Annotated in this window: 89 protein-coding genes and 1 pseudogene (2 of these 90 running past the window's edge); 33 read left to right on the forward strand and 57 right to left on the reverse strand. The window is 45.5% G+C overall.

Translation table 11 applies throughout. The features are described 5' to 3' along the window. A protein-coding gene (locus tag V6668_RS22010; RefSeq protein ID WP_338706685.1) for an AraC family transcriptional regulator crosses the window boundary here: on the forward strand, window positions 1-386 show its end. It extends 1,513 nt beyond the left edge of the window; the window shows 386 of its 1,899 coding nt (coding positions 1,514-1,899); its start codon lies off the left edge, out of view; it ends in the stop codon at window positions 384-386. Between the two features lie 180 nt (window positions 387-566). Here V6668_RS22010 and V6668_RS22015 read toward each other — a convergent pair whose 3' ends face one another. Then, window positions 567-2,252 (reverse strand): exosporium glycoprotein BclB-related protein, encoded by a 1,686-nt coding sequence (locus V6668_RS22015; protein WP_338706686.1) that lies wholly within the window; start codon window positions 2,250-2,252, stop codon window positions 567-569. Window positions 2,253-2,286: 34 nt separating this feature from the next. Continuing rightward, the gene (locus V6668_RS22020; RefSeq protein ID WP_338706688.1) at window positions 2,287-2,646 is read right to left on the reverse strand and encodes a hypothetical protein; all 360 of its coding nucleotides are present in this window, start codon (window positions 2,644-2,646) and stop codon (window positions 2,287-2,289) included. A gap of 905 nt (window positions 2,647-3,551) precedes the next feature. Here V6668_RS22020 and V6668_RS22025 point away from each other — a divergent pair. From V6668_RS22025 to V6668_RS22045, 5 genes are all read left to right on the forward strand, one after another. Then, window positions 3,552-5,492, forward strand: coding sequence for a carbohydrate-binding protein (locus V6668_RS22025; protein WP_338706690.1), 1,941 nt, complete (start codon window positions 3,552-3,554; stop codon window positions 5,490-5,492). Window positions 5,493-5,525: 33 nt separating this feature from the next. After that, window positions 5,526-7,589, forward strand: coding sequence for a family 43 glycosylhydrolase (locus V6668_RS22030; protein ID WP_338706692.1), 2,064 nt, complete (start codon window positions 5,526-5,528; stop codon window positions 7,587-7,589). A gap of 122 nt (window positions 7,590-7,711) precedes the next feature. Further along, the gene (locus tag V6668_RS22035) at window positions 7,712-7,945 is read left to right on the forward strand and encodes a helix-turn-helix domain-containing protein (RefSeq protein WP_338708986.1); all 234 of its coding nucleotides are present in this window, start codon (window positions 7,712-7,714) and stop codon (window positions 7,943-7,945) included. Between the two features lie 254 nt (window positions 7,946-8,199). Continuing rightward, complete coding sequence (locus V6668_RS22040; protein ID WP_338706693.1) at window positions 8,200-13,170, forward strand: discoidin domain-containing protein; 4,971 nt, start codon at window positions 8,200-8,202, stop codon at window positions 13,168-13,170. A 174-nt stretch (window positions 13,171-13,344) separates the two neighbouring features. Further along, window positions 13,345-14,064: an SDR family oxidoreductase gene (locus V6668_RS22045; protein WP_036617480.1), complete on the forward strand. Its 720-nt coding sequence runs from the start codon at window positions 13,345-13,347 to the stop codon at window positions 14,062-14,064. A 79-nt stretch (window positions 14,065-14,143) separates the two neighbouring features. On the opposite strand, the gene V6668_RS22050 is transcribed toward V6668_RS22045, so the two are convergent. Continuing rightward, window positions 14,144-15,172: a hypothetical protein gene (locus V6668_RS22050; RefSeq protein ID WP_338706695.1), complete on the reverse strand. Its 1,029-nt coding sequence runs from the start codon at window positions 15,170-15,172 to the stop codon at window positions 14,144-14,146. A 257-nt stretch (window positions 15,173-15,429) separates the two neighbouring features. Between V6668_RS22050 and V6668_RS22055 the strand changes: the two genes are divergently transcribed. Together V6668_RS22055 and V6668_RS22060 are read left to right on the forward strand one after the other, a co-directional pair. Next, window positions 15,430-17,505 (forward strand): methyl-accepting chemotaxis protein, encoded by a 2,076-nt coding sequence (locus V6668_RS22055; protein WP_338706697.1) that lies wholly within the window; start codon window positions 15,430-15,432, stop codon window positions 17,503-17,505. 94 nt (window positions 17,506-17,599) lie between these two features. Continuing rightward, entirely contained in the window at window positions 17,600-18,772 is a 1,173-nt protein-coding gene (locus V6668_RS22060; RefSeq protein ID WP_036617475.1) for an aminotransferase class I/II-fold pyridoxal phosphate-dependent enzyme, read from the forward strand. 181 nt (window positions 18,773-18,953) lie between these two features. Here the strand turns inward: V6668_RS22060 and V6668_RS22065 are convergent, their stop codons facing one another. From V6668_RS22065 to V6668_RS22075, 3 genes are all read right to left on the reverse strand, one after another. Next, window positions 18,954-21,002 carry an iron ABC transporter permease gene (locus V6668_RS22065; protein WP_036617472.1) on the reverse strand — a complete coding sequence of 683 codons (2,049 nt, stop codon included), beginning with the start codon at window positions 21,000-21,002 and terminating at the stop codon, window positions 18,954-18,956. Next, the gene (locus tag V6668_RS22070; RefSeq protein ID WP_338706699.1) at window positions 20,999-22,000 is read right to left on the reverse strand and encodes an ABC transporter substrate-binding protein; all 1,002 of its coding nucleotides are present in this window, start codon (window positions 21,998-22,000) and stop codon (window positions 20,999-21,001) included. Before V6668_RS22070 ends, V6668_RS22065 begins: the two co-directional genes overlap by 4 nt. Window positions 22,001-22,175: 175 nt before the next feature. Further along, window positions 22,176-22,718, reverse strand: coding sequence for a CueP family metal-binding protein (locus V6668_RS22075; RefSeq protein WP_338706701.1), 543 nt, complete (start codon window positions 22,716-22,718; stop codon window positions 22,176-22,178). Window positions 22,719-22,882: 164 nt separating this feature from the next. Between V6668_RS22075 and V6668_RS22080 the strand changes: the two genes are divergently transcribed. Next, window positions 22,883-23,515 (forward strand): TetR/AcrR family transcriptional regulator, encoded by a 633-nt coding sequence (locus V6668_RS22080; RefSeq protein WP_036668629.1) that lies wholly within the window; start codon window positions 22,883-22,885, stop codon window positions 23,513-23,515. Window positions 23,516-23,621: 106 nt separating this feature from the next. Here the strand turns inward: V6668_RS22080 and V6668_RS22085 are convergent, their stop codons facing one another. Then, window positions 23,622-24,392 (reverse strand): SDR family NAD(P)-dependent oxidoreductase, encoded by a 771-nt coding sequence (locus tag V6668_RS22085; RefSeq protein WP_036668630.1) that lies wholly within the window; start codon window positions 24,390-24,392, stop codon window positions 23,622-23,624. Between the two features lie 216 nt (window positions 24,393-24,608). After that, window positions 24,609-26,465, reverse strand: coding sequence for an AraC family transcriptional regulator (locus tag V6668_RS22090; RefSeq protein WP_156946081.1), 1,857 nt, complete (start codon window positions 26,463-26,465; stop codon window positions 24,609-24,611). A gap of 198 nt (window positions 26,466-26,663) precedes the next feature. Here V6668_RS22090 and V6668_RS22095 point away from each other — a divergent pair, with 198 nt between their 5' ends. Then, window positions 26,664-27,638, forward strand: coding sequence for an ABC transporter substrate-binding protein (locus V6668_RS22095; RefSeq protein WP_051449599.1), 975 nt, complete (start codon window positions 26,664-26,666; stop codon window positions 27,636-27,638). 537 nt (window positions 27,639-28,175) lie between these two features. Here V6668_RS22095 and V6668_RS22100 read toward each other — a convergent pair. The 5 genes from V6668_RS22100 to hcp all read right to left on the reverse strand — a co-directional run bounded on the left by V6668_RS22100 (window position 28,176) and on the right by hcp (window position 35,179). Next, window positions 28,176-29,207 (reverse strand): NAD(P)/FAD-dependent oxidoreductase, encoded by a 1,032-nt coding sequence (locus tag V6668_RS22100; RefSeq protein WP_338706704.1) that lies wholly within the window; start codon window positions 29,205-29,207, stop codon window positions 28,176-28,178. After that, a complete protein-coding gene (locus tag V6668_RS22105; protein WP_338706705.1) occupies window positions 29,208-30,224 on the reverse strand; it encodes an ABC transporter substrate-binding protein in 1,017 nt (338 codons plus the stop codon). It lies immediately after the preceding gene. 102 nt (window positions 30,225-30,326) lie between these two features. Then, entirely contained in the window at window positions 30,327-31,952 is a 1,626-nt protein-coding gene (locus tag V6668_RS22110; RefSeq protein ID WP_338706706.1) for a helix-turn-helix domain-containing protein, read from the reverse strand. 227 nt (window positions 31,953-32,179) lie between these two features. Then, the gene (locus tag V6668_RS22115; protein ID WP_338706707.1) at window positions 32,180-33,589 is read right to left on the reverse strand and encodes a PTS transporter subunit EIIC; all 1,410 of its coding nucleotides are present in this window, start codon (window positions 33,587-33,589) and stop codon (window positions 32,180-32,182) included. 297 nt (window positions 33,590-33,886) lie between these two features. Then, a complete protein-coding gene (hcp, locus tag V6668_RS22120; RefSeq protein WP_338706709.1) occupies window positions 33,887-35,179 on the reverse strand; it encodes a hydroxylamine reductase in 1,293 nt (430 codons plus the stop codon). A 308-nt stretch (window positions 35,180-35,487) separates the two neighbouring features. Here hcp and V6668_RS22125 point away from each other — a divergent pair, with 308 nt between their 5' ends. Further along, window positions 35,488-38,139 (forward strand): cation-translocating P-type ATPase, encoded by a 2,652-nt coding sequence (locus V6668_RS22125; RefSeq protein WP_076318795.1) that lies wholly within the window; start codon window positions 35,488-35,490, stop codon window positions 38,137-38,139. A gap of 127 nt (window positions 38,140-38,266) precedes the next feature. Here V6668_RS22125 and V6668_RS22130 read toward each other — a convergent pair whose 3' ends face one another. Together V6668_RS22130 and V6668_RS22135 are read right to left on the reverse strand one after the other, a co-directional pair. Further along, window positions 38,267-38,467 carry a hypothetical protein gene (locus V6668_RS22130; protein WP_076252773.1) on the reverse strand — a complete coding sequence of 67 codons (201 nt, stop codon included), beginning with the start codon at window positions 38,465-38,467 and terminating at the stop codon, window positions 38,267-38,269. Between the two features lie 76 nt (window positions 38,468-38,543). After that, complete coding sequence (locus V6668_RS22135) at window positions 38,544-38,927, reverse strand: VOC family protein (RefSeq protein WP_036617444.1); 384 nt, start codon at window positions 38,925-38,927, stop codon at window positions 38,544-38,546. A 284-nt stretch (window positions 38,928-39,211) separates the two neighbouring features. Between V6668_RS22135 and V6668_RS22140 the strand changes: the two genes are divergently transcribed. Beyond that, entirely contained in the window at window positions 39,212-40,552 is a 1,341-nt protein-coding gene (locus V6668_RS22140; protein WP_338706712.1) for an MFS transporter, read from the forward strand. 151 nt (window positions 40,553-40,703) lie between these two features. Here V6668_RS22140 and V6668_RS22145 read toward each other — a convergent pair whose 3' ends face one another. After that, the gene (locus V6668_RS22145; protein ID WP_338706714.1) at window positions 40,704-41,360 is read right to left on the reverse strand and encodes a DUF2625 family protein; all 657 of its coding nucleotides are present in this window, start codon (window positions 41,358-41,360) and stop codon (window positions 40,704-40,706) included. Between the two features lie 102 nt (window positions 41,361-41,462). Between V6668_RS22145 and V6668_RS22150 the strand changes: the two genes are divergently transcribed. Continuing rightward, window positions 41,463-42,950: a DUF5123 domain-containing protein gene (locus tag V6668_RS22150; protein WP_338706716.1), complete on the forward strand. Its 1,488-nt coding sequence runs from the start codon at window positions 41,463-41,465 to the stop codon at window positions 42,948-42,950. A 130-nt stretch (window positions 42,951-43,080) separates the two neighbouring features. Here V6668_RS22150 and V6668_RS22155 read toward each other — a convergent pair whose 3' ends face one another. After that, window positions 43,081-44,064 carry a sensor domain-containing diguanylate cyclase gene (locus V6668_RS22155; RefSeq protein ID WP_338706717.1) on the reverse strand — a complete coding sequence of 328 codons (984 nt, stop codon included), beginning with the start codon at window positions 44,062-44,064 and terminating at the stop codon, window positions 43,081-43,083. 25 nt (window positions 44,065-44,089) lie between these two features. Beyond that, the gene (locus V6668_RS22160) at window positions 44,090-44,896 is read right to left on the reverse strand and encodes an alpha/beta hydrolase (protein WP_338706719.1); all 807 of its coding nucleotides are present in this window, start codon (window positions 44,894-44,896) and stop codon (window positions 44,090-44,092) included. A 219-nt stretch (window positions 44,897-45,115) separates the two neighbouring features. On the opposite strand from V6668_RS22160, the gene V6668_RS22165 reads away from it, so the two are divergent. Together V6668_RS22165 and V6668_RS22170 are read left to right on the forward strand one after the other, a co-directional pair. Further along, entirely contained in the window at window positions 45,116-46,330 is a 1,215-nt protein-coding gene (locus V6668_RS22165; RefSeq protein WP_282320587.1) for an MFS transporter, read from the forward strand. Continuing rightward, the gene (locus V6668_RS22170; RefSeq protein ID WP_338706720.1) at window positions 46,323-46,886 is read left to right on the forward strand and encodes a TetR/AcrR family transcriptional regulator; all 564 of its coding nucleotides are present in this window, start codon (window positions 46,323-46,325) and stop codon (window positions 46,884-46,886) included. The genes V6668_RS22165 and V6668_RS22170 overlap by 8 nt, the downstream gene beginning before the upstream one ends. A gap of 85 nt (window positions 46,887-46,971) precedes the next feature. On the opposite strand, the gene V6668_RS22175 is transcribed toward V6668_RS22170, so the two are convergent. Continuing rightward, window positions 46,972-48,606, reverse strand: a complete 1,635-nt coding sequence (locus V6668_RS22175; protein ID WP_338706722.1) for a DUF1593 domain-containing protein — start codon at window positions 48,604-48,606, stop codon at window positions 46,972-46,974. A gap of 333 nt (window positions 48,607-48,939) precedes the next feature. On the opposite strand from V6668_RS22175, the gene V6668_RS22180 reads away from it, so the two are divergent. From V6668_RS22180 to V6668_RS22190, 3 genes are read left to right on the forward strand one after another with little or no spacing between them, the layout of a single operon-like run. Then, a complete protein-coding gene (locus V6668_RS22180) occupies window positions 48,940-49,584 on the forward strand; it encodes a hypothetical protein (RefSeq protein WP_338706724.1) in 645 nt (214 codons plus the stop codon). 34 nt (window positions 49,585-49,618) lie between these two features. Then, window positions 49,619-50,176: a DUF1697 domain-containing protein gene (locus V6668_RS22185; RefSeq protein WP_338706726.1), complete on the forward strand. Its 558-nt coding sequence runs from the start codon at window positions 49,619-49,621 to the stop codon at window positions 50,174-50,176. A gap of 53 nt (window positions 50,177-50,229) precedes the next feature. After that, entirely contained in the window at window positions 50,230-50,877 is a 648-nt protein-coding gene (locus V6668_RS22190; RefSeq protein ID WP_036617416.1) for an Imm50 family immunity protein, read from the forward strand. Between the two features lie 122 nt (window positions 50,878-50,999). Here V6668_RS22190 and V6668_RS22195 read toward each other — a convergent pair whose 3' ends face one another. From V6668_RS22195 to V6668_RS22205, 3 genes are all read right to left on the reverse strand, one after another. Continuing rightward, window positions 51,000-51,443 (reverse strand): Hsp20/alpha crystallin family protein, encoded by a 444-nt coding sequence (locus tag V6668_RS22195; RefSeq protein ID WP_036668649.1) that lies wholly within the window; start codon window positions 51,441-51,443, stop codon window positions 51,000-51,002. 191 nt (window positions 51,444-51,634) lie between these two features. Beyond that, window positions 51,635-52,837 (reverse strand): MFS transporter, encoded by a 1,203-nt coding sequence (locus V6668_RS22200; protein ID WP_338706728.1) that lies wholly within the window; start codon window positions 52,835-52,837, stop codon window positions 51,635-51,637. Between the two features lie 309 nt (window positions 52,838-53,146). Then, complete coding sequence (locus V6668_RS22205; protein WP_338706730.1) at window positions 53,147-54,106, reverse strand: AraC family transcriptional regulator; 960 nt, start codon at window positions 54,104-54,106, stop codon at window positions 53,147-53,149. A 321-nt stretch (window positions 54,107-54,427) separates the two neighbouring features. Between V6668_RS22205 and V6668_RS22210 the strand changes: the two genes are divergently transcribed. Further along, window positions 54,428-56,014, forward strand: coding sequence for a choice-of-anchor I domain-containing protein (locus V6668_RS22210; protein ID WP_338706731.1), 1,587 nt, complete (start codon window positions 54,428-54,430; stop codon window positions 56,012-56,014). Between the two features lie 135 nt (window positions 56,015-56,149). Here the strand turns inward: V6668_RS22210 and V6668_RS22215 are convergent, their stop codons facing one another. The 3 genes from V6668_RS22215 to V6668_RS22225 all read right to left on the reverse strand — a co-directional run bounded on the left by V6668_RS22215 (window position 56,150) and on the right by V6668_RS22225 (window position 61,392). Next, complete coding sequence (locus tag V6668_RS22215) at window positions 56,150-56,302, reverse strand: hypothetical protein (RefSeq protein ID WP_338706732.1); 153 nt, start codon at window positions 56,300-56,302, stop codon at window positions 56,150-56,152. A gap of 206 nt (window positions 56,303-56,508) precedes the next feature. Further along, window positions 56,509-58,752 carry a carboxylesterase/lipase family protein gene (locus V6668_RS22220; RefSeq protein WP_338706733.1) on the reverse strand — a complete coding sequence of 748 codons (2,244 nt, stop codon included), beginning with the start codon at window positions 58,750-58,752 and terminating at the stop codon, window positions 56,509-56,511. Window positions 58,753-59,478: 726 nt separating this feature from the next. Beyond that, entirely contained in the window at window positions 59,479-61,392 is a 1,914-nt protein-coding gene (locus V6668_RS22225; protein ID WP_338706734.1) for an AraC family transcriptional regulator, read from the reverse strand. A gap of 228 nt (window positions 61,393-61,620) precedes the next feature. Here V6668_RS22225 and V6668_RS22230 point away from each other — a divergent pair, with 228 nt between their 5' ends. Next, window positions 61,621-63,273: an alkaline phosphatase gene (locus tag V6668_RS22230; RefSeq protein WP_338706735.1), complete on the forward strand. Its 1,653-nt coding sequence runs from the start codon at window positions 61,621-61,623 to the stop codon at window positions 63,271-63,273. 184 nt (window positions 63,274-63,457) lie between these two features. Here V6668_RS22230 and V6668_RS22235 read toward each other — a convergent pair whose 3' ends face one another. The 5 genes from V6668_RS22235 to V6668_RS22255 form a co-directional block, all read right to left on the reverse strand. Then, on the reverse strand, window positions 63,458-65,617 hold the full coding sequence (locus tag V6668_RS22235; protein ID WP_338706737.1) for a Z1 domain-containing protein: 2,160 nt from the start codon (window positions 65,615-65,617) through the stop codon (window positions 63,458-63,460). An 82-nt stretch (window positions 65,618-65,699) separates the two neighbouring features. Further along, a complete protein-coding gene (locus tag V6668_RS22240; RefSeq protein ID WP_076328194.1) occupies window positions 65,700-68,450 on the reverse strand; it encodes a DEAD/DEAH box helicase in 2,751 nt (916 codons plus the stop codon). Between the two features lie 21 nt (window positions 68,451-68,471). Beyond that, the gene (locus tag V6668_RS22245; protein ID WP_076328195.1) at window positions 68,472-69,707 is read right to left on the reverse strand and encodes a hypothetical protein; all 1,236 of its coding nucleotides are present in this window, start codon (window positions 69,705-69,707) and stop codon (window positions 68,472-68,474) included. Further along, the gene (locus V6668_RS22250) at window positions 69,697-70,431 is read right to left on the reverse strand and encodes an OmpA/MotB family protein (protein WP_245838147.1); all 735 of its coding nucleotides are present in this window, start codon (window positions 70,429-70,431) and stop codon (window positions 69,697-69,699) included. The genes V6668_RS22245 and V6668_RS22250 overlap by 11 nt, the downstream gene beginning before the upstream one ends. A 14-nt stretch (window positions 70,432-70,445) precedes the next feature. After that, entirely contained in the window at window positions 70,446-72,317 is a 1,872-nt protein-coding gene (locus V6668_RS22255) for a hypothetical protein (RefSeq protein ID WP_076328196.1), read from the reverse strand. Between the two features lie 304 nt (window positions 72,318-72,621). On the opposite strand from V6668_RS22255, the gene V6668_RS22260 reads away from it, so the two are divergent. Continuing rightward, window positions 72,622-72,987 carry a VOC family protein gene (locus tag V6668_RS22260; protein WP_036617391.1) on the forward strand — a complete coding sequence of 122 codons (366 nt, stop codon included), beginning with the start codon at window positions 72,622-72,624 and terminating at the stop codon, window positions 72,985-72,987. A gap of 125 nt (window positions 72,988-73,112) precedes the next feature. Here the strand turns inward: V6668_RS22260 and V6668_RS22265 are convergent, their stop codons facing one another. From V6668_RS22265 to V6668_RS22280, 4 genes are all read right to left on the reverse strand, one after another. Continuing rightward, window positions 73,113-74,336 carry a GNAT family N-acetyltransferase gene (locus V6668_RS22265; protein WP_338706738.1) on the reverse strand — a complete coding sequence of 408 codons (1,224 nt, stop codon included), beginning with the start codon at window positions 74,334-74,336 and terminating at the stop codon, window positions 73,113-73,115. A 186-nt stretch (window positions 74,337-74,522) separates the two neighbouring features. Further along, window positions 74,523-76,001, reverse strand: coding sequence for a methyl-accepting chemotaxis protein (locus V6668_RS22270; RefSeq protein ID WP_036617389.1), 1,479 nt, complete (start codon window positions 75,999-76,001; stop codon window positions 74,523-74,525). A 301-nt stretch (window positions 76,002-76,302) separates the two neighbouring features. Beyond that, window positions 76,303-77,346: a pectate lyase family protein gene (locus tag V6668_RS22275; protein WP_036617386.1), complete on the reverse strand. Its 1,044-nt coding sequence runs from the start codon at window positions 77,344-77,346 to the stop codon at window positions 76,303-76,305. 290 nt (window positions 77,347-77,636) lie between these two features. After that, window positions 77,637-78,479 (reverse strand): AraC family transcriptional regulator, encoded by an 843-nt coding sequence (locus tag V6668_RS22280; RefSeq protein WP_036617384.1) that lies wholly within the window; start codon window positions 78,477-78,479, stop codon window positions 77,637-77,639. Window positions 78,480-78,593: 114 nt separating this feature from the next. Between V6668_RS22280 and V6668_RS22285 the strand changes: the two genes are divergently transcribed. After that, window positions 78,594-80,579 carry a beta-galactosidase gene (locus V6668_RS22285; protein ID WP_338706740.1) on the forward strand — a complete coding sequence of 662 codons (1,986 nt, stop codon included), beginning with the start codon at window positions 78,594-78,596 and terminating at the stop codon, window positions 80,577-80,579. 119 nt (window positions 80,580-80,698) lie between these two features. Here the strand turns inward: V6668_RS22285 and V6668_RS22290 are convergent, their stop codons facing one another. The 7 genes from V6668_RS22290 to V6668_RS22320 form a co-directional block, all read right to left on the reverse strand. Beyond that, window positions 80,699-81,838, reverse strand: a complete 1,140-nt coding sequence (locus V6668_RS22290) for a DUF4179 domain-containing protein (RefSeq protein ID WP_338706742.1) — start codon at window positions 81,836-81,838, stop codon at window positions 80,699-80,701. Next, on the reverse strand, window positions 81,828-82,376 hold the full coding sequence (locus tag V6668_RS22295) for a sigma-70 family RNA polymerase sigma factor (protein WP_338706743.1): 549 nt from the start codon (window positions 82,374-82,376) through the stop codon (window positions 81,828-81,830). Before V6668_RS22295 ends, V6668_RS22290 begins: the two co-directional genes overlap by 11 nt. Before the next feature lie 179 nt (window positions 82,377-82,555). Beyond that, window positions 82,556-82,957, reverse strand: coding sequence for a hypothetical protein (locus tag V6668_RS22300; RefSeq protein ID WP_047843898.1), 402 nt, complete (start codon window positions 82,955-82,957; stop codon window positions 82,556-82,558). Between the two features lie 36 nt (window positions 82,958-82,993). Next, complete coding sequence (locus tag V6668_RS22305; protein ID WP_338706745.1) at window positions 82,994-83,320, reverse strand: hypothetical protein; 327 nt, start codon at window positions 83,318-83,320, stop codon at window positions 82,994-82,996. A gap of 14 nt (window positions 83,321-83,334) precedes the next feature. Beyond that, window positions 83,335-83,985 carry an SMI1/KNR4 family protein gene (locus V6668_RS22310; RefSeq protein WP_338706747.1) on the reverse strand — a complete coding sequence of 217 codons (651 nt, stop codon included), beginning with the start codon at window positions 83,983-83,985 and terminating at the stop codon, window positions 83,335-83,337. A 25-nt stretch (window positions 83,986-84,010) separates the two neighbouring features. Next, window positions 84,011-84,691 carry a hypothetical protein gene (locus V6668_RS22315; RefSeq protein ID WP_338706748.1) on the reverse strand — a complete coding sequence of 227 codons (681 nt, stop codon included), beginning with the start codon at window positions 84,689-84,691 and terminating at the stop codon, window positions 84,011-84,013. A gap of 35 nt (window positions 84,692-84,726) precedes the next feature. Further along, window positions 84,727-85,194: a DUF6386 family protein gene (locus V6668_RS22320; protein WP_076328205.1), complete on the reverse strand. Its 468-nt coding sequence runs from the start codon at window positions 85,192-85,194 to the stop codon at window positions 84,727-84,729. 188 nt (window positions 85,195-85,382) lie between these two features. Between V6668_RS22320 and V6668_RS22325 the strand changes: the two genes are divergently transcribed. Continuing rightward, window positions 85,383-85,760 (forward strand): PilZ domain-containing protein, encoded by a 378-nt coding sequence (locus tag V6668_RS22325; protein WP_338706751.1) that lies wholly within the window; start codon window positions 85,383-85,385, stop codon window positions 85,758-85,760. Window positions 85,761-85,835: 75 nt separating this feature from the next. Here the strand turns inward: V6668_RS22325 and V6668_RS22330 are convergent, their stop codons facing one another. Further along, window positions 85,836-87,179: a uracil/xanthine transporter gene (locus V6668_RS22330; protein WP_338706753.1), complete on the reverse strand. Its 1,344-nt coding sequence runs from the start codon at window positions 87,177-87,179 to the stop codon at window positions 85,836-85,838. A 49-nt stretch (window positions 87,180-87,228) separates the two neighbouring features. Beyond that, window positions 87,229-87,816 carry an ankyrin repeat domain-containing protein gene (locus tag V6668_RS22335; protein ID WP_338706755.1) on the reverse strand — a complete coding sequence of 196 codons (588 nt, stop codon included), beginning with the start codon at window positions 87,814-87,816 and terminating at the stop codon, window positions 87,229-87,231. Between the two features lie 184 nt (window positions 87,817-88,000). Here V6668_RS22335 and V6668_RS22340 point away from each other — a divergent pair, with 184 nt between their 5' ends. Further along, window positions 88,001-88,903 (forward strand): LysR family transcriptional regulator, encoded by a 903-nt coding sequence (locus V6668_RS22340; RefSeq protein WP_076252800.1) that lies wholly within the window; start codon window positions 88,001-88,003, stop codon window positions 88,901-88,903. Between the two features lie 72 nt (window positions 88,904-88,975). Here V6668_RS22340 and V6668_RS22345 read toward each other — a convergent pair whose 3' ends face one another. The 6 genes from V6668_RS22345 to V6668_RS22370 all read right to left on the reverse strand — a co-directional run bounded on the left by V6668_RS22345 (window position 88,976) and on the right by V6668_RS22370 (window position 97,433). Continuing rightward, a complete protein-coding gene (locus V6668_RS22345) occupies window positions 88,976-90,886 on the reverse strand; it encodes a beta-glucoside-specific PTS transporter subunit IIABC (RefSeq protein WP_338706757.1) in 1,911 nt (636 codons plus the stop codon). A gap of 128 nt (window positions 90,887-91,014) precedes the next feature. Further along, a complete protein-coding gene (gene licT, locus V6668_RS22350) occupies window positions 91,015-91,866 on the reverse strand; it encodes a BglG family transcription antiterminator LicT (RefSeq protein WP_036617363.1) in 852 nt (283 codons plus the stop codon). A gap of 233 nt (window positions 91,867-92,099) precedes the next feature. Further along, window positions 92,100-93,524 carry a glycoside hydrolase family 1 protein gene (locus tag V6668_RS22355; protein ID WP_419889630.1) on the reverse strand — a complete coding sequence of 475 codons (1,425 nt, stop codon included), beginning with the start codon at window positions 93,522-93,524 and terminating at the stop codon, window positions 92,100-92,102. A gap of 48 nt (window positions 93,525-93,572) precedes the next feature. Next, window positions 93,573-95,255 carry an S-layer homology domain-containing protein gene (locus V6668_RS22360; protein ID WP_338706759.1) on the reverse strand — a complete coding sequence of 561 codons (1,683 nt, stop codon included), beginning with the start codon at window positions 95,253-95,255 and terminating at the stop codon, window positions 93,573-93,575. Window positions 95,256-95,390: 135 nt separating this feature from the next. Further along, window positions 95,391-96,848 (reverse strand): glycoside hydrolase family 1 protein, encoded by a 1,458-nt coding sequence (locus tag V6668_RS22365; RefSeq protein ID WP_036668687.1) that lies wholly within the window; start codon window positions 96,846-96,848, stop codon window positions 95,391-95,393. A 291-nt stretch (window positions 96,849-97,139) separates the two neighbouring features. After that, the gene (locus V6668_RS22370; protein ID WP_338706760.1) at window positions 97,140-97,433 is read right to left on the reverse strand and encodes an MbcA/ParS/Xre antitoxin family protein; all 294 of its coding nucleotides are present in this window, start codon (window positions 97,431-97,433) and stop codon (window positions 97,140-97,142) included. A gap of 147 nt (window positions 97,434-97,580) precedes the next feature. On the opposite strand from V6668_RS22370, the gene V6668_RS22375 reads away from it, so the two are divergent. From V6668_RS22375 to V6668_RS22385, 3 genes are all read left to right on the forward strand, one after another. Next, window positions 97,581-98,645, forward strand: coding sequence for a suppressor of fused domain protein (locus tag V6668_RS22375; RefSeq protein ID WP_338706762.1), 1,065 nt, complete (start codon window positions 97,581-97,583; stop codon window positions 98,643-98,645). 26 nt (window positions 98,646-98,671) lie between these two features. Continuing rightward, on the forward strand, window positions 98,672-99,433 hold the full coding sequence (locus V6668_RS22380; RefSeq protein WP_338706764.1) for a LuxR C-terminal-related transcriptional regulator: 762 nt from the start codon (window positions 98,672-98,674) through the stop codon (window positions 99,431-99,433). A gap of 114 nt (window positions 99,434-99,547) precedes the next feature. Further along, window positions 99,548-100,327 carry a hypothetical protein gene (locus V6668_RS22385; RefSeq protein WP_047843906.1) on the forward strand — a complete coding sequence of 260 codons (780 nt, stop codon included), beginning with the start codon at window positions 99,548-99,550 and terminating at the stop codon, window positions 100,325-100,327. Between the two features lie 114 nt (window positions 100,328-100,441). On the opposite strand, the gene V6668_RS22390 is transcribed toward V6668_RS22385, so the two are convergent. Then, complete coding sequence (locus V6668_RS22390; RefSeq protein ID WP_338706766.1) at window positions 100,442-102,193, reverse strand: ABC transporter ATP-binding protein; 1,752 nt, start codon at window positions 102,191-102,193, stop codon at window positions 100,442-100,444. A gap of 150 nt (window positions 102,194-102,343) precedes the next feature. Between V6668_RS22390 and V6668_RS22395 the strand changes: the two genes are divergently transcribed. The 3 genes from V6668_RS22395 to V6668_RS22405 all read left to right on the forward strand — a co-directional run bounded on the left by V6668_RS22395 (window position 102,344) and on the right by V6668_RS22405 (window position 107,230). Continuing rightward, window positions 102,344-103,786: an ABC transporter permease subunit gene (locus tag V6668_RS22395; protein WP_338706768.1), complete on the forward strand. Its 1,443-nt coding sequence runs from the start codon at window positions 102,344-102,346 to the stop codon at window positions 103,784-103,786. Window positions 103,787-103,822: 36 nt separating this feature from the next. Further along, window positions 103,823-105,334, forward strand: coding sequence for an ABC transporter permease (locus V6668_RS22400; protein ID WP_338706769.1), 1,512 nt, complete (start codon window positions 103,823-103,825; stop codon window positions 105,332-105,334). Window positions 105,335-105,409: 75 nt separating this feature from the next. Beyond that, window positions 105,410-107,230 carry an ABC transporter substrate-binding protein gene (locus V6668_RS22405; RefSeq protein WP_047843910.1) on the forward strand — a complete coding sequence of 607 codons (1,821 nt, stop codon included), beginning with the start codon at window positions 105,410-105,412 and terminating at the stop codon, window positions 107,228-107,230. Window positions 107,231-107,286: 56 nt separating this feature from the next. Here V6668_RS22405 and V6668_RS22410 read toward each other — a convergent pair whose 3' ends face one another. After that, window positions 107,287-107,931 carry a sugar O-acetyltransferase gene (locus tag V6668_RS22410; RefSeq protein ID WP_338706770.1) on the reverse strand — a complete coding sequence of 215 codons (645 nt, stop codon included), beginning with the start codon at window positions 107,929-107,931 and terminating at the stop codon, window positions 107,287-107,289. A gap of 58 nt (window positions 107,932-107,989) precedes the next feature. Beyond that, window positions 107,990-108,976 carry an ROK family protein gene (locus V6668_RS22415; RefSeq protein WP_338706771.1) on the reverse strand — a complete coding sequence of 329 codons (987 nt, stop codon included), beginning with the start codon at window positions 108,974-108,976 and terminating at the stop codon, window positions 107,990-107,992. 1,038 nt (window positions 108,977-110,014) lie between these two features. Between V6668_RS22415 and V6668_RS22420 the strand changes: the two genes are divergently transcribed. After that, the gene (locus V6668_RS22420; RefSeq protein WP_091034774.1) at window positions 110,015-110,215 is read left to right on the forward strand and encodes a hypothetical protein; all 201 of its coding nucleotides are present in this window, start codon (window positions 110,015-110,017) and stop codon (window positions 110,213-110,215) included. Between the two features lie 265 nt (window positions 110,216-110,480). Here the strand turns inward: V6668_RS22420 and V6668_RS22425 are convergent, their stop codons facing one another. The 3 genes and pseudogenes from V6668_RS22425 to V6668_RS22435 all read right to left on the reverse strand — a co-directional run bounded on the left by V6668_RS22425 (window position 110,481) and on the right by V6668_RS22435 (window position 112,202). Beyond that, window positions 110,481-110,939: a GNAT family N-acetyltransferase gene (locus V6668_RS22425; RefSeq protein ID WP_076252813.1), complete on the reverse strand. Its 459-nt coding sequence runs from the start codon at window positions 110,937-110,939 to the stop codon at window positions 110,481-110,483. A gap of 64 nt (window positions 110,940-111,003) precedes the next feature. Beyond that, window positions 111,004-111,218: pseudogene (locus tag V6668_RS22430) on the reverse strand (hypothetical protein). A 246-nt stretch (window positions 111,219-111,464) separates the two neighbouring features. After that, window positions 111,465-112,202, reverse strand: a complete 738-nt coding sequence (locus V6668_RS22435) for a cyclase family protein (protein ID WP_338706776.1) — start codon at window positions 112,200-112,202, stop codon at window positions 111,465-111,467. Between the two features lie 199 nt (window positions 112,203-112,401). Here V6668_RS22435 and V6668_RS22440 point away from each other — a divergent pair, with 199 nt between their 5' ends. After that, window positions 112,402-113,037: a type 1 glutamine amidotransferase family protein gene (locus tag V6668_RS22440; protein ID WP_338708988.1), complete on the forward strand. Its 636-nt coding sequence runs from the start codon at window positions 112,402-112,404 to the stop codon at window positions 113,035-113,037. Here the strand turns inward: V6668_RS22440 and V6668_RS22445 are convergent. Then, window positions 113,021-113,968 carry an NADP-dependent oxidoreductase gene (locus V6668_RS22445; protein ID WP_338706778.1) on the reverse strand — a complete coding sequence of 316 codons (948 nt, stop codon included), beginning with the start codon at window positions 113,966-113,968 and terminating at the stop codon, window positions 113,021-113,023. The genes V6668_RS22440 and V6668_RS22445 overlap by 17 nt on opposite strands. A 176-nt stretch (window positions 113,969-114,144) precedes the next feature. On the opposite strand from V6668_RS22445, the gene V6668_RS22450 reads away from it, so the two are divergent. Further along, window positions 114,145-115,023 carry a PhzF family phenazine biosynthesis protein gene (locus V6668_RS22450; RefSeq protein ID WP_338706780.1) on the forward strand — a complete coding sequence of 293 codons (879 nt, stop codon included), beginning with the start codon at window positions 114,145-114,147 and terminating at the stop codon, window positions 115,021-115,023. A gap of 69 nt (window positions 115,024-115,092) precedes the next feature. On the opposite strand, the gene V6668_RS22455 is transcribed toward V6668_RS22450, so the two are convergent. Beyond that, window positions 115,093-115,343, reverse strand: partial view of an alpha/beta hydrolase gene (locus V6668_RS22455; RefSeq protein ID WP_338706782.1) — the 3' end only. The gene runs 697 nt beyond the window's last position; the window shows 251 of its 948 coding nt (coding positions 698-948); its start codon lies beyond the right edge, outside the window; the stop codon is at window positions 115,093-115,095.

The raw sequence follows: 115,343 nt of genomic DNA on the forward strand, positions 1-115,343 counted from the left end.
GCACGGTTTCGATTTTTGATACGGGAAGTGCCAAAGAATTTTATGCCTACGGGAGCTTTGGTAGAGGTGGAGATATTATTTATGGAGAGTTTGGCCTGAAGGCACCGCCGATCATTCAGAAGGAAGCCATCGATAGCGGCAAAGGTTGGGCCAAGTTATCACTTGAATTGTTACCACAATATGCAGGAGATTATATCTTTGTAAGTGGATGGACAGGTGATGAGAGTGGAGATTCCGTTTTTGAAGGTCCTATCTGGGATAACCTCCCTGCTGTCCAGAATAATCACGTTTATCGCGAGGAAAGCCGTGGCTTCGTGTTTAGTGACCCAATTTCGTTGGAAGCCCAACTTAAATTTGTCATAGACAGCCTAACCAAAACAGAGTGAAATTGAGTAGGCCACGGTATGTACGAGGCGAGGAGCAATCCTCGTCTTTTTATGTTTTTGTATAGTCCTTATCTTTCATTTGAAGAGAGTTTGAAAACAAAAGCACACACATAAACAGGGACCTCTCACCATGTTGGCAAGAGTCCCTGTCTTTAAACTTGTTATATAGCCCATTTTCCGTTAAGTGATGGTAAGGCCCCCACTTGCATATCCGGCTACCGTTGTAGCCACATCAATTCCGGCTGTTACTGATGCTGAGAACACCATAAGCAGGCGGTCACCAGCAGATACCGGAATACTCAGTCCTGTAGTCACCCCGCTGGATATTGTACCCAGTGCCAAAATGCCGGTCAGTGGAGGAGCTAAAGTTACCAATGCACCCGGTACAGCTGTAAAGGAGTTATTAGGTGTAGTGGATCGGAATAATTGTGCAGTTAAGGTTACTGTAGATCCAACCAAACTAAGTCCGGCTGTTGTGCTGAAATAAGCGGCCAGTGAAGTAATCGTTCCTGCACGCGATGCTGAGAAAGCAAAGTTAAGCAATGTGCCTGCAGCGCCTGTGAGATCAATAATTCCTCCGTTAACACTTACTCCGGTAGAACTGTTGCCAAAACCAACTAAACTGGAAGTATTCAAAAGTCCACCCAAAACTGTAGTCAACACAACGGGAAGTCCTGATGCATAAGGAATAATTGTTCCAGAACCACTCGCACCCGTAGCCCCGGTTGTACCTGTTGCTCCGGTTACACCTGTTGTACCTGTTACACCCGTTGTACCTGCTGTGCCTGTTGCTCCCGTTACTCCCGTTGTACCTGCTACGCCTGTTGCTCCCGTTACTCCAGTTGTCCCCGCTGTGCCTGTTGCTCCCGTTACTCCCGTTGTACCTGCTGCGCCTGTCGCACCGGTTACACCCGTTGTACCTGCTGTGCCTGTTGCTCCGGTTACTCCCGTTGTACCTGGTGCGCCTGTTGCTCCTGTTGCTCCTGTTGCTCCTGTTGTACCTGCCGTGCCTGTCGCTCCTGTTACACCTGTTGTACCTGTTACACCCGTTGTACCTGCTGTGCCTGTTGCTCCCGTTACTCCGGTTGTACCTGCTGTGCCTGTCGCTCCCGTTACTCCGGTTGTACCTGCTGCGCCTGTCGCACCTGTTACACCCGTTGTACCTGGCGTGCCTGTCGCTCCGGTTACTCCGGTTGTACCTGCTGCGCCTGTCGCTCCGGTTACACCCGTTGTACCTGCTGTGCCTGTCGCTCCCGTTACTCCGGTTGTACCTGCTGCGCCTGTCGCTCCGGTTACACCCGTTGTACCTGCTGTGCCTGTCGCTCCGGTTACTCCGGTTGTACCTGATGCGCCTGTTGCACCTGTTACACCCGTTGTACCTGCTGTGCCTGTCGCTCCGGTTACTCCCGTTGTACCTGCTGTGCCTGTTGCTCCGGTTACTCCCGTTGTACCTGCTGTGCCTGTCGCCCCCGTAGCCCCGGTTGCACCTGTGACTCCCGTGATGCTTGGGGTTTCACCCAGCAATTCGGAAGAAACCAAACGATGGGCTGTTACCAAAGCGCCTGTGCTGCTCTTACCCCATACGGATACTTGCACAGGATCATTAACCGTCGCTGTCGTTGTAAAAGTAAACTCGAAGGCATCAAGATTCGCAAAATAGTTGTTGGTTACTACTTGATTGGGTGCGATGTCAAAAGACTCACTGACATACAGGACCCTCATTCCACCACTCATGTAATACCCTTGTATTTGTATGGTTGAGGTACTCACATCACTACGGTTATCAATTTTGACAGTAACTGTCTGAGTCGGTCTTACACCGCTAACAGCATTATTTTCTATTGGCCCTGTTGATAAAAAGCTCATCGCTACATCTCCTCTTTTAGGGATTTCTGATCTGCTAGATGTTATTAACTGTTTTTTCGTGCTCTACCACTCGGTGTGCATCAACCAATTGTCCAGAGGCTTGTTTGCCCCACACTGAAATCCCTACTTCCTCCACACCTTCCACGTCTGTTCCAAAAACAAACTCAAAAGCAGCTAAATCTGCAAAATAAGTTCTGGTCACTGCTTCATTAGGAGCAATACTGATTACTTCACTCACATACAGCGTTCTTGTTGTGCTTAGCACATACCCCTGAATGGATACTGTTACAGAATCCACCTCAGCCCGACTTACCAATCTAATCGTTACCTGTTGGGTCGGTCTAACCCCGGAAACCGGATTGTTTTCAATCGGCCCAGTTGACAAAATAGCCATTTTTCCCATCCCACCTTTATGAACCTCTGACTCTAGCAGTATTTGGCATAAGCTCACTCGATAGTAATATTCAAACACTCAATCAACGGTGTGGACAAAACACAGGGGGCACCCCACCATTATCACTTAACAACCTTCTACGCTCAGGGCTTTAGCTATACAAAAACTGGAATATGTACAACAAAGAGAAGAAATTATGCAATGTCAAAGTTGGTCAGCAAGTAAGAGTAGATTTTGTTATGTAACCAGGATCGATTCCCGAAAAAAACGAAATGACCGTCCCCCTGGGAGATTCCAGGGAAACGGTCACAGCTTAAGACGTCTTTTTCTCGTATCTAACTCATGGGGCGAGTAAAGCTATGCTTGAAAGTGTAGTTTTATAGAATACGAGATCGTATTTTACCATCAAGCCCAATGTTAAACACATAGAATAATAATGGTCTTCTTCATCCTCTACTAAAAAATAGAAAAAGATTGTATTATCTTAAAATTGTGATATGATATCGTCAAGTTAATAAACATTTAAAAGAAAATATGAAAAATAATTACATTTAAATGTGACCAAATCTCTTTCTTCGCCAAATTTCAGTGTTCTAACCTATTTTATTGAAAGCGATTACAAAAAGAAACCTGACAGATTATAGCTTTTCTAATCGCACCACAGATGCAGGCTTACTTCGGGTTATAGCCACTCCCCTTGCTGCCGTGACCACATACCCGGTGCACAGGTTGTCTGGCTTAAACCATATATGACAACATGAAGACTTATCCTAACAGCCAACCTAACCATTATTTCAAGAAGGGGGTGACATGAGGAAAATCTTTTCGTTTTTTCGGCATTTCATCATCTCAGCTATTCTGAATTTCAGCTCACCAACTAATCCAATCTCATGGAGGCGAAACGTATGATTCGTAAACCGCTAGTTTTGTTGTTGTCGTGTCTGCTAATCTTTGTCACCCTGCCCGTTGAATCGAGCCATGCAGCCAATGCAGCCGTTGCCAAACTTCCTGGAAACTCTAATCCCCTCATCGATCATAAACTGGGAGCCGATCCTTATGTGCTCGTCCATAACAATCGGGTCTATGTCTACATGACAGGTGATGCATATCTGTACAACAGTGACGGCTCTGTCCGAGAGAACCAGTATAGCACGATTGGGAAAATTAACGTCATTTCCTCAGCTGACATGGTGAACTGGACAGACCATGGTTCCATCCCGGTAGCGGGTGCGAATAATGCCAATAATGGACAAGGAATTGCCAAATGGGCTACTCAGTCCTGGGCTCCTGCCATGGCGAAGAAAACCATTGCTGGCAAAGAAAAGTTTTTCCTGTACTTTGCCAACTCGGGTGGAGGTATTGGCGTACTCACGGCTGATTCCCCCATTGGACCGTGGTCCGATCCAATTGGTCGTGCCCTCCTGACTCACGGTACACCGGGTATGTCCGGCGTAACCTGGCTCTTTGATCCGGCTGTACTTGTCGATGATGATGGCTCTGCTTACTTGTATGCTGGAGGCGGCATTCCGAACGATACCAACGCTGCTTCCATTGCCAATCCCAAAACAGCTCGGGTCATTCGTCTCGGTGCCGACATGACCAGTGTGGTGGGCAGTGCTGTGACTATTGATTCTCCTTATATGTTCGAAGATTCTGGCATCCACAAGTATAACGGCAAATATTATTACTCCTACTGCATCAACTTCGCGGGAACACACCCCACTGCATATCCAAAAGGTGAGATCGGATACATGGTCAGCGACAGCCCGATGGGGCCTTTCACGTATAAAGGACACTTTCTGAAAAATCCCGGCACGTTCTTCGGTGTAGGCGGCAATAACCACCATGCCGTGTTCCAATTCAACAACGAATGGTATGTGGCGTACCATGCGCAAACGGTAAGCAAGGCATTCCTCGGTGATGGTAAAGGGTACCGTTCCACACATATCAACAAACTGACACATAATGCGGATGGAACAATCCAGGAAGTTCAGGGGAATATGACAGGTGTACCTCAGACCACTAACCTCAACCCGTATGTCCGCGTGGAAGCCGAAACCATTGGCTGGCAAGCAGGAATTAACACTGAACCGAGTCAAGCGAGCGGTGGACCTGTAGCCAATCAGAATGTCACTAATATTCATAACGGGGATTGGATCGCGGTTGGCAATGTTGATTTTGGCTCAGCTGGAGCCTCCAAGTTCAAGGCCAATGTCGCTTCTACCGGAAATGGCAACATCGAGGTTCGAGTGGACAGTCCGACAGGCCCACTAGTTGGAACACTTAACGTAAGTTCAACTGGCGGTTCGCAAACTTGGCGCGAGATGGAGACCAATGTTACCAATGCTACAGGGGTACATCGTTTGTATCTGGTGTTTACAGGCTCGGGCAATGGAAATCTGTTCAAACTGGACTACTGGCAGTTCACATCCGGTTCGGGCGGCAACCCTAACCCAAACCCAAATCCTAATCCCAATCCAAACGTTACCCGTTACGAAGCCGAGAATATGACTCTTGGCGGCCAATACGCTGGCGTAATCAGTTCCCCTTTTAATGGAGTCGCTCTTTACGGGAACAATGATTATGCAGCATACAATCAATATTTTGCATTCCCAACCCATCAATTCTCTGTCCGCGGCGCTTCCAACAATAATAGTACAGCCCGTGTTGATCTGGTCATCGGGGGTGTAACCGCTGGTTCTTTCTACTTCACGGGAACGGAGCCGACCGTTCAAACCCTTACCGGCATCACTCACGCTACAGGCAATCAGGAAATCAAGCTGGTCGTAACAACGGATAATGGCACTTGGGATGCTTACATTGATTATCTGGAGTACTCGCTTTAATTCATAGGACATGATCAATTGGGAGGATAGAATATGTGGAAAAAAATCAGTGCTCTTCTACTCGCTCTTCCTTTGCTTATAACATCATTCCCTTTGACAAGTCCGGCAGCTTCGGCCGCAACGTTCAGCAATCCGGTTATTTACGCGGATGTTCCTGACAGTGACGTCATTCGGGTAGGCAATGCATTTTATATGACAAGCACAACGATGCATATGAATCCGGGAGTCCCGGTCATGAAGTCTTACGACCTGGTCAACTGGAGCATCGTAAACTATGTATACGATACGCTTGGAAACGGGGATATACAGAATCTGAACAATGGACAAAACGAGTATGGGCGTGGTTCCTGGGCGAGCAGCTTGCGGTACAACAACGGTATATATTATGTGGCCTTTGGCTCGCTTTCTACGGGCAAGACGTATATTTACCAAACCAGCAATATTGAAACAGGACCATGGACACCTTACACATTGAACAGTTATTACCATGACCCCTCCCTTTTGTTTGACGGGAATCGAACCTTTCTTGTTCATGGCAGTGATAACATCAGTATCGTTGAGCTGACACCTGATGCCAAAGCCGTTAAATCCGGCGGGCTCAATCAGGTCCTGATTCCAAACGCGAGCAGTGTAGCCGGCTCCAACATGATTGTAAAGGCAGAAGGAGCACACATTCAGAAGATCAATGGTATGTACTATGTATTCCTGATTGCCTGGCCTTCGGGTGATGGTCGCATTCAGCTTGCCTATCGTGCAAACACATTGACAGGTCCATACACAGGTAAAGTTGTACTCAGAGACTCGGGAATCGCCCAAGGAGGCATCGTGGATACCGCATCCGGCGCTTGGTACGGCTTGCTGTTTCGTGATAGCGGAGCCATTGGACGCATCCCCTATCTCGTTCCTGTGACGTGGTCTGATAACTGGCCTGTGTTTGGGGTGAACGGCAAGGTTCCCCTTAACATGAATATGCCCGTTGAAGGTCAGCCTGCTGCCAAAATCTACGGGTCCGATGAGTTCAACGCAACCACATCAGGCACACCCTCAGTAACGCAACTGTTAGTGAACGGCGGCTTTGAGGAAAGCAGCATTCAGCCGTGGACCAGCAACAATACGGCGAACATCACCGTAACAAATGCCGAAGCATTCAGCGGTACAAAAAGCCTGCTCGTCAGCGGCAGACAGCAGACAGCAGGCGGAGCCAAACAGATGGTTACAGGCAAGCTGGTACCTGGAAGAACATACTCTTTTTCGGCAAAGATCAAATACACTACTGGTCCTGCAACCAAAACGTTCAATCTTAGCATCCAGAACGGTGCAAGTTATACCGGAATTACCATTATGGGCAGTGCGACGTTAACTCGCGGACAGTGGGGTACCATTCAAGGTACGTATACCGTTCCGTCAAATGCAGACCTGTCCCAAAGCTTTATTTTTGTGGAAACACCGTATAACTCGAATCCGGACCCGACCAATGATTTGATGGCGTTTTATGTAGATGACGTCTCCCTGACGAGCAATTCATCTTCCGGTACATCCAGTCTCGGTACTTTCTGGCAGTGGAATCATAACCCTGATGCTGCCAACTGGTCCCTGCTCCAGCGGCCCGGTTTCATGCGGTTAACCGCAGGCAAAATCAGCAAAAACCTGTTAGAAGCCCGCAACACCCTGACACAACGAACCTTTGGTCCAAAAAGCACGGGGATGACCGCTTTGGATACAGCCGGCATGAAGGATGGTGATTATGCTGGACTCGCTGCTTTTCAGGCCAAATATGGTTTTGTCGGCGTAAAAATGACGGGCAGCACCAAATCCATCGTTATGGCTAATGCCAGCTCCGGCACCATGACTGAAGTAGCAACTGTGCCATTAAACCAGAACAGAATCTATCTACGCGTCATCTGTGATTTTACGAACCAAACCGACAAAGCCTACTTTGCTTATAGCCTGAATGGTAGCAACTGGACAACCATTGGCAATACACTTCAAATGTCTTACACCCTGCCACACTTTATGGGATACCGGTTTGCACTATTCAATTATGCAACGAAGTCTACCGGAGGATATGCAGATTTCGATTATTTCCGCGTAGAATAAATGTAGTTTTATTCGGTTATTAATTTTTCGTTTATTGATCAGGACCTGGACTTCACCATGTGTGGAGTCAGGTCCTTTTCAGTACATTTTTTATGAAGAGCTTCAGCTTTTAACTTTTAAAAATCCCGGAACAAGTGTTAATTCAACAATTACGCGAGCTGGAGCGGGACGGCCTTGTCACCAGACATGTCTACCAACAGATGCCTCCCAAAGTAGAATATGGACTTACAGAATATGGCGTTACCGCCAACACCATCGTGGATGTCATGTGTGCTTGGGGGAGGGACAATATTGCTCTCAGGCAACAACGGGGCGAAGATATCGTATTGTTGGAGAACAACGATTCCGAATCTTGATTTCACAGTTGCACATTCCCCATACATTATGTAGGACATATGTCTCTTTTTCCACGAAAACGATTAAAAAACCTTTATATTCCAGACAAAATGATCGATATACAAAATGGGGCACCTGAATATCCCGTGTTGAGCATTGGATTCACATCTCACAAAAGCAACACGGGAAACAAAATGATACATACGGTAGCGAGTAAGAGAAGAAGAGAAGCTCTGTCTGGTGAGATGGCAAGGGCTAACAAAGGAGTAGTCATATGAAGGTACGAACGAGTCAAAGAGGAAAAACACACAACATCTACATGAACTTGCTGTTATCTGTTCTGTTGTTGATTAGCAGCATCCCGCTGTGGCCGGTCTCAAAAGTGAACGCCGCAGATGAGGAACATCATCTGTTATCCCTGAACCGGCCTGTGTACAGTTCGTCATCTCTGGGCGGCAATACGGCAGATCTTGTGGTTGACGGCAACAAAAACAGCCGCTGGGAAAGCATATGGCAGCAAGATCCGCAGTGGATCTATGTTGACTTAGGCACGGTGGCCTCCATCTCGGGCATCTCCATCCAGTGGGAAAATGCGTATGCTTCCGCCTTTAATCTGGAAGTATCCAACGACGAGGTCAACTGGCAGTCTGTTTACTCGACAACGAAGGGGCAAGGCGGCCTGACAGAAATTGAGGTCACAGCGGAGGCACGATATGTGCGCTTGTTCAGTCATCAAAGAGCGCAGCCAGCCTATGGCGTCTCTGTATACGAATTCAATGTATATGGGACGGGCGGAGCAAATCCACCTCCCAAACCATTAGCAATGAACCTTGCACTAGGACAACCGGTTACAGCGTCTTCGGAAGAAATTGATGAGCCCAGCCGTTCAGCCGAGGATAAAGCCAAAATGGAAAAAGGGAATTACGAAGCACGGAATGTAACGGATGGCCGTCCGGATACACGCTGGTCTTCCATCTACAAGGATCAGGAATGGATTGTTGTAGACCTTGGACTAATCCGGGAGATCGGGAACGTATCCCTACAATGGGAAAACGCTTTTGGACGTGCATACGATATTCAAGTATCAAATGATGCAGACCAGTGGACTACATTATACCGGGAACTGCACAGCGACGGTGGACGGGATGAGATTCCGGTATACGCCGAAGCACGGTATGTGAAATTAGCCGGACTTGGCAGAGGAACAACCAACGGATACTCCCTGTACGCATTCGACGTCTACGAGTATATCGAAGGCGATGCCAAACCTGTGCATACAATTCCGAATATCCCTGAACCGTCCTCGGTAAAGGTGGGTTCCGGGAGTTACGCTGTAAATGACATCACCATGCTGCAGCCGAAAAACCCGAAAAATCGCACGGCTGACATCACAGCGCCCCTCCCTTCCAATGACTGGTGGCAGTCTATTCTTGTATCCGATCTGGGGGATGGCAACAGTTTGGTCACACTCCCGCTTAAAAGCAGATATACCAAACAAGGACTTCAACTTCTGAATCCCGGAGCTGGTTACGTTTCGGCTGATGGCGGTTCTATGGACGCTGACGGTGAACCGGATCTGATCATGAGCACCAGCAATATGAACCCGGCTGAGGTAAATACCAAGGTGACGGGATATGGGGATTATTCCGCAACGATCATCATGAGCGATGATGACACAGCCAAAATGAATACCACGTTTGTGAAAGGTTCCCCTTTCCTGTACAACACCTTCGATAACCCGGATACCATTATTGTTCGTTCTCCCAACATCACACGTCTCTTCGATGATCAGAACCGTGAAATTGTTCTGAATGATGGAGAATCGCTGACGGCCGATCATATCGGTGTTGAAGTAACCAATCAGGACAGAGCGCCCACGCCTCAGACCTTTACAAGAAACTACGGGATCTTTGCACCTGAAGGAACCGTATTTATGAAACTTGGCAATACGCTCAAAATCAAGCTGGGCCAGAGCGAAGACTATCTGTCACTCGCTACCCTGCCGTCCGCGGCAGAACTGTCTTATTATTACCGGCATGCCTACGCCTTTGTAACCGATACAACAGTGGACTACAATTATAATGAGAGCACTTCACTGGTAACGACTACCTTCAACTCGGTAACCCGGACGAAGCGGGCAGGCTTTTCATCCGAGACAGTGATGGCCTTGTTGCCGCACCAATGGAAACTAGCGACTACTCCGGTAACGGAGCTTGCTTACCCTTCCATTCGCGGCATGATGAAAGTAAGTGAAGGCAATACGTTTACGACACAGGATCGATTCTATGGCATTATTCCGCAATTTGTGGAGCCAGATGATCCAACCTACTCGCGTGCACAATTAATCAGCTATCTGGATCAGCTTGACGCGGATACGGCAGGCAATCTGATGAGCGAGGATCCTTACTGGCAAGGGAAAAAGCTTCATCCGCTTGCGCTGGGTGTGCTCATCAGCGACCAGATAGGAGATACGGTACGACGAGACAACTATCTGTCCCTGCTTCGAACCATTTTGACAGATTGGTATACCTATTCGCCGGACGAACCTTTGCACTCGTATTATTTTTATTATTCGGATGAATGGGGAACCATCTTCCCTTACGGTAGCGGATTCGGTGTTAATACCGGATTGACAGATCATCATTTCACCTACGGTTATTACGTTTTTGCATCGGCTGTACTGGCCACATATGACAAAACATTCTTGCAAGATTACGGCGACATGGTTGAGCTTCTGATTCGGGACTATGCCAATCCTTCACGGACAGATGATCAGTTTCCATGGCTTCGCAATTTTGATCCGTACGCTGGTCACTCCTGGGCAGGTGGTTACGCCGATAATCGCAGCGGGAATAACCAGGAGGCCGCAGGAGAAGCGCTCTTTAGTTGGGTCGGCCAATATATGTGGGGTGAGGTGACAGGCAACAAAGCCTATCGCGACACCGGGATCTGGGGCTTCATGACCGAAGAGAAAGCTGCCGAGCAATACTGGTTTAACTATGACGGGGATAACTGGCTGGAGGATTACCAACACGCTACGATAGGTCATGTGTACGGCAGCGCCTACCTGTATGGAACGTACTTCTCTAATGAGGCGGAGCATATTTACGGTATTCACTGGCTGCCGCCAGCGGAATGGATGACCTATTATGGACGTGATCCGCAGAATACTAAGGCTCTCTACAATGGTCTCATTAAGGACCTGGGTGGTCAGCAGGAGCGCACATGGCAGCATATTATCTGGCCATTCCAGTCCATTGGAGACCCGCAAGGTGCTCTAGCCAAATGGAATACGAGCGAGATGCAGCAAAATGAAGTCTTTAACGCGTACTGGTTCATGCACAGCATGGCTTCTACGGGAACACGCACGATGGATATATGGGCAGATGATCCGGCAGCAACCGTGTATGAAAAAGACGGCGTCTATACAGCGCAAATCTGGAATCCGTCCGACACTGTCAAAACAGTTCATTTCTACAATGCCCATGGCGCTTTGGGTTCGGCTACCGTGTATGCCAAAGCGCAAGTAAAGGTTAACCCGCTGGAACATTCCGTCGTTAAACAGCCGGATGCCTCTCAGGGTGTAGTCTATCTCGATCGGAGCCAATGGACCATTACGGCATCCTCCAGTTCGGAGCCGGTAGAGCGCATGGTGGACGGTGATCTGACTACACGCTGGTCATCCGGACAGATTCAGAAACCTGGCGATTGGTTGCATATCGATCTGGGTGGCGAACAGTTTATGGATACGGTATTCATGAACTCCGGCAACAACGGCGGTGATTATGCTCACGGGTACGAAATCTACGTATCCAAAGATAACGAGAACTGGAGCGAGCCTATTGCAGAGGGAGCAGGAACATCTCCAAGTCTGTCCGTTGATTTGGGCATGCAAACCGCCCGTTATGTCAAAATTGTATTGACTTCCTCTGCAGACAGCTGGTGGTCGATCTCTGAACTCAAGCTTGCCCGATTTGGCAAACTTGAAGCAACACCAGAGCTCCCACAGCCCGTACCGCCTCCAGATCGCTCTTCATGGATCGTAACCGCCTCCTCTACTCAAGGAGCAGATGTTACAGCCAATATGCTGGACGGAAGTTCAGATACACTATGGACAAACGGTAGGAAGCAAACCAAAGGACAATGGATTACCATTGACCTCGGCCAAAAGAGTTTTTTCGATGCCATAGAATTGGACCCGGGCCATGCGAAAGAAGACTATCCGAGACAGTATCGGATTTATGTCTCGGATGACGGTGAACACTGGGGCACATCCATTGCGGGCGGCGAAGGCACGCCTGGACGCATGTCCATCACCTTCCCTGAACAGCAGGCACGTTATGTGAAAATGGTACAGATCGGGGATTCCGATCAATGGTGGTCGATCTCCGAGTTGTTTGTTCATCATAATGGAACGGGCAAACAAAAGAGGCTGCTGCCAGATGGCTGGTCCGTGACAGCTTCCTCCGGAGACGATGCAGCGGCTATACTCGACGGCTCGGACCAAACACGCTGGACCTCCGGTCAGACTCAAACAGGCGGCGAATGGATTCAGCTTGATCTGGGAGCCTCGCAGCCAGTGAATCGGATTGTGCTGGACAGCGCGCACAGCCGGGAAGACTTTGCTCGCGGTTATGAAATATATACTTCTCTGGATGGAGAGCATTGGGGAAAAGCCTTGGCTTCGGGTGAAGGATCAGATGCGCTACTTTCTATCGCTTTTACACCGCATGAGGCACGTTATATTAAGGTCGTACAGACAGGTACCGATTCTCATTGGTGGTCCGTGGCTGAATTAGAGGTCTATACCGCTGATCAGACACCTTGGATATCCGGGGAACAGGATCATCTGCTACCTGTTGAACTGGATCGAACATCATGGACAGCGACTGCCTCCACCTCTGAAGATGTTGCGGCGATGCTCGACGACGATCTGAATTCACGCTGGACCTCTTCATCTGGTCAACATGGCAATCAATGGGTCCAGATTGATCTGGGAAGCAAGCAGAGCTTCAGCCGCTTGACAATGGACTCAGGCAGCAGCAGCAACGATTATGCTCGCAGCTTCCAGTTCTTCACTTCTGAGGATGGCGAACGTTGGGAAGGGGTTACGGAAGCACTGGGAACAGGACCTGTCATCTCACATACGTTCTCCAAACAAACGGCGCGATACATCAAAATTGCCTTGACCGCGGACACTCCCGAGTGGTGGTGGTCCATCGCCGAGTTAAAACTTTACCATTAATGTTATCATGATCTCTCCAACCATCTCTCTCCCGTCCTTGCGGGGCAGAGGTGGTTTTTCTTGATAAGGATGAAGCATACCTCATGTAAACTTCATGTTCCATATATCACCTTTATAGTAAGATATAGATTAATGTAAATATTATTAATTTCTAATCGATAAGGAGGGCTTTATTTGAAAAATATAATTGTCTTTGGTGCAAGCAAGGGATTGGGCGATGCATTTGTCAGAGGTGTGCCACAATCCGGTGATAAGGTCTGGGTGGTCTCCCGCAGCAAGCCGGAAAGTCTGTCCGTGGAGGATGGCGTCGAGCGAATATGGATTCAGGCTGATCTTTCCGAGCTTCAGGCCGCAGAGCAAGTTGCCAGCCAACTTCAAGGCGAGACGTTGGATGTGCTTATTTATAACGTGGGGATCTGGGAAAAGGAAGGATTTGAAGAGCACTACACGTTTGATAAGGATGAACCCGCAGATATCAGTCAGCTGATCCATGTGAATGTGACTTCTACAATTGTATGTATACAGGCTTTACTGCCTCAGCTCCGCCAGTCTGAAGCAGGCAAGATCATCCTGATTGGTTCAACAGCCGGTTTGAGCAATGCAGGCAGCAGCCAGGTTTCTTTTGTCGCCTCCAAATTTGCCATACGGGGTATTACGGAAGCTCTAAGAGAACATACGAGGAATGACCGCATCGCGGTGACATGCATCAACCCGGGAGAACTGGCGGCAGAAATTCCGTATGAAGACGGGATGGAACGTGCACTGGCCGAGTATGATGGGACCCGCATTCCCCTGCAGGATATGGTCTCCATCGTTCGATGTATCATCAGCTTGTCCAAAGCGGCCTGCGTAAAAGAGATCAACATGCCTGCATTAACGGATACGAACACCTAGATAGCAATGACATCTACACGCCTCGATCGGTCCGTTCACCGGAGTGCGCTCTGTATACACATGCTGGACAGAAGCCCGTTTACATTAATACATGCGATAAGTGCGCAATACCTATAGAATTCAGACGTTCATGCTCAGGGATATTTTCATATAACAAATGGGATTTTCCGGCCTTGTCCAGGTGATCACGCATAGCTGCAATTCGTCCTTTGTTAACATCAATAAAACGAAAATCGATTTGGCGCAAATGCTCCAGCCCGGTCAGTCCAGCAAACGAATCCGCCTTGAGCGCCGTATTAATCTCTTTCAGTTCAATAGACTCCAAAGCACGGGCTGTCCATAGATGTGTCGTATCCCGCAACGATTTCATATAGTCCAGTTCGAGCTGTCTGAGAGAGGTCATATGGGAAAAGTCGCATAACTGCTCCAGCTTGGGCAAGGACAGATGCAGATATTCCAGCCCGCGCATCTGTTCGAGTCCCTGAATACTCGTCAGTTTGCGAACAGAGCTGAGCTTCAACATCGAGATGGTCGACTGTGTCAATACATCCAGTCCGCCTTTTAACTCGCAGTGATCCAGGGACAGATACTGAAGCATAGGCAGTTCCGCTAACACATCAGCACTTTCGATCGTGCAGTTCAGAATGAGCGTATGTAGTTGGAGACATGCCGCAATGGAAGCAAATCCGTTGAATTTGCCACGCAGTTCAAGAAAGGTCAATCGTTTGTAGTGTTTAATAAAATCGAGCCCAGTCGCCTTTGCAGGTGAATTCAATCTTAAGAACTGCAGTTGCTCCATCGCACCCAGTATCGTCAAATCCTGAGCCTGCGAAAGATCAAGCTGCAAGGCAGACACATGTTTCAACTGTGCCAGTCGCCCCAAAAATCCGGATGAATATACCCCTTTAGGGTCCATATGTGATATGTGTAGAATCAGATCCGGCCGGGCAAAGAATACTTTGGCATCGAGCTCGGCAAGGTCCTCGTATGTATCCGCGTCAACGCGAAAATGAACCGTTGCTCTGCGACGCAACAGATGCACCGCCTGGTGCATCTTTTCGGCATTCCATGGAACCCCCTGTATTGAAGCTTGCCATAACTCACTCACAAATAATCCCCCTTTTCCACCCATAGTTCCAATTCATTCCATTATAAACAAGATCGCCTGGATGAACCACTACCGATCCCCGTTTTTCATTCCTTTCCTCTTTTTTCATCCCTCCCCTTTCACCCTGCTCATACTCATACCTTTCCTTTCCGTCGCTTTCAGGATTATTCGACAGAAATCTACATAAAACTATAGATTAAGCCGACATATAACTTAGGCGTTTTGAGCTTTTTATTAATCATCTGGGGAGATGGAATATGTCGAACATGTTGAACAAGTGGGGGAAAACGGGAGCACGGACATCTAGTATGGCAAATACGTTGTCCATTGTGCTGCTGATCATTATCGTAGTTGTCTTTGCCGTGCTGGGAACATTTATGTTTGCAAGCACACGAAACATTCTGGTGAAACAGCAGGAATCCATGCTCCAGACCAAGACACAAGCCATTGTTAGTGAATTTGATGCACTATTCAAGGAAAAGGGCGCACTGGTCAAGCAAATGTCCACCAACACATTATTTCAGCAATACATAGAAACAACAGCATCTGCTGCGGATGCGAAAAGTTCAACCTACGCTGCGGAAACACAGGCGACACTCGCCGCTATTGTTAAAGCAGAGCCTTCGTTTGCAGATGCCTGGGTCGCGGGTCTGGATGGAAAAGGCTTTTGGATTCAAAATGATGGTGTCGTATCTGCGCCGGACTTTGATATCCAATCACGTCCATACTACAAGCCGGTTACCGACGCAGACGGACTTTATTTCTCCGATCCGTACATTGATATTGCAGCAGGCGATGTACTCATGGGTATCTTCTATCCGATCAAAGACGAAAACAACAACACGATCGGCTTTGCCGCAGCGGATATTGCATTCAAGGATATCCCGGCGATTATGGAGAGTTATTCCCTTGGAAGCACAGGTTATTCTATGTTGCTATCCAAGAGCGGGGAAATTCTGTACCATCCGGATCAAGAGAAGGTATTGAAGGAGAACATCCTGAACAGTACGGGGGACATGGGAGACATCGGCAAGAAAATGCTTGCCGGTGAAAACGGCGTACAACTTATGAACGACAATGGGGAACGTCGATATATCGGCTACGCTACCAGCAAAGATACGGGATGGTCCGTTGGTCTGACCATATCCGAAGAAGAAGTTCTCGCGGAATTAAAAACATTCACGTGGATTACGCTTGGCGGTTTTGCTGCAGCCACCCTTCTGCTTGTGATTATCTGTTATATTACCCTTCGCCGTCTGTTACGCTCCATACCACAGCTGCTGGCCAAGATTAAACAGATTGAACAAGGTGACCTGACTGTCAAACTGGATATCAAATCTAATAATGAAATTGGACAGATCGCCACAGGTCTGAATTCCATGGTGCAGAAAATTCAGGGCATGCTGCAAATGGTCGGTAGCTCGGCGCAAATCCTGAACCAGTCGTCGAATGATCTGCAGGCCATCTCCTCACGAACGGCTGTGACCATGAATGACACATCAACAGCCATCAACGAGATTGCCAATGCAACGAATTATCAGTCCATCGAAACGGAAAATATCTTACGCAAAACAGGCTCATTATCCAGCCAAATTGATGAAATTGCTACCGATGCGCAGGCTATGGGAACGGTCGTGCAGACATCTGCTGATCAAAGCAGCCAAGGACTTGCGGTCGTGGAACAATTATCGAAATGGTCCGAGGAAAACCACCTGTCCACCCAAGCAATGTCCTCTATTATCCAGGAGATTGACCTGAGTCGGAATGAAATATCCAGTTTTGTGGATACAGTCAAACAGATTGCCTCTCAAACGAACCTGCTCGCCCTGAATGCCTCCATCGAGGCTGCACGTGCTGGCGAACATGGAAGAGGATTTGCCGTCGTTGCCGAAGAGGTCCGCAAACTTGCAGAACAGACGGCTCAGGCAACAGAGGAAATCAACAAAAAGGTGAATGTTATTGAAGAGAAAACAACCCTGTCTGTTGAACATACCATGCGCGGTATGAAGATTGCGGAGGAGAATGCCAAATCCGTAGAAGATACCAAACATGTTTTCTTCAGTATTAACAAAGACCTGAAAGATCTACAGCAACGTATGATGCAGATTACCACTAATACCGCCAATGTACACAAACACAAAGATGAGATATTCCAGGCACTGGAGATAATCTCCTCCACCACAGAGGAGAACTCGGCATCGACGGAAGAAGTAAGCGCCAGCACGCAGGATCAGCTGGATAGTATCGAACAGGTAGCGGATCTGTCGAAACAGTTGAACCAGCTATCTGGCAAACTGCAAGACGAACTAAGCCAGTTTAAAGTAAAGTCATGATCCGCAAGCTTTCCCCTGCTCTTCTCTTTTAGTCGCTGTCCATTTATTATTAATGAATATGCGTACGAAGAGGATTGGAGGCTGAATCATCATCATGAACTTTGCCAAACGAATGGATCATTTCAACGAAGGAATTTTCACCAGGTTGCTGGAGATCAAACGCCGCAGACTGGAGAACGGTCAGCCCGTTATTGATCTCAGTGTGGGTACGCCGAATATCCCACCTGCGCAGCATATTATAACTGCACTATGCGAGGCCGCTGCTGATCCGGCTAATTATATATATGCTGTGAATGATCAGAGTGAGTTGCTGCAAGCTACAAGCGATTGGTACAAGCAACGCTATCAGGTCGAGTTAGACCCGGCAACACAGATCTGTTCCTTGCTCGGTTCACAGGAAGGGCTGGCACATATATCCCTCTCCATTGTCGATGAAGGTGATCTGGTGTTAGTCCCTGACCCCTGCTATCCAGTCTTTGCGGATGGACCGTTACTGGCAGGTGCAGAACTGTATTATATGCCGCAAAAAGAAGAAAACGGGTATGTTATTCAGCTTCAGGATATTCCGGAAGATATCGCTCATCGAGCGAAATTCATGCTGGTCTCCTATCCTAACAATCCAACAACTGCGATGGCACCGGATCAGTTCTATCTTGACCTGATTGCCTTTGCCAAGAAGTATGATATTATCGTGCTTCACGATAATGCGTACAGCGAGCTCGTGTTTGACGGAAAGTCATGTGGAAGCTTCCTCGCATTCCCTGGCGCCATGGACGTCGGTGTGGAATTCAATTCCCTGTCAAAAACGTACGGACTGGCAGGAGCTCGAATCGGCTTCTGTGTGGGCAATGCAACCATGGTCTCCATGCTGAAAAAGCTGAAATCCAATATGGATTACGGGATGTTCCTACCGGTCCAAAAAGCCGCAATTGCCGCCATTACCGGTGATCAATCCGAGGTTGAACGGGTCAGAGCAATCTATGAACAGCGAAGAGACATCCTCTGTGATGGATTCAGCAATCTCGGTTGGCCCATCGCTAAACCTGAAGCAACGATGTTCGTCTGGAGCCGGATTCCGGCGCACTACGACAGCTCGGAGCAATTTGCCATGGATCTGGTTACACATGCAGGAGTCATCGCAACGCCAGGCAGTGCCTTTGGTCCTTCAGGCGAAGGTTACGTTCGCTTCGCCCTCGTTCAGGATAATGAAATATTGCAACAAGCGGTACAATCAGTTGATGACAGCGGGATTCTGAAATCCAGCTAACGGGAGCACAATTCGAATGTGCTCAAGCCAAAATCCCCTCAAGGTCCACAGGGAGTAAGAGTTTCACGTTTGATAACGTGGACTCTACTTCTTGTAGACGTGAGGGATTTTGTCATTTGGTGCGGGAGTGGACATGACAGCAAAAAGCCTGCTCGGGGAGCAGGCTTCAGGTTTGAACTTTTTACACAGACTTGCGCCAGTTGGAACGATACATCAGATACAGGAAGTACGGTGTTCCAATAATCGCAATGAGTATACCTGATGGAATCTCTGTCGGTGCCATGACGGTTCTGCCGATTGTATCGGCGAGCACCAGCATGACTGCACCCGCTAATGCGGATAGGAACATCGAACGTCTTAACTTATTCCCCGTCAGTAACCGAACCATATGTGGTGCAATCAGGCCGATAAAACCAACGGTTCCTACACAAGCAACCGCACCTGCTGCAAGTAATACACCCACTGTCATGGCCAGTAATCGTGTACGACGTACTCCTAGACCAAGCCCGGATGCACTGTTGTCGTCAAATACCAGCAGTTCGAATCTGCGTGCCAGCCACCAAGCCACCGGTACCAAAATAACTAAAAATAATCCGATAACCCTCACCTGTTCCCAGGTACGAGCATAGGTGCTTCCTGTCAGCCAGATATATCCGCTGCTACCGTATACCGCACCACGGACAATCAGAATCTGAATACCTGCTCCAGCAATGGCAGACATCGCGATCCCCAGCAACACAACCGCCGAAGGGTTCAGTCCTTTCTTCCAGGCGAGGGAGAACACCACCACTGCAGCAATGGCTGCACCGATGATTGCCGCAATTGGCAGCAAGTATATCGGAAGACCCGGCCATAAGATGATGACCATCATCGCTCCAAGCCCTGCACCTGAGGACACACCAACAATTGAAGCATCTGCCAGCGGGTTACGTACCGCCATCTGAATGAGCACACCACTGATTGCCAGTGCAGCTCCTGCACCTGCGGCAACAAGTGTACGCGGAATCCGGAGCTGAATCAGCGCGGAGAACAGTCCATCGGATTGGAACAGACTTGGTAACCAATCGGCCAGCGGAATTCGCATACCGCCAAACATCGTACTGAGCAAGATAAGCACCACCGTTATGACTGAGAATAATACAGCCATCGGGCCAAATGCAAAGCGACGCGCAGCTCCTCCTGTGCTCATTGAAGTAGACATGCCTGATCCGTTCGCAGCCTTCATGCGTGTAAGAACAAGCCAGATGAGCCACGGCGCACCAATGATCGCCATAACAGCACCCGTTGGCAGTTCCATGCTGGAGTTATGCACCATCTTGGCGAGGACATCTGCTCCAACCAGGAGCGCTGCGCCCCATATGAACACACCGGGTAAAAGTAATCGGTTAGAACGTACACCACTCAATCGAACCAGATGTGGTGCAACCAGTCCCACGAAGCCAATCGGCCCAATTACACTGACAATCACAGCGGCCAGCAATACAGCAAGAATTAACCCTACTGCACGAGCCAATGTAACCTTTTGTCCCAAGGAAGAAGCCGTTGATTCATCCAACTCCAGCATATCCCACTGTCTGGACAGGATTAACGCGAGAAGGGTAATACCAACCACCCAAGGCAAAGCATAAAACACACCACTCCAGTCATTCTGGACAAGTGTTCCGGAGCCCCAAAGGAACAACCCTTGTGTCTCCATGGAGAAAAAAATATGTAATGCACTTGTAAATGAACCAAGCACCATCGATACAATCATACCGGACAACGCAAGTCGAACCGGGCTTGATGTTCGTCCGCCGCCCATGAAATAAGCCGCAAATGCTGCCAGCAAACCACCTAGTGCTGCGAAAAGAAAAGGCGACTGACTTAATAGACCTGGAAAAGCGATAGCTCCCAGCACCACCACAAAGTACGCTCCTGCATTAATGCCCAGCGTATCTGAAGCAGCCAATGGATTACGAGTAATCGTTTGCAGCAAAGCGCCCGCAACAGCCAGTGCGCCACCCGCAAGGATACCAATCACTGTACGCGGCATGCGCAAGTCCCAGACCATATTGTGCTCTAATGAATCCTGTCTGCCTGTAAGAGCGTCCCAAACAACATGCAAAGGAATGGAAGCTTCTCCATAACACAGACTTACAAAAAAAAGCACGATGAGAGCGGTTAGACCGCCCCCATATATGCTAATTGTGCGCCAATTCATAGCTGGCTTAGATCCTTGAACCGAACTCATTTGGTAATCGCCTCGACTACCCCATCAACCAATACTTTGGAGGAGATCGGTCCACCAAATGTCCATGTTGTGCTATCGAGTTGATATGTGCGTTTTTCCTTCACAAAGTTCAGTCCGTTCCATACCGAGTTATCTTTCATAGCTGTGCCAAAGACGTCATCGTCTGGTTGTGTAATATAAATGAAGTTACTGTCCTTCACATCGGTTAAGGATTCAATGCCTACTGTAGAGAAGCCATAGTTTTCAACTTTGTCCGGCTGCCAGTCGTTAACCAGTCCGATTTTGTCCAAGGTACCAATCACAACCGAGTTATCGGTAAACATACGCAGGCTGACTGCATTTTGATATGTGAACGCTTGTGTCAGTGCAAAGTTGAAGTTTTCTTTCCCCGCAGCAGCCAGTTTTTCTTTGGCTTCTACATAGTGTTGATCGAGATCACTCAGAACTTGTTTTGCTTTGTCTTCTTTTCCCAGAGCCGTTGCAATGTTATTAAAGATCTCTGTCATCTTGTCATAATCATAGCCGTCACCATCATACGGATCATATTCAATCGTTGGTGCAATTGCATTCAGCTGATCGTAGACCGCCGTGTTATTATCTGCATTAGCAATGATGAGATCTGGCTTCAATGCAGCAATAGCTTCCAGATTGGGTTCACTGCGTGTTCCGATATCCGTTACACTGTCATCCAGTGCTGCTTCGGATGTTACCCACACTTTATAGTTAGCGTTATCTGCGTTACCTACTGGTTGAACACCCAGGGCAACGACATCTTCCGTATATGTCCATTCAAGCGTAACAACACGTTCTGCTGGCTTGTCCAACTTAAGCTCTCCACGTTTATGCTTCACGGTAACAGGACCTGCTGTCTCTTCAGCCGGAGCACTATCCGAGCCACTACCTTGACTTGTATCTGTTGTAGTCGTGCTTTTACCACAACCCGCCAAAACCAGCACAAAGGCCAGCATAATCAACAGTCCATTCAACCCTTTTTTCATATCTCTTTTCTCCCCTGTTAATATGTATTTATATGATAACAATTATCATTATCACTATTGGATTATGCCGTAGGAATGAATTTTTGTCAATGGAAAGTACCTTATTCCCATTCTTTTATCAAATAAAAAAGGAAAGAATAGCTCAAAAGCCATCCTTCCCTTCTATTGATTGCTGTTAACTCAACTGCATCGTAGTGATGCATGTATTATCATTTTCGTATGTAGACAATTGCGTTTCTGCAACCTTTCCATCTCCAACAATACGAATCAGATAGGTTCTGTCTCTAGGCACCCAAAAATCCATAAATCCGTTTGCACCAGACTTCATCACTGCATCTTTCATAAAAGTGTTGCCTTGAGAATCGTGAATGGTAACGCTAAATTCCTTATTGCTCATTTCCCCCTGACAACCGGTCAAGCTATGAATTGCACAGGGATGGGTCTGGTCCACATAGGGTGCAATGGAAAGGAAAAATTCATTTTCAGGCAAATCATATGTAATGGTTTTTTCATCTTGATCGGTGACGATTAACTGTTTGGCATTAATGGAGGCAGATTCCGGTGTCTCTTTTCCTGTGCTGATATCTTCCACCAATTTTCGGATGTTGGGCGCATTGGCTGTGCCCGCCTCATCCTTGCCCGTATTGTTTGCAAACAGATAGGTTCCGATTACAATCACAACTGCAACACTTGCAATGATCCACATTTGTTTCTTCATTTGGAGTCCATCTCCTCGTCCGTTTTGGTTTATTATAAGGGAGAACACAGTGATACGGACAGTTTACGACACCAAAGTAACCATATATTCACATTTTTGTATTGTAGCAAGAGTAATTTGCTGCCTGTGCACTGTATCATTGATAAGTAAGGGAGGTTGTGTATATGTTTAAGTCTCCATCTGTATCTGACACCGATCGAAGAGTACACAAATCCAAACTGGCTCTGAAAACAGCCCTTCTGGAATGGATGTCCCGTAAGCCCTTGGCCAGTATAACCATCACCGATATTGTCAAATCCGCCGATTTGAACCGCAGCACATTTTACAAGCATTATGTATACAAAGAAGACCTGTTTGATGAATTGTTAAATGACGTGATTGACGATCTAAAATTAGCCTATCGAGCACCCTATCAGCATTTCCGAGATTTCGATATTAAGGACCTTAACGCCTCAGCAATTCAAATTTTTGACCATGTGCTGGCTCATGCCTCCTTCTATACATTGCTGGTTAATTCTAACGTGCTACTGGATTTCAGGGATACACTCTATATAACACTTAAGAACTTGTATCTGGAGGATGTAACCGATCTGTCGCCTGATCCACGGTTGGATAAGGAACTTCTCGCCTGTTATCAGGCTAATGCCGTTCTTGGTTTAGTTACGGGTTGGGTGCAAAGCAATTTCAAATACAGCGCCTCCTATATGGCTGAACAACTGTTGGAATTCACACGCATGAACCGATCCCAAGAGATTTATCGGTCTAATCTCCATTCTGCAACGAGTCCATCAAGATAACGTTACGCCATAACTCTGTAGTGGGATCTGTTGTTAAAAAGAGGTACTGTCTCCCTTGAAGCTTGAGATACAGTACCTCTTTAATATGTCGAAACGTTTATTTTAATTAGTTGCTGATCCATCCACCATCTACAGGCAACTCAACACCTGTAATGAATTTGGATTCATCAGATGCCAAAAACAGGTAGGCGTAAGCAATATCCATAGATTCACCAGCATGTGGAGGCAATGGAGCAAGATTTTTGTAATTCTCCCCCATCTCCACCTGTGATTTGATGCCTGCTTTCTCCACCATACCCGTAAACACAGCACCCGGATGTACGGAGTTCACACGAATATTGTCTTTGGCAAACCACTGTGCCCCGTGTTTGGTCAATGAACGTACAGATCCCTTGGAAGCACTATAAGCCGCGCCCTGGGCATCCGCTATTCCACCAATGATTGCTGCAATGGAAGAGGTATTAACGATCGAACCTTGTCCATTCTTCTGCATATAAGGAATGACTGCCTTCATGCCGAGCCATACACCTGTACCATTAATGGACATAACCTTGTCCCAATCCTCTAACTCAGCTTCCAAAATGCCTTTGGCCATATGAATTCCCGCATTGTTGACCAGAATATCTATTTTGCCGTATTTCGATACGGTTTCTTCCACAACAGCTTTCCAGGACTCTGGGCTGGACACATCCAGCTTCAACGCAATGGCTTCACCGCCACCAGCTACGATCTGTTTAACCTGTTCCTCCAAAGCTTCGACTGCCACATCGGTAGCCACTACCTTGGCTCCTTCTTTTGCAAATAATTGAATACCTGCCAATCCCATTCCACTTGCGGAACCGGTTATAATTGCAACTTTTCCAGTTAATCTGCCCATTCATATCATCCTTTCCTATTACGATGAGTGCCTCATTACGACACCCAATCTATTAACACCTTTAGTATACGGATGAAATGAAAGCTCTTTCAATCAGCAAATAGACAGGCTTTTGTGGGATAACCGATAATGTGTGCTTCCTTTTGTCTGTTATGTCAAAGTTAATCCACAAATCTAAACCAATCTGTTGTTTTCACTCTCATACTGTATTCCATCTCAAGGTGCCATAATCCGGTCTGCCATTTCCTCGGCTTGCAGCACCGCAGACAACGGGTCGGAGAGGAAATATCTATTCCAGTCAAGGCTAATAATCTGGCAGTGATCTGTCTCGATAGACTTCTGCCATGGTTTGCCTGAAGCTTGATCAAGTTCGTGTCTTGGACCATTATCCAACACCAACAGGTAGTCCTCCAGGTACCCACCTACCGCACTCCGCGCAATATCCAGGTATTCCAGGCCCGGCTCCAATAGTTCCTGGCGAACCTTGCCTGCTGGCTTCAAGTTCAGTAATCCGTAGGCTGCCTTACCTCCACGAGTTCCCGTATTTCCCACAAGGGTAATATGTTCTCCCCAGTTCGGATCAATGACGGTAAATGTCTTCTCTGCGGAGACCTTGCCCGGGATCGTTTGCTGCAAAGTATGTACTCTCCGCCCGTATTCGTTAATCCATGTTTCGGCTTCTGTCTGGCGATTCAGAATACGTCCCATCTCTCGAATCTCCTCCGCGACAGAGCCGTAACCAGTCCCTCCATAGACCACCGTTGGTGCAATTCTGGCATAGGAAGCGTAAGCAGCACGATTCCAGGTGATAATCAAATCGGGCTCCAGTTCAAGCACTTTTTCGAGCGAGATAAAATTATGATTGCCGATATCCTGTACTTGATCATAGATATAAGGCTCCAGCATTTGGTTACTTTCAATGAGTGAATGCGGCGCTCCGAGAGGCGTCACTCCCAATGCCAGTACTTCTCCCAAATTCCAGTCGACGACAACACGGCTAGGCTTGTTAGGTATCGTAATCTCGCCCATGCTTGTGGCAAGCATCCGAGTTCTGGCTCTTGGTACCGCGGGCGCTGGGGGTTTCCTCACTTGGACTCCTTTCAAATCTACAATCTCCTGTTCTGGCCAGGTCTGGTCGGCTTCAAGTATGGGTACCGTTCGTTCGCTCCATCCCGAATAATGACTTTCCAGAACGGCAAGTGGTTGGAATGTTTGCAGGGCTACATCTGGAGCACTGCACTCTCGACGCTTTCTGTAAAACTCAGGAGATACACCATAATGTTTCTTGAAATAACGACTTAGCGTGTAGCCGTTCTCATAGCCTACTCTCTCCGCGATTTCCTGTAAGGTCCCATTCGTGCTCACCAGTAGTTTTAATGCCTGTTCCATCCGAATCTGTGACAGCACACGGCTGGGACTCGTATTTAATTGAAGCTGAAACAATTGATTTAGATACCTTGGACTACAATTCAGCATTTCAGCTACCTGTTCTATCTTGAGTGGTTCCCCGAAGTGACGTTTCATATAATGCACCGCTTGATCTACCCGATCCAGCTTAGCATCGTTAAACTTCTGCTCCTGCATTTGTTTCAGCATCTCGGCGAGCCATTGGTAGAACAGCGCCTTGGTTTGAATCCGGCCTGCTGACTGTAGTTCATTCCATTGTCTGTATATCAACTGCATGATTTCAATTAATGGCAATGGACACGCTGGTTCAAAACCAAAACTTACTTGCAAAGACTCCGACCCAGTATATGTTTGGGATCTTTCAGTATTTGGCTTCTCTGACTCTGGTGACGAATAAGACAACATATGTATTTCCATCGGCTTCTTAGCCAGACAATCCAGGCGCGTTCCTTTGGAGGCGTGCAGAATATATGTCCCTTTAATGTGATGCATCGCCTGACCAAGCCAGATCTTCCCCTTGCCATTCGTAATTAGTAAAAAAGCATTCGAGGGAAGCGTCCACGTATTAGGATCTTCACTGATGTTAACGGTCATAATCCGAATATCCAGTAATCGGATTGTTATATGCTCCCATAATGCCCCGTATTCTTCTATGTTCATCGTCATGGACCTTTCTTTGTGTTTCCTCGTTACCACATCCAAAGCTTCGCCTCATCATATATGATAATCATTCTCAGTTCAACCTGTCGATTGAGTTCTGAAATGGTTATGCTTCCGCTTCCGAATTGGTTATTGTGCAATCGTTAGATTGTCTCTAGAGTTATATTAAATGAAAATCATTATCAATTAGAAAGAGGGTTCGTCATGTTGTTTAAGAAAGCTTGGTATCGTATCACCCTGCCTGTTTTGCTGATCATGGCCGTATTCATTAGTGGTTGTACCCAGAAAGAGACCGTGAAACCTGGGGCGACAGAAACAGGAAACACCGCACCGCAAACAAGAACACTCTCCACGATGATGGGAGACGTTACAGTCCCCCTCAACCCGGAGCGGGTTGTCGTTGATTGGAATATAGGACATGTTCTGGCTGTCGGCGTAACACCAGTTGGTGTGCCGAGTAGCCTGCTGGATTATGGAGTATTCCTGCGTGACAAACTTGTGGATAGCGCGGATTTGGGTAACCACAGTGAGGTTTCACTTGAGAAAATGGTAGAGCTGGAACCGGATCTGATTATCACATGGGACCAGGAGAAATTTCAGACCTATTCCAAAATCGCTCCGACTGTCGTATTCGTACCCGATCAGTATGCTTCCATGGAAGCAGAAGTGACAGCCATGGGCGAGATTCTGAACCGCGAAGCAGAAGCTATAACTTGGAACGAATCATTTAAACAACGGATCGCAGCAGCTCAGGCCAAAATTAAAGGTGTCATTCCGGATGGTGCCACCTTCACCGTTGCCGATTTTAACTTTTTGAAGAACCCAGCCATTATCGGCAACAGCGCCAATCGTGGTGGAAGAGCAGCCTATGAATTGCTTGGACTAACTCCGGCACCCAAGGTAAAATCAGATCTTCTGGACCAAGGCAAAGAAAACCTGGAAGCTAGCGCGGAGGTCTTTGGAGAGTATGTAGGTGATTACCTACTGATGATGGTTACAGAAGGCACGAAAGATCACTCCCTGTTGCCTACCGTCTGGGACAATCTGCCTGCGGTGCAGAACGACCATATCTACAAACTGGATATTCATAAATATTTCACTGCTGATCCCTATACCTCCATTCTACAAGCCGAAGAGATCGCAGATCGACTCGCAAGTGGACAGACTGAGCTGAATTAGCGCGAGTTTTCAATTCTAGTGAGGCCCGAAACCGAACCTGAACGTGTTCAGCGTAGGCAAGCGCACTGAATCCTGAATGTATGAGAACGTACCTTTCAAGTGCGAGCAGGCACTGACGAATCTGAGACGTCTTATTCAACGATTTGAAGCGCCTACAGAAACCTAAAGAACTTGAGACACTCTATATCCGATTAACAAGCCGTTTTCAGTTTTTTTATAAGGGGATTTTGGTAGATAACGTGTCTGATGGACCTTACAATTTAAGAAGATGAGCTGAAGGCCAAATAAGATGTCCTGAGTTCCTTAGAAAATCATCTATCCATTCGCCAAGATCGGCAGTCTGGAGATTCAAGACCGTTTATCCATCTCAGCGTATCCTTATTGATAATAGTGACATGTTCAAACCAAATAAAACAGCGCCACCTCGTTCTGGTGGGCGCTGTTTGTGTAAACTTTTTTTGAAGCCCGACACAATTTCGAGGAGATCTCGAAATTGTGTCGGGCTCTTCAGATTGCCTTCCATTCACGCAAACCTATCTACGTATTGGAGAGCGCTTTGTTTTTCTCATAAAACCGGGCATTGTGAGAAGATACCCCTGCCATATCGGAAGCAGCAGGTTCCAGATACGTCTTGGCACTGTTGACTGCGAGCACCGCATCGTTAAAAGCACCTGCGATCAGCCTGACTTTGCTTCCATAAGTAATGAAATCACCTGCTCCGAATATGCCTGGAATGTTGGTACGCATGCGCTGATCAACGGACACGCCGTAATCTTCACGCGCCAGTCCCCATTGCACAAGGTTACCGAAATCACGATCATATCCGTGGCTTACGACAACTTCATCCACTTCAACATGTGTGATCTCACCAGTTTCTACATGGGCCAACTCAACACGATCGATTTTATCACCTGTACCGTATAAGCGTGAGATGTTAAATGGCGTCATGACGTTGGCCTGAGCTTTCATCTGAGCAACTGGCGACTCGTGTCCGGTAAATTCATGACGTCTGTGTGCCACCGTAACTTCACTTGCTATTTTGCCCATTTCATTCGCCCAGTCGACTGCGGAATCACCACCACCCGAGATCAGAACACGCTTCCCGGCAAATCGGGACAGATCCGTTATCGTATAGTGCAGATTTGTCAGCTCATACCGATTGGCACCCTCGACATCCAGCTTTTGCACCTGGGTCATGCCTCTGCCCGCACATAACAGGATGGTACGTGTGTAATGGCGCTCCCCTGTTTTAGACATGAGTACAAATACACCATCCTCACGTCGTTCAAGCTCAGCAATTTCCTGCCCAAACACAATCGTTGGATCGAACGTTCTCGCCTGTCTCTCCAGCGATTCAATCAGCTTCTCACAGCGAATCGGATCAATCCCGCCCACATCCCAGATCAGCTTCTCCGGGTACGTACGCATGAATCCACCCAGTTCCTGTTTGGCTTCGATGATCTTGGTACGCATGGCTCTCATGCCACTATAAAAGGAGGCATACATGCCAGCTGGCCCACCACCAATAATAGTAATATCGTAGATATCCAATTGTGTCTCCGTTGTCATTTAAGGCACCAACTTTTCAACAACATAGTCCATCAATTTTACAGATCCAATCGGACCCACACCCGATACGAATTGGCTTGTCTTCAACGGGAAGACATGATCATTTTTCACAGCCTCCAGATTCGACCACACTTGGCTTGCTTTCAGATCTTCCATAGATTTCTTCGTGTCATAACCTACGAGGGTTCTGTCTTCCAGGAAAATATAATCCGGATTCATCTCAGGCAAGAATTCCAGGGAGAACTGGCTAAACCAATCTGTAGAGTCTTTGATCGCTTCAGGACTATTCAGACCCAGGATATCATAGAAGAAAACACTGCTGCTTCCTCCTTTGGGACCCATGAAACGGTAACGATTGTGCTCTACCCGGAGAACCAATACGGTCTTGTCTCCCAGGGCTGCCGCAATTTTCTCTTTCGCTTGTGAGGCTTTCTCATCAAATTCAGCCAGTACTTTGGCAGATTCTTCAGTCTTATCGAATATGGCAGCCAGCTTTGGCATAGCACGTTTCATTTCACTGTTGGCATCCAGTGCCACCGTAGGAGCGATTTTGGACAATTCATCATATACGCCCTGTTCCATACCTTCGCCAGCTGCAAGGATCATATCCGGTGACAACGCAAGCAACTGCTCATAATTATATTGATATTGCTCGACTTCAATGATCTGGACTCCATGTTCTTTCAAATAATTAGGGCGGTATTCCGCTTCAACTTCTGGAGTTAACAAAACGATTTGGGGTGTAACACCCATTTCAATCAGATACTCGGCATAAATCGAATCAAACACAACCAGATTTTGAGGATGAGTTGGAATCGTTACTTCTCCAAACTGATCCTTCACCACCTTAGTCCCACTTTCAGTCGCTGTTTCTTCTGCAGTACTCGCTGCTCCTTCAGTTGAAGCCCCTGCTGTTCCAGCTGTAGCATTCTCTTCCTTGGTTCCACCGGAACATGCCGCCAACATCATACTGATCACCAACAGCATGATGCCCAACCCTTTAAATCTTCGTGACATGATATACTTCGCCCCTTATGTATATTGATAATGATAATTATTATCAAATAGTATCAAATAAGAAGTGTTGCTTCCATAGCATATCGTGCGTATTCCGTTGGATTATTGTGCTCTCTCATGAAAAGATTCCGTAAAATGGCGAATGATCTGATTAAGAATCAGAGTGTGTCCCGTTATTCCGTGACCGTCTACCCACAGGTGAGTATCTACGTAAAATACCCGATTATTTTTCACAGCCTTCAGCTCGTTCCATTGCGGACTCTCCCATAGTTTCCTCATATTCTCTTCAGCACTGAAGTGCTGCATGATCCGCTTCTCCACAAAGAGGTAATCGGGATTGGCTTGTGTGAGCAGTTCAAGCGAACAAGGGTTAAACCATGCTGTACCTGAATCCAGTGCTTGCGGCAGTGTTAATCCAAGCTGTTCATATAACAAGTGTGATACCCCGTGTGAATGCCCACCCAGATATCGATAACCAAACGCTTCTACCCTCAGCAACATGACTGTGGCCGCGGATTGGATGAAGGGTTGCAACTGTCGCTTAGCTACGCTGACTTCGTGTTTCATCTGCTGATGCAGTTTATGAGCATCTTCTTCTTTAAGAAACCAGGCTGCCAATTGATCGAGCATTGGTTCTACATCTTGATGAAGTCCGGTTAGAATCGGTGCAATTGTGCGCAGTTCCCTTTTAACCTCTTCCATCAATACGTTTCCTATCAACATTTCCGGTTGAACTTGTCGAACAAGTTCTATCTCCACCTCATACTGTGTTACCTCCAGCATCTCTACTCCATACGCTGTAAATTGTTCATGGTGATGTGGGGACAGCAGGATTGGGGTGACCACTACGGCATGGGGGATGACACCCAGATGAATCATAATTTCTGCACAGATTGGAGAAAGTGACACCATCTTGCGCTGCGTCATCGTCTGCCTATATATCTTAGGTGATACGCCAGTCAATTGTTTGAAGCGCCGGCTAAAATAATGAGCATCTTCAAATCCAGACTTTTTGGCAATATCCTGTGAGGTTGCAGCGGTTAATATCAGTTCTTCCTGCGCGCGATAGATCCGGTAGTGGGCCAGATAATCCAGAGGTGGCTTACCATATCGCTCACTAAATTTGCGGGAGTAATGCCATGGACTGATTCCGGCAATCTGAGCTAACTGTGTACGTGTAATGACCTGATCATAATGCTGCTGCATGTAGTCAATGGAGCGAAGTATACCGTGTTCTGGTTTCAACTCGTCATGCGGCTGTTTCCGATATAGATTACTTAACAACTCATATAATAAATGCTGATTGCCAACCCTTTCTGCACTCTGATCCTGTGAATGCACTTCACTCCAATGCTGAATGATACTTGCCAAACCTCCACCGGACAGTTGCACTTTCTGATACGCCTCTCCTGACGGTAACCGCCATTCGAACTTCTGAGCTTCCCGTCTATCATGCAGCACCGAATATGTATCGAACTGAACATGCCAGCCTGCCAGATCCAGGTTGCCACCTTCAATGACCTCCATTACGGAGTTCTCTTCAACCGCAATTAATTCTCCATAGGAGACGTGAACTCGGTGTCCATTTATATTCCAGATCGCTTTTCCATCAATGATAAATATCAAGGTGTGACTGAAAAAGTGATGCAGCTCGCCTTTTGTTATCCATGCGTTGCTTAGTGCATTCGTTGACTTCCATTGAGCAATCCATTCCATGTTGTCAGACATAGGTTATCCTTTCAAAGGGATTAGTAATCCAGATTTATAGTTTTCACTATATCAAAATACATGACAACTCCATAACCAACAAGGTATGGCTTGAATAACATGGAGGACAGCGATTATACATTTCATAATTACATTAATCAGAAAAACACAACAAAAAAGCCCGTACCACAAGGCACAGGCTCTTTCTTACAACTTTAATACTACTTTTCAATGCTACGTTTTACGTATTACTCAATGCTGGCTTTCGGTGACCCCTGTCCCCGTTTCTGTCCTTTTCCTGCCATCCAATACGTTAGTCCACCTGAGACACCAAACGCGATAACCACACCAATGCAAGTGTGTAACAGATTCAGGCTACCCTCTTCGATGAAGAGCGGGAGGCTGACCAAGCTCGGATTCCCCACCATAGCAAATGCCTTGACAGATAACAATCCGAAATATAGTCCACCCGCAGCTCCACCCAGCAATGCCGCATAGAAAGAGGATCTTTTTCTCATGTTGACCGCATACAATGCAGGCTCTACAACTCCAAGGAGGGCTGTTCCAGTAGCCCAGAAAGCAAGTCTTCTGGATGTTGGCTCTTTCGAGCGGATTCCGTTTGCAAGCGCAGCCCCCGCTTGTCCAACAATCGCCACTAACATGGCAGCAATCACCATAGAACCACCATTCATAACCATTTCATTAATGATGATGGCAATCAGCCAGTAGTGTAATCCTATAATTAACATCAGTGAGAAGACAGCTCCCAGTAACATCACCGACAACACTGGAGCATTAGCTACTAGTGAATCCAATGCCTCCGGAAGATACTCATCAATCCAGGTTCCGACTGGACCAAGTATCATCAATACTAGCGGAACAAGAATCAGTAACGTCAGGAATGGAGCAACCATCCCTTTGGAGAATTTTGGGCTCCATCGTTCAACGACTCTTTCCAAGAAGGCGGCTGCACAGATCGTTAGAATGACCCAGATGGGCGTAGAGTAAAAAGCAGGCTGAGACACAAGTGGCAAACCCAGGAAATGCACCTCTTTTTCCCCTGACATCAGCATGGTCATCTCCGGATAAAACATGAGTCCGCCAATAGATGCTGCAACATAGATATTGCTCTTCAACCGATAAGCTATGCTGATTGCTACCAATATAGGCAGTACATAAAATACACCGTCTCCAATGATCCTGAAGATCGTAAAGGTCTGGCTGTCCATCAACGCAGAAGAGTCCGCAGAACTGTACGTATCCATTAACGCAATAATGGCGACTATAATTTTAATAACAGCGGCTCCGAGAATCGCAGGCATCAAGGGCCTGAATACATCGGATACAAAATGTAAGATCGAGAATCCGTTTTTCTTCGCGTGTCCCGCTTCCTGCAACGCTGTCCCTGTAGATTCCCAAGCGTTCATACCCAGTAACGTATTGTAGATAAGTGAAGATTCATCTCTTATTACCAGACGGCACTGCTCACCTGTTACCCGAATATCAGCTACAACATCTGCGGAGGCAAGAACCGACATGTTCAATTGTGTACTTTCCTTCAGTGCTAGCGTCGTCGTGCCCTTAACGTGTTCTACGAGCTTGATGTTCTCCTTGCCTCCTGCGAGTTTCAACCAATCTTCAATCTGTGTGTCATGCATTATGTACGATCTCCTCATATTACGGTAAACCCGTGTTTTGTGATGTGTTATGATCTAATATGCCTCTATCTATATACACATTTCCATGAAAAAACTTCAATAGGATAAAAAAACTAATTTCCCTGACATTGCATGTTCATTTATACAAGGTATATGGACCTATGAAAGTCGAAAAAGCAAAAAAGCCTACTCTTATGTAGGCTCTTATCCATCTGTACTTATGAGTCATACTCTTCATACTCACAACCGACATTCGCAGTCATCAGATGGCGATGCACGTAAATATACATCCTCATCCTATGACAGTGCCAACATCGCGTTCATATCTTCTTCTGCCGTTGTAATTAACTTCAGACCAAACATATCTACGAGTACATCCAAGACACCTTCCGATATGAACTCAGGCGGCTTTGGTCCAATTCGAATGTCCTGAATGCCAAGGCTAAACAGGCCAAGCAGGATTGCAACTGCTTTTTGCTCAAACCAGGACAGCACAATGCTGACAGGTAACTCGTTCACGGTACAGCCAAAAGCATCCGCCAAAGCCATTGCAATTTTCACCGTAGAACCGGAATTGTTGCATTGACCCAGATCGATATAACGCGGTATACCCGTGTCTCCAACCGTACCATAATCCACATCGTTGAAGCGGAACTTACCACAGGAAGTCGTCAGAATTACAGTATCATTCGGCAAGGATGTCGCGAGTTCACGATAGTAGTTGCCACCTTTCCCCGGCGCATCACAACCTGCAATAACGAAGAATCGACGGATATGACCGTCTTTTACCGCTTGAATAATCTCGGGCGCAAGCCCAATTACGGTCTCATGATGATATCCTGTCGTTAAGACTTGCTCCGACTGTACATTAGCCGCAGGCAGAGACAATGCACGTTCAATCAGCGGTGAGAAGTCATCATCCATGATCTTAGCCACACCGTCCAGACCCGCCACTTCGTAAGAGTAAAAGCGGTCTGCATATGTGCCTTTGATCGGCATGACACAGTTGGTTGTTGCAAGAATAGCACCCGGGAATTGTTCGAAAAGTCTTCTTTGATCGTACCAGGCTTTGCCGATATTACCCTTTAGATGGGCGTATTTCTTCAACGCCGGATAACCGTGCGCAGGCAACATTTCCGAGTGGGTATAGATGTTGATTCCTTTCCCTTCAGTTTGACGAAGCAACTCCTCCAATGCATACAGATTATGCCCTGTTACCACGATGCACTGTCCTTCAATCTGGTTCTGGCTAACCGTAATCGGTTGCGGTACACCAAAGCGATCCGTGTGCGCACGATCCAACACATCCATAATGCGGATTGCTGCATTACCTACCTTCATCGCCATCTCCAGATGTTCCTGTACATTAAAATTCGAGTTCGTTAATGTCATGTATAATGCCTCATGTGTAATCCGATCCACCTCAGGATCAGAATATCCCAACTGGCGTGCATGTGTCGCATAAGCAGCGATGCCTTTTAACGCAAAAATCATCGTATCCTGCAAACTTGCGATTGTTTCGTTTTTGCCGCATACCCCTACCACGGTACACCCGCCACTCGGCGTCTGTTCGCACTGATAACAAAACATATGGTTTCCCCTCCAAACTTAGATTAAACGCAGTTCGTTATGTAATAGCGTAACAGACCCTGATATGAGCTAGTGTGATGGTGCACACAGTTTCTGATCCAACATCTATATATGGTTCTCCAGACTATCATCCAAACTGGAAATAATAACATTCAAAAAAAGGCATATCTCGGATCATTATGAAAAATACTGTGTACAGCTAAAACGTATAAATCCATAATCTTAAAAAAATACGAAAATGAAACGATTCTAGATTTTGCCCGTAAGGGTAATACACAGAGAAATCTAATATTCAAGGAGCTGGTCAATTGCAACATTACAGACACAGTGCGGAGGAAACCCTTCAGGATGTACAGAGTTCCTCCAAGGGACTTACGACCTCCGAAGCTGCCAAGAGAATTGAAACGGAAGGATATAACGAGTTAAAAGGTAAAGATGCAACACCCGTCTGGAAACTGTTCCTCGAAAATTTCAAAGATCCGATGGTCATCGTGCTGCTGATTGCAGCCGCGGTACAGGTTGTACTTGGACATCTGATTGAATCATTGATCATATTCCTGGTTATTTTGCTCAACGCGGTGATCAGTGTAGTGCAGACCAAAAAAGCCGAGAGTTCGCTTGACGCGCTGAAACAAATGTCTGCACCCGAAGCCAAAGTCATTCGTGACGGGCAGAAAAAAACCATTCCAGCGAGGGAACTCGTTCCCGGTGATATTGTTATGCTGGATGCAGGTGATTATGTCCCGGCAGACGGGCGTATCCTGGAATCAGGAAGTCTGAAAATCAACGAAGGCATGTTGACCGGAGAATCCGAAGCTGCGGAGAAACACGCCGATACCATCCCGGATGAGGCTCCAATCGGAGATCGTCGCAATATGGCCTTCAGTGGCTCACTCGTCGTATATGGACGGGGTATGCTTGTCATTACAGGTACGGCTCTCAAAACCGAAATCGGCAAAATTGCCGAATTGATTGAAAATGCCGAAGCCAAGAACACGCCATTACAACGCAAGTTGGAATCATTCAGCAAAAAACTGGGCTTTTTCATCCTAGGCTTGTCGATTCTCATCTTTGGCATTGAAGCGGGTCGTGTATGGTTGACCGAAGGTACGGAGAATATCGGACCATCCATCGTGAATGCACTGATGTTTGCTGTAGCTGTTGCAGTTGCTGCCATTCCTGAGGCGTTATCCTCCATTGTGACTATCGTATTGTCACTCGGAACAAATAAGATGGCCAAACAACATGCGATCATTCGCAGACTGCCTGCCGTTGAGGCGCTCGGCTCTGCCAGTATCATCTGTACGGATAAAACAGGAACACTAACTCAGAATAAGATGACTGTTGTTGATTATTACATTCCCCATGGCACCAAGGACGAATTCCCGGATGATCCTGATCAGTGGTCAGAAGAGGAACGACGTTTGTTACATATTGCAGTGCTCTGCAATGATTCGAATATTAACCAGGAAGGCAAGGAATTGGGTGATCCAACCGAAGTGGCCCTCATTGCCTTCAGCAACCGGGTGAACAAGGATTACAATGAAATCCGTGACCAGTTCCCGCGTGAAGCTGAGCTTCCTTTTGACTCGGATCGAAAGCTCATGAGTACGGTGCATACCTTTGAGGGACAGACGGCTTTGCTGACCAAAGGTGGACCGGATGTGCTTTTCAGTCGCTGTAGTCATGTGTTTATCAACGGTGAGGTTCAGCCCCTCACACCCGAGATTCGCACACAATTTGAAGAAAAAAATGAGGCCTTCTCCAAACGTGCCTTCCGTGTGCTGGCCTACGCGTACAAAAAATTCGATGATAAAAACCAGGTCACCATTGATGACGAGCATGATCTGACACTGGTTGGTTTGACAGCGATGATTGACCCACCGCGTGAAGCGGTATACGGTTCTATTGAAGAGTCCAAAAAAGCGGGCATTCGCACCATCATGATCACCGGAGATCACAAAACAACGGCTCAGGCGATCGGTGTGGATATCGGCCTTGCCGAACCGGATGATCTCGCCATTACCGGAGCCGAACTGGACAAAATGTCTGATGAGGAGCTGGATCAACAACTCGAACATATCTCGGTTTACGCAAGGGTATCTCCTGAAAACAAAATCCGGATTGTGCGTGCTTGGCAGCGTAAAGGCAAAGTGGCAGCCATGACCGGAGATGGAGTTAATGACGCACCCGCGCTGAAACAAGCCGACATCGGCGTAGCGATGGGTAGCGGAACAGATGTCGCCAAGGATGCGGCTGCCATGATTCTGACGGATGATAACTTTGTCTCCATTGTAAATGCGGTCAGTGTTGGACGGATGGTATTTGATAACATCAAAAAAGCCATCGCATACCTGTTTGCCGGTAACCTCGGCGCGATTATCGCCATTTTGTTTGCCTTGATTGTCGGCTGGGTTAATCCATTTACGGCCCTTCAGCTACTGTTCATCAATCTGGTGAACGACTCCCTGCCTGCCATTGCTTTGGGTACAGAGAAACCCGAGCCAGATGTCATGCGGCGTAAACCCCGTGACATTAACGAAGGCATCTTCGCAGGTGGAACCCTGCAGGCCGTGATTACACGTGGTGTCCTGATTGGTGCAGCTGTTATCGTATCCCAATATATTGGACTTGGTATTTCGGAGGAAATCAGTGTGGCTATGGCCTTCACAACCTTGATTCTCGCACGCAGTCTGCAAACATTTGCAGCACGTTCCAATACACAAACCATCTTCCAGGTGGGCTTTACGACCAATAAATTCGTGCTTGGCTCCATTCTGGTATGTCTCTGTCTCTATGCAATCACACTGATTCCTGGTGTTCGCGGTGTCTTCGCCATCCCGGATACATTCGGCTGGAATGAGTTCCTGATTGCAGGCGGACTTGCTCTTGTCGCCGTCATTCTGATGGATGTCATCAAGTGGATTCGCAATCGCGGCAAACAAGTTACTGCGGCGTAAGATCTGCAGTTATAACATGCACAAACAGGCGCCCGTTATCGGAGCGCCTGTTTATTTACAGTTTTTTTTACACAAAGAGAACAGTCCACACACATACTGATGTTTCTAAAACATCCTCGCAAAATGTTTAAGCATTAAGCTGATATCTATATACCAACCAACAGATGGACAGGATAAGGATACATAATCCCCAGGATACCGAGGGGATGGTCGCCGACCAGTTAAACTTTTCTTTCCCTTTTGAACCATTTGTTAATCCGGATGCTATTAAAGCTATTCCAACAATTAAACCGATCTGGGCAAACAACAATAAAAATCCTTCTACCATTTAGATTACTCCCTCACATACTCCGCTATCAATTTGAACATCATTAGCGATTAATAAGTCCGTTTTCTGCGTCTAATTACCCTTGTTTGATGCCAAAAGCGATCCAGCGTCCATCGATATCCTCGATCACAAACTCCTTGTTATTATAGTCTGTATGATTGAGGGCACGTACGATTTTCACATCTGCGTTGATCAATTCCTGTTGAAGCTCTTCCTGGTTCTGGGTAATAAAATATGCATCATATCCATAGCCATATAATTCTCTGTTGGGTATAACTTTCTGTCCATTGCTTTGGGTTAAAATAATCTCGGTAAGATCACGATACAGGCAGATATGAGGTTCCGCGGCATCGAGATATTCGACGACCCGAAAGCCCATCTTTTCTTCATAAAACTGCGCGGTTCGATTCATATCAAGCGTCGGAAATACGCTGTGGGACATTAATAATAAGTGAGTCATGGGTATAATCTCCTTCATTTTAAACATGCTAATTACTTACATATCTAGTTACCTAACCGCTGATCCATCTGCTTATGTATGTTCAATGATCATTTTAGTTAAATTCAGGAAATCCGTCTATTGTTTATTATTAATATCTTTCTATGCTCATCACATCCGAATGAATTAGTATGACATTATTGCCATATGATAAATTTGGGCGTAAAATTATATATTGCTTTTCATCACATTTTCATCAAAGCTCAATCCGAATTCATATTCATACCCAAGACAGGAATGGTACCGTGAAAGATAAAATTGTCATGCCACTCTGGACATGCTGCTTGTTCATCGTTGTGATGAATACCACCATGTTCAATGTTTCTTTGCCAGTCATTATTCAAGATCTTCAAATCACCTCAGACCTGGGGTCTTGGGTCATCTCAAGTTATTCGATTGGTTACGCCCTGTCGACGGTGATTTACAGTCGACTGTCAGACCGTATCCCGGTACGCAAACTGTTAACGGTTGGGCTCCTGATCCTGGGGTTATCTTCATTGCTGGGGTTGTTCGCGCATAACTTCGCGATCCTGTTGCTGACACGCATACTACAATCTGCGGGTGCAGGAGTTATGGCCGGGCTGGGTCTCGTCATTGCAAGTCGTTACATCCCGGTGGAACGACGCGGAGCTGCCATCGCGCTGATCTCATCAGGTAGTGCCATGGCTTTTGGACTTGGCCCCATTGTCGGCGGACTCATTAGCGAGTACTGGGGCTGGAACGGACTTTTTGCCATAACCGCGCTTGTCCTGCTCACTCTGCCTGTATTGCTCTATTTTCTCCCCCGTGAATCCGTCAAAACAGATCAGCCGTTCGATGTTATTGGTGCCATATTAACCGTCATTAACGCCACTACACTTCTGGTCGCGATCACCCAGCAGTCCTGGTTGTGGTTTGCCATTGGCGTTATTTCACTTGTTGCACATCTCCTGTATATTCGAAAAGCAAGTCTTCCGTTTGTGAATCCACAAGTGTTCCGAACGCCAGGATATACCCGGTTAATCCTTATCGGATTCTGCGTGCTGGTGGTGAATCTGGGCAATCTGTTTTTGATGCCGCTTGTGCTCGCTGATCTATATGGACGCTCTTCGCTCGCCATTGGTTTGCTGATTGCTCCTGGGGCAATCGTTGCAGCATTCTGCACCCGTTTCGTTGGACGCTGGATCGACCGTTATGGCAATATGCGATTTATGATCATCGGACACACCCTGCTCGCAGCGGTACTTGCTTTATTCATGCTCGGACTGGATCAGTCCGCCTTGATCATTACCAGTGGTTATCTCTTTTTCTCACCGGCACTGTCAGCCTCCATGGCTTCACTGAATAATGAAGCGTCACGTGTGCTGCCCAAAGCGCAAATCGGTTCCGGTATGGGCATGTTACAACTGATTCAGTTCTTCGGTGGTTCGGTGTCTGTAGCCGTGTGTGGGCTGCTGCTGCACAGCATTCCGGGAGTCTCGGTCGAGCAAGCTTATCATGTGGTGTATGCTTGTCTGTTGCTCGTCTGCGTTGTTTCACTCGGGTTGACCGTCTGGCATAGCAGAGCTTCACGCTCAGGCATTAAACCTGTTACATTGGACAATTGATAATTGAGTTTAAAGTTCAGAACAAAAAGGCCCGCGCCAAGCGCGAGCCTTTTTTAGTTTGGAACAGAATACCGTTTTTTTAAAGTAGATCACTCAATGAACTTGAACTTACCGGTTACTTTCCTGATTTCATCCTACAGCAGCATGCCAACTATTTACCGTCCAGTGCGAACTTCCAGGCCTCCATTATGCTAATTGGGGCTTTATTACTGCTCTCGCCGTCACCTTCCTGCGTCCAAAGTGGTGGGTAATACGCAAATACTTGTCCTGTCTGGAGCTGAGACATATCCTCTTGCCAGCCTTTCCAGCGAAAGGTCCGATAGAACTGCTCCAGATCACCATTCGCCAGCCAGTTGATGAAACCTGAATATGCCAGTTCTGTCGATTCCCATTCGAGTGTATCCGGTGCAAAATAATATATGTGTCCCGTGCGGCCATACTTGCCTGTATCCAGTCCGAAGAAACCGCCTGCCGCATCATATGCAACGACCATCATACCTTCCAGCACATCTACCCAAGGTTGCTCACTCACACCATTCCAACTGGTGAGACTCCCCGATGTACTGTCACCACCCGCACCAAGCAACGTGATCCAGCCATGGTCCAGTACAATACCTTCTGTCTCATAAGCAACAGCCCCCAAATAGGATTTGGTGCTTATTTGCAGACGATAGAGGGTATCCTCTCCAGCCTCTTGTTTTGCTGGAACATACACATATGTATTTTGCCCACTATCCAGGAGTTCCTTGAGTTCTTCCCATGCGTGATTCTCCCGATCTACTAATTCAGCTATCGTTAATGTATTCATGAGCAGTCTCCTCGCTGATTTTATAAGAGCATATCATGGGTTATTAACCCGTTCAAATCTGCTATAATCTATCTTCAAAGCTAAATTCAAGGGGGAAACGATTTGATTCGCGTAGTTATACTTATGATTCCGATTCTGATGGTGCTTGTATCCGGTTGTCAGAATCATACATCTGCCATGAAGGAACCCGTTTCTGTTCAAAAGTCTGATCCCCAGGTCATCCATTACATATCACCCCAAGGAAACGACTCGAATAAAGGAACCATTCAATCTCCTTGGAAGACGTTGCAGCACGCAGCCGACCATGCTTCGCCAGGAAGCACGATTTATTTGCGTGAAGGTGTCTATCATCAGAAAGTCAAAATCACCAAAAGCGGTAATTCTTCCGCTAATCCAACCCTATTTTCAAGTTATCCTCAGGAGCAGGTTATCATTGATGGTAAAGGTTTATCTGTCCGGGGCATTGAAGGGTTAATTGAAATTGAAAATGCCAGTTATATCACGATTCAGAATCTCGAAATTCGTAACTTCACAACCACACTTGGGGGCCAAGTTCCAACCGGGATCTATGTCCACGGAGCAGGTGAGCATATTCAGCTGTTAGGTAACACCATACACGCGATCGCTAGTTACGCAACTCCTGAAGGCCCTGATTTGCGGGGCAGGGATGCCCACGGCATTGCCATATATGGCACAGAGCACCCTCAAGCTTTACGCGATATCATCATCAAGGATAATGAATTGTATGATCTTACACTTGGTTCAAGCGAGTCACTAGCAGTCAACGGTAATGTTGATACCTTTGCCATACAGGACAATATCATCCATGATTCCGACAATATTGGTATTGATCTGATCGGGTACGAGGGTACGTCCGAGGACGACACATACGATCAGGCTCGGAACGGCATTGTACGAGGCAACGAAGTATACGATATTACGTCCAATAACAATCCCTCCTACGGTACAGACCTGCCCAATGATACCAACTCGGCCGGCGGCATCTATGTAGATGGCGGGAAAGATCATATCATCGACCAGAACCGGGTATACCGGAGCGACATCGGAATTGAGATTGCCTCAGAGCATGCCGGACGTTCAACCAGCAACATTACTGTGCGTGATAACCTGATTTTTTCCAACAGATTGACGGGTATTGCCATGGGAGGTTATGACGAGGAACGAGGAGCTACCGAGGATAGCAAGATTATGTACAATACGCTTGTGGGAAATGATACCCTGAATGCAGGCAATGGACAGTTATTCATGCAGTCACGGACAAAGAACAATACATTCATGCGTAACATTCTCGTATCAGGCAGCTCGGAAGTACTAATATACAACGAATATACTAGCAATACCGGCAATGTGTTTGACCATAATGTCTATTACTCACCAGGTGAGCAGGAAGATGCCCTGTGGGTTTGGAAAAATAAATCCTACTCCGGCATCGCTGCCTACATCAAGGGATCTGGCAATGATGCACACTCCATTTATGTGAACCCGGCATTTATGGATGAACCGAGCGAAGATTTTCGTCCTCAGGCGAACTCTCCGGCTAAGGCGTATGGTTACCTTGCTCCGCGATAAATTAACCCTGAGTCTGCCATCTCAACGTAGTCAATCTTTTTCATGCAAATAAAAGGAGCCTGTGCATGTGGGATCATCTCCCTCATCATGCACAGGCTCCTTTTTGCTTTCTTTTGATGCAATTCAATCCTTAACTTTTTACCATCTGAGCTACATGTGTCACCCGGTTTCGTCCTCCGGTTTTGGAGGCATACAGGGCGTTGTCCGCTCTTTGGAACAAGGATTTTTCCGTATCTTCCTCTACTACAGTAGCTGCACCGATACTCACAGTAATGTTATATTCACCCCAGTCGGCTGAAGCAATCTGTGAACGATATCGTTCTGCAATACCAATCGCCTGCTCCTCTTCACAATCTGGAAGAATGACAACAAATTCCTCTCCACCGTAACGTGCAACCACATCCGTACTTCGCGATACCGTTTGCAGCAGCCCTGCCAGATTGCCGAGCACCAGATCTCCGATCGGATGTCCGTACGTATCATTAATGCTTTTGAAATGATCAATGTCTACAACGAGAAGGGAGAAATAACGTTGTTTCTCCTGGAACATCATTAAGCTTTCAAGCATTTTTTCCTGGAAAAACCTGCGGTTCTTCAACCCTGTCAACAAGTCGGTGGAGGCCAGTGTCTCCAACTGATCATTCACTTTGATTAACGCCTGCTCTTTAATTTTATATTCCTCATGCAGTCGTTCAAGCTCTTTGTTCGCTTCTTGCGTCGCTTGATACAGCTCCTGTAGCTTCGTTTTGGTATGCAAAATATCCTTCTCATGTTCGATTCGCTTACGCATGACTACAACGACACAATCTACCACGCTTTCCCCGTTACGTGTCTGACGAACACCGTTAAGCAGAACAGGAACAGCCTGCTGATCACGGGTACGGAACGTGAAGTACATCTCGTCCACATGTCCATATAACTGGATGTAGGGATAGAAATACGTATGGAAAAACACCTTGTTGCTCACCGACATGGTGGATTCAATATGTTGCCCTATGAGCTCATCGCGTTCATATCCAAGCATCGTAAGCATAGTTTGATTAATCGACTGTACAACGCCCGAATCAGAGATAGAGAAGTATCCACAGGGAGCCAGATCTAATTGTATATCCATGGAATAACTGCCTTTCTTCCGCGTTTTATGCGCTCGTTAAATAATCCTTAATCATTCGGATGGTTTCTTCCGGTTGACTCAGATGCGGATAATGTCCCTTGGCCGTCATCTGTTGCAATCGGCTATTCTTCAGATGAGCGTGTAAATAATCCCCTACTTCTACCGGGGCAATGCTGTCATCCGAGCACTGAAGGATTAATGTTGGCACAGTTGCCTGCTCCAGATCAATACGACAGTCAGATAAAAACGTCACTTCGGCAAATTGTCTCGCAATATGCGGATCTCTGGAGCAGAAGCTTTTCTCCAACTCTTCCGTCAGCTCTTTCCGTTCCGGATTGTTCATCACAATGGGTGCCAGATAACTCGCCCACCCAATAAAATTCATCTGCATCATCTCAAGTAATTCATCGATATCATTCCGATCGAAACCTCCATAATAATTCGGCAGATCATTCACGTAACGTGGGGAGGGTCCTAACATTATAATTTTTTTGAAATATTTGGGGTTCTGAATCGATGCCAGCATACCAATCATACTACTGACGGAATGCCCGACAAATATGGTGTCCTTTAGTTCGAGCGCTTCCATAACTTCCAGCACATCCTGGGCGTATCCTTGAAGGTTGCTATATTTGATAGCATCATAATAGTTAATTTGAGATTCGCCAGATCCAACATAATCAAACAACACCACACGGTAGTTCTCCATAAAACCTGGAATAATGTAACGCCACATATCCTGATCACATCCAAAACCATGAGCAAATACAATCGTTTGGCTACCCGCGCCAAGTACCTTAACATTATTTCTTACAAGTATATCAACCGTCATTGCATATCACCTCTCCGAGGTAGTATTCACTTGAATCATTTTATCTGATTATTATACCGGAAAATGTTGGGATATGAATTAAAAATAATTAATAACTTCTCTCATCCACCAAAAAATCATGAACCCCTGCTCTGAATATGCGCTTTACAATCTGACCATCGTCAGGTAAAATCAGTTCAACATGTCGCGCGACTGAGATCAACATTACGGAGGAAAACCATGAGTACTTCAACACATAGCTCTACACCTCAGCAACTCTGGGGAAGATCATTCCTATTTATCATGTTAGCCAACGCATTATTGTTTATGGCATTTGAAATGTTGCTTCCCACCTTGCCTTTGTTTGTCTCAAGTCTTGGTGGCGAAGCCTCCCAAATTGGGCTTGTTACCGGCGTATTTATGTTTTCTGCCATCTTGATTCGACCCTTCACTTCTGTTTTAGCAGCTCAGATAGATAAAAAATATCTATTGATTATCGGCATCACTATCTGTGCATTAATGACAGGCGCATACTACCTATCGTCAGGTATTTGGATGATTCTTGTATTTCGAGTGATCCACGGATTCGGATTTGGTTTGGCAACGACATATTTTGCAACGATTGCCACTGAAAACATACCAAGAGATCGCCGGGGAGAAGGTATGGGGTATTTCGGCGTAGGGGAGACGGTCGCTATATCCATCGGTCCATTGATTGGAACAAGCCTGTTGTTTAGGTACGACTACCAGAGCCTGTTTATGGGAGGTATGTGCATTTTGCTGTTAGCTCTCCTAATGACAGTGTTTGTATCCAGAAAGCCGAAAACAGAAGGTAGTAGCGAGTCTATGCAAACTCATGTCCCTTCGGTGAAACTGATTGAAAAGAAGGTACTCTTCCCTTCCCTTCTCATTATGCTCGTTGGCATTGCAGCGGGTTCAATCATGTCCTTTGTGGCTTTATTTGCCGCCGAAAGAGGGTTCGAGAATATAGCCTGGTATTTCTTCATCGTTGCCATCGCCAGCTTCGCCGTTCGACTATTTTCGGGGAAAATGTTTGATCGATGGGGACCAGGTTCCGTGTTGTTACCTTCTGCCGTGTTTGCAATCGCGGGGCTACTGGTTCTGATTATCGCCCAGAGTGATGTGCAATTCCTGATCGCCGGTGCGTTATACGGCTTTGGTTTTGGTGCCATATTCCCGGCGATTCAGACCTGGTGTGTGAATCTTGTAGAAGAACATGAGCACGAAAGTGCGATGGCTTCCTTCTTTAACTTCTTTGACCTCGGAATTGGCGGTGGTTCGTTGATCCTGGGCGTTGTGGCTTCTGCATTTTCCTATACGGTGGTGTATGCTATCTCTATAGGCATTTTTGTGGTATATATCTTGTTATATTTGGTATACTCCCAAAAACAGCAGAGGTATACAGCTCGCCAACTGGAGGTAGACATTGAGTAAAAAACGAATCAAAGAAATTGCCATTCAACATTTTAATCGTCTGGGTTACGAGGGGACCAAGATGGCGCAGATTGCCGAAGAGGCAGGCATTCGCAAGCAATCCCTGGCTTATCATTATTCATCCAAAAAAGCGTTATTGCTGGAGTTATATGAGGAAGTTGTGCAGGAGGAACAACAGTTTGTACGCCAATTTTTCAGTGAGTCTGTTACCCAAACGCTGGATCAGCAGCTATATGGCTTTTTGCATGAACACAAAAATCGCTTTCTGACTCACCCAAACGTTGCTTTTATGTATATCTTGTCCTTTATCACACCACTGGAGGTACATGATTTTGTACTGGCCCAGTATCGAACGTACCTCGGGACACTGAAGGAAGAGCTGGCAGCCGTATTTACCAGACATTCCGATATACGCCTGAGTCCGGAAGAAGCCACCTTAGCTTTTGTTACCGTGATGGATGGATTGGATGTACAGCTCGTGTATGAGACACGGCAATCCTATGAACAAGCTTTGGCGATCACCTGGAATGTCTTCTGGTCAGGCATCCAGCGTTAACGAATCGATTAAGATGAGACTACACAAATAAGAGGGGCGTCCCACCAGCCATGTTGATGACTTTTGGGACAGCCCCTCTATTTCTTTATTTTACGGTTAGGATCACACGTTGATAATGCTTCAACTGATGCTCTCCATCATCCTGTACTTCGGCAACGATATGAAGGGTATCACCCGATTTGGCATCGTCAGGAACGGTAAATGTCACCGCTTCGGTGTCACTGCCCTGTAATTTTATCGTATCCACCTGCTCATCCTTGGCAAGTTCACGATGCAATCCAAGCTGCAGGTCACCCGCCATTTCAGGCTGAACTTTGTTCGGTGTTACTTTGGAATCCTCATAAGTGTCCGCTTCGAAATATCTCCACCACGTATAGGTCAGTTGATCTCCATCCGGGTCTTTACCCTCCGCGTGAAGAGTAACTTCCTCCCCAGGACTTACACTTAGATCCAACCCTTCCTTAATCGTTAAAGACGGATTATGGTTGGCACCTTCGTAAGTGTCTGCAACTGCCCAGTCTGCACGTGCTGCAAAATCATCCTGCACATCGTCAAACCATCTCATCAGAGAGTATTCGGCTTCATAGCGTTTGGTGTACGGATCGTAATCAAGCACATTGTTTCTAAACAGCTTGTCGTTCACAACGCCAAAGCGTCCACCCCAACCACCGTAGGAAGGGTCTTCCATACTGCGCAGCCCATTATCAATCAGATAAAAGAAGGAAGGAGAGTCACCCTCAGATATAAAATCGTACTTGTCATATTGTGGATTGTTCTTCAGATACTCAGCACTTCCCCGTTGTTCTTCGGCTAGTTCGCCTTCGATCATTTTACCATCACCCATCGATGCATACATATCCATCAGCTTGCCATGTCCGTTCAGAATATTCTTGACCATCCAGTCGCCATGAAGCTTACTGTTCACTTCTTCGGCATGCATCTTCCATGCATAGGCAAAATGCCAGAAGTTCGACTGGTCGTTGAGAATGCGGATATCTGGCCAATTCTTCGCAATGTATTCGTTGTAGCTGTCATCCTGATCGAGGATGATGTACAGGACCAGTTTGTCACTGACTTTTTTGCGAATCGTATCCCACTCGGCCGTATCCTTGTACTGTTCCTCAATCGATTTCAGCGCTTTGGCTGTGGTATTGGTGCCACCCCATGTCTGAACAATCAGGTCTCGGGAGTCATCATCGAGGAAAAGAGTTTCGAGGAACTCGGAACCTTCGGTTTCCTTCTCCATCTCCCCTTTATCGGAAATATTACCGATCTTGGTCATCGCTCGAAGCTGTTCCGGCTCCGGGTACCCATCCGCATGTTTGGACAAGTTCGGGTAGATCTCGCCATAGGCATCGATCATGTCGTACACCCACTGTGTGCCTGTCCAGCGGAACGGTTGGATCCCCGCTTCCTCGTCTCCAGCATAATGATACACCGAGCTGGTCAGTACAATTCCGGCAAGGTCCATCTCATTCGAATATAAGAGGAAACGAATGACGGAGTTCATATCATCCACTTCACCGTCAGTTGTAATCACTGTTCTGCCTTTGGCAGCTTGGTTGTTTGCAGGTTTCTGGGTTTCATTCTCTGTCTGTTCTGTCGCCTGATTTGGTGTGTCACTCGCGGTTTGTGGCGCTTTGGATGCGCATCCACTAATCACCAGGATGATACTGAGACAACCTGCGGCAAAACCGTTTAACCATTTTCTCTTGTTCATAATGCTCCCCTTTCTTCTGTACAGCGTGATGTTAGTTGGGTTGGAAATAAGTACGTCCTCTGTTTTTCTATCCTTAATATGGACCGTAGAATGCAAAAAAACCCGAACAACATTATGAATGGAACAAAGTCCACGCATAGTGATGTTCAGGTTTTGCCTGCCCGAAGCAGTAACAATCCTTATTTGAGTGAAAGTATATCATGTCCACTCATGAATGTAAACGTATTCAAATGTTTTTTTGAATTTATCTTTGATATAGTATAATGCTTATAGCCAAGAATCAAACGAATCGGCCTGTTATTATATCAATGTTATTAGGAGGACTCAAACATCATGCAACAACTGGATGCGGCCTTGAGCCGTTTGGTGGAACAGCAGGATTTATATAATGAAGCTTATGGACTTTTCAAAAATCATGATCTGCGTCCCCGCGAACAACATCACCAGCCGGAAGTGGATACACGAATACCTCTTTCTCCAGAACTTCAGTATCTGTACAGTCATTATGAAATGATGGATGCGGAAGGTACACTTAAAATGAAAAATGCCGCCGTCGAAATCGGTGATGCCGCACTGATCTCCTTTGTCGCACCTGAACATCTGCTTCGTCAGCAACTGGGCTTCCGCTGGATTGGCATGAATGAACCTTATGAGGAGTCCTCCACCTGGCCAAAAAATCACGTTGTCATCGCAAACTTTAACGATGATCCGTTAATTGTAGATGTAGAAGCACCAAACTCTCCCGTATATGCCGCTTTTACAGGTGGAGAACCAAACCGTGTTGCTGATTCGTTGTCAGACTTTTTCAGTGCACTAGCCATCCTGATTGAGGCGGCGCGCACCTATGCCGGAGAAGTAAAAGATGAAGAAACCTATGAAACTAAGCCCGAGTATCTGGAACAAGTGGAACCTTTATTGCAAGATCTGTTGGGAGAAGAGTATACCGCTCATCTTTTCGAGTATCTGTCCTTTTGTTAAAACGGTGAATTGAAGGAATTGGAGGGGCGCCCATATGATCTATGTGGCTTTGCTACGAGGCATTAATGTAGGCGGGAACAATAAAATCAATATGAAACAGCTGAAAGAAACGTTTGAACAAGCAGGCATGCTAGATGTCGTTACCTATATCAATTCTGGCAATATTATTTTTGCCGATCATCAGGAACGTGCCGATGCAAATAGGGAGATATCCCATGTGTTAGAACAGGCCATCGCCGCCGATTTTGGCTTACAGATCAGGGTAATGGTGCGGAATATGGATGAAATCCATAGCGTTATTCAGGCGCTGCCAGAAGAATGGGTTAATGATGACACAGCCAAAAGTGATGTGATGTTCCTATGGGATGAGATCAATGATCCCTCCGTGCTGAACCAACTGCCCATCAAACCGGGAATCGGCACACTAATCTATGTTCCCGGAGCGATTTTATACTCAGTCAGCAGAGAAGATGCATCCAAAAGTGGCATGAACAAGCTTGTGGGTTCCAAAGTCTATGCTTATATGACGGTTAGAAATGTGAATACCACACGTAAGATCTATGCCCTGATGCAAGCAGCAGCAGAGAAATAATACAGACAGGTGGAGATGATGCCACGCAGCTTGTGGCAATTGGAGGTAGTCTAATGAACAGAGCATGGACATTAAACGTCAGCGTCCGATCCGTAGAGCGGGAACCATTCTGGTATGCACCCCAGACTCCCTGGCAGATACAGGGACAAGGTTTTCGAGTGAAATTCCATACCAATAGGGCAATCGACTTGCTTGCTCAAGATCAACTGCTTGTTACCGTTGGTGAGGAAGGTACCGCGAACTGGGCTGCTTTTATCGGAACAGTCGTGGAATGCGAACCAGACTCTCTCCTGCTCTATACAAGTCCTCAGTACGAGGCACAGTTAATGGATATTCGGAGGTTGGAACGTGAATTTTCTCCTTTGGCTTCCATTCTCGGAGCGCAACATGTAATCGAAACTCTGGGCTATTTCCCTCCCTTCCATTATGACGAAATTACGGATGTGCAGCTGGAAACAGTCCAAAATATACAATCCCTCTCTCTTGTGCTAACGCATAATGCTGATCAGGAATGGGAACAGCAGGTGCACTTCCATTTTGAACATATTCAGCAAGAGATGTTCTCCCCTGTGGAGGCATCTAACGTTTGTTTACAGCTAAGTTTCACTAATGCAGCCGATCAGATTCGTGTTAACTTGGATGCCGTATCCGGCTTCTCCGCTACATTCCTATGCAGCACAATTCATATTCAATTCCATTAACCCGGTTATGTAAAAAATCCCTTCATGGGACAACATGACAAAACATCTTTACAGATGTTCTTCCATGCCTATTACCATAAAGGGATAGCTCAACTTCTTCAGCTACACATTTTGCATCTGGTTTAGTCAATTTGAATGCGTCTGCGAGATTGATCATCACCAGGACGTTTCGGAATCTCGAGCTTCAGCACACCTTCTTCCAATCTGGCCTTAATGTGCTCCTCATCAATATGATCAACATAGAATCGACGGATAAATTCGCCGGAACGGCGTTCCTGCCGTATGATTCGATTGGAGTCATCCTTCTGCTCCACTACATCATTGCGTTTGGCACGAATAATCAACTCATTACCTTGAACCTGAATGTCTATGTCCTCTTTGGCGATGCCCGGAAGCTCGGCTTCTACCGAATATTTGTCTTCTTCCTCACGAATGTCGGTCCGGAATGGCTGGGAGCCAGTTCCAAAAGGGGAGAGGAATGAGTTCTCAACCATGTCATTGAAGGATTTCAACATGTGTCCGAACGGGTCTTCATTTCGTTTACGAAACGGAATCAGATCAAACATGAAAATCAGCTCCTTTTGTGTGGTTGGTTTATTGGTGTTGCTTACATTGATTATTATAATACCCTTGCAAATAAGGCTCAAAGTCTGTAAAAGACGAAAAAAACCGATTTTCTTTCATCATGGTTCACTATTTTAAAATAGATCCTTTTTTCTTTTATTTTGACCTTACTTGATCTTCTGACTTTGTCTGACTATAACGAATGAATGGGGTCCGTTACAGTATTGGATTCATTCTTCCGCATTCCCATCATCATGATTGCCAGCAAGACAACCAGAACAGCTACGAACATAAATGGAACATGTTTGTCCACCTGATAAAGTGTCGTTGTAAGTAAAGGCGTAATGACGGCGGATATCCCCTGAATCGCTGCTACCAATCCCGCTGCACCTCCCTGCTGTTCTTTGCTAACTGCCAGCGAAGCACCTGCCATGAACCCCGGCATCATCAGACCCGAACCCATGCCAAACAGGAAAAACGAGAAATAATACATGGATAACACATTAAAGACCAAAAACAGGATCATACTTGCGATCAGGAAAAGGGACCCGAGCAAAATCATTGGGCGTGGCTGCCATTTCAACCATTTCATCTGAATGACCTGCATGATCAACATCGCTACTCCAGAGAACATGAGTCCAAACGAAACCATTCGGGCCGTCGCCGCTGAGGATAGAGCCAGTTGATCCTGAAAATAAAATCCCCCGACAACCTGTAGTGTCATGATACCCATCATCGTGACCAAGCCGGCAGCAAGGTACATTCGTAAACCACGTTGGAACGGGTTGACTTTAGGCGGTTTTGCCTGAATGACCGGTTTGGCTGACGGGATTAACAGCAAGGCAATAATAAACGCAGCTATCGCTATAAAAATGCCAAAATAAAGCGGCCAGAGCAGACCGATAAGGGTAAATGCTCCTGCAATCGCAGGTCCAAATACTAGGCCAAGTCCATTCGCAGCACTGATAATCGCCATTCCACTTCCCCGCTCCTCCCCTTCTGTCACATCACCCATATAGGCTTGGGCAGAAGACAGCACCGCCGGAATAAACATGCCGATCAGACTGCGCGTCACAATCAGAAGGGTTAACAGGAGCCCCCCTCCGATCCATGCATTTAATCCACCGTACAATGCCAGTGCAAATAATGCACAGCTCACAGACATACCTATAAATCCAATCAATATGATGGGTTTTCTTCCTCTTATATCACTCCATCTGCCCCATACCGGAGCCATGACAGCCATCATAATGGACCCAAGCGAGATAATAAGACCGGAATGACTTTCTTTCATGCCCAACTCGCGAATAAGTGGTGGCATAATGGGTGCAATTAGCATCAGACCCAACATGGCTGCAAATACGCTAAAAAAAATACTTCCTCTGATTCTATTCATGTTTGTACACTCCTCTATATTTCAGTACAGTACCCACTGTACCTGGAGTATACAAGGCGGAATGAATCCCCACTGCCTCTATACGGAACAATTCACGGCAAGACGGATTTATTAATTTTATTTAAAAAAGATGAACCCTTAAAACTTTACACCAGACCACTACGATTACAGTACCATCTTCCGATCGCTGTTATCACCGGATTTCACCCTTCTATTAAAGGGTGAAATCCGGTGATAAAGGCGAACGCTCCGCTTCTCCAGACTGGTTCTGCACTCTTCGTTCTCGTATAATGTTTCAGTTCATCTTACTTAATAAATCTTTTTCATCTCTGAGGGCTTCACGCCGAATTTGCGATAAAATTGCTGCGAAAAGGCACTGACATTGCTGTAACCGACCGCAATCGCGGCCTCGGTGACGTTGTTATTCTGATTGCGCAGCAACTTCATGGCGTTGTCGAGACGAACCTGACGCAAATATTCGAAGACCGTGCTTCCGAAAAGTGCCTTGAATCCTTTTTTTAATTTAAAATCGTTAAGTCCTACTTGTCTGGACAATGCTAGCAAAGAGGGAGGATCTATCATACAGGCCTCCATAATCTCCCGTGCCGTATGTAACTTCCGGATGTCCTCTCTGGAGAGTCCCGCGGGGATTGGCGCCAGATCAAACAGTTGGATCATAAATCGATTCAAGATCTCCAACGCTGTCGCTTCCATCATTAAGGATGATCGATAACTGTTGTTTAATTCCACAATCAAATTGTCGATCATCGTTCGTATCCGGTCATCCAATTGAAATACAATTGGCTTAAACATTTTTCGTCCCAACACCTGATTAAACGCAATCGGCTTAAAACTGCCCAGTTGCGCCGCAGCATAATTGAACAGAGAAACCGGAATCCCCAGCGAAAAGGACGTATACAGCTCCCTTGCCGGAGGATGGAACCATGCTTCGAAATCATGCATAAAAATAAGGGCCCCTTGCCCTATCGATAATGAATAATCCTGACCGGATATATCCACATGTCGCTCTCCTGACAATGCAAATTGCAATTCCACAATGGGTGTCTCCGACGCAAAATACGTAGGATAAGGCTGATGATATTCAACCTGGGAATACAAAATCTCAATGCCACTGTATGTTGTCACTCTTTTGACCTTACCGCTCCCCGCCTTGGGAGAGAGCAGATATGTGTGTTCATCTTGCTGACTGTAAGGTTCCTGGGTCAGGTAATGCTGATATACTACGCCTAATGCATCATCCGTGCGCATGGGTATTCACCTCGCCTATATCTTGATCAGATTATCCTCTAAAGAAAGCCTGAATTAATTGATAATGATTCTCAATTATAATTCTAGCGTATTTTCGCCCGTTCGACCAGTCCTATATATATGAAGGTTCACGTCTGCTTTTTTCTTCATGTGACAACATCATTTTATACACTAACTTACATATCAAATTTGGAAAAATATCTCTTATCTAACCTTTTACACAAATCGCAGACTTCTCTTACCTTACCTTAACATTAGCTCCCTATACTAAAACAATTGTACAACTCATTACACACGAAACGATAAAGGGGATCTGGAACATTGAAAAAGAGAAATCAATGGCTCGCCGTTCTGTCGATGACTGCCATTCTTACCGCAGGAGCAACCAGCTACACATCCATGATTCATGCCGCTGACGCAACTAAACCCGCCAACGATCATGTCGTACTGCGCACAGCCATCCAAAATATGCAGGGTACGGTCACATGGAATGGAAGCAGTCGCAGTGTTGATATCCAGATCGCAGATACTAAAGTACAACTTCCCGTAGGGACGTCTTCAGCCACCATCAACGGTGTGAAAACCCCTTTGGACAGTAAAAGCTACATCACCAAAGGTACAACGTATGTATCTTCACAAACACTAAAATTAATTACGGATCAACTGATCCTGAAACAAAATAAAACCGGTTTTGAACAGACCGCATCGTTTCAGATGCCTGGTGGCAAAGCAGAAATATCAGCCTCCACGCCAGATGGACAGCGCCTGCTCGTAACCGAAGCGGACAATGGTAGCATTGCCATACTGGATATTGCTGACTTGAAAAACATTAACGTATTAAAGACAGTCAGCTTCCATGACCTCTCCGCCAAAGCTGAAGTTACAAGCGTAACTGTGTCCAAAGATGGTAAATACGGTCTTGCTGTTATTCGTACAGGGGATACAGACAGCGAAGCAAACAAAGGGTTACTTGCCATTGTGGATCTGACAACCTACAAAACCGTCAAAACGTATGAACTGGGCATTGGTCCTGACTCGATTGCACTGTCACCTGACGGTCTGCATGCGGTTATCGCGATAGAGGATGAAGAGCTGAATACAGCTGCCGATGAAATTGACTATGCCAACACCAAACGTCCGGGTAGCATTATGATAGTATCTTTTGCTGGCGGGAACGTACTTGAGGGTGAAATCACCAACTTGCCAGTATCTCTGGACAATGTAGAAGGCGCCATCTATCCGCATGATCCACAACCAGAGTATGTTGCCATTAGTCCAGATAGTAAAACAGCAGCCATCACGTTACAGGAAAACAATGTCGTTGCCATCGTAGATCTGGATACAAAAAAAATCAGCTCAATCTTCGCTTTGGGTACTATTTCACATCAAGCGGATCTGAAAGATGATGGTATCGTTCAGTTTAAAGAGACGATGACCGCTCGTTATGAACCGGATGGGATTGCTTTCTCGGCAGATGGCAAATACCTGCTGACAGCTAACGAAGGGGACTTAGGCAAGAATGAATTTGAGGATGGTGTAAAAGCAGGCGGACGCAATATTGCTGTCTGGAATTTGCAAGGCCAGCGGATGTACGATAGTCAGAATCTCATTGACGAGGCAACCGCTATGGTCGGCTTGTATCCCGATGATCGCAGTCCCAACAAGGGAAGTGAAGTGGAGAACCTGACCGTTGCTACTGTAGACGGCACTACGTATGCAGCCGTAGCTTCCGAACGGGCAGATGCCATTTTGTTCTTTGATCTTGCTGATCCGGTCAATCCGGACTACCTGGGTCTGATTCCTACAGCCGGAGAATCACCAGAGGGAATTCATCGTGTTAACGGACGCAGCCTGTTTGTGAGTGCAGATGAAAGCACGGGAACACTTAGTTTTTTTGCCAAGAAATAGTTCGAGTGCCCTCGGTATGTAAAGTCTGAATTGAGCGGTGTCACGTTGTATTGAGTAGGTGGGGGCGTAGAGCCCCTGTCCTCTCCTACTGTTGTCCCCACACCATTCCGTGTATCCAAAACTAGTGGTGTAAGGTTATCGACGCTTCATATTTTCCAATTCCCGCCTGTTCCGCTCTACTTCCTCTTGTAACACTCGTACTTCCATCCTTAATGCGGATACTTCCTCTTTGACGCCAGACCTCTTCATCCCAAGATAGAAAACCAGATATAATACAAGACCAATCATAATAAAGAAAATTAATAGCGTTATAATCCCAGCAATACCAAAATTACTAACTCCATTCATAATGTACGTTTTCCCCTTTCCCACATTTTATTAATTTATATTTACAACAATACCATAATTAAGCATAACGAACAGTATAAAAAGCCAAGAGAGCATGCTCCCTTGGCTTTCAATTTATCTATATATACCTTCCTATCCGGTGATCCTTATTCCCAGAAGAAACGACCTGCGAACACTTTTTCCGTCAACAGTTTATACGTTTCTTCAGGCAATTCTTTTTTCATCTTTGCCATAACGGCGTCTTTGCCTTGATTATATTGTGTGGACATGCCAATCTCTGCCGTTGTATTGCTAGCATCCAGACGCATGATTGGGGCTTGAGCATCTTTCGTCCAAGGTGTCCATGCCGCTAGATCAGGTGATCCACCCGTGCCTGGATTGCCTGTGTACAGGAACTGCTTCAGATATGCTGCCATCGCGGCGGACAACTGATCACGTCCTGGTTTGTTTGTATCGCTAAAGTACCCATCAGGGAAATAGGCAGCAATTCCGTCTGCGTGTCCTGTATAGAAGTCCATATCCGCACCATGTGGTGCGCCCAGTAACGTGAGCAAACGCTCAGAGATGACCCCAGGTTGTGTGCCCCATGCAAAACGATACGCATATACCGGTGGCTGACCTGCTTCACTGGTCAATTGCTCCGCTACACGCTCTGCATTAAAGCCTGCATAAGCTTCGCTACCGTATTTCAACGCAGCAGCATATTGTTCCGCCTTGGTTTTATCAGTAAACAGAGTCTCATCCGTGATGGATGGAGAGAAGTTTGGATCACCGAAGGCAAAACCAGAGAACTCCGTTTCCAGGCTGCCGAGCAATACAGGGACTTTCGTGTAATTGCCATTATTGATGGCGTCAAATCCTTCTTTTGGAATCACTGTGCCATCACGGAACAGATGCGGGAATGGGTCCATACGGATTGCGGTTGCACCAAACGCTGTGACCAGCTTGTCCGCAGGCAGTTCACGCAGATAGCTCTCCAGCTGTGCCTGAGATTGCTTGCCAATCCATGCTTTTGCTTCTTCTGCATTAGCCGCTTTCCCCTCTTGCACGAGTAGCTTCACAAGTACATCCTCGGATTTTTGCTCGCCTTCTTCCGGTGATGCTGTCGTCAATCCTCCGCTGAAAGCAACTGCTTTTTGATACAATCCTTTGCTAAGTGGCGAGATCAGAGTTGCCAGCACATCACGTGCACCAGCAGATTGTCCGGCTAATGTAACATTGCCTGTATCTCCGCCAAACCCTTCGATATTATCCTGTACCCACTCCAATGCACGGAATGCGTCAAGCAGACCATAGTTACCTGAGTCATCCAGGGCATTGCCTGTTTTCAGCGCTGCATTCTCGAAAAATCCAAGGGCTCCCAAACGGTAATTCACTGAAATGATAATGCTGTTGGTGCTCCGTGCAAGCTGTTCACCTTGAAAATCTTTACCTGATCCGGTCATATTCCCGCCGCCGTGCAGGAACACCATAACCGGAAGTTTCGAACTGGTTGTGTCGGGACGCCAGATATTGAGATACAGCGAATCCTCGCTGCCTACAGTATTTTTACCAGAGATCTGCAAGCTGTTCGCTGCAAATTCCTTAGCCGATCTCGTTCCTGTCCATGATTCCGGTTCTTGCGGGGCTTTCCAGCGCAGTTCCCCTACCGGAGGTGCCGCGTATGGAACACCGAGCCAGCCGAGTGTGCCATATTGCTCATAGGTTTTGCCATCAATCGCGCCATACTTGGTCTGTTGCACCGTTTGAGGTTGGAACGCTCCAGCTTCTTTATGTTTCAACCAGTTCTGCTCCAAAGTTCCACTGCCATTCTTGAGCTGTATCTGCAATGCCTGTGCGGTTGCCTCTGCCATCAGGCGGTTGGTAAGTTGACTCGCGCCCTTCCCTTGAAGCGCCTTGATTCCTTTACCAGCTGCATAGGTGGAAGCCGATCCCTGCTCATAATCCGTACCTGCTTCATATCCAAGCACCTTCAGCAGCATTTCGGCATAACCTTCCGCTGTAAGGGGTGCATTAGGTTCAAACTTCTCCGTTCCTGTTACGATCTCAGACACATATGGATGCTGCTTCAAGTAACCAACGACCGGTTGTAATACTTTGCCCGCCTGAGCCGCATCGTCATACGTTTCCGATCCCTGATAAGCGAGTGCTTCTTTCTCCAATCCGGACAAACGCAAGTAAAGTACTGCGGCCTGAATGCGTGTTGCCTTTTTGTTCAGATAAGCTGCATTAACACCTTGACCGCTGCCGCGAATAAGCTCGGATTGAATCAACTTGTCCATCGCTGCTGAAGAAGAAGTTGTTGTGTTCCCTGCTGCATAAGCTGGTAGAGCGGATACACATAACCCCAGAATTGTTGCCACGGCAATCGAACGTTTAATGGTTTTCATGTCATAAATCTCCTCGCTGTCGAATAGTGTGTGATGGGATAATTTCATTGGAAATGTTCAGTTGAAATGCGTATCTAAGAATCAGTATTCCAATGTCTGGATGAGTCTATATCTCTATTTATGAAAAATTAAATCTGCTGCGCTCCTTTCTGCTCGAAATATCTGCTACGGCGCTTGCGGTAATGCCATCAGGCATTTTTTTATATAAAAAAACCTGAATCGAAGGCAAACAGACATCGCTTTAGCGTGGTCTACTGCCCTCAATTCAGGTTTTGCCTGCAATCAGTAACAACCCTGAGGAATGAGGTTCATTCCATATAATAATGTAAACGCAATCAATCGTTTGATGAACAAAGAACCAACGAATGAACTGAAACAGGTATTGCCCTAAACACGGTTACAATCCTGTTGTTATGGTGATGTTAGCACATAATGTAAGCGTTCGCAATATCTTTTTTTAATCGTCAATATATCTCTCTGAATGGGTAACATTAAAAACAAGCTCTGCAAGTTCCATATCATATCGAATCGGAACCTACATTGCTTCGGGTATCTGCCTAGCCAGAAGCCCATAAATATTGAGCATGGCGGTCGCTGTGCCCAGAGGTTGTAAGCTTTAATCATACAGAACCGCCGACATAACAAAACAGGCCATAGGCGCATCCACCTATGAACCTGCTCTGATATAACGTGATTTGCGTCAAATTTGTAGAATGAAATGTTTTTTTATTCCTGTAGCTTGCTCACTTGCTCAATCAGGCTATCCAGCCCCTTGTCGACCAGATAAGGTCCATAATTCCAATAGTTGCGAGAAACATTAATGATCCGATGATTTTTGATCGCAGGAATACTCTGATACACCGGCTCATTGAATAGCTCCATCATCTGCTCCATCTCTTCATCGTCCATCTGAGTGAAGAAGTAGTCTGCAGGTTTATCCGCCAGCTTCTCCAATGAGAGCACGGTTCCACCATCTGCATAGGCTTTGTACTGTTCAGGCATATCAAATCCGAAATCCTGGTATATCAACTTGCCCAATGTGCCGCCTTCTCCCCCAAGTAATACCTCCTTATTGTAGATAACGAAGGACATGGCCGTTGTTCCCGGTTCAATATTGATGTTCAGTTCATCCCGGATCCCATTCAATTTACTTTCGAAAGTAGCAATCCATCGCTCTGCTTCCTCTTTTTTATCCATAATCTCACCCATCGTTCTCAGGGTGTTGATGACATCTGGGTCACCGCCCCAGGCTACCGTAATCGTAGGCGCAATTTTCTCATAGGTGCCGATCACTTCCGTGCTTGTATAATCAGGTACGATGATCAGATCTGGCTCTAGATCCGAGACCACTTCTACGTTCCCCGTTCCTGATCCGATATCCGGCACATTAGCCATCTCTTCCGGGTACAGATCCAGTGTTTCCTTGTTGGCACCCGCCGGCTTCATTCCGAGTGGCAGCAAATACCCCCCATATGTGATCACAACCGGTTTGGCTGATTGGGCTGGGATCTCAACCGTTCTCCCCGATGCGTCGGTATACATTTTGGTTGCAGGCAGTGAAGCATCTTCATTTGCTGTTGACTGTGGATCAGTTCCTCCCCCGCAAGCTGCTAATAGCAGGGATAAACTAAATAATAAACTGACCGCCAAAGTAGGCTTAAAACGAACATTCAAGTTATTCACGCTCCAAGTGTTGTATTGATAATGATTATCGTTATTATCAATATAGCGTTGTGTGAGTTCTCCAGCAATGAACGATTCCGACTTCTTATTGGTACGATTTGAACCTTTAAGCAGATGACTGTGCATTTTATATTGAGCGGGAGTTTCTCCCATTATTCGTTTGAAGATTCGGCTAAAGTAGTACAAATCTTTATATCCAACGCTCTCAGCCACATCACGAATCTGAGCCTCTGTCTCTGTTAGCAATACTTTGGCTTGGTTCATCCGGGTTTGGATGACGTATTCCATCGGACTGCAACCGAATTTTCGCTTGAATACCCGTGCCAGATAATGACTGCTGTAATGAAATTGGGCCGCCATATCCTCCATGGACACGGGATGTGCGTAGTGCTCCTGAATGTATGCTGCAATCTGCTCGGCTAATTCTGGAGGATCAGCTACCTGATCACTCGCCTGCTTCCATTGACGAAACTGTTCGTATACAAACTGATACAACAGTCCTGTAACCTGCAACCTGTCCAATTCTTCGCTGCTTGCCCAGCATTCATGCATTCTCTCCATTATGGGAATTAGCGACAGCGGATATGTTGCTGCAAAATAATACTGCTGCGGGGAAAATTCATACTCTTGTTGTACGTTTTCTACTCTCGACGGGTCGGTACCAGTGGAGCTTGGCTGGGGTTTATATAAAATAAGATAATATTCCAAGGGGAGATCCAGACAATGGATATGTATAGTTGTGCCTTTGCCAACATGCAGAACCTGCGTCTGGTTGGACCTGAGCTTTTCTTTACCCAAATGAACAATGGCTTCTCCTCTGACCATCAGCAAAAAAGCATGGGCTGGCAAAACATACGGCTTAATTGCCTGTCCCGGCTTCAAGACCAGATGACGAATGTCCATGAGCTTCACCTGATTTTTATTCCACCACTGAATGGCTTCTGACCATTCTTTCATTACAAACCACCTCAAAGCCGATCATTAGACGAGGGGCATTCCCTAGCCCGATTTTCTCCTTAACATACAAGAGTGGTCCTCATTTTGTCCAGTTCACCTGAATTCCAGCACCCTTCACTAATCGTAAATTTTACATATAGTTAACCCATTTCATACGTTAGTTTAGCAATTGTTGTATACACTTGGTTTGGGATACCAACTATACATATATTCTAGGAGGATGCATTCATGTTAAACCGGTTTAATGTCCGTGCAGCCAAAATGATGCTCGCGGTGACAACAATTGTTACGGCTACACTCGGAGGAAGCAGTGCAGCGTGGGCTGTGGAAGATACCACCTCAACGACATCTGCATCACCGATTAAAAATGTGATTATTCTGATTCCTGACGGTATGGCTAACGATGCTACCGCTCTGGCTCGTTGGTATAAGGGCTCGTCCCTGACGCTGGACTCCATGGCAAGTGGCATGGTTCGGACACACTCCGCCGATGCGCCGATTGCGGACTCGGCCCCTGCCGGAACCGCTTTTGCTACAGGTTATAAATCTCATACCGGATTTGTTGGTGTACTGCCGGACAAGGCTACCATGCCTGGGCAAAAGGCTATTGCGCCTGGAGACGAAAGAAAACCGATCGCTTCTGTACTGGAAGCTTCCAAACTGGCGGGTAAAGCAACCGGCATTATCGCTACATCCGAGATTATGCACGCCACACCAGCGGACTTCTCCTCTCACTATCCGGACCGTAAAAACTACGATGCACTCAGCAAACAACAAGTCTACAATGGTATGGACGTTGTGTTGGGTGGAGGCAGCAAATACCTTGAGCCAGCCGGACGTAAAGACGGCGAGAATCTGGTTTCGTCTATCAAGGCACTGGGTTACGATTACGTCACTACACCAGCTGCAATGAAAGCATCCGATTCGAACAAGCTATGGGGTATGTTCGCGCCAGCGGGCATGGCTTATAATATGGACCGTGATCCTGCAAAACAGCCAAGCCTTGCCGAGATGACATCCAAAGCCATTGAAGTTCTGTCCAAAGATAAAGATGGCTTTTTCCTGATGGTCGAAGGCAGTAAAGTCGACTGGGCAGCTCATGCCAATGATCCGATTGGTATTATCAGTGACGTGCTGGCTTTTGATGATGCCGTAAAGGTAGCCATGGATTTTGCCAAAGCGGATGGAGAGACTGCCGTTGTGGCTGTTACGGACCACGGTAATGGTGGACTCACCATTGGTAACAACGCAACTAGCGGCACATACGATAAAGAGCCGTTGTCCACATTTATCGGACCTTTGAAAAAGGCCAAACTGACAGGCGAGGGCGTTGAAGCGAAGCTGAATGCCAAGCGTACAAACATCAAAGCAGTGATGAAACAATACTATGGCATTATCGATCTTACTTCCGAGGAGATTGCCACCATTAAAGCGGCCGAGCCGGGCAGTCTTAACTATGCAATCGGTCCAATGATTAGCAAACGTGCAGGGATCGGCTGGACAACCGGTGGTCATACAGGTGGAGATGTTGTGCTGTACACGTATGCTCCGAACAATGACCGTCCATTCGGTGTGATTGATAACACGGATGTCGCCAAATATATGGCATGTGTACTGGATCTGGATCTCGACAGCGTGAGCAAACAATTGTTTGTACCTGCCAAACAAGCATTTACGGCCAAAGGCGCGACGTACAAACTGGACCTGACGGACGCCAAAAATCCGAAGATTCTCGTTACAAAAGGCAACACCAAACTGGAACTGCAAATCTACAAAAATATTGCACTGGTGAACGGCAAAAAGACAACTTTGGAGGGTGTCATTGTGTATAACGGCGTAGAGGCATTTGTACCACAAACGGCCGTTGATCTGATTCAATAAAAAAAGAGCATGCCTGACCTATGAAGAATCCTCTTTAAAAACTGCCGAGGTAAAATCTCGGCAGTTTTTACGTTTAAGGCTTTAGTTTTATTACTAGATTCTTATGAAGAATTTTAGGTTCCGCTTTATCTCAAACCATCTTAAACTGTAATGACCATCTTTTAAAGTTAAAGTGATACGTTTCTCAATCTGTGTACAAATGATTAGCAAATACAACTGTTTTCATTTTTTGAGGGGCCACAAGGACTGGCCAATAAAAAGGATGACCTCTCCATCCCTCGGCTGTACCATTCTGTTTAAGAAGTATAATTGCGGGAATATTTACCGCTATTTCTTTTGCAAGACCTTTCTCTTGATAAGAATCTGGAGAGTTTTCTAATCGCCCATCTTTCTTCTCTCTCGATATATCTCTATCTTTTCTTAATATGATCCAGACCTTCCCTTTATCCTCTTCATTTTTCGGTATAGAAGTTAAGTATTGAATACTTGCCATGAACGCATTTTGATTCCAAGAATGTCCCTCTTCAAATGTTTGTCCAACATAATCTATTATTTTTAATACATCCTCCATCCCCATAAGAAAAGGTTCTGGAGAATCACTTACATCTTTGCAGTATCTCTCAATGATTGTGTTGATTGCCTCAACTGGTTTTAAAACATGTGTTTTAGCTCTGACCTTAAATCCAACCGGTAAGAGCCGGGCCTTTGGTCTTAATGTAGTAGTGTTAGATAGTAATATTTTATTAGGTGAACAAGGAACAATTTGACTCCATAAATCCTTTTGTATAAATACAACACCGTTTTCATGGCTCCCCTTCTCAAAAGCTTCACGAAGAGCTGAATCAAATTCATGAATACGTTGCATCACGGAATAAATACCTTCTGTTGTGTAGAACCGTGTCACTGTTAGGTCCTCGATAGGTCTTGCCCCATACATACGTGAATGCTGTAAGACCGTATCCTGCTGGAATGTCTTTGGTCGTCTCCCGTAATAGAAACCAATCAAGTTTCCTATAGTAATTCCACGATCTAGTATTTGTCCTCCAATAAAAATATTAAGAGGTGTTCTCAGCTTTAATTGTCCAGATGCATCAAGCAACTCACTTACATCCTTCTCGGAATTCACTTTGGTTATCATAATGTGACCTTCATCTAAAGCTTGTTTTGCTTCAGTATTAACTTGCAAAATATCTGGCATTAGTAAATTAGAAAGTTTAATTGAGTCTTTTAAATTTTCATATGCCTCTTTTACAAGTCGATCAAAAAGAGGCGAACTTTCTTTAGATTCATCTGCTAGTTTAGAAACAATAGAATCTACAATGCTCTCTTGCCATTCATGTGCAGATTTCCCCAGCTCTGTGTGTATTATAAAGCTAAATTTTTTTATAACTTTTTGGTTTTGTCTATCTTGTATGCGACGTATACAGCCCCCTATTATAAAATTGACAATAGCATCTCGAAGCGATTTAATTTTGTTACTGTATAAACATTCTTCAGTTTTGAAAACACGCCTATCTTCTTTTTTCAAGACAGATAATTCTTCCTGAGGAACCTTCTCAAATAGATGATAAGCAATAGTGCCCTCTTCTTCACTTTCTTTAAAGTAATATTCTCCACCAATATATTTGTCATGAATAGGTACAAGTTCTGTAAAAACAGGTTTAATCGGTTTAAAAACCTCCGAGTCAACAACAATATCCTCAGGTTGCAAATATAGCGAATAAGGAGTAGCCGTTACTTGTAGAAAGCTACAATCCTTTACTAATTTTCTGAATTCATTAATTTTCCCTGCTATTTTCTTAATCTCCGGCTCTTCATCTTTCTTTTTAGAAAAACCAATACTAGCAAAATCGGCTTCATCGTCAATTATGAGTATCTTTTTATTTACAAGATCAGGATAAATTTCAAAGAACGCTTGATGTAACCTATCCATATTCTTTGTTTCCTTTTTCACTACAAAGACAAGCTTCTGATTACGCTCATATCTTGTCAATGTTGGCATTACCATAATGTCATAAATTTGCATATAATCTTGATCATTTAAATCCTTAAACTCCGACTTTAACCTTTCCAAAGTTTGTTGTGTAAGAGCCTTTGTACCTTTTGTCAGTACAATAACAATATCATACCCATTATCATAGGCTAGTGACATCACTCCGAGGAAAGTCCTGGTTTTTCCTGATTGAATTTTCCCAAGGAGCATCCCTGGCCGGTCTACCGTTGTTTTTATATCGAGTAAATTTTTGACTGTCCGCTCCATACATTCGATTAACTCAGAGGAATAACTATTCTTTTTTTGTAAATATGTAAAGAAATCCCCCGTTAAATTGAGAGTATTAATCATATATTCTGATACATCCTTTCCAAATAAAATTCCACCTACAATATGCAGTTAAAATAAGCCCATAAAAATAGAATAACTCAGTTTATATCCCCTTCAACACTTCATCTTCAACACTTAATTTCTTACTGGATACGATGACAGATGAAGCCATCTCCTGTTTTTCACTTAAAATCCGATGCACGATCTCTTCAACTGAACCTTGTTTGGTCATGCCTTGTGTGTCCGCAACAATAGGGTAATATACCGTTACAGGCTTGTCCTGCCCAATTCGGTATACGCGGTCTGTAGCCTGATTTTCAACTGCCGGATTCCACCAGCGCGTGTAATGGATCACATGATTGGCTGAAGTAATGGTCAGTCCTGTTCCTGCAGCTTTCGGAGACAAAATCATCACATCGAATCCAACGTTACTGTTAAAGCGATCCACTTGCTCTTGTCTGCGATCGGTCATGCCGTTAATGATCATTGGCGTGATCTCAAAGCAGTCACGTACCGTTGTTCGTAAAATGTCCTGCATCTTGATATATTCGGTGAAGATAAGGACTTTTTCCCCTTTTGCTTTGACTTGACGAATCAGTTCCACCGTTTCTCTAAGCTTGGGTACTTGCTGGTACGGTATATTCATGTATTGGTCAGCAATCAATCCCGGATGAGAGCTCAACGCTTTTAGTTTTTGAATAGCCTGCAAACCGTCCATCGTTTTATTTTTGACCAAGGTGATTACTTCGCTATACAAACGTTCCTGTTCCGTTCCCAAAGGCACATTGGTAATGACAGCCTGCTTGGTCGGCAATTGATCCCCGAGTTCTTCTGATTTCGTGCGGCGCTTGTACACCATCGCAATTCGAGCCAGAAGCTGCTGCTCGACATCAGTGTCTCTTGAGTCTGTAGTAAGCTTGTTCACAAATTCTTCCTTGAACTGACTGAGACTGCCTAATAATCCTGGCTGCACATAATCCATGATAGACCACAACTCACTCAATCCGTTCTCCACAGGGGTTCCTGTCATGGCGAGACGGAATTTGGACTTCATCGCTTTCAGCACCTTGGAGGCAGCCGTTGAGGGATTTTTGATGGCCTGTGCTTCATCACAGATCACCACCTGCCAGTTCACTTGTCCAAACGACAGTTGGTCTTTCACTAAGGTATGATACGTTGTTACTGTGATGCCAATGTGCCTCAGTTCCACCGCATCCTTCAACCGCTCCGTTCCCCTATGAAGGTACAGCGACTTCAGCAAGTAAGGAGCAAATTTGCGCACTTCCTTCTCCCAGTTGTCCATGAGTGTCTTGGGCACCACAACTAATGTTGGCGTAAGTCTTCCGATTTCCTGGAGATAAGACAGGAAAGAAATCACTTGTATCGTTTTCCCAAGCCCCATATCATCAGCCAATAGACCTCCCAATTTGCGATAATGGAGTGATTTCATCCATACGAATCCATCTGCCTGGAATGGTTTCAGGGAAGCAATAAATGCTTCAGGCGGCTGGTTTGAGAACACTCCCAGATCCTGCATCTCTTGCTGCGCTTGCAGAATCGGCTGATTAAACTCCAATTGACTGATGTTCTCGTAAATCTCCAACACATACGGCAGCTTCGTTATATCTACCAAGTTACCTTCACTAAACATTTCTCGTTTTGCCGTATCCGTAGTTTCTACAAAGGCCTCAGCATCTTGCGGCAATTTAAGCCAGCTGCCATTCCATTCTATGTAGTCCTCGCCTTGCTCCTTGGCCTTTGAGATCAAATCCAACATGTCAGAAGCTTCCCACGTTTGCTGTACTTCCCCAGTCTCGTCTTGCGCGGAAAAGCCAAAATCCAGTTCGAACCATCCTCGCTCTTGTTCAGTAGCATGCACAAATGGCTGGGCTTTATAGACTCGAATACCTAGTGACTTTACCCGTTCACCAAACAGGGACAAATCAATACCTTCCATTTCAGGTACATATGCTTCAGGATTTTCAGCAAATTTCGGGATATCCGCTCCTTGAATCTTTGGTAATTCTCGAATACGATCGGCATGATCTACAACTGAGGGCTTCACAAATACTTTTCTCCGCTGACGATCCACGGCATAACGACTAGCGGAAGAACCCATTTCATTTAACAAATCGGGGCTAATTGGATCTGATGAGTGGTACTCCGGATGAAACGAAACACCTTCCGAATTGTATTCCAATCCAAGATCCACTTTATCAACAAACAGATATTCCTGATGCAGCAAATAGTCATCCATAGGATATTCATGATGTATTGCCCAATGACGAACTTCCGCAATATAGCTGAAGATACGTTCCTGATCCAATGGATTAGGAGCCTTATCAATCAGCTGTTGAAATTGATATTGCTCCGAATCCATAAGCAATACCTGCTGATCGGGTAACACCAGCCATGGCCCAATCCTTTTTGCAGTTCGCTCCAAATGACTCCACGAACCACAAGCCTTTTCCAGCACGAATTTAAAATGAGCCGTTCCCACTGCGCTCTCGTGGCCTAACTTCAGGTCAAGCTTCTTCGATGCAGGAATGCCCAATCTCTCCCGCAGTTCTGGTGGTACATCGTCAAATTTATCTGTATTTAATACATAATTGCTATCTTGTTTATCCAAATATCCCTCGAACCACATGTCTTCCAGAGTCTCTAACAGCTCAGCGTTACTGATCTGTCGAAGTTCGGAGATTCTTAGACCAAGTGGAAATTGTAGTGCCTTTTCTTCTCTGACAATGGAATACAATAGCCCGTTCGGAACCATTTCCTTCTCAACCTGTATGTCCGAAACTATAGAATCTGTCGACTTTCGACGCTTGCTCAAGAAACCAAAGAGACCTGCCATCTGCCTTCGCCTTCCTATTCTCTAAAATCTTCCGTTTAAATACTGTCTCATATAGCTATCGAACTTATCGTCCCAGCTTCGACCATGATGACCCAATTTCTCTATAAATAGCTGGACACCTGCTCGACTGGATTCAGGTACTTTAAGCATGCTTTCTTTATTGCTGCGGCTCCTGCTGTTTCTAAAAGTCGGTGATGTGCTTATCGGACGAATGATTTTCTCAAATCCTTCACGATGATAGAAATAGGCCGCCCCCATCTTACCGTATTCAACCACAACGAAGTTATCGAAGTGTATAAAAGCGATCATGGGATCCTGGACAAGCTCTACGTCCTGCATATAATCAATGAATCTTTTCCAATAGTTCAATCGTTGGTTATCTTGGTCGTTTTCGAATAGAATCTGCAGTTTCTTCTGGATAAGCCAGCGTTTGACTTCTTCAAGAGCACCGGAACTTAGAAATTGCCAATCCGTGACGCGTTCCCTGGGATCTCTCAACCTGGCTACGGCCTGCTGAACAATTGCGACATGAAATTGAGTGTATTTACGTGGCTCTAAATAGTTTTTAATGAGCTGTTTGTATTCGTGCATTGAATAATTCTCTAGCAGTCGAACAATAAAATCGGTTCCATCCCGATTAATCATATGATCTTGCGAGAGTCCTTGCTCCAATATTTTTCGCATCAAAGTCGATTCAAGCTTGGATTCTTCTTCGATTTTCAGTGCATGAAATGTATCTGTCATTTTGATTCCCGTTAGTAGGAGAGCAGAAGTAATTCCCTGCACCATACCGGACTCGTGGTACATCGCATTTTCCATATGGTGCTGTATCTTATCGTCTAGCAACAGGAACCCAAATTGATCGACTTGATAGATTGAGCGCAAAAGATCCAGCAAGTAAGGTTCTTCATATTGATGCTGGAAAATTACCCATGCGGTCTTTCCTACTTCCACAGAGTAACGCGCTGTTAAAATACGATTAATTTTCTGCCTCGTATCCTTATTTTCATTAGGAAATGGATATTCGCTATAGATCAGCATCAGCACTTCCATTTTCTTCAGTGAGTGCGCCAATTCCTCAACATTTTCCATGGGGGTAGCGCGAATGATCTCTAGCAATTTCGGAAGCAACATTCTACTGCGCTGCCGGATAATATCCGCCTGTTTGTTTTTGTATTTCCGTTCCATTTTAATTCTTTCTTCGGTAAGCAGTTGTGGTTTAAACGAGAATTGATAAAAGTATTGGTTAATTTCCATCTTTCTCACCCAACCCTTGAAGTTGATCCAATAGTTGATCGTCTTTCAAACGGAATTTGAATTCCACCCGTCTGGACTTATTTGCATCAATTTTCCCATCTTTCTTCAAGATCGGTATACTAAAGGAACGACCATTAGCCGTAATGACTGATTTTAGCTCTTCTTTATATTTAAAATCCGGGAAATTAGGCTGGAATACTTGCTCAACAACAGAAAGTGCGCGGTCTTGGGAAAGTTTTAGATTGTATAGGTATCCGCCTGCGGTATCCGTATGGCCTTCTACGATAATTTGCGATATTTCATCGCGAAAACGGTCGGACAATAGAATATTGATATACTGCGGAATGAACTGTTCCAAATACGTTCTTCCTTTAGCCGAAACTTGACTGCTATTCGAATCGAAGAACACCCCGCCAGAGAAGCGGATTGCTCCTGTCTGGGGATCGACTTCCAGAGCTAGGTCCGAATCTTTAAATGCTTTGATTAATTCCTGAATAATTTCCGATTTGACACCGATGACTTCCTCAATCATCTGATTTTTTTCATTGATTGCTGCTTCTTTCTCTTCATACGCCGATTGCGTATTATATATGGTAATCATGAGTACGAGGGCAAAAATGACAAGCAACGCCGACATTAGATCGGTATAAGATACCCAAAAACTCTCCTTTTCACCTTCATGCGCTCGTGACATATGCCGCTCATTGCGAAATCCTCTAGCCAAAATGCATCATCACCTTACTCTGAAGTTACCGGATTCATGATCCGTTTGGATTGACGATTAATCTCCAACACCGTTTGCTTCAATGTCTGCATGGCATCAGGCAAATCGATCAAACCTTCCTGAATCGCATCAACGCCACTCGCCAAATGCTGAACTGACTTGGTTAGTTCTTGGTCAAATTGATTAAACGTGTTTTGAAGACCACGATGCATATCATCTGTAAACTGATTCATGGAAACTTCCAGATGCTTATTCGTCTTGGACATCGATTCGCTTGCTGAAGTCCACACTTGCTGCAAATGTTCCACTCGCTGATCCATGCTTTCCAGTTGTTCAGCTAATTGGTCTTGCACCCTAGTTGATATATTTCCCACTGCTTCACGTTCATGTTGGATTTCTCTCATCAAGGATTGCATATCTTCTTGGATATGAACAAACTCTGTATTATTATTTGTGAATTTATCAAAGATAAGTTCCAGTTCCTGATTCGACCTTTGACTAAGTTCAGCTTGCTGAGATAATGTGACAGCCAATGATTGTTGACTCTGTGTAATGCTGGATATCCGTTGTAAATTCTCTTCTAAACGTTGCTGGAAAGTAACTTGTAATCCTGTTTGGGTCACAATCGAATCTACATTTTCTCTAAGCGTGTTCATATGGTTTTCAAAATAACCATTAAACGTATTGCGTTCTTCCGTCATTTTGTCCAATAGATCTGCTGTAACCTTCTGAAGCTCGCTGTTTTTCTCCGTTGTTTCGTTCAATTCCGATACGGTTTTCTCCAACACTGTCTGATAATCCGTAATCCGTTCTGTATAATTATGAATATGTTCCGTAAGAACGGTGGTCTTGTCCACCATCGCTGACTGTCCCGCAGCCGAATCCTGCATGGATTGCACAAGCGCACCCATTTCCTCATGCACTTTTTTCTGCCATTCCACGGTATTGTTCAATGCTTCTCCGAGATTCTTCATATGATCTCCAGTTAGTTCATTCAATTGAGTAACGAATTGATTAACCATCTGTTGCATACCCTCGGATTGGTTCACTGTCGATGTCTGCATTAAATCTGTCATCATTTTCTCAGTTCGTTCCATCTGAGGTGCGAGTGATTTCTGAATGGAATCTGCCACACCGTTAACCATATTAGGGATAAGTACATCTGACAAAAAAGACTGAAAATCCTGCATCTGCTTCTCTTGCCGTTGGTCCATGCTGAACAATAACGTGCTTTGATCTTGAGTTGGAAATGACTCGTCAAGCTGTTGACGAATACTGCCAAATGCATTGGTGAGCCTTGGATAGAAAATTCCTTTGTCGATTAACTGCCAAATGAGAGACAGCAGAACTCCCGCAATCGATGATGCAAATTTAACTTTCATCCCCGTAAGCAATGAGCTAATTCCGTCTTGCATCGTGCTTGAGTCGCCATTGACATGCACTTGAGATACACCAAATGCAATCCCAACGAAAGTTCCTACAATTCCCATGGAGAGAAAAATACCCGCAACAACTTCTGCAAACTTTCTTTTTCCAAATTTATGTACTAGAGGCTCTTCAAAAAAGAAGTCATATACATCTGGTGTGTAGAGTATGCCTTTCTGTTGATAACTCATATACTTAACATAGAAACTCTTCCATGCGGGGAGTAAATGTCCCTTGATGTACTTATTATCCTGATTTTCCATCCAATCATTGAAGCTATGAAACTTTGCTGTCATTTCAGTAATATTAGATAATTCATCAAGCTTAGCCTTGATGTCAGATTCAGCTTTTTTGCTGTTCCAGTAAGGTATGAGGACAAAAAACAAACATAGTACGAAAATCGAGACCATTAAACCTATGTAACCCCATGCGAATTCTGTAGATGTAAAAAATGTTGCCATAGCTCCTCCTAAAGATATATAGTAGTTAACTAAATTACGGTCTTCACTTGATACTAAATTTAAATACCCAACTCAAAGTATGCTTGTTATACTTCAATATTTTTCTTGCAAACCAAGATTATCATAATTACCAAGTTCATTATACCTATTTTTTCCTATTAAGAGAAAAAAAATTTAGAAATAAATAGTCCAAACGAACCCTTCTCCATATTAACGTGTGTCTATGTTCATTCAACTTTAAGCCTATCGTATAATGAACGTAACAAAAATACATATCATGCAAAACAAAAGGAGAGATTCACCTATGTTGATCAAATTAAACTGGATCACGCTGAGGGTCAGTAATTTGGAAGCTTCACTCGGGTTCTACCACGACATGCTTGGACTTCCAATTCAGCGCAGATTCGAAAGCCGTGGACGGCAGATTGCAATGCTCGGCATGGAGAATGAAGCCAAGCTGGAACTGATTGAGGGCAGTGAATCCATTCTTAAACCAGAGGCTGGCGTGTCGATCGGTTATGAGGTGAACTCGCTGGATGAAGCCATGGAAAGACTGGCAGAGCTGAATATTCCGATCGTGCGTGGCCCCATCCAGCCCAATCCGCATCTGCGGTTTATTTACATTACAGATCCAGATGGCTTCGAGGTGCAACTCTCAGAGCATGTCTAATTAGGCGAGTGTAACTAAGCACTAAGTGTACGTATCAGGATGATCAGTTGTGTGTGCAAGTGTGCAGTCAAATCAGATGCAAGCTCACACCTACATCGGGCAGCGCAAGCACGTTTTTTGTCTGTTTACAACTTCATGCGGCGCATCAGCGGCACGCCTACGCGATTCAACAACCGATCAAGCAGCAGCCAGCACCAGCGTCTGCTCCACGGAAGATGGCGCTCATACACAGCGGAATATTCAAAATCCGCCACAGCACCGCGATTGCGCTTGAACTGCGCAGCCCCGGCGCTCTCATGTAACAGATGGCCGTTCTCGCGAGCCTGTCCGATCAGACAAGCTGATAACATGCGGTATAGTCCGATGGACTGGGGCACCGCTGTATCGTAACCGAACAGTGGCGTTGTCATGATTCCATTTCGGCAGAAATAACCCATCACCGCGTCCAGGCACCCTTCCTTCCGCAGTCCATAGAGTCTGAGTGTTCCTGATGCCATTGCAGCAGCAATGAACCGCTCGGTGAACTGGGGATTGTGGTAGGAGTATTTTTCAAGGTATAACAGCTTGTACAGCTCAACGATTCGCGGAATATCTGCATCCGTCATATCTGCTTCGGAAACGAATTCGTATCCATGCTTGCCCAATAATTCGTAATCCCGCTTCAACAGCCAACGCGATTTCGAGTTGCCAAAATTCGGATCATGCGCATGGTACAGGTAGATTTGTCGGCTCGGAATTAGTCGACACCCCACTTCCGTTAGCCTCGCCGTCAGATCGGGATGAAGTCCCTGACACAAGGAGCGAAACACAATGACATGCTCAGGGTATCGCTCTTGTACCGATGCGAGCAAACATTCCGCCTGTTCACCGGACATGGCGGGATACAGATTGGTGGACAACAACCAGTTGTTCACATGCACAACTTTGTTGATCTGCGATTGCTTCATTCCCCAACCTATTAGACTGAGCAGCACAGAAAGACCTTTTTCCAACACGGGCTTCTGCAACATGGTCAATTCCTGCTTGGCGTAACTCACATAATGCGTATATGGCGAACAAACGTAAGCATTATCATACTCTGTATCATTCACCGTCAACGGAATAACGAGATCATCAATCCGGGCGAGCAACAATGTCGTTTCCACGTTGGACATAAAGCTTCGGGTCCCGTCCAGCATCATAGGTTCCAGATAGGCTCTGGCATATCTTCCATCCTCCGTATCGGGCCAGTCCATGCCTTCGAACGATTGCTGATCATACAGCTGCACGCGTGCAGTTCGATTATCATTCCTAACTTCATATGTACGGTCATCGTAGGCCGAGCTGTCTTTCATTCCTTTATTCTTCAACCTTTTACTCCCCCATGAGGTAACATCTTCTTTTAACTACCATTTACATTGTTAGTTCTACTCTCTTCATACTCTATACAACACACTGTATAGGAAAAAAATGTCGGCATCAAGCTGTTTGGAAGATGAAAAAAAAGCCCGTCCAGTACGCTAAATACGCACCGACAGGCTCTCAACTATTAATTATTAATTTTTGTTCTCAACGGAAGAAACCTGATGATCCGAGACTAACTCATTCAGGTCTACAATCAGTTGCTCCAATTCTCCAAAGCTCTCTACCATCTTCTGTGTCAGGTTACGTTGTTCTTCCATGCTCGCCAGAATCTCTTCTGTCGCTGAACTGGATTGCTCCGTTACACTCGAAATCTCGGAAACTTCATTCACAACTCTGGTGGAAGATTCCTTCATTGTAGCCGAACTAGTCTCGATATCTGTCGCTTGATTCAACACATGCTGAGAGTTGCTGTTGATCGTACGGAATACTTCCTCTGCTGTATGGACGCTATCTCTTCCTTGTTGTAACGATAGACGAATACGTTCGAATCGATCTGTCAGTGCCTGCGTCTGTCCTTTTAATCGAGACAGGATGGTTCCGATATCACTTGCGGACTGACCCGAGTTCTCTGCCAACTTGCGAACTTCCTCTGATACAACAGCAAACCCGCGTCCATGCTCACCCGCACGAGCGGCTTCAATGGCTGCATTAAGCGCGAGAAGGTTGGTCTGACTCGCAATATCCGCTATGCTGTTCAGCATAAGCGTCATGGATTCACTTTCCTCGTTGAACTTTCGCATGTCATTTGCAGTTGTATTGATCGTTTCATATAGATCTTGCATCTGGATGTTTAGCTGGTCCATCTGTGTGCTTCCAGTTTGCGTGCTCGTTGCCATACTTGCGGACAACTCTTTCATCTGCTGGGAATAGGACGCAACGTCCTTGATATGCTGATCCGACACAGATAAGGATTCCGAGATCTCGGCTACACTGGTCGCCTGGAACTCAACACCTTTTGCAACCTCACTGAACCCAAGCGTCACCTCATTGGTGATGGAGCCAGTCGCATTCACTTTTTCCTTCAATTGATCTGTATAACGTGATAAACCTTCGACCGATTCCTTCACACGCTCCAGCATGGTTTCCACTCTTTGTTTAGAGTGCTCCACCTCATTCTGGCGCACTTCACTTTCATGGAAGAGCCTTTGATTCAGCTGTGAGACCAGCATCAGAATGGCCCCCGTGAGAGCGAATAGTCCCACATTAACGATATTACCTATTAGCTCAACAGAGTCAACGGTATTCATAACAAATAACTGAAGAACACTGTTGACTAGTAATACCGAAAATCCAACCACAAAAAATTTCTTGTTAGGAAATAACAGTAGAACTGCGGTTATAACCAAACTTAAGGCAAAATTGACCGTTCCCCAACCGACATAGACTCCACATATTGTAAGTAATACAGTAATCAGCCATGGAATGAGATGAATATGTTTCTTTTTCGCATTAGCGTATGTAATCCAAACTACAAAGACTAGAGCTACTCCATTGGACACAAGTAACTTCGGCATCGTAAAGGCCAGCCCCATACCAATGGCAATAATAATCCACAAAATGATACCGATTAATTTGTTCCTTTTCCAAATAATTTCGTCCATACGATCCATGTATACCCCGTCCTTTTAAGTAGGTTAAATGTGAGTTGTAGGGCCTTTCTGTACTACATCTAGTAGTCTTTGGTCCTGCTTATGTGCAAATCGCAAATACGCAGCGCCTTAGCATAGTACATATTAACTTCATAAGTATGAAACCAGCGCTACTTTATGTATATCGGTATTCAACATTTAAAATGAATATGAAATATAAAATGATATTTAAGCATATCATTTTACAAATAAAAAAGGTCTGTCTCATGCGTTATGGCGCACAAGACAGGCCTTTGGGTCGTGAAAGGATGTGCAGCAACTATTACTTTCCGAATACAAGTGTCGTATTAGAGGAGCCTGCATACTTGGTGACGAACTCACGCGCGTAGCTGGCACTTTCTACCTGATAACTGTAATTGGAGCTTGGTCTCCAGTTCGTTTTAGGAGAAGTCGGACTATTAAGCGCTGGTGTACTTCCCGTATCCGTAAACTCACCTTTTCCCTTGTCATCCAGGATGCCACCCTTTTCAGCGCCAGCACCAAAGTAGTTGTTTTCGGAATAAATCCGTGCTTTTTCACCAATTGTGATGGCCTGGTTAAAGTTATTTGCATAGTTGTTTTTGAGATGGAAGTAACCATATCTTAAAAGTCCAGGACCACGTACATATAAGTTTTCGAAGTAATTGTTGGACATTGTCACATGAGGTACCCCATTGTAACTGCTGTTACCATCATTCGGATGACCGAGGATAACGCCATACTTATGGTTAGCAAATTTGGAATTGCTAATCGTAATATAATCGGCGCGATCACCAATATACAGAAGTTTGTCCAAATCACTACCACCAGAGCTGTAGCTGTGACCAGCAAACGTCACATGATCAATCCAGTAATTGGAGCCTGAAGTGATATACATCTGGATATCATCATTGGCATTAATATTGGAAGCGTGTTCAAAAGTCAGATTCTGAAAAATCACATTGCTTGAACTGCTTGTGGATCTGAAATGAATATTCGTTAATGTATGTTTGCCAAAGGAACCTACAAGTGTCTTGTTCGCTCCGAATTCAACCTTTTGCAGCGTGGAGGAAGAAATATTCTGTTCAACGACGACAATCTTAGCTGTAGAGCCCGCCATATGTGTTCTCAAATCATTGAGATTACTAACGTAAACCACCTGACCGTTCTTGCCACCTGTCGTAGCCGACTTGGATACACCATTTTCATTCTTGGCACTGCCTGCAAAACCAGTCAACCCGTTCGTACCTGTGTTTGGATAACTGGCCGCACCATATGTAGACGGGGCTGTGGAGACAGTTAACAACAATAGAGTTACAGCGAGTAAAAGCATCGAAAATTTCTTCAAAATTTCACCATCCTTTATAATATTATCCTCAAAGACAACTCGATTATATCGTGTAACTTTGGCTGTGACAATACAAAAATTGCAAAAAGACAACAATTATCACTTTTATGCAACAGCAGATCAGATATAGTGAAAAAACGTAAAACCAGGCCATTTTTTTACACAAAATAGAGCCGCTAATTAGCGGCTCTATTAACGAGTACTATGTGATCCAACTTGGAACTGATCCACCCTTGGATCAGTTCCTAAAGCCTCTGACGAAAAACCATTCGCTTGCGGATAATAATATGTCACGACTTCTGATAGCTGCGGCGGAAGGCGCCAGGTGTGATTCGTTCCAGCTTCTTGAAGATGGCTCCATAATAGCTGGTCGATTCGAAACCGACTTGACGAGCGATATCCTCCATCCCGCGTTGCACATTATCGAGCAGCAGTTCCTTGCTTTTGTTGACTCTTACCTGATTAACATAGCTGATGGGACGAATACCTGTCGTTTTCTTAAACAAATGACAGAAATATTCTGGTGTGACACAGATCAATCCAGCCAGCGTTGGCAAAGTGATCTCTTCAGCATAATGCTGTTCAATATAGTCCAGAACCGGTTTTAATCGCTCATACTGCTGCCCGACCGTATCGCTGCCCTCAACAGATACGCGTTGAATAATCTCTGTCAATAAGGTATAGAGAATGGCGGAGCAGGCGTAATTGCTTAATGTCTGCTCTTGTGGTGTTAAGGCAGCTTGCAGCAACTCCCGCATTCGGGATAGAAGGTATTCAGGTTGTGCAAGCGTGTATACGCATGTGTCGACAATGCCAACGGTTTCAAACAAGCTTGCTGACCCGTTGCCATCGAAAATGATCCAGTCGACTTCCCAACTGTCGGATAGCGCATAGTATTCGTGCTTCTGTCCAGGGAATAACAGCATGCCCATACCTGGCTTGACGATATGTTCCGTTTCACTGAGCTTGAGCTTACCCACACCGCTGCGGCATTGTATCCACTGATAATCCTCAATGCCTTGGTCTCGGCGTATATGCTCCTGTTCATGATGCAGGCCGATGCCAAGTAAATAAAAAGGGAGCAGCTTGTCTCGGGAAGATAACACCGGAAAATTACGATTGGGATGAGGCATACGGCTAACTCTCCTAATCTTAATATTGTTATATCATATTAATTATTTAAGATATTCACTCGAATTAATATAACATATAATCGCAATATATTGATAAATAAAGGAGATCACAGGATGACAATTAAGATCGGAATTGATTATTATCCAGAGCAATGGACCCCGGAGTTATGGGAGAAAGATGCCATACTTATGCAACAGACAGGGGTTGCAGTTGTGCGAATGGCGGAGTTCGCCTGGAGCCGAATGGAACCGACTGAGGGTAATTATCAGTTTGAATGGCTGGATGCGGCCATAGAAGTATTCGCTTCGAGTGGTATGGAAATTGTGTTATGCACTCCCACCAATACCCCGCCAAACTGGATGACAACCCGTTATCCGGATGTGCTACCCATGGATGAACAACGCCACATCATTCGGCCAGGTGTGCGTGGACATCGTTGCAACAACAGCCCTTCCTTGAGAATGCTGGGCTCCAAATTTGTGGAAGCGATATCACAGCGCTACGCTAAGCATCCCGCCGTTATTGGCTGGCAAATCGATAACGAGATGCACTACCAGGAATGCCATTGTGATACATGTAATCGTTCGTTTGTCGCTTGGCTGCAAAAGCGTTATTCCAATCTGGAGGAGTTGAACCGGGAGTGGGGTACGGTCGTCTGGAGTGGTGAGTACAGCAGCTGGGCTGAGGTAACAACGCCACTCGGTGCCAGCAAACCGATGAATCCTTCCTATCTTCTGGAGTACAAGCGATTTTGTTCTGACAGCGTAGGCTATCTGCTGGGATGGCAGCTTGAGATTTTACGCCGTAACTGTCCAGGCCAATTTGTGACGCATAACATGTGGCAATATCCGAATAGCCTGGACTATTATGATATGCACAACGAATTGGACTTCGTCTCTGTTGATTATTATCCGAATGAGCTGTATCGCGATTATGGCGATCGGTTTCCGAGGAACGGAGCGCTTACGCTGGACTTGGTTCGCGGCATCAAACGCCGGAATTTCTGGGTAATGGAACAACTCAGCGGGGCACAGGGCGCCTGGATGCCGATTCAGCGCACGCCCTATCCTGGACTGATCCGAGCTCGCTCCTGGCAGACAATCGCTCGCGGTGCGGATATGGTTGTCCATTTTCGCTGGCGGAGTGCTACCGTCGGAGCGGAACAGTTCTGGCATGGGCTGATCGACCACAGCAATGTTCCTGGACGCAGGTTCAGGGAGTTCGCGGAACTTACTCGCGAGGTGAACCAGTTAGGAGAACTCTTGGCCGACTCAACCATTGTTACCCAGGTTGCTATTCTGCATTCGCATGATCAGCACACAGCGCTTTCCCTTCAGCCGCAGGCGGAAGGGGGAATGCACTACTTAGACAACTTGTCCTCTATGCATAATGCATTTCTGAAAATGGGCGTCGGTACAGACGTTATCAACTGGACTGAGGAGCTCGATGGGTACAAGCTGGTCATTGTCCCTTCCCTCTTCCTGTTAAGTGAAGAAGTAGCACAGCGGCTGGAGCGATTCGCAGCCAAGGGTGGTACGGTTGTCCTTACCAATCGGACTGGCGTGAAGAACATGAGGAATGTATGTGAGATGTTGCCTCTGCCGGGGCTACTGGGTGAAGCGGCGGGTGTTGTCGTAAGTGAATATGATGCCATCGGCAACAGTGAGCATCGGATACGGAACGCGGAGGGCAAGACATTCGCTGCGAAGCAATGGTGTGATCTACTGGAACTGCGAGGGGCAGAGCCGATCGCCTGGTATGACAACGACTTTTACGAGGGTGTACCGGCAGTTACTGTCAATAAGTTTGGTGAAGGTGAAGTGTATTATGTCGGCACTTGGCCGGAGCCATCGTATTTCTATCAGTTGTTTGAAGGCATATTGAAGGAAAAGGATTTGGCGCCCAAAATCCAGTTGCCGGAAGGTGTCGAGCTGTCGATTCGAACGAAGGGGGAGCAAAACTTCCTGTTTCTGATCAATTTGACGAATGAGCAACGAGAGATTACGCTGGACGTTCCTTATCGCAGCTTGTTGACCAGCGAGAGGTTGGATCAGAAGTTGACCCTTCCAGCTCTGGGAGTAGATATTTTAACTGTATAAGATCAGCCGTTTTCATATTTAAAAAGGGATGTCTCACAAGGCTTACGACCTTGAGGGACATCCCTTCTTTGCTTTCACTAACACCTAATCTGAATAAGAGTATTGCCAGTTAGTTCATCTTATTTGATTTTGATTTCCAGTTCATCATTCTTGGCTTCCTGCAAATCATCATAGACCTTATCTGGTTTACCACTAAGTTTTAATACCATGGACTCTGGATGGTCCAACAGATTGCTACTGAAAGAATACATCATTCCATCTTCCGATCCGCTTCCACCTACCATGGATAACTTGGTCTGCTTCCCATTACGGGAGGTCGAAATGATCTCGATAGGCCGAACAATCTCGTTGAGCGACAACTTCGTTTTGTAATCAATTTCTTGATCAGGTGCATGGACAAATTTGACCCGAGTTACCAACGGAGACACCTCCACCTCCGACAAAAAGACCTCATACCCTCCAAGAGTAAAAGTCCGATTAACGTTAATGACTTCCGTTTTGGGGATAGAAAACTTGGGATCCAGAGGGAAAGAAACATTCATTTTTTTGGAAAATTGATATTTTCGTTCTTTCTCCCCCTTGTCTGTATAATCCCCCACATCTGGCACAACTGAAGACAGCTGGAATTGTAGATTCACTTGATCAGGCAATGGTTTATTTCGATTTCGATCAATTGTACTTCGACCATACACTATATGCTTATCCTTCGAAAAATACACACCGCCTGAGCTTCCGTTGTCAAGCAAATCGCCTGTCAATGCATCCGTCATCTTCATATTGACAGTCGAATACATCTCCTGCGAAGCATCCGTTTTGGCAGTATACAATACCGTTATTCTATTCTCATCTGCCATAACTGCATTCACAGTAAACGCATATATGCCCGATGTAACCGTCTGATCTACAAGTTGCACATACCCATTATTAATTGCTGATGTTATCGTGGTTTTTTCCACATCGGTTGCCAACTCACGAAAGGGTTCAAGTACTCCCCAATGGGTCACAGGCTCAGTATATGTTGCCTGCTCTTGACCATAACTCCCAAGCGGACCTATAAGAAACCAACCTGCAGCCAGAACCGTGACTAGCACTGCCGTGATCCATTTGATACGAAAGGTCCTACCTGATCGTTTTGTTCTGGCCTTTGCGAGACCACGTTGAATTGCCGCAGTCGTGTCCGCCGGATTCCATTGCTGGTTCTCTCTTTTCACCTGATATGCGTCTGCAAGAAGTGCTTTCTCCTCCGGGTTAGTGGTCATGCCAATCCCTCCTATTCCTCATCAACTTGCGCAACTGCTGGAGCCCCTTGTGCTGCCAGGTCTTGATCGTCCCTTCCGGTTTGCCGAGGATGGAGGCAATATCCGTCAGTGTCATGTCGTTATAATATTTCAGCAATAATACATGGCGATATTTCGGTTTCACCTTTTGCAAAAGAGATTCCATAGCGATTCGATTATCGTCAACACTAATCATCCAAGATGCCGGAATGCTGTCCTCCATATCCTCCTTCGCCAGAGGTGTCGCCCGCTTGCGGCGCCTCTGTTCATCGATGCAGACATAGATGAGAATCCGAATGATCCACGACTTGAACGCCTTCTCATTATTCAGCGTACGACGTTTGATCCAAGCCCGGCACGTCATCTCCTGTACCGCTTCCAGCGCATCTTGCTGGTTACGCAGGTAGCTATAGGCAATGGACATGAGCGTATCTTGATGTTCCATAATGGATTGCACAAATGCCGTCTCGTCTTCGGTCTGTACATAGATCCTCTGGTTCATCTCTGCTTTTGTTTCCACCCCGCATCCCTCCTTCTCTCTCTTTCTGTGGTATAAGACGGGTGAGTGAAGCAAACGGTTTTTAATATTTGTTCATCAAAAAAAGCTCCGCCATCATCATGAGGGAGCTTGATTACATAACAATTCGGCCGCCGATATACTGAATTACGTACACGCATGACAATCCAAGATCAACTAACTTACAAGTTGCCGGTAACTTCGATCCCGTCAGCCAATTGCAGATGGTTCCTCACCCAAGCTGTGAACTGATTCAAAAACATCCGGAATTCCGGCTCTGCAACCACCTGTTGATCCAACTCTGATAAAATCCCCACCCACACTTCCTTTGTAATCGGATTCTCCCAGCAGGGATCAAATGTCTTCATCTCTTCTCCAGTTCGCGGGTCAGTTAAGGGAAATGCGCGATCCAATGCAGGACGAATGTAGTCAAAGTCTTCATTATATATGAACAGCATGTCTTCCATCTCTACTTCAACCGATTCTTCTATGTATAAAGGGGATAAAACAAAACCCACATTCCGCTGTGGACCTTGATACTGATAGATGAGCGCAGGAATTGTTTTCTTTGATTTTTTAGCCATATATGCTCCTCCTGTTTCAGGCAAATCTTCTACCGATCAGAGTTCAAACCAGATTAATCCACCACCAACCTGCCTGCTTTCTTGCTCCATCTGTTGCATCCAGCTCCGCCCCTCTTCACCCCAGATATGGAACAAACAGTAGATATACAATTCCCCATCCACAATCTCTTCTAAACCAGAGGCCTCTTCTATGCACACTTCAAGAGCTATAGGCCAGGAAGGATCTTCACGTTCCAATACAAAGCCTTTGGTTTGGTGTTCCAAACTATACATGTCGGTAAACGTTAATGCACCTGCCAGACGCTTCACAACTTCAGGTAAAATCACAGGCTCTGTTGCTCTGATTCCATATTCCCAGCCCATATGTACAACCTCCTTCAGACTTCGTTCGCTTCAGAATTTTGCTTTTGTTCGTGCATTTGATGAATCGAACGATCCAACCACAACTCATACCAGTCCAGAAAATGCAGTCGATTCGTATTACCCCAATACTGATCAGGATATATTCCATTTCGGTTAGCCCGGTCATCAACCCAGATTTCTCCGTAGGAAGCTCCTTTAACGATCAGATTCATGGAGATGCCACACCCAAAATCACTGATGCGCAGCATGCCTGCTGACCATTTTGGATCAAGATATTCGTGTTCCATCACTTCCCATTCCTCTTCTTCCTTGCTGTCATCAAACCAATCATAGTTCCAGTTCCATGCTTCCGTGAATTGAAAAGGGTCCGAGATTTCATTCAGCTCATCATCATAACCAAGCACAGCGTATACGCCGTCATCCGGGTTTTCCAGACCATAATAAGGTCCTGCACCACCCGCTCCCATATGAAGAAGCCATACCTTATACTCCTCCGGCAACTCAATTCGCCATTTCTGTTCAAATTGCGCGATATCCTTCTGCGTCCACACAGGCGCCATTTCATATTCGTGGTTCTCTGCGCCAAACAGCTCCAGATCCGGGTCCAGGCTTCGAAGAGTGATCAACTTTTCACGTATTCGCTCCAGTTGTGCAGTGTACGTCATCTACCGCTCCTCCTTTGCTACTCTATTATGTTTGTTCCACCGCGTACCCACGCTGCTGCAACTCATTCAATGCGGCCGCCACATCTCGCTCAGGACACAACTGCTTAATCAGGCTCACTGTCACCGGTTTTTCATCATATATCTCAGCTACGGCTTTCAACGACAGATCCAGCAAGTCGTAGTACCCTTTTGCCCAATCAACGTAATCTTCCGAGTTCTTCTCTATATATCCAAGTAAAAATTCTGCACCACCTCTGGCGTCCGCTTTGTCTTCCTCGGTCATCGCCAGCTGAATCCAGTTACCAACCTTCCACTGCAAGTCGTTCCCTTCCTGCCACAGGCAAAAGGTCACATCCTCCAGATCCAATGTTTCCTCCTGATCTCGCAGAACAGCCATCAACGTCTCCGGCACTTCATCGTACATACCCGGATAGATTTTTCCGTCCTCACGAGCATGTGGGCTCAAGGGTGACTCATGATCAAATCCTTTGATCAACGTGCCCGAATCCGTAAACAATACATGCAGATGATCACCTGCACCGTTATTGATGCTTCCCCATGCCAGACCTGGCTGAAGTTCAGCTTCATAATGATGAACGCGTAGCCATTCTTCCTCCGAAAAGATGATATCCAAAGCAGCGAGTATTCTCATCCGTTTACGCAGGGCATCTGCATTCATCATGATTGTGTCATTCCAAACCTGCATATGAATCCCTCCTGTTCGTATATCGTAGATGTGCACTAAATCCGGATTAATTCATCCAGCGTGTTAGTTCCCTGAATACTTGGTGTCATGACAATTGTGATCCGACTGGCTTCTCTGGAGAAGATACACGCATAGTTTCCGGGCTTTAACTGAAGCAGGACCCCTTCACACGTCTCATCCGGCTCCAGTTCACCGCCAGTAACATCATCCGCCGCTCCCAGATAGACGTGCCCAGACGGAACTTGCAAATGATACACCTTTTCCCGTTCCGCTGCGTGATCTGAATCTGATTTCACCTCTGCATCTTCCAGGCTCCATTCCACCTCATACACTCCATCCGCACCCAGATTCAGGAACAGACAATGGCCTGCGTTCACCTCAGTCAGCTCATCTTCTGGAATGGACCACCAATCCGAAGTATCCTGGGTACGATGCTTTAACGCTGCCAGATCATACAGGCACAATGTTGCCGTATCTGTAACCATTTGAAATGTTCCTCTCATATTCACCCGTCCCTTCTGTCTGATCCAAGTCTGACCTCAGAAATATATTCCATCATTATATCAAGCCTGATACACGTGTAAAAGGAACCCACGGACCATCTCTGCTTGCGCAACTCTTCATTTCTCGCTCCAAATGGTCGATATAAGCATAACTGACTTTTTTTGAACCTGATGGAGGAAGCCAAGCCATGTCAATTAACAATAGAAAAGAACCCTTTCGATACACATTGAAGGAACCCATCCACTTTGAGATCTATATTCTCAGCATCAACGGGGTTAACGCACCAGCCAAGCCCATTCAGGCTGAACTCTGTGACATCAGTCGATCCGGCTGTCAGCTGTCATTTCCGCTATCCCTTCCTGTAGAGAATAACGATATTCGGATTGGAATGAATATGCTGTTTTTTGAAGACCCTCTATATATGGAAGGCACTCTCCGCTGGGGTCAAGAAAAAAATACCTCATGGCACTATGGTGTTCAACTCGAAATGCAGGATGGGAACCAGGACCGTCTCTCTAGAGAGATGCGAATGCTTGCAGGACAAGGCAAAATTATCGTGAAATAGTTAGATAGCCTTAAAACCTGTAACAAAAACAAAAAAACAGCCCAATCAAATTGGACTGTCGCAAGATGAAACTCTTTATGCCGCTTTACTAACTGTCGCTGGTTGTTCCATTTTGGACCAGTTCACGGTTTTTTCAAGAACCAGTGAAACCAATACCCCTATGACGAGACCATTACTTATGATCGGAATGAGGTACATGGGCAAAGTTTGAAAGGCCTCAGCAGGAATATTCATGACCGCAACTCCCGTGAGGACCGGCAACGCTACACGATAGATCGTTTTAGAATTAAACGTCGTACCTTCAAGCGTTCTAAGTGCCGTGCCGAACATCTGAAGATAAGCCACGAACAAAACCGCACTGCCGACGCTTGGTGGTATTTGTGCAAAAAATGCTGTCACTGAAGGTGTAAGACCTATCACACACAACATGCCCGCTCCAATTATCAAGGCAGCACGACGCAGAATGCGAGTACTCTCCAGGAATCCGATCGATGATGCAAATAAACCAAAGGGCAGCACACCTACACAGGCTGACAACATCGTGAACAGACCCGTTAGTGCATAGGAATGCCTATACTGACGACTTGTTGTTTCTGTCCGGTATAGTTTCTCAACTGTGCTTAATGTGGTGATCGAATTCGTCATATTTACCAGTCCCACGAAAAATGCAGTAATGACAATACCCGGTTCCCATCTGGGTGTTCCCCACGGAAACAGTTCGAGACCAGCCGGGGCCTGATTAGGCTGTCCGCTATGCTGTCCAGGAAACAATAGACTATAAGCGATCCAGCCTGCCACAATCCCAATCAGGATCGCGTAGTTCCCCAGTTTCCCCCTACCCTTTAATTGAATCCATGCCACCAAAAATGCAATGACAACGGACAATGCGGCAACAGGCAGATTAAAGCGGCCAAACTCCGTATATCCAATCATACCTTTGAAAAAATTCATGGTTAATTGAATCGTCATTAGAAACAACATGGCACTCTTCACCATGGGTGTAAACAGCTTTTGCAGCACTTGCGCCGCTCCCAGCCAGCCCAGAATCACCATCGTTAATCCCGCTAATAGAAAACCTGCAGCCAGCCCACCGCCGATACGCTCCAGACTCATACCGGCCGATGAAGCAGATACCGTCAAACTTAGCGTCAATCCCCACCATAACCCTGACGGACCATCCATAATCGCATATCGATGACCAAATACGGTTTGAAGTATACACACTGCTCCGGTAAGGATAAATGCGTGCTGCATGGAGGCAGCGATGGCATCCGGAGACAGATGAAAATTATGTCCAATGGATAGCGGAACAACAACGGTATTGGTAAACAGGAAGAAAAACCACTGTATACCTGCCAAAATCAGTGAAGATACGTCCTTCATATTCTTTTGTAAAAAATGCTCTTGATGTCTGTTCATTCGTTTGGAATATCCTTTCACTGTTCTGTATCATAAATGTATAGCCTTTTCAGACTTGGGTTAATAGTCGTTCCATCTCGGCATGCCGATGACGGCTCGCATGTGCAAGCGGTGTAATCCCGTCCCGATCCGCGATCTTTGGATCTGCACCATATTGCAAAAGCAAGGCAACAATCTGCTGGTGACGCGGCCCACCATCTCCCAAAATGACCGCTTCCAGCAAGGCTGTCCACCCCAGGTTGTTGATATGGTTCACATCCACATCACTGCGTGTCAGCAGAAGCTCCACAATGTCCACATGGCCCCGATCCGCTGCTGGGATAAGAGCTGTGCCGCCAAAACGATTTGTTAACCTCGTATCTGCACCTGCTGTAATCGCCAATTCGACCATGTCATACATACCCTCAGCACTCGCGTATAACAGCAGGTTGTCCAATCGTGCATCCCGAAGATTAATGTCGGCTCCGGCGTCCACTAACATCCTTGCCGTGTCTATCTTGTTACCGTGCACCGCTGCCAGCAGAGGTGTCCGCCCCAATGTATCCCGTTCGTTCAACCGGTTACCCTGTTGTGTGATAAATCGAATGACCTCATCGGTATGGCCCGCTTGAGCAGCATCATGTATTGTTCTAACCACGTTGTTTTATCCTCCAATTCAAGGTCTTTCTCATGCAGTAATATTCATATAGAAACCAAACTCTGTTATTCAGGTATGCAAATCTAATGTATGGTAACATAAGATCGTAGTATATTAAAAATACATGTTTTGTTGCCTTTCCATACGAATTACATATACATTGCAGGCGAAGGAGAACAACCACTTGGATATCAAACAATGTCGCTATTTCATTGCCATTGCTGAGGAGAAACAGATTACAGCCGCAGCTCGAAGACTGCACATGGCTCAGCCACCCTTAAGTCAGCAGCTAAAGTTAATGGAGGAAGAGCTTGGCGTAATTTTGTTTGAACGCAAAGGGCGCATGATGGAGCTAACGCAGGCGGGTCGCAGCTTCTATGATTATGCGGTTACCTTGACCAAATATATGGAGGAAGCTGTAATGGAGATGCAAAGTTTCCGTCACGGCATACGGGGCAAACTCGCCATCGGCATCAATACCATATCGGATCGCCTGATCCCGCAAGCACTGCAACAGTTTCGCACCACCCACCCACAGGTTACCTATAAAATTCAACAAAATGAATCTGCGCAATTATGCCGATTGCTGGAAGATGGCAAAGTTGAACTTGCCTGTGTACGCATGCCTGTCCAGACTGAACGTTATGAGGTGCTGCATCTGCCACAGGAGCCCCTTTTCTATATTTCTTCAACACCGCTTGATAGTCCGACAGAGATGGGACCAGGAGTGGAGATGGGGACTTATTTTGAGCAGCTTACAGGTATCCCTCTACTGCTTCCAAGCACAGAAGGACTCGGTATGTTCGAGCTAATTTTGGACAAGTTTCGGGAGCATCAGGTTACCCCCTCCATCATGGGTGAGTGCTCAGACATTAATATGTTACTCGAGCTGGTCCGACTCGGCTTCGCCAGTTCCATCGTGCCTCACACGGTACTACAGCTATATCACGAGCACCCATTCCACGTATATCGCATCCAGGATCAGCATTCCACGGTCGGTTCGGCGCTGGTCTGGCTGCAGAACCGTTATCTGTCCAAGCCTGCACAACACTTTGTGCAACTGGTGCAGGGTATGCTTCCCGTGTAAAAGGCTATAAGCAAAAAAAACAGCAGCTTTACCGGATTACATTCCAGTGAAGCTGCTGTTTCATTTTTATGGTTAAGCTTTAGCTGTGAACAACAAGTCTTTTTCTTTGATCGTAGTGCGACCAGCAGACTCAATGGACTCATACTGATGCATGTTTGTAATAATGACTGGTGTAATCGTTGTATAACCGGCTTTTTCGATCTGTTCCCGGTCAAACTCCATCAGTACATCACCTACGGTTATCTTCGCACCTGCTTGAACTTTAGGAGAGAAGAATTGACCTTTCAGCTTCACGGTGTCAATCCCGATATGAATCAACATCTCTGCGCCTGTATCACTTACCAAACCAATGGCATGTCCACTCTTCGATAACGAGAACACGGTTCCGTTGATCGGAGATACGACGCGACCTTCAGATGGTTGAATCGCGAATCCTTTACCCATAATCTCTTCAGAGAATGCAGGGTCTGGCACTTCGCTCAGCGGTTTAACTTCACCTGTGATCGGGCTGAATACTTGCTCATCTTGCGCTTTTGCTTCTTCAGTTACAGCTGCAGAAGTTGTTGCTGTTGTTGTTGCCGGCTCAGCTACTGGTGCTGCTACTGGCTCTGATACATTTTCTTCTTGGAAGCCCAAGATATACGTAATGATTGCTGCTGCTACGATGGCAATCAAACCACCAACCAGAGCATAAATCAATGTGCTAATTGCTGGACTGACAAATGCCGCAATACTCGGCAGACCCGCAAGTCCTGTAATAACATACGATTTAACATTGAAGATCCCCATAAATGCACCAGCAATAGCACCCCCGCTGAGAGCTGCGATAAATGGTTTTTTGAACTTCATGTTGATACCATACATCGCTGGTTCCGTGATCCCCATAATAGCCGTAAGACCAGTGGAATAGGCCAGGGATTTGGTTTTGCTATTTCTCGATCTGAGACCTACACCAAATGCTGCACCACCTTGTGCCAAGTTAGCTGCAAACATCAGTGGAATAATAAAGTCGTAACCCAGTGTTGTCATTGAACCTACAACGATTGGCAGCAACGCATAGTGCATACCTGTAATGATCAGCAGTGACATCGTACCACCAATCAAGATACTTGCGAAGATGGACATGTTATCGAACAACCATGAGATACCACCGGACAAACCATTACCAAGAACCGTACCCAATGGACCTACTGTCATCAACGTCAGTGGAACCATAATTAACAAGGTAACCGTTGGAACAATGAGTAACTTAAGTGAAGCATGTATAACACGATCAACGGCTTTCTCTACGTATGAAGCAATCCAAACGGCCAGAACAATCGGAATAACTGTAGAAGAATACGTTGCCGCTATGACTGTAATCCCCATAAAGGATGAATTGTGACCATCGGCCAGCAATGCTGTAATGGTCGGGTGCATAATGCCCGCAGCAAGCGCCGCGGCAATATACATATTACTACCCAGCTTACGTGCAGCACTGATCGCCAGAATGATTGGCAGGAAGTAGAAGGCACCGTCACCAATTGCCGACAAAATGATATAGGTTGAACTAGTATCGGACAACCATCCAAGTGCGACAAGGATAGCCACGATCCCTTTGATCATACCTGCACCCGTAATTGCAGGCAGGATTGGTGTAAACATACCTGAGATGAAGTCGAACAGCGCACTTATTGGATTTCTCTTTTTCTTCTCCCCAGTTAAAGCGCTTGAGGTTGCATTATCTGCGTTTGGTGATTTGGACATGTTGCCAACGAGTGCGTTATACACGATAGGCACATCGTTACCGATGATAACCTGGAACTGTCCACCGTTCTCCATCACGCCCATAACGCCTGGTGTATTTTTCAGCGTCGCTTTGTCCGCTTTTTGGTTGTCATTCAGGTTAAATCTGAGTCTTGTCATACAGTGTGTGACTTGATCGATATTCTCTTCCCCACCAACAAGCTTCAAAATGTCCTTGGACAATTGTTGTTTATCCATTGTGTTTTGCTCCTTTTATGTGTAATGAAGGTTAAAAAAAAACCTAAACACTGAATAATGACAAAGCAGGAAAGCTTATCATTATTCAACGTTTAGGTTTTGCCTTTTTAGCAGTAACAATCCCAACTTTATTCAATTGTTTGTTCATTTCTGACAATTCGTTCAATATGAATGGTCAGATACAGTATTTCTTCCTTGGACAATACCCGATTATAGATCTTACGCGTATAGTCACTGATCCTTACTGCACATGCATGTGCTTCCGGATACTGCTTGCTCACCAAGTCATGAAGCGGATTATCTACTTCTTTATCTTCAATCGCAGTTCCTTGCAACACACGTTGAGCAAAGAACTTCAGATGAGTTAAAAATCGATAATAACTCAATGAATCTTCATCAAGTTCAATCACAAAGCTACGTCTTACGATGTTAAGTATGTCCTTAACGATGTTCGTAATACTGATCGTTTCCCTCATCTCACCGTTCATCTGGGCATTAACCAGATGCATTGCAATGAATGCGCATTCGTCTTCGGGTAGCAGAACACCTAATGTTTCCTCAATAATCTGTAGCGCCTTGAGTCCAATGGCATATTCCTTCCGGTACATGCGCTTGATCTCCCAGAACAATGCGTTACGGATCTGCAATCCTTGACGATGTCGATCAATGGCAAAATGAATATGATCCGTCAGTGAAATGTAGATGCTCTCATGCAGCTTCTCACCTAACACCGTCTCGGCATAACGGATAATCTCATCCGAGCACTCGACATATTCAACCGGGATATCAGACAGAAGCGTTTTGAGTTTCTGTGATACTTCCTTACTTTCAAGCGAGAATATTTTTTCGACGAGACTCTCGTCAATCGATTCACCAGTATGCTTTTTGAAGGCAATTCCACGTCCCATAACGACCAGTTCGTTTCCTCCCGGATCAATTACGGTAACTACGTTGTTGTTCAGCACCTTCTCAATTTTCATTTCTCCACATCACCTTGCACCGTCAAAGTAGTAAAAGGCAAAACCAAAGCAGGTCACGAAATATGCCCCGCTTCTGGTTTTGCCTGATTGAACAGTAACAATCCAGTATTCATTAGCCTTAGGCCCATCTTACCATATAATTATCCATATGACAATGTTTTTGTGAAAGCGGTTAATGTGCGTTAATGTGACATCAGAAGGTGCTTGCACAACTATGCTTATAGAACTAGTATTTACTCGTTGTTGTTCTTAAGACTTACGCCATTTGTACTAATAACTTCCTTGTACCAATGGAATGATTTTTTCTTGTAACGATCCAATGTTCCTGAACCATCATTGTTGCGGTCTACATAGATGAAGCCATAACGTTTCTTCATCTCTGCTGTTGAAGCACTCACCAGGTCAATACAGCCCCATGACGTATAACCCATCACTTCTACGCCATCCTCAAGAGCTTCGCCCACCTGTACCAGATGGTCATTCAAGTATTGAATACGGTAATCATCGTTTACCGTTTTATTGCCATTTTCGTCCGTAATCAGCTCATCGACTGCGCCCAGACCATTTTCGACAATAAACAATGGTTTTTGATAACGGTCCCAGTATTTGTTCAAGGTTACGCGCAGTCCTTGCGGATCGATCTGCCAGCCCCATTCACTCGCTTTGAGATAAGGGTTTTGCACACCTGCGAACAGGTTTCCTTTTCCTTCGATACGTTTCTCGGGATCACCAGTCTCACAGATACTTACATAATAACTGAAGGAGATAAAGTCTACGGTATGCTTCAGAATTTCAGCATCGCCATCTTCAAACTTGATATTGATATTATTCGCTTTGAAATAACGATTAATGTATTTCGGATAATATCCACGTGCATGGATATCAGCAAAGATATCATTGCGCTGTTCCGCATGCATCGCTGCAACCACATCATCCGGGTTTGGAGTCAACGGATACGTAGGCATGCTCAGTACCATACAGCCGATTTTGGCTTCAGGCATAATTTCATGACCCAGTTTCACAGCTAACGCACTGGCTACCAATTCATGATGGATCGCTTGGTACAGATCCTGTTTGGACAGTTCAGCTTTTGGCGTATAGATGCCGCCACTCATGAATGGTTCCTCCAGGATGGAGTTGATTTCATTGAATGTCAGCCAGTATTTAACTTTGCCTTTGAAACGGTTGAACAGCACTGTTACATAACGCTCGTAGAAATCGATCATTTTACGGTTAACCCAGCCATCATATGTTTTGGACAAATGCAGCGGTGTCTCATAGTGAGAGATCGTTACGAGTGGTTCAATCCCGTATTTGTGGCACTCATCGAACAGGTCATCGTAGAATTGCAGACCTTTCTCATTTGGCTCCAATTCATCACCTTTAGGGAAGATACGGGACCAAGCGATGGATGTACGGAACACTTTGAAGCCCATTTCAGCAAACAGTTTAACATCCTCTTTGTAGCGGTTGTAAAAATCGATACCGATCAGTTTCAGGTTATCTTCTGTAGGTGCTTCCGTTCTAGGCGTTGTAATCCCGTGTGGCATTACATCTTGAACAGACAGGCCTTTACCATCTGTATTATAAGCTCCTTCAAGTTGGTTGGCTGCTACAGCGCCGCCCCATAGGAAGTCCTTCGGAAATGGTGTAGTCATATCAATCATTCCTCTCATTATTTATCATTATAAAGTTGGTTATTGAACTTAGTTTGTTGACAATTGTTCCAATCGTTGCAGAATCAGCTCCAGCTGAGCACCTGTAACCGACTTCGATGACTCAAATTGATCTTTGGACATACCGGACATAATACCGGCTTTGGCACTATTTTGAACGGCTTCATAAGCCCAATGCTTATCATTCAAATCCTTGAACAATACTACAATTGACTCGTCTGCAGCATTCCAGCCGCGACTCATCAAAATATGGTCTACGATCACTGCCATCTGTGCACGTGTTACTTCCTCTCCCGAGGCAAATATCTGATTGCTGACACCTTTCATCAACCCTGCCTTGGTCACTGTTGCAATGGCCTGACGAGCCCATTCAGGGGCAGAATCTGTGTACGGGTAAGCAGATTCGGATACTTTAGGAAGATTTAACTTGTCGGCAAGCACGAGGGCGATCTGCGCTCTTGTCACAGGCTCAGTTGGTTTTGTTCCATGCTCTATGTTACCTCCATCCTGTTCCCCTGAAGTTCCTTTGCTTAGTTGGAACAGGTCGGCAAGTACTTCTTTGTTGTCAAAAGCCGGTACCCATGACCAATGCTTCATGCCACCGTACAGTCTTTGGCTATCCATGTATGCATCGTCATACAGCGTCATATTGACATGCTTGGCTCCAAGCTCAGTCAAAGCCTGATAAGCCAAAGAGCTTGTCCGGCTGTCAGTGGTTGGATCATTTTTGGCATGCATAATCCATACTGGGACATCCACAATATCTTTCAGTTCTTTTTTGAATGCTTCTACAGATCCGGTATAATCCGCTACCGTATCCTTGGCCGCTACAATAATCGCTCCAGCAAACAGATCGGGATATTGTGTCAAGAAACGGAAGGCACCACCACCGCCACTGGAAACACCAGACAGATAGATCCGATTCGGATCAACTTCACCTTCAGCAACCAGCTTCTGGATTAACTCATATTGTGCAACAAAATATGCTTGCATTTTAGCCAGTTGTTCAGGGTTATCGTAAATTTTGAAACTGTAATTCTCGGGATACTGTACAGCAAGCACGGAAGTATCATACCCCGATTCTGTCCAGACTACTGCTCCACGATTAGCCGTAAGATGACTTCTACCATCCGTACCTACTTCTCCCCCTCCATGAAGCCATACCATGAGCGGCTTCGGTTCTTCGGACGTGCTTCGTTTCAGTTGATAGGACAAGTTCGCACCGTTACTGCCTTTAAATTGTCCTTTTTCAAACTCATCGACCGTACGCGTTTTGACTACATTTACATTTTTATCGTCAAAAGAAAGTTCAGGATACGCCTTGCTTTTGACTGCAAATGCTGACTTAAATCCACCTGGATATTTAAAAGGCTTTACCGCCATATGGATGGTATGATCCGTAATTGTCAATTTTATTCCGTCATCTTCATACTCATTTTGTATGATCTCTTCCGCTTCATTTAAAGGATAGCCATCATAATTGCCAGTAATTTCGAAGTCTGAAGCTTTCAGATTCTGATATTTCTCCGGATTCGCTACAGTAATGTCAAAGGACTCTACCATCTCTCCAGGATCACCAACATAGGTATTGGCCTGGATTTGAGTAACCTGGGTGCTTTCCGCACCAACGGTTGCTGGCCAGATCACACTCAGACTTAGTGTCAGGGCAAGCATCCATCCCATACTTTTTGTGTTCATACTCCATCTTTTCAAAAGATATCCCTCCATATGTAATGTTTGCAGCACATAAAAAAGCGGACAAACGCTAATCAGCAGGCCCTCAGGAACATTAAATTCCATTAAACACTAACTGTTATATCAGGTTTGCCCGCTCAGAAAACGTGAGAACTACAGTTGCTCACCATTACTGGAGATTACGTTTTTGTACCAGTCGAATGAATCCTTTTTGGAACGTTTGAGTGTTCCGTTACCTTCGTCATCCAGATCCACGTAGATGAAACCATAACGTTTGGACATTTCGGAAGTGGACATGCTCACAAGGTCAATCGGGCCCCATGCTGTAAATCCAATCAGATCGACGCCATCTTTGATGGCTTCTTTCATTTGTTCGATGTGTTTTTTCAGGTAATCCACACGATAGGAGTCATGGATCGAACCGTCTTCTTCAACACGGTCATATGCACCCAGACCATTTTCTACGATGAACAATGGTTTCTGGTAACGATCCCAGAAGTTGTTCAAGGTTACGCGCAGACCGATCGGATCGATCTCCCAGCCCCAGTCGGATGCTTCCAGATAAGGGTTTTTCACGCCGCCAGTCAGGTTACCCGATGTTTCTTCCTTGTCTGCAGATGCAGATTTGGTTACGGACATGTAGTAGCTGAAGGAGATGAAATCAACGGTATTGTTCAGCAAGATCTCGTCATCGCCTGCTTCTTTTTGGATCACGATGTCGTTTTCTTCAAAATAACGAGCCATGTAGTTCGGGTATTTACCACGAGCATGCATGTCCGTGAAGAAGAGGTTAATCTGATTCTCGTGTTGAGCCAGACGAACATCTACCGGATTACATGTTGCTGCATAAGTTTCCATACGAGCAAGCATACAACCCACTTGGGAACCAGGCATAATCTCGTGAGCAAGCTTCGTTACCAATGCACTTGCTACAAATTGGTGATGCAGCGCTTGATAAGTGGTTTGCAGTTTGTTGTCCACTTTATCGATCAGAATGCCGCCGCCAGTGTATGGGCTGAACAGCATTACGTTAATTTCATTAAACGTCAGCCAGTATTTCACTTTATTTTTATAACGGTTGAACACCGTTTCTGCATACCGAACATAGTGCTGGATTACTTCACGGCCAGCCCAGCCGTTATATTTTTGCGTCAAGCCAAGCGGTGTCTCATAGTGAGACAATGTAACGAGCGGCTCGATGCCATATTTCAACAATTCGTCAAATACTTCATCATAGAATTTCAAGCCTGCTTCATTCGGCTCTTGATCATAACCGTTCGGGAAAATACGTGCCCAGTGAATGGACAAACGGAATACTTTGAAGCCCATTTCAGCGAACAATGCAATATCTTCTCTAAAGTGATGGTAGAAATCGATACCAAAACGTTTCGGGAAACGTTCTTCAAATTTGCCGGAGAGGATCTCTTCGATTCGGGAAGAGGAAATTTCCATAGCATGTCCGCCTGTACGCTTCTCTTTGGGAACATGAGCGATCATGTCCGCTGTGGAGAGCCCTTTGCCGTCCTTATCGAATGCACCCTCCAATTGATTGGCAGCTGTAGCGCCGCCCCATAGGAAGTTTTCGGGGAATCCTTTTTTTGCCGTGGTCATGAACAACAACCTCTTTTCGAAATTTATTTTGGTTTTTCCAGGTAAAAAATGGTGTGATTTAGAGCAGAAAACAAGAAAAACCTAAACTCAAGGTAAAATAGCACCAAAAAAAGGAGCTTTCATTTCACCATCAGTTTAGGTTTTGCCTGTCTTCACAGTTACAATCCATCAAAAGATGTTATTGCATATTCTGTTGTGTTTGCTCTTGTAATGTAAGCGTAACATATCTATTTTGCAAAATCAACTTCACTGGTTCATATGATCGCTCGCACACTCTCACCATGGAAAAAATTAACGTGGCATACGCATAATGGCTGCCCTTAATGCCTGCGCTCCTTCCTCCGTTTCCAGGTAAGCGGCGGGACTTTGGTCCCCTAAAGCCGGGATATCTTTCGCCATCCATTCAAAAGCATACTCCCCCATTTCACACAAAAGCACCCGACTTATATCCGCCGGAATCCCTTGTAATTGCGCACGTTCTACCCACGTGGGGTCCATCTTTTGTCCAAGTTCTTCAAACCCTTCGGAAAATGAGTCCCAGCTTGCCTGATTAAACTCCTTTAAATAGATACCTTTCATACTCATGTAATTTCACTCCCTGGATTGCAATTAATAACACCGAAGTCCTATCTGACACAATTCATCCTTAAGCCGCTTGAAACCACTGCTGTAACAGGTAGACTTAATTTTAAATGTTTTTCGGGGGAAAGAACAGTCAAGGAGGATTCAATAATGACTCAGGAAGAAAACACATCCGGTTGGGATGCGATTGATCAATCCATGCGTGAATTGTATGGGGCACAAGAGCCAAAACACTACGGTACTGCCCTTCCGTATATTCTTGGAGGTCCCGATCCACTCGATGGCATTAGCGTTTATGCTGTCGATTACCCTATGCCTCACTGGCATTTTGTTACCTACGGTTTCTCTGAATTGTATGAAAAAGAGATGCAGGATGCATCCAAGAGCGGGTATGGATTTGAGCTCACCTTTCGTCTTACACGCAGTGAAGCAGAGACTGATCCGCCAGCCTGGGTGATGAATTTGCTACAGAATGTAGGACGGTACGTGTTCAACAGCGGAAATATCTTTCAGCCAGGAGATTACATGGACGCCAGTGGCCCCATCTGTCTGGAATCCGATACTTTGCTGACTGCTCTCTCGTTTATTGAAGATCCGGACCTACCCGCGATCTCTACGCCTAATGGTTCAGTGCAATTTATTCAGATGGTTGGCATTACAGGTCGGGAACTGGAAATGATTCAAAGTTGGAATGCTCGTGGCTTCCTGTCTGCCTCCTCCATGTTCATGCCCAAATATGTGACGGATCTGATGAGAAATTCGTACGCAGATATTCCTTCGGTTATACAAGCGGTTGAGGATGGAATGGAACAGGACGGGTCCAGCACAGCATTTTTATTCATACAACAACTGGCTTGGGAATCTCCTCGCAAAAAATTGCTGCAAAAATCGGTTCCGGCCAAACTCCAGCTTGGAGCCAAACAAGCCGTACTAGTTGGCACCATCCTTCGTAGCCGAATTTCGAAAGGTGCCTCTCTATCCTTGATCGGACCGGATACTAATATTCTGTTCGAAGCAGGAGAACATCCAGCTGTATTGGAATCGGACAGACAAGTTACCCTGACGGTGAACAAACAAATTGTTGATAAGCTGGCAGAGAACCTTCGCCCGTTTGAAGGAACATTCGAGATAACTTCATTGGATCATATTCTCGTTCAGATTGTTAGAACAGAAATCAAGGACCAAGAAGGACACGTCATTCAAACGATTGGATGAGAACTGTGCAGCAAGGAGGAAACAACATGCCTGCCATTACATTTGCCTCACGACACGAAGAGTCTCCGACTTGCTCGCATGCAGCAGGAACGGCTCCGTTCGACTATTTACCAAAACCCAGTCTGGACAGGCTTCGTAAAATCAATCATTTCCTGATTCATGCATTCCAGAACAGTATCTCGGTTATCCAAGAGAATTTAACGGGCACTTATCTGTTTCTACTCACAGATAGCAACGGTGTGCTCCTCTCGATGAATTACAGTTCAGATCTTAAAGCTGTAGTAGAAGATTCTCCCATTCGTCCGGGCATGTTCTTCACTGCACAGAGCTGTGGAGTTAACGCCATATCTGTAACGATGGACAGCAACGAGCCTGTAGTGCTGCTGCCCGAGCAGCATGAAAGTCCTTATTTTCAAAGCTGGCATTGTTACGCCGCACCTCTGTTCATGGGATCGCAACATGTAGGTTATCTGGATGTGTCCACCATTAATGCAAATATGCAAGGTGAACTGATCGCCATTGCCAAGCTAATTCCAGCGTACATGCAGAACTGTTATCAGAGTCAACAGACTGCTGAAGTGTGCGACAAACCGGCGGTGGAGTTCACCGAGCGTCAGTTAACCATTCTGGAGATGATAGCCGGAGGCCTCACGGTAAAAGCCATTGCTTTGAAATTAAAGATCAAGGAATGCACCGTGAATCATCACAAAAAAGTGATTTTTAACAAATTAGGTGTGCAATCCAGCACAGAAGCTGTTTCAATTGCCAGCCGAATGTCTTATGTATAGAAGACCCCTATAGATTCCTATAGGTAGTATATGAGAACGTTTGTGCTACAATTTAGGAAGCAGGCAACATGTAGAGAGAGAGAAACAAACACACACACATTTCAGGAGGGTAATATGACAATTCCAAAAAAAGCTTCTTTATTCGCCATGCTCATTATGATTATGCTGGTTGCAGCCGCTTGCGGTGACAAAGCAGATAACACAGCCGAAACAGAAGAGACTACCCCGACAGAAACAACGACTGGTACTGATTCTGATACAGCGAATACAGAAGAAACAGAGAACACCGAACCAGCAAGCGAAGAGCCCAAAGAAACTGATAATTCCCAAGACGTTGAGCTGGGGACTACGGAAAAAGGTTCTTACACCAATGACTATTTTGGCGTATCTCTGAAATTCCCGGAAGCATGGGAGTTCCAGGATGCTGCAGGCATGAATGAGCTGACAAGTGCTTCATCCGAAGCGATTGCTGGTGATGATGAAACGAAGAAAAAACAAATTGAACTGTCTCAGACCAAAACATTGAATCTGCTTATGGCTTCAAAGTACCCATTGGACGGAGGTCAAGTTGGCCCTTCCGCTATGGCCATTGCTGAGAAAGTAAGCTTGTTGCAAGGCATTCGTACAGGTAAAGACTACCTGGAAGCAACCAAAAAATTCATGGTGGATAGCCAGTTCCCTTACGATTATAAGGAAATGACAACGGAAACCATCGGTGGTAAAGAGATGGATCTGATGCAAATCACGATGGATCCAGGTGACGGTTCAACCGTTACTCAAGATTACTATAGTACAATTATTGAAGGATATGCTTTCAACTTCATATTCACTTACGTGGATGATAAGACCAAAGCCGAGATTGATACCATCAAGAAATCGGTTCAATTCAAATAATCGCTTTTGATTACTGCCATTATACGAAGAACATATAACTCAACCCCGATAACGATCTGTGGAGATCATCATCGGGGTTCTTTTGTCGATGAAACAGACTATATATTGCACTATCTAACTAGATATGGCTACCCAGTGCCCTTCCGTGACTTCTACCCACTTGGAATGTTCCAGATTATAACGGTCCTCTACTTCAACATTTTCTCTAGTTGTTTCTTTGACAACATGTCTCTTTTTCTTCGCTTCTACCGCCGGATCAGGCACGGGAATAGCAGATAGCAAAGCCTTGGTGTAGGCATGTTGCGGGTTGGAATAGAGTTCTTCACTCTCGGCCAGCTCTACAATTTTCCCGTTATACATCACCGCCACTCGATCACTGATATGTTTAACCATGGACAAGTCATGAGCGATGAAGAGATACGTCAATCCGAGTCGCTGCTGCAACTCTTCAAGCAATTGTACGATCTGAGCCTGTATCGACACATCCAGTGCAGACAATGGCTCATCACATACGATGAATTCAGGTTCCACAGCCAGAGCTCGTGCAATACCGATCCGCTGTCTCTGCCCACCCGAGAATTCATGTGGATAACGCTGCGCATGGGTGGGATCAAGACCCACCATCTCCAGCAATTCCTCCACACGCTTTTCCCGCTGAGCGGCAGTGCCTGCAAGTTGATGAATATCAAGCGCTTCTCCAATGATATCCATAATCCTCATTTTGGGATTCAGAGATGCATAGGGGTCTTGGAAGATGATTTGCATATGTCTACGCATCGTTTTCATCTCCGAAGCCGACAAACGATTGAGCGGGACTCCTTTAAACAGTACATCTCCACCTGTTGGCTCATGCAATCGCAGAATCGCACGGCCCGTGGTTGATTTTCCGCTACCGGATTCCCCTACAACGCCAAGCGTCTCTCCTTGACGAATATGAAAGCTAATATCATTAACCGCCTTTAAGGTGTTACCTTTCCCCAGATTAAAATGTTGTCTGAGCGATTTCACCTCAAGCAACGGCTGATCATCCTCGAGATCTCTCGGGACCAACGATACCGGTTTGGGCTTTTTCTTCTGATCCAGACGTGGTAATGCATTCAGAAGTCTGATCGTATACGGGTGTTTGGGATTAGCAAAAATCTCTGTTGTAGTCCCGGTTTCCACGATCTGCCCTTCTTTCATAACAACAACCCGATCACACATGCCTGCCACTACGCCCAGATCATGCGTGATCAGGATAATCGATGTGCCCAGTTGGTCCTGCATATCTTTCATCAAATTCAGAATCTGAGCTTGAATTGTAACGTCCAGTGCGGTTGTCGGCTCATCAGCAATGAGCAATTCAGGACGACAAGCAAGTGCAATACCAATCATGACCCGCTGGCGCATGCCTCCGGAGAATTCGTGCGGATACTGGTTGTAGCGGATTTCGCTGCGAGTTATCCCCACCCGCTCCATCATCGCGATCGCCTGTTTCTTGGCTTCCCTTTTGGATACCTTCTGGTGTTTGATCAGACTCTCGGAGATCTGTTTCCCTACTTTAATGGTCGGATTAAGAGAACTCATCGGGTCTTGAAAGATCATACCAATATCACGCCCACGAATGCTCTCCATCTCTTTCTGCGTTTTATTGGCCAGATCGACCCCTTTGAACAGAATCTCTCCTTTTTTCATCTGCGAAGGCGGCGATGCAAGCAGCCTCATAATGGAACGTGCGGTTACACTCTTGCCACTGCCCGATTCGCCTACAATGCCTAGTGTCTCTCCTTTGCGCACTTCAAAACTTACCTCTCGTACTGCATGAAACTCACTCTCTCCAGAATGAAAAGAGACCGAGAGATCATTAACTTTCAATAAAGGTTCCATGTTATCACCAGCTCTCATCCGTATTTCACATTCACTTATCTCATATGTATACCATTTAATTCCTTGACAATTGTTTAGACCCTAAATAATATATACTATATCAATCGGAATAATGCAATTTAAACCTGAATGAAAGGAGGCACGCTTGGTTTGAATCTTGCAGAAAGCAGCAGACTCTCGCGGTTGGTGCACAATTTAAGTTTTATTTATGGCAAAATGCTGCTTCATCCTTCCTACCGATATGTTCTGTTCATTCTTGGATTACCGATCAATCTGGTCGTGTTTCTAATATGGCGTTCGAATCGAAAAAATGACGGCTGGGTAGCTGCCAGGCAGACGGCTGAGCAAGAACTGCTCGCTTCTTCCTATCGGAACAAGATGAAGTTGGAAGTCGAAGAACAGCTGCGACGCAAACATCGTTTTTTCCAGCAGCAGGTCAGTGAGGAAGAATTCAGACGTCAGACCGAGGAATGGTTGGAAGAAACGGTTCAGAAAGAGTTGAAGGAGCGGACTTCTCGCATACTTCAGGAACAGGGAAGTCAACGTCTTACGATGGCCGATACATTCCACACCCTTATCGACAAACCGTGGTTTTTCGCGATATCCATTATTCCTGGCTGTCTGATGTATGGCATCCTCTTTTTGTATGGAAATCCTTATCTAAAGTACATATTTGAAAGAATACTGATGACCGTATTTGTCATTCTGGGCGTAGCCACACTCGTATTTACGATTTTGTATATGTCTCCGTTCAACCCGGCAGCTAACATTCTCGGAGAGACAGCAACGCAGGAACAGATTGCAGCATTCAATCAGGTGTATGGCTTGGATCAGCCTTATCTTACACAGCTCTGGAACAATATTAAGGGAGTTGCTCTCTTCGACCTTGGCAAGTCTTTTGCAGGAAATGAAGACGTAACAGCAACAATTGCAAGGAAGTTTCCAATTACATTGACGCTGGCGGTTATCTCCCTGCTGCTAGCACTCGTCATCGCATTGCCCATCGGTATCATCTCAGCGATTAAGCCTAATTCATGGTTCGATTATACGTTTATGTTCATCGCTCTGATTGGATTATCGATCCCGAATTTCTGGCAAGGACTTATTTTCATTCTGAACTTTTCGATCAAATTACAGTGGCTTCCCGCCACCTTCAACCCGCAGAACTGGCTGTCGATCATTATGCCAACCATTGTGCTGGGCACAGGACTTACGGCTGCGGTGGCACGGATGACCCGGTCTTCTACACTGGAAGTCATTCATGAGGATTATGTGATGACCGCCCGCGCCAAGGGGTTAAGCGAACGTCAGGTCATGCTGAAACACGCTGTACGTAATGCATTGATTCCAATCGTAACTGTGGTTGGACTTCAATTCGGAGCCATGCTTGGCGGGGCAGCAGTGACGGAGAAAGTGTTTAATATCAGCGGTCTCGGCAGCTATATTGTGGATAAACAATTCATCCCCGATATTCCGAGTATCATGGGCGGAGTAATCTACACAGCAATTACGATCTCCATTATCAATGTAGCGGTTGATCTGCTGTACGCTTTTATTGATCCAAGAGTGCGCTCCAAGATGAAACAATATTAAAGTGTGTGTTGAACTACCTCTTAAAGCAGGTGTATTATGACAAACTCGTCCTTAACACAAGAAATGCGTTTCCGGCTTAAGTCTTCTCGAGAATACAGTCAGGCCAGCTTCGCCTGGATCACGTCCCTTCTCTTGACTGCCTTGCTGCTATTCAACAGTTATGACTGGAGTGGGCAGACGTTCAAACCATTTCTGCTAACGATACTTGGGATCTATGTATTCTTCACACTGGTCCAAAGTGTCATCACCCTTCGGATTCGAAAAGACTTGATTCGTACGGGTACGGTCACTGCTCTGACTCGCAGGATCGCCTGGGTTCAGCTACTTGCCATCATTTCTGGCAACATATTTATCGTAACGGCAGCCTTTCATCTGATTCGAAAAGCCAGGAATGTGGAGTACACCTTTGCGGTATATATGCTGTTAACCCAGCTGTTCGTCATCGGTGTATCTGCGTTAAATGTTTTCAAACCTTATGTGGCTGACAACTTTCTGCCAGCTATGGCGGTGCTCATATTTATTCTGGTCATCGACCTGGTCGTACTGATTATCGTATCCCGATATAACGCGACCTCTATCCTCCCTCGCTGGATGATCGGTGTCAGTGTAGTGCTGATTCTGACCTCAATCACAGGTAATGTATTTGCCCTATTGCTCGGCATCTCCATTATTGGGCGCATTCGCAGACAGGGGAAACAAAAATCAAACTTCTGGAATGATCTGTGGGAGCGACTTGCTCCGAATATGACTGCCATGTCCGGTTTGTTTTTTATCATTTTTCTTTTCTCGATATCGATTTGCAGCTTCTTTACTTTTGATTACAGCATGGCTGTGGAAAACAACTACTCCGCTCTGCTTCAACCCCCTTCCCTTGCGTATCCCTTGGGAACGGACGACTTCGGACGATGTTTATTTTCCCGGATTGTATTTGGTGCCCGGATCTCCTTAATCGTAGGTTGCATGTCGACCATCATTCCTGTGTTGATCGGTGGAGTCCTCGGAGCATTCTCCGGTTTCTACGGAAGGCATACGGATAACATCATCATGCGGCTGCTGGATATTCTCTATGCGATTCCGGGAATTCTGCTCGCCATTGCCATTATTGCGGCGTTTGGAGCCAATACGGTCAATCTTATTCTGGCGCTGAGTCTGGGTTCGATCCCAACTTACGCCCGTACCATGAGAGCCAGTGTGCTCTATGTATCTACTTTTGAATTTGTGGAAGCTGCACGTGCACTGGGGTACAACAATCGTACGATTATTTTCAAACACATTATTCCCAACTCCCTTGCGCCCATGATTATCAAGTCCACACTCACGATTGGTGGAGCAGTTATTGCTACCAGCAGTTTGAGTTATCTGGGACTCGGCGTGGAGCCGCATATTCCGGAATGGGGTAACATTCTGAAGCTCGGCAGTACATACCTGGAGACCCACTCTTATCTGGCGATTTATCCAGGCTTGGCTATTATTCTGCTGGTTCTTTCGTTTAACTTTCTCGGTGACGGTCTGCGTGATGCGCTTGATCCCAAGCTGGAAAAGGCATAAAAGATTCGTCATTAAAATGAATGATATAGAAAAAGAATTCACACATCACACATTCAAGATATGGAGGGTAATCCCATGAAAAAACGTACACTGATCTCATTACTATTAATTCTCGTCATTGTGATTTCTGGTTGCAGTGTAAAAACGAAAACTGAATCCCAGGCGGAGACCACACCAGCGGACACAACTGAAACTGCACAAAAACCGGCTGACATTGAACTGCTCGCCATGAGTTCTTCCGAAAATGATGTAAACATTGTGCGCGACCAGCTGACTAAAAACGGCTTCAATGTGAAGTTGAACCTTCAGCCGGATTACGGCAGCTTCAAATCCCAGCAGGATGCAGGGAATTATGACATTGCCTTGTCCAGCTGGACAACGGTAACGGGAAATCCCGATTATGCGGTGCGTTCCCTTTTCAAAACAGGTGGAGATTACAGTATCCTTGCGGATGGGGAACTTGATAAACTCATCGATCAGGCAGCTACTCAAACTCCAGATGAGTACAAAGACACGTACAAACAATTGGAAGATCGCTTGGTAACGGATCAGGCGTATATCGCTCCTTTGTACATTTCCCTGAAAAGTCAGGCTGTGAACCAAGACATTCTGAATGTCGACACCGTTCGTCTCTCCAAATCCCGCGCCATGGCTTGGGAACCGATTGAGTTCAAGGACAGCTCCAAAAATGCCAAAGATCCGTTGATTCTGACGCAAAGTGCATCCGTACTGACTTCCCTTGATCCAATCAAAGGAAACGACGGCTCCATCAACCAGTTGAACACCAATATGTATGTACGTCTCGTTAACTTGACGGATGACGATCAGCTGACAGCAGATGGATCACTGTCCCATAACTTTAGTATTGCTGAAGGTAATTCGGACTACTACTTCATTCTCAGAGACGATATCAACTTTGCGAAGATTGATAACAAAAAAGCCGTAGATACAGGAGAACGTGTCGGTGCAGATGATGTGATCTTCTCCCTGGATCGTGCTAAAAATAAAGATTCCGTTCCAGATCACCGGACGTACAGTCTGCATGAACACATCAAAGAAGCTGAAGTTGTAACGGATCTGAGTGCATTGCAATCCATCAAACAATCCAGCGGTAACGGCACAATCCTCGAAGCATTGGAACAAGGATTGGGCAGCAAAATTACAGAACTCGTGACGGACAAAACCAAAGCAGATAATAGCGCAGGTAAATATCAGGTCGTTAAACTGACCACAACTGAACCTTTCCCGCAAGTACTGAACTACCTGGCTCACCAATCTGCGGGCATCGTGTCCAAAAAACAGGTGGAGAGCATCAACACATATGATGTAGCTTCCTTTGATGTCAACAAAGATATTCCTTACGGTGATCAGAACACGGTGACTGAAGGCGCAGCATACAATAACACCCTTTATACTAGCGGACCTTATATTTTGTCTTATAAAAATGACTATGAAGGTGTATTCTTAAAAAATCCGGCCTACCGTAAAGGCACGAAAGATGAGCCAAAAATTGCTCAGGTTAACGTCCGATTCATCGCGGATGCAGACAGCGCCCTCTCTGCTCTTCGCAGCAGTGAAATTCACTTATACTACGGTGTACCTGAAACCAAGTATGACATCATCGAAAATGACAGCAAACTGAAACTGCAAAGTCTGCCAAGTAACGCTGTCTCCTATCTGTTGTTTAATACGGCCAATCGTGAAGTTGCCAAGAGCAGTGACCTGAGAAAAGCCGTGCTGTACTCCATTAATCAGGATGAGATTTTGAGTTTCTACAAGAACAACAAACTTAAAGCATACTCTACAGTAAGCCCGCTCGTTCAGACCGGGAATGAATTGAAAGCTGATCCTGCAAAAGTAAAAGAATTCTTGAGTAACTACAACGCCTCCAAGTAAACGCATACCAACAAAAAGGCTGCTATCATGTGTTTGATCCTGATAGCAGCCTTTTGTCATTCTTCCAGCACACGGCAATCTGCCAGAACATCGGGATAGTTTCGCATGCTGTCCCCATCAGTTATTTTGCGAATAACTCTGCACGGTACGCCTGCTGCAAAAGAATGCGGTGGAATATCACGAGTCACCACGCTACCTGCTCCGATCACACAGCCGTCTCCAATCGTTACGCCCCCGCACACTGTGACGTTTGCCGAGATCCATACATCGTTACCAATCGTGACCGGTTTGGCATAACATAGTGACTTCACATCACCGTTCTGGTCCACCATCTGTCTCCGCTCGCTGGCAATCATGGGGTGAATGGGGGTAACAATCGTAACGTTGGGTCCAAAACTGGTATAGTCTCCGATCGTCACTTGTGCGTCGTCTTGTATCGTCAGATTGTAATTACCAAAGAAATGCTCGCCTATTCGGGTATGCACACCATAATGAAAGAAGATGGGGCCTTGCATGAATCCGCCTTCTCCAATCTCTCCCAGTAGCTGTTGCAATATCTGATTCCTTTCCTCAGTCTGTTCTTCAAAGGTCTGACTGTAACGCTGACTGAGATTATGGGCCCGCCTTTTGATGACCTTTAATTCGGGATCACTTGGACTGAACAACACGCCTTTCATGATTCTCTCTTCTTCACGCATCATGAATCCTCCTCTACAAGAGTTAGCTTATAAAATAAAAGCCACAGACATGAACTGTGGGTTATAAGGCTTCTGATAGAATGCCTGACTTCAACGCCTGAAGCACCATTCCTCGTAACCCAGCATCAAAATCATGTTGGAACGAATCCTGATGTACGATCTCGGGCAACGACGGCATGGGGTGATCCTTCCCGTATTGTTTCCACGCCATATCCAGCTCTTCTCTCTCCACCCGTTCCTGATAAATGACAATCTGGTGCGGGGCAACGACGGCATTAATCGTTTGCAAGATGTGACATACGTTCACTACAAAATCATCTTTGCTCATGTCACGTTTCCAATCAGGTGAATAAGGAAGATACTTGATCTCACCAAACATCCCGTTTTTCCCACGGATCATCTGTCCATTCAACATCATCCCCATACCCGGCGGGTATCGGTTCGGAAAATAAATTCCTGCTACACTCTGTTCCTTCATATCCGCATGCTGTGTACAGTATCCGCTAATCGCTGCATTCACATCATTCTCCACGAGAACTTTTAGTTGGAACTCACTCTCGATCTCCCGTATCAGATGTGAATGGATAAGCTCTTCATGACTGCTCACCGTGATGTCCCCATCCACGGCTTGCCCCGGAATACCGATGCCGATCATATCAATGGAGGGATATTCCTTAATGAAACGCGCGATAAGTTGCAGCATATGCTGTTTATCAAAAGCAGGCAAGATGCGCTCTTCCTTCAACACAACCTTATTCTCCAGATTCATGACCGTCGCCGAAATCAACTCCTGGCCTTTCATCTCTTTGATGTAAAGAACCAAAGCAAGCTTGAAGTTATAATTATATCGATATGCCTGAGCAGGACGACCGCCGTTAGAGGGAACCACCTTATCCTGGAACAACTCTCCGCCATCACATAATTCCTGAATCAGCGCATTAATGGTAACAACACTAAGATTGGTTAATAAAGCTAATTGCGGTTTGGTCGCCGTCTCAATCTGCTGCATGACTTCACGCACATTATTCAAATTGATGTATTTCATCATTGTAGCGTTGGCTTTTTTCATAACCCTCTCGTTTCTACTCTGGTTCAATTGAGCCAAAGCAATGGTATGGATGTCATTCACACCATATCATAACATAATGCCTTACTCGAACACATGAGTTCCATCGTGCTGGAAAAGGATCGAAATCGGCCGAGCTACTTTGTTCACTCAAACAAATCATCTATCGATTTCACAGGCTTCACTTCAATCGGTTGCTTTGACAAGACCATACTTGCATAGGTACCTGCCCATATTATAACTGCCATAATAACGTAGACCATCCATACTTACCTCCCCGTTTCATGTGGATTATGATTTTGCGATACTTACCACATGTGACTATTTCTCTAGTTAATAAACAAACTTTATAAAGTATATTACGTAAGTATGCGAGGATAATAGTTCTTTGTCAATATGATTTAGATTTATCCGAGCCCTTTTCAGTCCAAGGAACATGTGGACAACATGACTACAACAACGCGTATTATCTCGATGCCCATAAAAAATAACTGTCGAAATAATCATTCAACGATTCTTTCGGCAGCCGTTTGTTCAATATACAAGCAGTTTATTTTGAATATATTCGCTGTACCCCGGGCAATAAGCTCACAACTTGGATACCCACTCCCCATGCAAAATAGACCAAGCGAATGATAGAGACATCCTGAATCCAGTACACCTGCGCCATAATCCAGATGATGAGAGCAAACCCCGTATACAACGAAAAAGTTCAAGCCCAATAGCGGTCAGGATAGAGATTCAGTCTCTCACCCAGCCCCCAATGAATGTAGCAGATGAGCGAAATAGCAATCATTGTAGGCATCACGCCAAGAACTAGCAATAGGATGATCCCCGGGAACAAAAAACTGGCAAGAGGATTATACTCAAACCCTCTAGTACCATTCTCACACATGCCGCGTATTGTTCCTGTGCTTCTTTTCACTATATAGATCTCGAAAATCATTCGTAATGGAAAAACTTGATAAAAGAACGTACGTTCGGTATAATGGGATTATCCTGAATAAGCGAGAGGCAGATATGGACGACAAATTTATTAAGGAATTACGCGAGATTAGTCGGGATGACAGACGAAGATCGGAATTTATGATCCAAGGTTTGAAGGAAACACTGCAAGAACGCAAAGAAGAAGGCTTACTCAAGCGCTGGATACGGCGTAAAAAAACAGAGAAAAAAATCTCTCAAAGATTTAATCAAGATCCTCACTCGGATCAAAAGTAACAACATAAAAAGGAGGCGGAATACGCCTCCCTTGCTATTTACATAAGTGAATTATTTAGAATTCATTAGTTGTGACTTAACCCATAAGTTTGCCAAAGCACACATTTATGCTTCTAAATAAATCAAATCCTAGCTGAACTTGGTTCCTCATAAGCTTACTTGCCTCTTGCCAGTTAGCTAAATGAAAAAAGAGCAGCCTGCCATCCTGCAGTCTGCCCCGTGCTTTATGAACTAACGTTTCCCGTTAGCTTATAAGTAAGGGTCTCTATAGCTCTTTTACCATCTTCACAACTTCAATTTCATAATTTAAATGCTTATAGAAATTTACGGCACGAAGGTTATTGTTAAAGACATTCAGTATAAGCTGTCGATAGCCTTTTTGCTTTGACCACTCTTCTGCTTTGGTCATGAGTCCCTTGCCGACCCCTTTTCCTTCTCCTTGTGGAGAAACCGCAATCGCCACAATATAGCCTTGTTCTATATCGTTCAATTTATCTTTATGCGGCTGTACTTCAAGGAAACCCAGTAGCTCTCCTGTTTCATCTTCCGCCACAAAAATCTCAGTACCAGGAGAAAGATTGTCTACTGATTCTTGGGCTAGGCTGAGCTGTGATTCTTCCATTTTGTCTGGATCACGCCAGCTCATCAGCTCAAAGTCCATAAATCGTAAAGCCAGACTTACAATGAAATCTTTATCGGACTCTTGAAAAGCTCTAATCTGCATACACTTACCCCTTATATATAATATAAATTATGGAATACCTGTTCTAATCTTAAAATTAATGCCGTTATTTCTCCCAAAGCTCGACCAGTCGACCTTCAGGAACTTCATTCAAAATAAACTTTCCAAATTCACTAATCTCTTTTTTCTTTGCAAGAAGTACACTAATCTGTTCAAGATGCTTCATAGTCTCGTTTAGATTATGTACTTGGAAATTTAACATCACTTGTTGTTCTGTTGGAAAATAACTGTCATTCTCGATAAAGACTGTACCTTTTTTATAACTTCAAGATTCTTAGTTCTCCAAAATACTCCTCCGAAACCTTTATCATCGTATCTAAGTCCTGTTTATCATCAAATTTTTAGCTATCCGATTACATTAAATATTCGAGGTTTAAATTAAAATACCTTTTTCAACTATTCTGCCCCTTAGCTGAAAAACAGCCGACTATTTAGCCGGCTGTCTGCTTGAGTATCATTCTGAGTTCTGTGCCTGATTTAACTATTTCAGCTTTTGATCTACCCGTTTTACGGCAAAATGGCAAAAGATCGGACTGGAAAACCAGATGCTTTCTCCGCCTTCGGTACAATGTTGAAGATTACCGCGCCTTTAGCCGGCACTTGATCCAGGTTAGTTAACAGCTCGACCTGGTATGTATCCTGGGCAAGTACATAATATTCTGCCAGAAGTGCTCCATTCTTCTGATAATCCACCGCTGAATCCGTGTCAAAGGTTTCGTGACCAATGGCTTGCACTTTTCTTTCCTCAAATAAAAACATAAGCGCACTAACCGACCATCCAGGTGCATGACTGTTGCCCTCCGCATCCTTGTTATCAAATGTTTCATGGTTAGGCCAGCGTTTGCTCCAATCGGTACGTAAGGCTACAAAGCTTCCAGCTTCAATCACGCCATGCTCTCTTTCAAATTCAAGAATATGCTCCACATTCAGTGTGAAATCCGGATTGTTCTCTACTTCGGCAGACTGGTCAATGACCACAAGCGGGAGCACAAGCTCCTTCAAACCTAGTTCATCCAGATACCGGGTATCCCGAACGAAGTGGATCGGCGCATCAAGATGTGTCCCGTATTGACCCGGGAACTTGAAGCTCTGAGCAAAGAAACCTTGATCGTGATCAAACAGTGTATCGAATTGTGCTGCCTCAAAAGCTGAAAAATGTGGAGAGCCTGGACCAAACGTATGGGTCAGATCCACCCATTTCTTTTCTTTTAACAACTGAATGGCTTGAATGAGTTCGTTGGACATCCTGATCACCTCATGCACAAAATGGAATAAATTTCTCCTATTATATCTTATTCCACTACAATTGGGGAGCAGTCCCTATATTGGTTCTTAGGACTATAAATTTCAAATTTAAAAACTTCACTGACCGTAGATGTCAGTGAAGTTAATTTATAATACAAGAGTAATCCATTCAATCATGAAAACAAAAGGAGCATGTATGATGCAAACAAAGAACGTATATCTATATGTATTTGATACGATGGCAGACTGGGAGGTAGGATATCTAACTGCTGAATTGAACTCGGGAAGGTATTTCAGGAAAGAGATTAAGCCTTTACAGGTCGTAACCGTAGGCGTGGATAAACATCCGGTAACTACCATGGGAGGATTGAACATCCTTCCTCATATTTCTATTGATGAATGTACATTGAAAGGTGACGACCTCATCATTCTTCCAGGAGGAAACACCTGGATGGACACCATCCATGATCCCCTATTGAAAAAAGTTGCTGCCTCTATAGAAGAGGGTACGGTTATTGCGGCGATTTGCGGTGCTACAGTTGCACTTGCAAAAATAGGAATACTGGATTCCAGACAGCATACAAGCAATGATTTAGAATACCTGAAGATGATATGCCCAGATTATACTGGAGAAACCTATTATGTAACGGAGCCTGCAGTAACCGATGGAAATCTAGTTACTGCATCTGGAATAGCTCCGTTAGAATTTACAATGCATGTGTTGAAGCTGTTGAATGTCTATACACCAGAAACCTTACAGGCCTGGTACAATCTATATCAGACTCATGAGTCCAAATACTTCTACGAGTTAATGAATTCTATTGCACCTGAATAACCAGTTTCCCCCGGGTATGATGGGTTTCACTCTTCTCATGTGCTTCCCTTACTCCCTGTTGAGTTAGCGGGTATGTTCCATCAATAATCGATTTGAGCTTGCCTTCCGCAGCCAGTTCAGCCAGCTGATCCAGTTGATCCCCTTTGGGCTCCATCATGAAGACGTTGGCCGTTACTCCGGCTTCCTTGGCAAGCTTCTCATCCGGTTGTTCCACCAAAGATACCAGATGCCCGCCAGACTTTAACACCTTGAAGCTATCGCGCTGAATATCACCACCCATGGTGTCCAGCACAACATCATAATCGGAGAGAATCTCCGAGAAATCTTCTTTTTTATAATTGATAAAATGATCTACACCCAACGAACGAAGCAACGCTTCGTTTGATTCACTCGCCGTGGAAGCCACTTCAGCGCCGAGGGACTTGGCAATCTGAATGGCATACGTTCCCACACCACCTGCCCCAGCATGAATAAGTACCTTCTGTCCTTTGCCTAAACGTCCGTGATCCACAAGTGCCTGCCATGCCGTCATCGCCGCTAGCGGGATCGCTGCCGCTTCCTCGAAACTCAGTTGTTCCGGTATACGGGCAATAATATCCGCATCGACAGCAACATATTCTGCATAGGTTCCGAATTGACGCGGACGCGCAAATACCCGATCACCTTCTCTGAACCTCGTGACATTTGAGCCTGCTTCAGCCACAATACCGGCAACATCTCCGCCCAGAATCAACGGAAAATTCTCCACTGCTTCTTTCATATAACCTTGTCTGATTTTGAAGTCGACCGGATTCACCGACGTGGCATACGTTTGGATTAATACCTGATTCACTCCACATGTTGGCTTGGCTACTTCTTGTTCCTTCAATTGTTCCGCTCCACCAAATTCCTCAATCACAATTGCTCTCATTAGAAATCCCAGCCTTTCCATTGATTTATCGTTATACTCTCTCTCCCTTCATTACCCTTTCCCGGCGATCACTTGACCTATTCATTCAAAATTCACAGCAATCTGGGATTCACAAGCCCGTTCAACAATCGTGATATAATGTCGATTATCGATTACGTTAAATCTTAACCCAATAACTGAACAAGCGAGGTAACACGATGGAAGTAGAAGTAAGTACATTACATTCATTTGCGGACAAGGCTCATGGCGGAAACCCCGCAGGTGTTGTTTTACAAGCAGCGCATTTGTCTGAAACCCAGATGCAGGAGATTGCCAGACAAGTCGGTTTTTCAGAGACTGCGTTTGTCATGCCGTCGGATCAGGCTGATTTCAAAGTACGTTACTTCACCCCAAGTGATGAAATCGATCTATGTGGACATGCTACAATTGCTTTATTTTATCTAATGAAGACACAACATCTCGTTAATGTTGGTACATATACACTGGAGACACTGGCCGGTATTCTTAAAGTTGATATCGAAGTCAATGGAGAAGTCTATCTGTCTCAGACGTTGCCGGAGTTTGGGGAGATCGTGGATCGACAGCAGATTGCCGATTCGTTACGTATTTCTATGGAGGATTTGCATTCCGAGCTACCTGTACAGATCGTGTCTACCGGGTTACCCGATATCCTGATAGCTGTTAGGGATGTTGATGTTCTGACCAAAATCGACCCTGACTTCCAGCGTATCTCTGAAATATGCAAGGCTCATCATGCCGTAGGTTATCATGTGTTTACACTCGAATCAGATGCTGAGGACGTTCTGGCAGAATGCCGTAATTTTGCACCGCTTTATGATATACCGGAAGAGAGCGCGACGGGCACATCCAATGGTGCAATGCTCTGTTATTTATCCCAGTACAACCAGCTTTCAGATCCTCATCTTCACACGTACACGATCAGACAAGGGTATACCATGAACCGCCCCTCTGAGATCCGAGCCAGATTAACTTTGAACAGCTCTAATGAAATCACACAGATTCAGGTTGGCGGTAGCGCAGTTCATATCAGAAACATTCAAAAACACCTCCCTTAATGGAAGGTGTTTCACGTACTTAGGATATGTAAACTATCTTATGCGAAGCAGTGTAGTAGCCTGTGGTCATCATTGAATTTGTTGTAAAAATCGTAGTACCGCTACCTCCAACTGGTTCAGTCCTGGCTGCTCTATAGGAAAATGACCTGCCCCTTCCAAGATCACACATTCCTTGTCCACCACCAGACGATCAAAAAAAGATTGGCTGAACCTGATCGGTGTCATGGGGTCCAGTTCAGGGTGAACCAACAGGACCGGACACTGATTGAACTGTTCCGGGCTTACCTCCGGTTTTTTATTAAGGAATGTTCTTAATAATT

Origin of the sequence: Paenibacillus amylolyticus (assembly GCF_036894225.1) — a bacterium.
GTDB lineage: Bacteria > Bacillota > Bacilli > Paenibacillales > Paenibacillaceae > Paenibacillus > Paenibacillus amylolyticus.

Excerpts from the sequence above, each read along its gene's own strand:
- V6668_RS22245 (WP_076328195.1), bottom strand. The coding sequence starts at position 69,707 with ATGGAAATTAACCAATACTTTTATCAATTCTCGTTTAAACCACAACTG.
- V6668_RS22405 (WP_047843910.1), top strand. The coding sequence starts at position 105,410 with ATGAAAAAACGTACACTGATCTCATTACTATTAATTCTCGTCATTGTG.
- V6668_RS22385 (WP_047843906.1), top strand. The coding sequence starts at position 99,548 with ATGACAATTCCAAAAAAAGCTTCTTTATTCGCCATGCTCATTATGATT.
- V6668_RS22435 (WP_338706776.1), bottom strand. The coding sequence starts at position 112,202 with ATGTCCAACGAACTCATTCAAGCCATTCAGTTGTTAAAAGAAAAGAAA.
- V6668_RS22310 (WP_338706747.1), bottom strand. The coding sequence starts at position 83,985 with ATGACGTACACTGCACAACTGGAGCGAATACGTGAAAAGTTGATCACT.
- V6668_RS22180 (WP_338706724.1), top strand. The coding sequence starts at position 48,940 with ATGCAACAACTGGATGCGGCCTTGAGCCGTTTGGTGGAACAGCAGGAT.
- V6668_RS22450 (WP_338706780.1), top strand. The coding sequence starts at position 114,145 with ATGGAAGTAGAAGTAAGTACATTACATTCATTTGCGGACAAGGCTCAT.
- V6668_RS22380 (WP_338706764.1), top strand. The coding sequence starts at position 98,672 with ATGCCTGCCATTACATTTGCCTCACGACACGAAGAGTCTCCGACTTGC.
- V6668_RS22115 (WP_338706707.1), bottom strand. The coding sequence starts at position 33,589 with ATGCATGACACACAGATTGAAGATTGGTTGAAACTCGCAGGAGGCAAG.
- V6668_RS22260 (WP_036617391.1), top strand. The coding sequence starts at position 72,622 with ATGTTGATCAAATTAAACTGGATCACGCTGAGGGTCAGTAATTTGGAA.
- V6668_RS22060 (WP_036617475.1), top strand. The coding sequence starts at position 17,600 with ATGAACTTTGCCAAACGAATGGATCATTTCAACGAAGGAATTTTCACC.
- V6668_RS22160 (WP_338706719.1), bottom strand. The coding sequence starts at position 44,896 with ATGACGGTTGATATACTTGTAAGAAATAATGTTAAGGTACTTGGCGCG.
- V6668_RS22185 (WP_338706726.1), top strand. The coding sequence starts at position 49,619 with ATGATCTATGTGGCTTTGCTACGAGGCATTAATGTAGGCGGGAACAAT.
- V6668_RS22370 (WP_338706760.1), bottom strand. The coding sequence starts at position 97,433 with ATGAGTATGAAAGGTATCTATTTAAAGGAGTTTAATCAGGCAAGCTGG.
- V6668_RS22325 (WP_338706751.1), top strand. The coding sequence starts at position 85,383 with ATGTCAATTAACAATAGAAAAGAACCCTTTCGATACACATTGAAGGAA.
- V6668_RS22235 (WP_338706737.1), bottom strand. The coding sequence starts at position 65,617 with ATGATTAATACTCTCAATTTAACGGGGGATTTCTTTACATATTTACAA.
- V6668_RS22080 (WP_036668629.1), top strand. The coding sequence starts at position 22,883 with ATGTTTAAGTCTCCATCTGTATCTGACACCGATCGAAGAGTACACAAA.
- V6668_RS22065 (WP_036617472.1), bottom strand. The coding sequence starts at position 21,002 with ATGAGTTCGGTTCAAGGATCTAAGCCAGCTATGAATTGGCGCACAATT.
- V6668_RS22415 (WP_338706771.1), bottom strand. The coding sequence starts at position 108,976 with ATGATGAAATACATCAATTTGAATAATGTGCGTGAAGTCATGCAGCAG.
- V6668_RS22175 (WP_338706722.1), bottom strand. The coding sequence starts at position 48,606 with ATGAACAAGAGAAAATGGTTAAACGGTTTTGCCGCAGGTTGTCTCAGT.
- V6668_RS22280 (WP_036617384.1), bottom strand. The coding sequence starts at position 78,479 with ATGCCTCATCCCAATCGTAATTTTCCGGTGTTATCTTCCCGAGACAAG.
- V6668_RS22400 (WP_338706769.1), top strand. The coding sequence starts at position 103,823 with ATGACAAACTCGTCCTTAACACAAGAAATGCGTTTCCGGCTTAAGTCT.
- V6668_RS22075 (WP_338706701.1), bottom strand. The coding sequence starts at position 22,718 with ATGAAGAAACAAATGTGGATCATTGCAAGTGTTGCAGTTGTGATTGTA.
- V6668_RS22070 (WP_338706699.1), bottom strand. The coding sequence starts at position 22,000 with ATGAAAAAAGGGTTGAATGGACTGTTGATTATGCTGGCCTTTGTGCTG.
- V6668_RS22020 (WP_338706688.1), bottom strand. The coding sequence starts at position 2,646 with ATGGCTATTTTGTCAACTGGGCCGATTGAAAACAATCCGGTTTCCGGG.
- V6668_RS22230 (WP_338706735.1), top strand. The coding sequence starts at position 61,621 with ATGTTAAACCGGTTTAATGTCCGTGCAGCCAAAATGATGCTCGCGGTG.
- V6668_RS22025 (WP_338706690.1), top strand. The coding sequence starts at position 3,552 with ATGATTCGTAAACCGCTAGTTTTGTTGTTGTCGTGTCTGCTAATCTTT.
- V6668_RS22100 (WP_338706704.1), bottom strand. The coding sequence starts at position 29,207 with ATGACAACGGAGACACAATTGGATATCTACGATATTACTATTATTGGT.
- V6668_RS22200 (WP_338706728.1), bottom strand. The coding sequence starts at position 52,837 with ATGAATAGAATCAGAGGAAGTATTTTTTTTAGCGTATTTGCAGCCATG.
- V6668_RS22305 (WP_338706745.1), bottom strand. The coding sequence starts at position 83,320 with ATGGGCTGGGAATATGGAATCAGAGCAACAGAGCCTGTGATTTTACCT.
- V6668_RS22375 (WP_338706762.1), top strand. The coding sequence starts at position 97,581 with ATGACTCAGGAAGAAAACACATCCGGTTGGGATGCGATTGATCAATCC.
- V6668_RS22410 (WP_338706770.1), bottom strand. The coding sequence starts at position 107,931 with ATGATGCGTGAAGAAGAGAGAATCATGAAAGGCGTGTTGTTCAGTCCA.
- V6668_RS22155 (WP_338706717.1), bottom strand. The coding sequence starts at position 44,064 with ATGGATATACAATTAGATCTGGCTCCCTGTGGATACTTCTCTATCTCT.
- V6668_RS22290 (WP_338706742.1), bottom strand. The coding sequence starts at position 81,838 with ATGACCACTAACCCGGAGGAGAAAGCACTTCTTGCAGACGCATATCAG.
- V6668_RS22055 (WP_338706697.1), top strand. The coding sequence starts at position 15,430 with ATGTCGAACATGTTGAACAAGTGGGGGAAAACGGGAGCACGGACATCT.
- V6668_RS22205 (WP_338706730.1), bottom strand. The coding sequence starts at position 54,106 with ATGCGCACGGATGATGCATTAGGCGTAGTATATCAGCATTACCTGACC.
- V6668_RS22195 (WP_036668649.1), bottom strand. The coding sequence starts at position 51,443 with ATGTTTGATCTGATTCCGTTTCGTAAACGAAATGAAGACCCGTTCGGA.
- V6668_RS22030 (WP_338706692.1), top strand. The coding sequence starts at position 5,526 with ATGTGGAAAAAAATCAGTGCTCTTCTACTCGCTCTTCCTTTGCTTATA.
- V6668_RS22420 (WP_091034774.1), top strand. The coding sequence starts at position 110,015 with ATGGACGACAAATTTATTAAGGAATTACGCGAGATTAGTCGGGATGAC.
- V6668_RS22330 (WP_338706753.1), bottom strand. The coding sequence starts at position 87,179 with ATGAACAGACATCAAGAGCATTTTTTACAAAAGAATATGAAGGACGTA.
- V6668_RS22345 (WP_338706757.1), bottom strand. The coding sequence starts at position 90,886 with ATGGATAAACAACAATTGTCCAAGGACATTTTGAAGCTTGTTGGTGGG.
- V6668_RS22255 (WP_076328196.1), bottom strand. The coding sequence starts at position 72,317 with ATGGCAACATTTTTTACATCTACAGAATTCGCATGGGGTTACATAGGT.
- hcp (WP_338706709.1), bottom strand. The coding sequence starts at position 35,179 with ATGTTTTGTTATCAGTGCGAACAGACGCCGAGTGGCGGGTGTACCGTG.
- licT (WP_036617363.1), bottom strand. The coding sequence starts at position 91,866 with ATGAAAATTGAGAAGGTGCTGAACAACAACGTAGTTACCGTAATTGAT.
- V6668_RS22095 (WP_051449599.1), top strand. The coding sequence starts at position 26,664 with ATGTTGTTTAAGAAAGCTTGGTATCGTATCACCCTGCCTGTTTTGCTG.
- V6668_RS22285 (WP_338706740.1), top strand. The coding sequence starts at position 78,594 with ATGACAATTAAGATCGGAATTGATTATTATCCAGAGCAATGGACCCCG.
- V6668_RS22425 (WP_076252813.1), bottom strand. The coding sequence starts at position 110,939 with ATGCAGATTAGAGCTTTTCAAGAGTCCGATAAAGATTTCATTGTAAGT.
- V6668_RS22105 (WP_338706705.1), bottom strand. The coding sequence starts at position 30,224 with ATGTCACGAAGATTTAAAGGGTTGGGCATCATGCTGTTGGTGATCAGT.
- V6668_RS22165 (WP_282320587.1), top strand. The coding sequence starts at position 45,116 with ATGAGTACTTCAACACATAGCTCTACACCTCAGCAACTCTGGGGAAGA.
- V6668_RS22215 (WP_338706732.1), bottom strand. The coding sequence starts at position 56,302 with ATGATTGGTCTTGTATTATATCTGGTTTTCTATCTTGGGATGAAGAGG.
- V6668_RS22440 (WP_338708988.1), top strand. The coding sequence starts at position 112,402 with ATGCAAACAAAGAACGTATATCTATATGTATTTGATACGATGGCAGAC.
- V6668_RS22390 (WP_338706766.1), bottom strand. The coding sequence starts at position 102,193 with ATGGAACCTTTATTGAAAGTTAATGATCTCTCGGTCTCTTTTCATTCT.
- V6668_RS22130 (WP_076252773.1), bottom strand. The coding sequence starts at position 38,467 with ATGGTAGAAGGATTTTTATTGTTGTTTGCCCAGATCGGTTTAATTGTT.
- V6668_RS22320 (WP_076328205.1), bottom strand. The coding sequence starts at position 85,194 with ATGAGAGGAACATTTCAAATGGTTACAGATACGGCAACATTGTGCCTG.
- V6668_RS22040 (WP_338706693.1), top strand. The coding sequence starts at position 8,200 with ATGAAGGTACGAACGAGTCAAAGAGGAAAAACACACAACATCTACATG.
- V6668_RS22315 (WP_338706748.1), bottom strand. The coding sequence starts at position 84,691 with ATGCAGGTTTGGAATGACACAATCATGATGAATGCAGATGCCCTGCGT.
- V6668_RS22110 (WP_338706706.1), bottom strand. The coding sequence starts at position 31,952 with ATGTCTGACAACATGGAATGGATTGCTCAATGGAAGTCAACGAATGCA.
- V6668_RS22190 (WP_036617416.1), top strand. The coding sequence starts at position 50,230 with ATGAACAGAGCATGGACATTAAACGTCAGCGTCCGATCCGTAGAGCGG.
- V6668_RS22240 (WP_076328194.1), bottom strand. The coding sequence starts at position 68,450 with ATGGCAGGTCTCTTTGGTTTCTTGAGCAAGCGTCGAAAGTCGACAGAT.
- V6668_RS22445 (WP_338706778.1), bottom strand. The coding sequence starts at position 113,968 with ATGGAAAGGCTGGGATTTCTAATGAGAGCAATTGTGATTGAGGAATTT.
- V6668_RS22085 (WP_036668630.1), bottom strand. The coding sequence starts at position 24,392 with ATGGGCAGATTAACTGGAAAAGTTGCAATTATAACCGGTTCCGCAAGT.
- V6668_RS22135 (WP_036617444.1), bottom strand. The coding sequence starts at position 38,927 with ATGACTCACTTATTATTAATGTCCCACAGCGTATTTCCGACGCTTGAT.
- V6668_RS22365 (WP_036668687.1), bottom strand. The coding sequence starts at position 96,848 with ATGACCACGGCAAAAAAAGGATTCCCCGAAAACTTCCTATGGGGCGGC.
- V6668_RS22145 (WP_338706714.1), bottom strand. The coding sequence starts at position 41,360 with ATGAATACATTAACGATAGCTGAATTAGTAGATCGGGAGAATCACGCA.
- V6668_RS22355 (WP_419889630.1), bottom strand. The coding sequence starts at position 93,524 with ATGACTACACCATTTCCGAAGGACTTCCTATGGGGCGGCGCTGTAGCA.
- V6668_RS22090 (WP_156946081.1), bottom strand. The coding sequence starts at position 26,465 with ATGACGATGAACATAGAAGAATACGGGGCATTATGGGAGCATATAACA.
- V6668_RS22270 (WP_036617389.1), bottom strand. The coding sequence starts at position 76,001 with ATGGATCGTATGGACGAAATTATTTGGAAAAGGAACAAATTAATCGGT.
- V6668_RS22225 (WP_338706734.1), bottom strand. The coding sequence starts at position 61,392 with ATGAAAGAATGGTCAGAAGCCATTCAGTGGTGGAATAAAAATCAGGTG.
- V6668_RS22015 (WP_338706686.1), bottom strand. The coding sequence starts at position 2,252 with ATGAGCTTTTTATCAACAGGGCCAATAGAAAATAATGCTGTTAGCGGT.
- V6668_RS22300 (WP_047843898.1), bottom strand. The coding sequence starts at position 82,957 with ATGGCTAAAAAATCAAAGAAAACAATTCCTGCGCTCATCTATCAGTAT.
- V6668_RS22220 (WP_338706733.1), bottom strand. The coding sequence starts at position 58,752 with ATGAAAACCATTAAACGTTCGATTGCCGTGGCAACAATTCTGGGGTTA.